This is a genomic window from Diaphorobacter ruginosibacter (genome assembly GCF_014395975.1).
In the GTDB taxonomy this organism is placed as follows: Bacteria; Pseudomonadota; Gammaproteobacteria; order Burkholderiales; family Burkholderiaceae_C; genus Diaphorobacter_A; species Diaphorobacter_A ruginosibacter.
Genome location: NZ_CP060714.1, coordinates 3,302,788 through 3,417,164, shown reverse-complemented (window position 1 = coordinate 3,417,164; position 114,377 = coordinate 3,302,788). Strand labels below are relative to the sequence as shown.

Annotated in this window: 101 protein-coding genes, 1 tRNA gene and 2 pseudogenes (2 of these 104 only partly in view); 52 read left to right on the top strand and 52 right to left on the bottom strand. The window is 63.4% G+C overall.

The features are described 5' to 3' along the window. The 4 genes from sigJ to H9K76_RS15525 all read left to right on the top strand — a co-directional run. Window positions 1-852, top strand: partial view of an RNA polymerase sigma factor SigJ gene (gene sigJ / locus H9K76_RS15540; RefSeq protein ID WP_187596264.1) — the 3' portion only. Its footprint begins 96 nt before the window's first position; the window shows 852 of its 948 coding nt (coding positions 97-948); the start codon falls outside the window, past its left edge; the stop codon is at window positions 850-852. A 97-nt stretch (window positions 853-949) separates the two neighbouring features. Then, window positions 950-1,435, top strand: a complete 486-nt coding sequence (locus tag H9K76_RS15535; protein ID WP_187600671.1) for a carboxymuconolactone decarboxylase family protein — start codon at window positions 950-952, stop codon at window positions 1,433-1,435. 496 nt (window positions 1,436-1,931) lie between these two features. Beyond that, window positions 1,932-2,408 (top strand): helix-turn-helix transcriptional regulator, encoded by a 477-nt coding sequence (locus H9K76_RS15530; RefSeq protein WP_187596263.1) that lies wholly within the window; start codon window positions 1,932-1,934, stop codon window positions 2,406-2,408. After that, complete coding sequence (locus tag H9K76_RS15525) at window positions 2,405-2,836, top strand: VOC family protein (RefSeq protein WP_187596262.1); 432 nt, start codon at window positions 2,405-2,407, stop codon at window positions 2,834-2,836. Before H9K76_RS15530 ends, H9K76_RS15525 begins: the two co-directional genes overlap by 4 nt. 446 nt (window positions 2,837-3,282) lie before the next feature. Here the strand turns inward: H9K76_RS15525 and H9K76_RS15520 are convergent, their stop codons facing one another. Continuing rightward, window positions 3,283-4,824: an acetolactate synthase large subunit gene (locus H9K76_RS15520; RefSeq protein ID WP_187596261.1), complete on the bottom strand. Its 1,542-nt coding sequence runs from the start codon at window positions 4,822-4,824 to the stop codon at window positions 3,283-3,285. A gap of 309 nt (window positions 4,825-5,133) precedes the next feature. Between H9K76_RS15520 and H9K76_RS15515 the strand changes: the two genes are divergently transcribed. From H9K76_RS15515 to H9K76_RS15500, 4 genes are all read left to right on the top strand, one after another. Beyond that, window positions 5,134-5,946, top strand: a complete 813-nt coding sequence (locus tag H9K76_RS15515; protein ID WP_246475056.1) for a CoA transferase subunit A — start codon at window positions 5,134-5,136, stop codon at window positions 5,944-5,946. Then, a complete protein-coding gene (locus H9K76_RS15510) occupies window positions 5,943-6,701 on the top strand; it encodes a CoA transferase (RefSeq protein WP_187596260.1) in 759 nt (252 codons plus the stop codon). Before H9K76_RS15515 ends, H9K76_RS15510 begins: the two co-directional genes overlap by 4 nt. Next, window positions 6,691-7,881 (top strand): CaiB/BaiF CoA transferase family protein, encoded by a 1,191-nt coding sequence (locus tag H9K76_RS15505; protein ID WP_223196248.1) that lies wholly within the window; start codon window positions 6,691-6,693, stop codon window positions 7,879-7,881. The genes H9K76_RS15510 and H9K76_RS15505 overlap by 11 nt, the downstream gene beginning before the upstream one ends. Before the next feature lie 71 nt (window positions 7,882-7,952). After that, window positions 7,953-8,828 carry a LysR family transcriptional regulator gene (locus H9K76_RS15500; protein ID WP_187596259.1) on the top strand — a complete coding sequence of 292 codons (876 nt, stop codon included), beginning with the start codon at window positions 7,953-7,955 and terminating at the stop codon, window positions 8,826-8,828. A gap of 57 nt (window positions 8,829-8,885) precedes the next feature. Here H9K76_RS15500 and H9K76_RS23480 read toward each other — a convergent pair whose 3' ends face one another. From H9K76_RS23480 to H9K76_RS15460, 9 genes are all read right to left on the bottom strand, one after another. Further along, complete coding sequence (locus tag H9K76_RS23480; RefSeq protein ID WP_246475055.1) at window positions 8,886-9,173, bottom strand: hypothetical protein; 288 nt, start codon at window positions 9,171-9,173, stop codon at window positions 8,886-8,888. Then, a complete protein-coding gene (locus H9K76_RS15495) occupies window positions 9,143-10,246 on the bottom strand; it encodes an FAD-dependent oxidoreductase (RefSeq protein ID WP_246475054.1) in 1,104 nt (367 codons plus the stop codon). The genes H9K76_RS23480 and H9K76_RS15495 overlap by 31 nt, the downstream gene beginning before the upstream one ends. Continuing rightward, window positions 10,243-10,962, bottom strand: coding sequence for a glutathione S-transferase family protein (locus H9K76_RS15490; RefSeq protein WP_187596258.1), 720 nt, complete (start codon window positions 10,960-10,962; stop codon window positions 10,243-10,245). The genes H9K76_RS15495 and H9K76_RS15490 overlap by 4 nt, the downstream gene beginning before the upstream one ends. 20 nt (window positions 10,963-10,982) lie before the next feature. After that, window positions 10,983-11,960: a Bug family tripartite tricarboxylate transporter substrate binding protein gene (locus tag H9K76_RS15485; protein WP_187596257.1), complete on the bottom strand. Its 978-nt coding sequence runs from the start codon at window positions 11,958-11,960 to the stop codon at window positions 10,983-10,985. 261 nt (window positions 11,961-12,221) lie between these two features. Further along, window positions 12,222-13,112 carry a LysR family transcriptional regulator gene (locus tag H9K76_RS15480; RefSeq protein WP_187596256.1) on the bottom strand — a complete coding sequence of 297 codons (891 nt, stop codon included), beginning with the start codon at window positions 13,110-13,112 and terminating at the stop codon, window positions 12,222-12,224. 219 nt (window positions 13,113-13,331) lie between these two features. Further along, a protein-coding gene (locus tag H9K76_RS15475; RefSeq protein ID WP_425489603.1) for an IS3 family transposase occupies window positions 13,332-14,578 on the bottom strand; the annotation gives its coding sequence in 2 pieces (ribosomal slippage) (window positions 13,332-14,233 and window positions 14,233-14,578; 1,248 coding nt in all). Window positions 14,579-14,639: 61 nt separating this feature from the next. Continuing rightward, window positions 14,640-15,224 carry a cysteine dioxygenase family protein gene (locus H9K76_RS15470; RefSeq protein WP_187596255.1) on the bottom strand — a complete coding sequence of 195 codons (585 nt, stop codon included), beginning with the start codon at window positions 15,222-15,224 and terminating at the stop codon, window positions 14,640-14,642. A gap of 48 nt (window positions 15,225-15,272) precedes the next feature. After that, window positions 15,273-16,469, bottom strand: coding sequence for a 3-sulfinopropanoyl-CoA desulfinase (gene acdA / locus H9K76_RS15465; protein WP_187596254.1), 1,197 nt, complete (start codon window positions 16,467-16,469; stop codon window positions 15,273-15,275). Window positions 16,470-16,513: 44 nt separating this feature from the next. Next, window positions 16,514-17,707 (bottom strand): CaiB/BaiF CoA transferase family protein, encoded by a 1,194-nt coding sequence (locus H9K76_RS15460; RefSeq protein WP_187596253.1) that lies wholly within the window; start codon window positions 17,705-17,707, stop codon window positions 16,514-16,516. Window positions 17,708-17,903: 196 nt separating this feature from the next. Between H9K76_RS15460 and H9K76_RS15455 the strand changes: the two genes are divergently transcribed. Further along, entirely contained in the window at window positions 17,904-18,365 is a 462-nt protein-coding gene (locus H9K76_RS15455) for a PaaI family thioesterase (protein WP_187596252.1), read from the top strand. A gap of 449 nt (window positions 18,366-18,814) precedes the next feature. Next, window positions 18,815-19,186 (top strand): hypothetical protein, encoded by a 372-nt coding sequence (locus H9K76_RS15450; protein ID WP_187596251.1) that lies wholly within the window; start codon window positions 18,815-18,817, stop codon window positions 19,184-19,186. A gap of 904 nt (window positions 19,187-20,090) precedes the next feature. On the opposite strand, the gene H9K76_RS15445 is transcribed toward H9K76_RS15450, so the two are convergent. The 13 genes from H9K76_RS15445 to H9K76_RS15385 form a co-directional block, all read right to left on the bottom strand. Beyond that, window positions 20,091-20,792, bottom strand: coding sequence for a DUF4145 domain-containing protein (locus H9K76_RS15445; protein ID WP_187596250.1), 702 nt, complete (start codon window positions 20,790-20,792; stop codon window positions 20,091-20,093). A 174-nt stretch (window positions 20,793-20,966) separates the two neighbouring features. Further along, window positions 20,967-22,223 (bottom strand): phage major capsid protein, encoded by a 1,257-nt coding sequence (locus H9K76_RS15440; RefSeq protein WP_187596249.1) that lies wholly within the window; start codon window positions 22,221-22,223, stop codon window positions 20,967-20,969. A gap of 98 nt (window positions 22,224-22,321) precedes the next feature. Continuing rightward, window positions 22,322-22,534 carry a helix-turn-helix transcriptional regulator gene (locus tag H9K76_RS15435; protein WP_187596248.1) on the bottom strand — a complete coding sequence of 71 codons (213 nt, stop codon included), beginning with the start codon at window positions 22,532-22,534 and terminating at the stop codon, window positions 22,322-22,324. Next, window positions 22,531-22,872, bottom strand: a complete 342-nt coding sequence (locus H9K76_RS15430; protein ID WP_187596247.1) for a hypothetical protein — start codon at window positions 22,870-22,872, stop codon at window positions 22,531-22,533. Before H9K76_RS15430 ends, H9K76_RS15435 begins: the two co-directional genes overlap by 4 nt. After that, on the bottom strand, window positions 22,872-24,137 hold the full coding sequence (locus H9K76_RS15425; RefSeq protein ID WP_187596246.1) for an AAA family ATPase: 1,266 nt from the start codon (window positions 24,135-24,137) through the stop codon (window positions 22,872-22,874). Before H9K76_RS15425 ends, H9K76_RS15430 begins: the two co-directional genes overlap by 1 nt. Beyond that, on the bottom strand, window positions 24,134-25,102 hold the full coding sequence (locus H9K76_RS15420) for a toprim domain-containing protein (protein WP_187596245.1): 969 nt from the start codon (window positions 25,100-25,102) through the stop codon (window positions 24,134-24,136). Before H9K76_RS15420 ends, H9K76_RS15425 begins: the two co-directional genes overlap by 4 nt. Then, window positions 25,099-25,521 carry a hypothetical protein gene (locus H9K76_RS15415; RefSeq protein WP_187596244.1) on the bottom strand — a complete coding sequence of 141 codons (423 nt, stop codon included), beginning with the start codon at window positions 25,519-25,521 and terminating at the stop codon, window positions 25,099-25,101. The genes H9K76_RS15420 and H9K76_RS15415 overlap by 4 nt, the downstream gene beginning before the upstream one ends. Window positions 25,522-25,525: 4 nt before the next feature. Then, window positions 25,526-26,056 carry a hypothetical protein gene (locus tag H9K76_RS15410; protein ID WP_187596243.1) on the bottom strand — a complete coding sequence of 177 codons (531 nt, stop codon included), beginning with the start codon at window positions 26,054-26,056 and terminating at the stop codon, window positions 25,526-25,528. Window positions 26,057-26,065: 9 nt separating this feature from the next. Further along, window positions 26,066-26,263 carry a helix-turn-helix transcriptional regulator gene (locus tag H9K76_RS15405; RefSeq protein WP_187596242.1) on the bottom strand — a complete coding sequence of 66 codons (198 nt, stop codon included), beginning with the start codon at window positions 26,261-26,263 and terminating at the stop codon, window positions 26,066-26,068. A 624-nt stretch (window positions 26,264-26,887) separates the two neighbouring features. Beyond that, complete coding sequence (locus H9K76_RS15400; protein ID WP_187596241.1) at window positions 26,888-28,129, bottom strand: tyrosine-type recombinase/integrase; 1,242 nt, start codon at window positions 28,127-28,129, stop codon at window positions 26,888-26,890. Window positions 28,130-28,309: 180 nt separating this feature from the next. Next, window positions 28,310-28,386: transfer RNA gene (locus H9K76_RS15395), tRNA-Arg, on the bottom strand. Between the two features lie 153 nt (window positions 28,387-28,539). Continuing rightward, the gene (locus tag H9K76_RS15390) at window positions 28,540-30,309 is read right to left on the bottom strand and encodes a M14 family metallopeptidase (RefSeq protein ID WP_246475051.1); all 1,770 of its coding nucleotides are present in this window, start codon (window positions 30,307-30,309) and stop codon (window positions 28,540-28,542) included. Window positions 30,310-30,688: 379 nt separating this feature from the next. After that, window positions 30,689-32,572, bottom strand: coding sequence for a DEAD/DEAH box helicase (locus tag H9K76_RS15385; RefSeq protein ID WP_187596240.1), 1,884 nt, complete (start codon window positions 32,570-32,572; stop codon window positions 30,689-30,691). Between the two features lie 261 nt (window positions 32,573-32,833). Here H9K76_RS15385 and ettA point away from each other — a divergent pair, with 261 nt between their 5' ends. Both ettA and H9K76_RS15375 read left to right on the top strand, forming a co-directional pair. Continuing rightward, the gene (gene ettA / locus H9K76_RS15380) at window positions 32,834-34,495 is read left to right on the top strand and encodes an energy-dependent translational throttle protein EttA (protein WP_187596239.1); all 1,662 of its coding nucleotides are present in this window, start codon (window positions 32,834-32,836) and stop codon (window positions 34,493-34,495) included. Between the two features lie 245 nt (window positions 34,496-34,740). Next, window positions 34,741-37,326, top strand: a complete 2,586-nt coding sequence (locus H9K76_RS15375) for a DUF1631 family protein (RefSeq protein WP_187596238.1) — start codon at window positions 34,741-34,743, stop codon at window positions 37,324-37,326. A gap of 46 nt (window positions 37,327-37,372) precedes the next feature. Here the strand turns inward: H9K76_RS15375 and H9K76_RS15370 are convergent, their stop codons facing one another. From H9K76_RS15370 to H9K76_RS15360, 3 genes are all read right to left on the bottom strand, one after another. Next, the gene (locus tag H9K76_RS15370) at window positions 37,373-38,752 is read right to left on the bottom strand and encodes a TAXI family TRAP transporter solute-binding subunit (RefSeq protein ID WP_187600667.1); all 1,380 of its coding nucleotides are present in this window, start codon (window positions 38,750-38,752) and stop codon (window positions 37,373-37,375) included. A 14-nt stretch (window positions 38,753-38,766) separates the two neighbouring features. Continuing rightward, window positions 38,767-39,792, bottom strand: a complete 1,026-nt coding sequence (locus H9K76_RS15365; protein WP_187596237.1) for a P1 family peptidase — start codon at window positions 39,790-39,792, stop codon at window positions 38,767-38,769. A 131-nt stretch (window positions 39,793-39,923) separates the two neighbouring features. Then, entirely contained in the window at window positions 39,924-40,367 is a 444-nt protein-coding gene (locus H9K76_RS15360) for a helix-turn-helix domain-containing protein (RefSeq protein ID WP_187596236.1), read from the bottom strand. A 194-nt stretch (window positions 40,368-40,561) separates the two neighbouring features. On the opposite strand from H9K76_RS15360, the gene H9K76_RS15355 reads away from it, so the two are divergent. Further along, window positions 40,562-41,404 carry a MetQ/NlpA family ABC transporter substrate-binding protein gene (locus tag H9K76_RS15355; RefSeq protein WP_187596235.1) on the top strand — a complete coding sequence of 281 codons (843 nt, stop codon included), beginning with the start codon at window positions 40,562-40,564 and terminating at the stop codon, window positions 41,402-41,404. 213 nt (window positions 41,405-41,617) lie between these two features. Continuing rightward, entirely contained in the window at window positions 41,618-45,490 is a 3,873-nt protein-coding gene (locus tag H9K76_RS15350) for an ExeM/NucH family extracellular endonuclease (RefSeq protein WP_187596234.1), read from the top strand. A 70-nt stretch (window positions 45,491-45,560) separates the two neighbouring features. On the opposite strand, the gene H9K76_RS15345 is transcribed toward H9K76_RS15350, so the two are convergent. From H9K76_RS15345 to H9K76_RS15315, 7 genes are all read right to left on the bottom strand, one after another. Further along, window positions 45,561-45,977, bottom strand: a complete 417-nt coding sequence (locus tag H9K76_RS15345) for a copper-binding protein (protein ID WP_246475049.1) — start codon at window positions 45,975-45,977, stop codon at window positions 45,561-45,563. A 20-nt stretch (window positions 45,978-45,997) separates the two neighbouring features. After that, window positions 45,998-46,489 (bottom strand): DUF411 domain-containing protein, encoded by a 492-nt coding sequence (locus H9K76_RS15340; protein WP_187596233.1) that lies wholly within the window; start codon window positions 46,487-46,489, stop codon window positions 45,998-46,000. Window positions 46,490-46,581: 92 nt separating this feature from the next. Then, on the bottom strand, window positions 46,582-47,082 hold the full coding sequence (locus H9K76_RS15335; protein WP_246475048.1) for a cupredoxin domain-containing protein: 501 nt from the start codon (window positions 47,080-47,082) through the stop codon (window positions 46,582-46,584). 23 nt (window positions 47,083-47,105) lie between these two features. Then, entirely contained in the window at window positions 47,106-48,506 is a 1,401-nt protein-coding gene (locus tag H9K76_RS15330) for a multicopper oxidase family protein (RefSeq protein WP_187596232.1), read from the bottom strand. A gap of 1 nt (window position 48,507) precedes the next feature. After that, entirely contained in the window at window positions 48,508-49,956 is a 1,449-nt protein-coding gene (locus H9K76_RS15325; RefSeq protein ID WP_187596231.1) for a TolC family protein, read from the bottom strand. Continuing rightward, a complete protein-coding gene (locus H9K76_RS15320) occupies window positions 49,953-50,336 on the bottom strand; it encodes a hypothetical protein (RefSeq protein ID WP_187596230.1) in 384 nt (127 codons plus the stop codon). The genes H9K76_RS15325 and H9K76_RS15320 overlap by 4 nt, the downstream gene beginning before the upstream one ends. Window positions 50,337-50,438: 102 nt before the next feature. Then, window positions 50,439-50,843, bottom strand: coding sequence for a hypothetical protein (locus tag H9K76_RS15315; protein WP_246475047.1), 405 nt, complete (start codon window positions 50,841-50,843; stop codon window positions 50,439-50,441). Between the two features lie 236 nt (window positions 50,844-51,079). Here H9K76_RS15315 and H9K76_RS15310 point away from each other — a divergent pair, with 236 nt between their 5' ends. Then, entirely contained in the window at window positions 51,080-55,645 is a 4,566-nt protein-coding gene (locus H9K76_RS15310) for a choice-of-anchor Q domain-containing protein (protein WP_187596228.1), read from the top strand. A 78-nt stretch (window positions 55,646-55,723) separates the two neighbouring features. Here H9K76_RS15310 and H9K76_RS15305 read toward each other — a convergent pair. Continuing rightward, a pseudogene (locus H9K76_RS15305) lies at window positions 55,724-57,831 on the bottom strand (heavy metal translocating P-type ATPase). Between the two features lie 40 nt (window positions 57,832-57,871). Between H9K76_RS15305 and H9K76_RS15300 the strand changes: the two are divergent. The 4 genes from H9K76_RS15300 to H9K76_RS15285 are packed head-to-tail and all read left to right on the top strand — an operon-like array spanning window position 57,872 to window position 61,001. Continuing rightward, on the top strand, window positions 57,872-58,330 hold the full coding sequence (locus H9K76_RS15300) for a Cd(II)/Pb(II)-responsive transcriptional regulator (protein WP_187596227.1): 459 nt from the start codon (window positions 57,872-57,874) through the stop codon (window positions 58,328-58,330). Window positions 58,331-58,366: 36 nt separating this feature from the next. Then, on the top strand, window positions 58,367-59,185 hold the full coding sequence (locus H9K76_RS15295) for an MlaE family ABC transporter permease (RefSeq protein WP_187596226.1): 819 nt from the start codon (window positions 58,367-58,369) through the stop codon (window positions 59,183-59,185). Between the two features lie 26 nt (window positions 59,186-59,211). Continuing rightward, window positions 59,212-60,219, top strand: a complete 1,008-nt coding sequence (locus H9K76_RS15290) for an MlaD family protein (RefSeq protein ID WP_187596225.1) — start codon at window positions 59,212-59,214, stop codon at window positions 60,217-60,219. A gap of 53 nt (window positions 60,220-60,272) precedes the next feature. Then, a complete protein-coding gene (locus tag H9K76_RS15285; protein WP_246475043.1) occupies window positions 60,273-61,001 on the top strand; it encodes a hypothetical protein in 729 nt (242 codons plus the stop codon). 89 nt (window positions 61,002-61,090) lie between these two features. Here the strand turns inward: H9K76_RS15285 and H9K76_RS15280 are convergent, their stop codons facing one another. The 3 genes from H9K76_RS15280 to H9K76_RS15270 form a co-directional block, all read right to left on the bottom strand. Next, window positions 61,091-61,270, bottom strand: coding sequence for a hypothetical protein (locus H9K76_RS15280; RefSeq protein WP_187596224.1), 180 nt, complete (start codon window positions 61,268-61,270; stop codon window positions 61,091-61,093). 175 nt (window positions 61,271-61,445) lie between these two features. Continuing rightward, window positions 61,446-62,987: an NAD(P)H-hydrate dehydratase gene (locus H9K76_RS15275; protein ID WP_187596223.1), complete on the bottom strand. Its 1,542-nt coding sequence runs from the start codon at window positions 62,985-62,987 to the stop codon at window positions 61,446-61,448. Between the two features lie 33 nt (window positions 62,988-63,020). Further along, window positions 63,021-64,268 carry an FAD-dependent oxidoreductase gene (locus tag H9K76_RS15270; protein WP_187596222.1) on the bottom strand — a complete coding sequence of 416 codons (1,248 nt, stop codon included), beginning with the start codon at window positions 64,266-64,268 and terminating at the stop codon, window positions 63,021-63,023. 529 nt (window positions 64,269-64,797) lie between these two features. On the opposite strand from H9K76_RS15270, the gene rpsB reads away from it, so the two are divergent. The 16 genes from rpsB (at window position 64,798) to H9K76_RS15190 (ending at window position 80,049) form a co-directional block, all read left to right on the top strand. Then, a complete protein-coding gene (gene rpsB, locus H9K76_RS15265) occupies window positions 64,798-65,550 on the top strand; it encodes a 30S ribosomal protein S2 (RefSeq protein WP_187596221.1) in 753 nt (250 codons plus the stop codon). 108 nt (window positions 65,551-65,658) lie between these two features. Continuing rightward, entirely contained in the window at window positions 65,659-66,552 is an 894-nt protein-coding gene (tsf, locus tag H9K76_RS15260; protein ID WP_187596220.1) for a translation elongation factor Ts, read from the top strand. A gap of 75 nt (window positions 66,553-66,627) precedes the next feature. After that, complete coding sequence (pyrH, locus tag H9K76_RS15255) at window positions 66,628-67,350, top strand: UMP kinase (protein ID WP_187596219.1); 723 nt, start codon at window positions 66,628-66,630, stop codon at window positions 67,348-67,350. A 45-nt stretch (window positions 67,351-67,395) separates the two neighbouring features. Beyond that, the gene (frr, locus tag H9K76_RS15250) at window positions 67,396-67,956 is read left to right on the top strand and encodes a ribosome recycling factor (protein ID WP_187596218.1); all 561 of its coding nucleotides are present in this window, start codon (window positions 67,396-67,398) and stop codon (window positions 67,954-67,956) included. Between the two features lie 30 nt (window positions 67,957-67,986). Next, a complete protein-coding gene (uppS, locus tag H9K76_RS15245) occupies window positions 67,987-68,724 on the top strand; it encodes a polyprenyl diphosphate synthase (protein WP_187596217.1) in 738 nt (245 codons plus the stop codon). A gap of 30 nt (window positions 68,725-68,754) precedes the next feature. Continuing rightward, the gene (locus tag H9K76_RS15240; protein WP_187596216.1) at window positions 68,755-69,609 is read left to right on the top strand and encodes a phosphatidate cytidylyltransferase; all 855 of its coding nucleotides are present in this window, start codon (window positions 68,755-68,757) and stop codon (window positions 69,607-69,609) included. Continuing rightward, window positions 69,606-70,778: a 1-deoxy-D-xylulose-5-phosphate reductoisomerase gene (gene ispC / locus H9K76_RS15235; RefSeq protein ID WP_187596215.1), complete on the top strand. Its 1,173-nt coding sequence runs from the start codon at window positions 69,606-69,608 to the stop codon at window positions 70,776-70,778. Before H9K76_RS15240 ends, ispC begins: the two co-directional genes overlap by 4 nt. A gap of 38 nt (window positions 70,779-70,816) precedes the next feature. Next, window positions 70,817-72,193 (top strand): RIP metalloprotease RseP, encoded by a 1,377-nt coding sequence (rseP, locus tag H9K76_RS15230; protein WP_187596214.1) that lies wholly within the window; start codon window positions 70,817-70,819, stop codon window positions 72,191-72,193. A 42-nt stretch (window positions 72,194-72,235) separates the two neighbouring features. Next, window positions 72,236-74,530 (top strand): outer membrane protein assembly factor BamA, encoded by a 2,295-nt coding sequence (gene bamA, locus H9K76_RS15225; protein ID WP_187596213.1) that lies wholly within the window; start codon window positions 72,236-72,238, stop codon window positions 74,528-74,530. After that, window positions 74,530-75,051: an OmpH/Skp family outer membrane protein gene (locus H9K76_RS15220; protein WP_187596212.1), complete on the top strand. Its 522-nt coding sequence runs from the start codon at window positions 74,530-74,532 to the stop codon at window positions 75,049-75,051. Before bamA ends, H9K76_RS15220 begins: the two co-directional genes overlap by 1 nt. Window positions 75,052-75,088: 37 nt before the next feature. Continuing rightward, on the top strand, window positions 75,089-76,081 hold the full coding sequence (lpxD, locus tag H9K76_RS15215; protein ID WP_187596211.1) for a UDP-3-O-(3-hydroxymyristoyl)glucosamine N-acyltransferase: 993 nt from the start codon (window positions 75,089-75,091) through the stop codon (window positions 76,079-76,081). A gap of 4 nt (window positions 76,082-76,085) precedes the next feature. Beyond that, entirely contained in the window at window positions 76,086-76,526 is a 441-nt protein-coding gene (gene fabZ / locus H9K76_RS15210; protein WP_187596210.1) for a 3-hydroxyacyl-ACP dehydratase FabZ, read from the top strand. A gap of 23 nt (window positions 76,527-76,549) precedes the next feature. Then, on the top strand, window positions 76,550-77,338 hold the full coding sequence (gene lpxA, locus H9K76_RS15205; RefSeq protein ID WP_187596209.1) for an acyl-ACP--UDP-N-acetylglucosamine O-acyltransferase: 789 nt from the start codon (window positions 76,550-76,552) through the stop codon (window positions 77,336-77,338). A gap of 41 nt (window positions 77,339-77,379) precedes the next feature. Next, window positions 77,380-78,552 carry a lipid-A-disaccharide synthase gene (gene lpxB, locus H9K76_RS15200; protein WP_187596208.1) on the top strand — a complete coding sequence of 391 codons (1,173 nt, stop codon included), beginning with the start codon at window positions 77,380-77,382 and terminating at the stop codon, window positions 78,550-78,552. Then, window positions 78,515-79,159: a ribonuclease HII gene (gene rnhB, locus H9K76_RS15195; protein ID WP_187596207.1), complete on the top strand. Its 645-nt coding sequence runs from the start codon at window positions 78,515-78,517 to the stop codon at window positions 79,157-79,159. The genes lpxB and rnhB overlap by 38 nt, the downstream gene beginning before the upstream one ends. A gap of 116 nt (window positions 79,160-79,275) precedes the next feature. Next, on the top strand, window positions 79,276-80,049 hold the full coding sequence (locus H9K76_RS15190; RefSeq protein ID WP_187596206.1) for a TrmH family RNA methyltransferase: 774 nt from the start codon (window positions 79,276-79,278) through the stop codon (window positions 80,047-80,049). Window positions 80,050-80,060: 11 nt separating this feature from the next. Here H9K76_RS15190 and H9K76_RS15185 read toward each other — a convergent pair whose 3' ends face one another. The 5 genes from H9K76_RS15185 to H9K76_RS15165 form a co-directional block, all read right to left on the bottom strand. Next, window positions 80,061-81,566 (bottom strand): FAD-binding oxidoreductase, encoded by a 1,506-nt coding sequence (locus H9K76_RS15185; protein WP_187596205.1) that lies wholly within the window; start codon window positions 81,564-81,566, stop codon window positions 80,061-80,063. A 28-nt stretch (window positions 81,567-81,594) separates the two neighbouring features. Beyond that, window positions 81,595-82,215 carry a c-type cytochrome gene (locus H9K76_RS15180; RefSeq protein ID WP_187596204.1) on the bottom strand — a complete coding sequence of 207 codons (621 nt, stop codon included), beginning with the start codon at window positions 82,213-82,215 and terminating at the stop codon, window positions 81,595-81,597. A 152-nt stretch (window positions 82,216-82,367) separates the two neighbouring features. Next, window positions 82,368-83,357 carry a hypothetical protein gene (locus H9K76_RS15175; protein ID WP_187596203.1) on the bottom strand — a complete coding sequence of 330 codons (990 nt, stop codon included), beginning with the start codon at window positions 83,355-83,357 and terminating at the stop codon, window positions 82,368-82,370. Between the two features lie 136 nt (window positions 83,358-83,493). Further along, complete coding sequence (locus tag H9K76_RS15170; RefSeq protein WP_187596202.1) at window positions 83,494-84,555, bottom strand: MBL fold metallo-hydrolase; 1,062 nt, start codon at window positions 84,553-84,555, stop codon at window positions 83,494-83,496. An 88-nt stretch (window positions 84,556-84,643) separates the two neighbouring features. Beyond that, window positions 84,644-85,042, bottom strand: coding sequence for a hypothetical protein (locus H9K76_RS15165; RefSeq protein ID WP_187596201.1), 399 nt, complete (start codon window positions 85,040-85,042; stop codon window positions 84,644-84,646). 207 nt (window positions 85,043-85,249) lie between these two features. Here H9K76_RS15165 and H9K76_RS15160 point away from each other — a divergent pair, with 207 nt between their 5' ends. The 8 genes from H9K76_RS15160 (at window position 85,250) to H9K76_RS15125 (ending at window position 94,819) form a co-directional block, all read left to right on the top strand. Further along, entirely contained in the window at window positions 85,250-86,818 is a 1,569-nt protein-coding gene (locus H9K76_RS15160) for an aminotransferase-like domain-containing protein (RefSeq protein WP_187596200.1), read from the top strand. Between the two features lie 105 nt (window positions 86,819-86,923). After that, window positions 86,924-87,250 carry a tetratricopeptide repeat protein gene (locus H9K76_RS15155; protein ID WP_187596199.1) on the top strand — a complete coding sequence of 109 codons (327 nt, stop codon included), beginning with the start codon at window positions 86,924-86,926 and terminating at the stop codon, window positions 87,248-87,250. Between the two features lie 1,007 nt (window positions 87,251-88,257). Further along, window positions 88,258-90,021 (top strand): autotransporter outer membrane beta-barrel domain-containing protein, encoded by a 1,764-nt coding sequence (locus H9K76_RS15150; RefSeq protein ID WP_187596198.1) that lies wholly within the window; start codon window positions 88,258-88,260, stop codon window positions 90,019-90,021. Between the two features lie 100 nt (window positions 90,022-90,121). Next, a complete protein-coding gene (locus H9K76_RS15145; protein ID WP_187596197.1) occupies window positions 90,122-90,907 on the top strand; it encodes a SapC family protein in 786 nt (261 codons plus the stop codon). Next, entirely contained in the window at window positions 90,904-91,560 is a 657-nt protein-coding gene (locus H9K76_RS15140) for a GNAT family protein (RefSeq protein ID WP_187596196.1), read from the top strand. Before H9K76_RS15145 ends, H9K76_RS15140 begins: the two co-directional genes overlap by 4 nt. Continuing rightward, entirely contained in the window at window positions 91,553-93,277 is a 1,725-nt protein-coding gene (locus H9K76_RS15135) for an AMP-binding protein (RefSeq protein ID WP_187596195.1), read from the top strand. The genes H9K76_RS15140 and H9K76_RS15135 overlap by 8 nt, the downstream gene beginning before the upstream one ends. A gap of 12 nt (window positions 93,278-93,289) precedes the next feature. Beyond that, a complete protein-coding gene (locus H9K76_RS15130; protein ID WP_187596003.1) occupies window positions 93,290-93,514 on the top strand; it encodes an acyl carrier protein in 225 nt (74 codons plus the stop codon). 30 nt (window positions 93,515-93,544) lie between these two features. Then, window positions 93,545-94,819: a cytochrome P450 gene (locus H9K76_RS15125; RefSeq protein WP_187596194.1), complete on the top strand. Its 1,275-nt coding sequence runs from the start codon at window positions 93,545-93,547 to the stop codon at window positions 94,817-94,819. Between the two features lie 85 nt (window positions 94,820-94,904). Here the strand turns inward: H9K76_RS15125 and H9K76_RS15120 are convergent, their stop codons facing one another. The 6 genes from H9K76_RS15120 to H9K76_RS15095 all read right to left on the bottom strand — a co-directional run bounded on the left by H9K76_RS15120 (window position 94,905) and on the right by H9K76_RS15095 (window position 103,043). After that, window positions 94,905-96,521, bottom strand: a complete 1,617-nt coding sequence (locus H9K76_RS15120) for a DHA2 family efflux MFS transporter permease subunit (protein ID WP_187596193.1) — start codon at window positions 96,519-96,521, stop codon at window positions 94,905-94,907. A gap of 26 nt (window positions 96,522-96,547) precedes the next feature. Continuing rightward, a complete protein-coding gene (locus H9K76_RS15115) occupies window positions 96,548-97,912 on the bottom strand; it encodes an HlyD/EmrA/EmrK family protein (RefSeq protein WP_187596192.1) in 1,365 nt (454 codons plus the stop codon). Window positions 97,913-98,075: 163 nt separating this feature from the next. After that, on the bottom strand, window positions 98,076-99,566 hold the full coding sequence (locus H9K76_RS15110) for an efflux transporter outer membrane subunit (protein ID WP_187596191.1): 1,491 nt from the start codon (window positions 99,564-99,566) through the stop codon (window positions 98,076-98,078). A 103-nt stretch (window positions 99,567-99,669) separates the two neighbouring features. Then, window positions 99,670-100,206 carry a MarR family winged helix-turn-helix transcriptional regulator gene (locus tag H9K76_RS15105; RefSeq protein ID WP_187596190.1) on the bottom strand — a complete coding sequence of 179 codons (537 nt, stop codon included), beginning with the start codon at window positions 100,204-100,206 and terminating at the stop codon, window positions 99,670-99,672. Window positions 100,207-100,915: 709 nt separating this feature from the next. Continuing rightward, entirely contained in the window at window positions 100,916-101,389 is a 474-nt protein-coding gene (locus H9K76_RS15100; RefSeq protein ID WP_187596189.1) for a CopD family protein, read from the bottom strand. Window positions 101,390-101,471: 82 nt separating this feature from the next. Continuing rightward, window positions 101,472-103,043, bottom strand: coding sequence for an MFS transporter (locus H9K76_RS15095; RefSeq protein WP_187596188.1), 1,572 nt, complete (start codon window positions 103,041-103,043; stop codon window positions 101,472-101,474). A gap of 170 nt (window positions 103,044-103,213) precedes the next feature. Between H9K76_RS15095 and H9K76_RS15090 the strand changes: the two genes are divergently transcribed. Beyond that, complete coding sequence (locus H9K76_RS15090) at window positions 103,214-104,041, top strand: LysR family transcriptional regulator (RefSeq protein ID WP_246475042.1); 828 nt, start codon at window positions 103,214-103,216, stop codon at window positions 104,039-104,041. Between the two features lie 10 nt (window positions 104,042-104,051). Here the strand turns inward: H9K76_RS15090 and H9K76_RS15085 are convergent, their stop codons facing one another. The 3 genes and pseudogenes from H9K76_RS15085 to H9K76_RS15075 all read right to left on the bottom strand — a co-directional run bounded on the left by H9K76_RS15085 (window position 104,052) and on the right by H9K76_RS15075 (window position 106,666). After that, window positions 104,052-104,480, bottom strand: coding sequence for an RNA-binding S4 domain-containing protein (locus H9K76_RS15085; protein ID WP_187596186.1), 429 nt, complete (start codon window positions 104,478-104,480; stop codon window positions 104,052-104,054). Window positions 104,481-104,535: 55 nt separating this feature from the next. Further along, window positions 104,536-105,983, bottom strand: a pseudogene (locus tag H9K76_RS15080) (sensor histidine kinase). Next, window positions 105,980-106,666: a response regulator gene (locus tag H9K76_RS15075; RefSeq protein ID WP_187596185.1), complete on the bottom strand. Its 687-nt coding sequence runs from the start codon at window positions 106,664-106,666 to the stop codon at window positions 105,980-105,982. The pseudogene H9K76_RS15080 and the gene H9K76_RS15075 overlap by 4 nt, the downstream one beginning before the upstream one ends. Window positions 106,667-106,803: 137 nt before the next feature. Between H9K76_RS15075 and H9K76_RS15070 the strand changes: the two genes are divergently transcribed. From H9K76_RS15070 to H9K76_RS15055, 4 genes are all read left to right on the top strand, one after another. Beyond that, the gene (locus H9K76_RS15070; protein WP_187596184.1) at window positions 106,804-107,763 is read left to right on the top strand and encodes a Bug family tripartite tricarboxylate transporter substrate binding protein; all 960 of its coding nucleotides are present in this window, start codon (window positions 106,804-106,806) and stop codon (window positions 107,761-107,763) included. A gap of 176 nt (window positions 107,764-107,939) precedes the next feature. After that, a complete protein-coding gene (locus H9K76_RS15065) occupies window positions 107,940-108,497 on the top strand; it encodes a tripartite tricarboxylate transporter TctB family protein (protein WP_187596183.1) in 558 nt (185 codons plus the stop codon). Continuing rightward, entirely contained in the window at window positions 108,497-110,017 is a 1,521-nt protein-coding gene (locus tag H9K76_RS15060; protein WP_187596182.1) for a tripartite tricarboxylate transporter permease, read from the top strand. Before H9K76_RS15065 ends, H9K76_RS15060 begins: the two co-directional genes overlap by 1 nt. 360 nt (window positions 110,018-110,377) lie before the next feature. Continuing rightward, window positions 110,378-110,683 (top strand): ArsR/SmtB family transcription factor, encoded by a 306-nt coding sequence (locus tag H9K76_RS15055; protein WP_187596181.1) that lies wholly within the window; start codon window positions 110,378-110,380, stop codon window positions 110,681-110,683. 143 nt (window positions 110,684-110,826) lie between these two features. On the opposite strand, the gene H9K76_RS15050 is transcribed toward H9K76_RS15055, so the two are convergent. Then, window positions 110,827-111,243 carry a DsrE family protein gene (locus H9K76_RS15050; RefSeq protein WP_187596180.1) on the bottom strand — a complete coding sequence of 139 codons (417 nt, stop codon included), beginning with the start codon at window positions 111,241-111,243 and terminating at the stop codon, window positions 110,827-110,829. Between the two features lie 238 nt (window positions 111,244-111,481). Between H9K76_RS15050 and H9K76_RS15045 the strand changes: the two genes are divergently transcribed. The 4 genes from H9K76_RS15045 to soxC form a co-directional block, all read left to right on the top strand. After that, on the top strand, window positions 111,482-112,522 hold the full coding sequence (locus H9K76_RS15045) for an MBL fold metallo-hydrolase (RefSeq protein WP_425489597.1): 1,041 nt from the start codon (window positions 111,482-111,484) through the stop codon (window positions 112,520-112,522). After that, on the top strand, window positions 112,519-113,022 hold the full coding sequence (locus H9K76_RS15040; protein WP_187596179.1) for a thioredoxin domain-containing protein: 504 nt from the start codon (window positions 112,519-112,521) through the stop codon (window positions 113,020-113,022). Before H9K76_RS15045 ends, H9K76_RS15040 begins: the two co-directional genes overlap by 4 nt. Window positions 113,023-113,363: 341 nt before the next feature. Continuing rightward, the gene (locus H9K76_RS15035) at window positions 113,364-113,687 is read left to right on the top strand and encodes a c-type cytochrome (RefSeq protein WP_187596178.1); all 324 of its coding nucleotides are present in this window, start codon (window positions 113,364-113,366) and stop codon (window positions 113,685-113,687) included. Between the two features lie 84 nt (window positions 113,688-113,771). Next, a protein-coding gene (soxC, locus tag H9K76_RS15030) for a sulfite dehydrogenase (protein ID WP_187596177.1) crosses the window boundary here: on the top strand, window positions 113,772-114,377 show its start. The gene runs 753 nt beyond the window's last position; 606 of the gene's 1,359 nt are visible here — the first part of the coding sequence; its start codon is at window positions 113,772-113,774; its stop codon lies off the right edge, out of view.

The window sequence follows — 114,377 nt, the reverse complement described above, 5'->3', positions numbered from 1 at the left end:
GGTTCGCGTGCTGAGGCCGAGGACATCGTTCAGGACACGTGGCTGCGCTGGGTCGAGGTGGATGAAAGCGCCATTGATGACCCGGGCGCCTACCTGTCACGTCTCGCGACCAATCTGTGCCTTGACAAACTGGGATCGGCGGCGGCTCGACGCGAGCAGTATGTCGGCACCTGGCTGCCCGAGCCTCTGCTGGAGGATGAGGTCCTGTTTGGCTGGGCGCCAAGTCCCGAACGGCAGGCGGAGTTCGCTCAGGACGTATCGGTGGCCTTCATGTTGGCATTGGAACGCCTGTCACCCCTGGAGCGTGCAGCCTTCCTGTTGCACGACGTGTTCGATCTGGAGTACGACGAGATCGGCCGCCATCTCGACCGCCATACCGATGCCTGCCGCCAGCTGGTCAGCCGCGCGCGCCGCAACGTCAAGGCCGACTATGCACGCCGCGAGGTCGCCGAAGAGGAGCGTCAACGCCTGGCTACCGCCTTTGCGGAAGCCATACGCACCCAGGACGTCAATGCATTGGCGCAGATACTGGCCGAGGATGCGGTGATGCTGGCCGATGGCGGCGGCAAGGTCAGCGCCATCACCAGACCGCTGCGCGGCAATGTCGGCATTGCCAAGGCCCTGATCGGCTGGGCACGGCTGGACGGCAATAGTGGCTGGCGCATTGTTCCGACCGTGGTCAATGGCCTGCCCGGCTGTCTGATCTTGGATGATCGCCATCACGGCGCACTGGTGCAGACCATCGCCCTGGCCCCTGCCGCCGATGCAGGAGGATGTATCGGCGCACTCTACATACAGCGCAACCCGGACAAGCTGGTCGGGGTCGTGCAGAAGCTGGCGGCGAAAGACTAGAAAAATGGGGTGCGCATGTCACAAGGCACCAGGCTATGTCGTCTTGTTCATGTATCGCGCTTTCTGCGAATCCGATACGCCAACCCAACCTGAGGAAATGACCATGACTGCAAATTCACCGCGCCTTGACTACATGCACATCTCGCCCGACCTGTTCAAGAAGTATGCTGCTTTCGGCATGGCCGGCAAGCTGGATGCGACCCTCGCCCTGCTCGTCGATATTCGTGCTTCGCAACTGAACGGTTGCGCCTTCTGCCTCGACATGCACGTCAAGCAGGCCAAACTTCATGGCGAACGTGAACTGCGCCTGCACCACCTTGCGATCTGGCCTGAGTCCCATCTGTTCACGCCGAAGGAGCGCATGGCCCTGGCCTGGACCGAAGCCCTGACGAAGATCGAACGCGAAGGTGTCTCGGATGAACTCTATGCCGCCGCTAGCGAGCACTTCAATGAAACCGAACTCTCCGAACTCACCTTCCGCGTTGTTGCCATCAACGGCTGGAACCGCCTCAATGTTGCTTTCCGCAACCCGCCGGGCTCGAAGGATCAGATGTTCGGATTGGAGAAGGCTGGGTTGAATTGAATCGCTTGAGCAATCGACAGATTGCCAATGAAATCAAAAAGGCTGCTGGTTCGTTGGCAGCCTTTTGTTGGCTAGTTGAATAGGCGGCTCAAAGCTGAGGTGAAGGGCAGGTGTGGCCGGTGACCTGAGTTCGAGAGGCGAAACCGCAGCCACCTTCGGCTTGTGAGCGGCAGGTGGCTTGAAGGACTGCTATCGGGGGAGGCTACAAAATGGAACTCTCGGCCAGGAGCGGCCGGTCGTACCACCGGCCAAAACGGGCACTCGCTGTGGCGGTAGATTGCGTTGTGCCTGAATCAACTGTTTGAGTGTGCTTGGGGCTTGCTTGTTACGACTGCGCTACTTCACAGGATTTTTAGCGCCCCTGATAAACCGCGTGGAAATGAAAAATTCTTGTAAATTCCACGACTTACGAAACTTTGCCCGCCCAGTGATAGGGCGCATTCAATGTGATAGGGCGCTTACACTGCGCTCTATAACAAGTGAGGCGCGATGACGCATGACTCAGAGTCCCGAACTATTGCGACGGTTGCTGCGAGCGAAAGATCGGATGGATGGCGCGTCCCATGAGGAATGGCCTGTTCATCGTTTGGCGCAAGTGAGTGCCGTTTCGGAGGCACACTTCGCGCGCTCGTTCAAAGACGCTTTCGGCGTCCCTCCGCACCGTTACCTACTCACACGCCGTATTGAGCGAGCCATTGCGCTGCTCTGTGACTCCGATCTATCCATTACGGAGGTTGCATTCCAGACTGGCTGGAAGAGCCTTGGCACCTTTGGGCGCATCTTTCACGACATCACTGGCGAAACCCCCGGAAATCTCCGAGCACGCGAGCGATCTGTACTGCACGGGCGAGAGCCTGTACCTGAGTGCGTGGTGCGCGCCGCCCACCGTCCAGACCTCAAGATCGCAGTTTCGGAGAAGCGACGGGAGAAGCGAGTTGAGAGAATCGAGCCTCAATCAACGGAGGCTATATGACTCAAGGTATAAATGTGGTCGGTTTGTACGTTCGGGACCAAGACGAGGCGCTTGCGTTCTACGTCGAGAAACTGGGTTTTCGTGTTCACACAGACGTTCGCAATGGCAACTATCGCTGGCTGACGGTCCAGCACCCGGAACAACCCTCATTCCAACTCGGCTTGTTCAAGCCGGGGCCACCCATACATGACGCGGCGACCACACAGACCCTGAGTGAGGTCGTCGCCAAGGGCGCCATGCCGCCGCTGGTACTCGTGGTCGATGACTGCCGCGCCGCCTACGAACGGCTGAGCGCGTATGGCGTCGAGTTCATACAGGAGCCCGTAGATCGTTACGGCGCCGTGGACGCAGGCTTTCGTGATCCGTCCGGCAACGGATGGAAGATGATCGAAGCTAAGCCAAAGTCTGAGTCGCAAGAGTCGAAATGAACTGGAGCCTTTGGATGCGACACAGCCACCGGTGGCTATCCATCGTTTTCACGCTCACCGTCATCGCCAATTTCGCGTATAGGGCGGTGACATCGGGCGAGCCTCCAGCGTGGCTGACCTACTCGCCGCTACCACCTCTCTTTCTTCAGTTGTTTTCTGGCTTGTACCTGTTCGTGCTTCCATATACAGCCAAATGGCGCGCCACCGAACGCGCCTAACAAATCAATCCAGCGGACGCCGTACCGGCGCCGCTGATTTCCGGCGTTGAACGTCGGCTATCGGCAGTTCGCTGTTTCCGCTTTGGGTCGACAAGAGCCTGTGGCCGCACACAGAAGCGGTTCCTCGAGCGGTACTACCAAACCACTAGCCCAACCTGCAATCCGCCACCGCTTGTCTCTGTTCACCGTGCTCTTGGCGCCGTTAACAACCGCTGATCACCGCGCAACTCAGATCATCAATTCAATGAGGAACGGTGCCGGTCTTCCGAAGCTGCTTGCCATAAGATCGGCGCAGGTATCGAGCGTGGTGGCGCGTGCTGCTTCGACCCCCATGCCGTTTGCCAGTCGGACCCAGTCCAGCGAGGGGTTACCCAGGTCCAGCATGCTCATTGCTGTATCTCCGGGAGTTGCGCCGACGTTGGCGTATTCGCCAATGAGGATGTTGTACTTGCTGTTGTTGAGGATGATGGTTGTCACAGGCAATTGCTCGCGCGCCTGTGTCCACAGGGATTGCAGCGAGTACATGGCCGATCCATCCGCCTGCAGGTTGATCACGCGGCGCTGCTTGCCCGCACCCAGTGCTGCACCGGTCGCCACGGGCATGCCGTCGCCAATCGCACCGCCGGCAAGATGCAGCCAGTCGTGAGCCGGCGCGGCATGTGTGAACTTGTAGAAGCCTCGCCCGTAGGAGATGCTCTCGTCGGAAATGATGGAGTTCTCGGGCATCAGGGCGGCGAGCGTCTGTGCCAGGCCTTCCGGAGAGGGCGTGCCGCGCACGGCCTCGGGGCGCGGTCCGGGGTTCGGGATGCAAGCCTCTGGTGCTCCCAGCGTGTGTGCCAGTGCTGCCAATGCTTCGACAGGGTCCTGATCGGGGCGCGAGAGCGTGTGGAACACCGCATCGCTGCGATGCTGCACGGAAGGCATGTCGGGATAGCCGAAGAAGCCGACGGGCGGTGCGGCGTTCACCAGGATGATGTGGCCAAATGGCTTGAGTGCCTGAATGGCCGCTTCCATGCTATAGGGCACGCGCTCCAGTGGCATGCGGCCCTGACCGCGTGCCAGATGTGATGTCACATAGCTCGCCATCACCTTGGCACCTGTGGCCTGGGCAATGCGCCATGCGAGTTTCTGGCCCTCAGCCAGCACGGCCGGACCTGCCATCAGCAGCAGGACATCGTCCCTGTCGCGCAGGATCTTCGCCGCGCGGTCCACCGCGCCCGGGTCCAGCGGCGAAGGCCGGGCCGCAGCCATCGGCGTGCCGACTTGTCCTCCCTCCTGCCAGGACACGTCGGCCGGCAGGATCAACGTGGCGATCTGGCCCGGATAGGTCGAGGCTGCGCGCACTGCCTCGACGGCATCGCGGCCGAGTTCTTCCGCACTGTTGCTGGTGCGCACCCAGGCCGACACCGTCTGGGCCATGCCCGCCGTGTCTCCCGTCAGCGGGGCATCAAAGGGGCGGTGGTAGATCGCCTGATCACCCACGATGTTGACAATGCCGCTGCGCGCCCGGCGTGCGTTGTGCAGGTTGCCCATGCCGTTGGCCAGGCCCGGCGCACAGTGGAGCAGGGTGCAGGCAGGCTTGCGCGCCATCCGGTAGTAGCCATCGGCCATGCCTGTGACCACGTTCTCCTGCAGGCCCAGCACGCACTTCATGCCGGGCACCTGGTCCAGCGCCGCGACGAAATGCATCTCGCTGGTTCCGGGATTGGCGAAACAGGTGTCGATGCCTGCGGCGAGCAATGTCTGAACCAGACTCTTGGCTCCGTTCATTTGTCAGTTTCCTTGATGGGGTGGAAGGCGGCTGCGGCCAATGGGGCCAGTGCCAGCGCTTGCGCTTGCTGGCGTTCCATGTCCATGGGGCTCCTCGCGCTGCTCGTTGATTGAGGCTCGGTCAGAGTGACTTATTCTGAAATTTCGGTAATTCATCCTCAATTGAGTTTTTTTTCAACGCTGGCTTGGTAACGTGTCGACCTTGATGCAGGCGTTCTCCATCGTCGCCACCCCACTTCGATGAAGAGGATGCCGCACGTTTCTCATGGAGAAACTCGAATCATTCAAAGCAAAGGTGAAGGAGACAACATGCCACAGACCATGGCATTGATGAAGGTCGGCGACATCGCTGAGCAGATCAGCGACGGTTGCCGGCTTGCCATGCCCGTCGATTACGCGGGCGTGCCCATGGCCATTGTTCCCGCGCTGCTGCAACGTGCACCGCGCGATCTGGATCTGGTGGGCGTTCCCACGGCCGGGCTGTCGTTCGACATCCTGATCGGCTCGGGGCTGGTGCGCAGCCTGGAGACCAGCGCGGTCAGCCTGGGAGAGGCGGGCGGCGCGCCCTGCTTCATGCGCGCGATCGCCAATCGGTCGATCCTCATGAAGGACAGTACCTGCCCTGCGATCCACGCAGGCCTGATGGCGGCGCAGAAGGGCTCGCCATTCACCACCTTGCGCGGACTGATCGGCACCGATGTGCTGCGGCATCGCCAGGATTGGCGGGTCATGCAGAACCTGTTTTCGGAGGAGCCCGATCCCGTGGTCGCGATTCCGGCGCTGCACCCCGACGTGTCGGTGTTCCATGCACCGATGGCCGATCGGGAAGGCAATGTCTGGATTGGCCGCAGGCGTGAGCTGGCGGCCATGGCCTATGCCAGCCGCAGGAACTTCGTGACCGTGGAGCGCATCGTGGAGCATCGGCTGCTGGACGACGAGACGACTGCGGCTGGCGTGCTCCCCGCCATCTACGTCGATGGCATTGCCGTGGCGGAGAAGGGGGCGTGGCCGTACGGACTGTGGGGCGAGTACGCACCGGACACTGCCCAGTTGCAACGCTATGCCCAGATGGCCAGGACGGAAGAGGGCTTTCAGCAATGGATTGCAGAGGTGTATGCATGAACGAAGTGACTTTGCGTGAACGCCTGATCGTCACGATCGCCTCGCTGCTCGATGGCGCGCGCCATGTGGCGGTGGGGGCCTCCTCCCCGATCCCCGCTGCCGCCGCCATGTTGCTGCGTGCGCAGAAGGAAGCAGCCAACGAGCCGGCCGTGCGGCTGTCGATTCTGGGGTCGGTCAAGCACAACCTGTTCACCAACGGTTCGGCGGAGCTGTTCGATTGCGCCGGGCAGGGGCGCATCGACGCCTTCTTTCTCGGCGGTGGCCAGATCGATGGACAGGGCAACATCAACCTGGTCGGCACAGGCGAATATCCCGAGACCAAGGTACGCTGGCCCGGCTCCTTCGGCTCCGCCTATCTGTACTTCACCATTCCAAAGGTGATCCTGTTTCGCGAAGAGCACTCACCGCGCGTGTTTGTCGACAAGGTGGATTTCATCAGCGCACCTGGCACCAGTGAACCGGGTGTATATCGCAAGGGAGGGCCCTATGCCCTGCTGACCGGCATGGCGCTGTTCATGTTCGACCCGTCCAAGGCACGCTTTCGCCTGGTGCACATGCATCCGGGACATACGCTGGACGAGATCAAGTCCGCGACCGGCTTTGCGTTCGATGTGGACCCGCAACTGAGTGTGACTCCACCGCCCGATACCGCCACGCTGGCACTGCTGCGGGGCCGTGTACTCGATGAACTTCGCGAGACCTATCCGGACTTCGCACACCAACTGACCAAGGAGATAGCTGCACATGCAGAATGAAAAGATGAAGGCCGGCGCATTGGCGGGCATTCGCGTGATCGACGCGAGCCGCGTGCTGGGGGGGCCGTTCTGCGGCCAGATCCTGGGCGATCATGGCGCGGATGTGATCAAGGTGGAGCCCCCGATGGGCGACGAGACCCGCGCCTGGGGCCCTCCGTTCGTGGGGGATGCCGCGAGCTACTTCATCGGTGTGAACCGCAACAAGCGCGATGTGCCCATCGATGTGACGCAGCCGCTCGGGCAGGAGTTGTTGCTGCGCCTGCTGGAAGATGCGGATGTGCTCATCGAGAACTTCAAGATCGGCACGCTCGAAAAATGGGGGCTCGGTGGCGATGAGCTCCGCAAGCGCTTTCCGCGGCTGGTGCATTGCCGCATCTCCGGCTTCGGCGCCGATGGTCCCTACGGTGGGCAGCCTGGCTACGATGCCGCGGTGCAAGCGATGACGGGCCTGATGAGCGTGAACGGCGAACCGCAGGGAGAACCTCTGCGCATGGGCGTTCCGATCATCGACATGGTGACCGGCATGAACGGCGTGATCGGCATCCTGCTGGCGCTGCAGGAGCGCAATCGCAGTGGCGAAGGGCAGTTCGTCGAGGCGACGCTCTACGACTCCGGCGTGTCCATGCTGCATCCGCACTTGCCCAATTTCTATCTCAACGCCAAGGTGCCGCAGCGCTCGGGCAACCGTCATCCGAACATCTGTCCCTATGACGCGTTCGCGACCAGCACTGTTCCCCTGTTCCTGGCCGTGGGCAACAACCGCCAGTTCGTGACGCTGTGCCAGGTGCTTGGAAAGCCTGAGCTGGGGACCGACGAACGCTTCCTGACCAACGCCTCGCGCAACATGCATCGCGATGCGCTGCGCGACGAACTGGTGGCGCTGCTGTCAAGGCGCGATGGACAGCAGGTGTCCCAGGAACTGGTGTCCGCCGGCGTGCCCTGCGGGCCGGTGCGCACCATCGACCAGGTGGTGGCTGATCCGCACACACATCATCGCGGCATGATCGTCGACATCGACGACTACCGTGGTACGGGTGCTCCGGTGAAGCTCTCGCGCACGCCGGCCACCTACCGCATTCGTCCGCCCGCATTCGCGCAGCATACCGATGAGGTGCTCAAGGAGCGGGGCATCGATCCGGCGGCCTACGCCAGCGTGCTGCCGCGCAAGCCTGCCGTGTGATTTCCTGCATGGCGTGATCTCCCCGGGCCGCTACGCGTCGCCGGGGACTGACCCTTTTCCGGAGCCCTGTCATGCTGATCCGATCGCTGCGTTCCTTCCTGGCGCTGCACCGCCATGGAACCATCGTTGCTGCTGCCGAGAAAGTGCATCTTTCCCAGGCGGCCGTCAGCATTCAGCTCAAGAACATGGAGGACGAACTGGGCATCGCGCTGTTCGTTCGCACCAGGCGGTCGCTGGAGTTCACATCGGCAGGGCGGCAGCTGGTTTCGCTGGCCGAGAAGATGGTCTCGATCTACGAGGAGATGAAGGCGATCAAGGGCGGCGGGCCCATCGGAGGCTTTCTGTCTCTTGGCGTGATCAACAGCGCGCTGGGCGGCGTGCTGCCGCAGTTGCTCAAGGAGATGACGCTCAAGAACCCGGGGCTGGAGGTGAAAATCATGGCCGGCATTTCGGGTGAGCTGGTGTCGCAGGTGAACCGCGGCACGCTCGACATGGCCATCGTGACCGAGCCGCCGCAACGCTTTCCCACCAACCTCAGCGTCCACTATCTCTACAGCGAACCCTTCGCGCTGCTCACTCCTGCCGAGGTTCCCTACCAGGATCTGGTGCGCGCCTTCAAGTCGTCCACGCCGTACATCGCTTTCGAGCGCAGCACCTGGGCAGGGCAGCTGATCGACGAGTTCTTGATGAAGCGCGGCGTGATGACCAAGCCGTCGATGGAGCTCAACTCGCTGGACGCCATTGCGGCGCTGGTCAGCCAGGGGCTGGGCATTTCCATCGTGCCGTTGATCCGGGGCGCTGCCTGGCATGCCAGCCCCAACCTGCATGTGGTGCGCCTGCCCAACTTTGAGCGACCGGTATCGTTGATCACGCGGGCATCCCACGAGCACGATGCGCTCACTGCGCTGGTGCTGTCGTCGTTCAGTACCGTGGACTGGAACAACTGACGGCGCATGCGGCGCCGCAGTGATCCGCACCAGGGTGCCACTGCGTTCCCCGGTCACTCAACCGTGGCGACGTACCGGCTCGCGCATCAGCACAAACTCTTCCGCCGACGTGGGATGCATTGCCATGGTGCTGTCGAAGTCGCGCTTGGTGGCTCCCGCGGTGACGGCGATGGCCAGTCCCTGGATGATTTCCGGCGCATCGGCTCCGAGCATGTGAATGCCGGTCACGCGATCGGTGGTTCGATCGACGATGAGTTTCATGTAGGTCCGCTCCTGGCTGCCGGCGAAGGCCTTCTTCATGGGGCGGAACTGGCTCACATAGACGTCCGTCGGCCCGCGCTCCATGGCCTGCGTTTCCGTGAGCCCGATGGTGGCGATCGGGGGGAGCAGAAGACGGCGCTGGCGACGTTGGCGTGGCTGGCCTGGATGTGCCGGCCGCTGAATTCGGTGTCGGCAAAGGCCCGGCCCTCCGCAATGGCAACCGGGGTGAGGTTGATGCGATTGGTGACGTCTCCGATGGCCCAGATGCCGGGCGCTGTGGTGCGGCTGTCGGCATCCACGGGAATGGCCCCTGACGCATCGGTCCGGATGTCCACACTCTCGAGGCCCAGGCCCCAGGTGTTGGGTTTGCGACCCGTTGCGTTGAGCACCGCATCGGCCCGCAAGACCCCGCCATCTTCGAGACGGAGCGAGAAGCCGTCGGAGTCTTTCGACAGGGCTTTCGCCCGCATGCCTGCGTGCAGCTTCACGCCCAGCGACTCGAGCGCCTGCGCCGCCTGTGCGCGCAGATCCTCATCGAAGCCGCGCAGTGGCAGGTCGGCGCGATAGCCCATCGACACGTGCACGCCCAGCCTGGCGAGAATCGACGCGAACTCGACGGCAATGTATCCCGCGCCAATCACCAGAAGCGACTTCGGCAAGGCATTCAGTTGCAGAACGTCATCGGACGTCCAGGCCTGTTCCAGCCCTGGAATGCCATCGGTCGACGGCGCACCGCCGGTGGCGATCAGAATGCGTTCGGCACGGTAGGTCTGCCCATCCGCCTCCACCGTGTGCTTGCCAGTGATGCGTGCATGAGCGAGCAGCGTCTGCACGCCGGAGTTCGACAGCATCTGGCGATACACGCCCTCGAGCCGGTTCAGTTCATGGTCCTTGGCCTGAGTCCAGCGGGCGATGTCGAATTGCGTGGAAACCTCGGTCCAGCCAAAGGCGCTGGCTTCACTGAAGACACCGCTCATCTCCGATGCATACATCATGAGCTTCTTGGGAATGCAGCCGCGCAGCACGCAGGTTCCGCCTACGCGGGTGCCCTCGATCAACAGCACCTTGGCTCCGTGGCTGGCCGCACGCCGGGAGGCAGCGATGCCTCCCGAGCCTGCGCCGATGACGATGAGATCGAATGTGTTGGCAGTTGTCATGTCCTGTGAGCCTGAGTCAGTTCGGGAAGGGCCAATGCGCGTTGCACGGCGGGGCGCAAGGCAATGTGCCCGCGCCACTCGTTCAGACGAGGGTATGCGGCGGCATCAATGCCCATCTTTTCCGACAATCGTAGCCAGGGAAAGATTGCCATGTCCGCGATGGAGTATTGCGCGCCTGCGAAGTAGGCGTTGCTCCGCAGATGCTGTTCCATCACGGAGTGGATGCGCCGCACCTCGCCCCCGAAACGTTCGAGCGCATACGCATCCGATGGCTCCGAAGAAGGGGCTGAACGGGAACGTCCCCGAAAATGGCTGAGCTGTCCCATCATGGGGCCTACGGCACTCATCTGGAACATCAGCCACTGCATGGCGGCCGAGCGCTCGAGGATGTCCTGCGGCAGGAACCGGCGGTATTTTTCGGCCAGATGAATGAGGATGGCGCCGGACTCGAAGATCGTGACCGGCTTGCCATCCAGGGCATCGCCATCGATCAGCAGCGGTATCTTGCGGTTGACGCCGAGCGGCGCCAGCATGGCGGCGAAGCGCTCCTTGTCGTTGATGTCGGCAGGATGGAGGCGGTAGGCCGCATCGCATTCCTCCAGCATGATATGCACCTTGTGCCCGTTGGGAGTGCCCCAGGTATATAAATCCAGCATCTGAGATCGGTGAAGAGAGGGAGGGAGGGCGAGGCGAGGGATGGAGACCGGGGCGCGCACGGCCCCCGTCATCCTGATCATCAGCTGCCGAAGTCCAGCTTGGCGAGTTTCACCGCCGACAGGTAGGACTGCAGATCGCTGTTCACGCGCGCCGTCATCTGCTCGGGCGTGGACGGCATGACTTCGATGTCGAAGCTCTCGATCTTGGCCTTCACATCGGGCATGGCGAGAATCTTGTTCAGGGCCAGATTGGTCTTCTTGACGATGTCTTCCGGGGTGCCTGCAGGGAAGGCGAAGCCATACCAGACACCCACTTCGAAGTCGCCAGGCACGCCCGCCTCCGTCATGTTCGGCACGTTGGGAAACGACGCGGAGCGCTTGCGGCCCGTCACCATCAGCGGGCGCAGCTTGCCGGATGCAATGAAAGGCTTCGTCGCTGTCGTGGTGTCGATGATGTATTCCACTTCCTTGGACAGGATCGCATTGAGTGCGGGTGAACTGCCCTTGTAGGGCACATGCACGCCATCGAGCCTGGTTGCATTCTTGATCATCTCTGCGGAGAAGTAGGTTCCGAAGCAGCAGGAGGCGTAGCTGAAGTTGCTGTTCTTAACCCGCGATGCGGCTTCAAGTTCCTTGAAGTTGGTGATCTTCGAGTCCGAGCCCACGGCGAGCAGATAAGGGGACTGGCCGATGGTGCCGATGAATGCGAAATCTGCGACGGGATCGAGCGGAAAATCTTTCTTGACCACCTTGTTGAGCGCGAAGCTGCTGGTAGTGAGGCCGATGGTGTAGCCGTCCTTTTCCGAACGCGCGACCGATTGCAATGCAATCACCATGTCGCCCCCGGGCTTGTTCTGCACGATGACGGGCGTCTCCCATTGCTCGTTGAGCTTTTGCCCGACCAGGCGCGCCAGGATGTCTGAAGCGCCGCCCGGTGCGAACGGTACGATCAGGTTGATCGCCTTGCCCTTCTTGGGAAAGTCCTGTGCGGCGACATGGGTGCCGACGGAGAGAATGCTGGCCGCAATCACGGCCGCTGACAGAAGATTACGCTTCACCAATGTCTCCTTTGATTTTGAATGCATGTTGATTCCGGCGCTTCGCGTTCTTGTCCTGAGAGGTGCGCGAAGTCGTTCCGAGATCAAAATGTATTGAATGCAGTGGGATCGTTGGCTAGATTTTCTTGAGGCTGAAACTGGATATTTTTTAGGCGTGGAGCCTTGCAACGGCCGCCGCGCGAACAAGCGCCGCTTTTCGTGAATCCAGCAGATGCAAGGCGACCTGCAGGTTAACTTGGAAAGCGTCTTGCAGTCAGTTGCTTAGTTGCTTCGCTCGGCTTCGTTCCAGAACGCGCGGGCCACTGGCGAGAGCCGGTTGGAGTTCTGGCATGCCAGCGCGATATAGCGTTGGGTGGTGGGGGTGAGCGGCTTGTAGACGACGCCGGGAATGGCATCGGGCAGCGCAAGCCGGGCCAGTATCGATACGCCATGACCATCCGCGACGTACTGCAGAATCGACGTGATCTGGTGCAGCTCGTGCGCGATGCGCGGCTTGAGATCATGCTTGAGCAGCAGCCGGTAGATCAGCGGCTTCGAGCCTGCGCGCGTGAGAAGGAACGGATACTCCATCAGCGCGCTTAGCTCCACCACGTCCTGCAGCGCGAGCGGGTGCCCGTCGGGCAACACGGCGACAAGCTCGTCCATGGCGAGCGTCTGTGTCTCGAGTTCGAGTTTTGGCAGGGGGACGACCGCCAGCTCGATGCGGTGCTCCATCAGATCGAGACTGGTCTGCTCCTCGGGCTTTTCGATGATGTGCACATCGACGCCGGGGTGCTTCTGGCGAAAGGACTTGAGAATCGGTGGAAGTGCCCTGAGTGTGCCGCTGGCACCGAATGAGCCGATGTAGAGCTGCCCGGTCTTGAGGTCTGCATCCGAGCGCGCGATCGACTTCATCAGCTGCATCGACGCGAAGACCTCCTTGGCCAGCGGAAGAATGCGCTCGCCCGCGTAGGTGAGCGGTGCACCGGGTGCGCTACGCTCGATGAGCTGGGCACCGAGTGCCGACTCCAGCGCGCGCAGGGCGTGGCTGGTGGCCGATGGCGACAGGCCAAGCCTTGCACCGGCGCTGGAGATGCCATCCGACTGCACTAGAGCGAGCAGCAACTCGAGTTGCTTGAGCGTCGGGTAATCGTGCTTGCCACCCAGATTCACAGCCTCTGTCTCCCTTTGCCTTCACCAATGCAGCACTGCGTGCGTCGCGTCTGTCTCCAATCGCTTCCATGCTGTCATGGAAGCGATTGGATCGTACACGATCACACGCGAGGCAAGGGCGATACGTTGGTGCGACGCGCTCGATTTCCGGGGAGTGGGCTGTTCACCTCAAGCGGCTGATCTTGCCCCCGTAGTTCCGGACACCGTCCAGTCGCTAAGTTAGCCCTGATGGGCGGGGTGATTCTGCCGTCGTCGGAACTCCCTGGGCGACATCATCTTCAAACTCGAATGTGGGTGGATTTCGTTGAAGTGCTCGAACGCACCCGGCAATTGCGCCAACACGGTCGGCGCATCGCGCAGGTCCATACGGCTCATGTAGTCGCGCTTGAAGGTGTTCACGAAGCTCTCGGCCATGCCGTTGCTCTGCGGGCTACACACGGGCGTGTTGATCGGCTTCAGGCCCAGCGATCTAGCAATGCCACGCGTCTCGTGCGCGATGTAGGCGCTGCCGTTGTCGGTGAGGAACTCCAATTCACGCTCCAGGGGCACGGCTTCAACCGTGCCAAAGCGCCGCTCCACGGCTTCCACCAGCATGTCGCGCACAGGCTCTCCCGCAAGTCCCTTGCCCTCCCAAGCCCGCCAGGCCAGGATCTCCCGGTCGCAGCAGTCCTTGGCGAAGGTGGCTGTGACCGTCTCGCCCGAATCGCACTTGATCTCAAAGCCGTCAGAGCACCAGCGCATGTTGCTCATCGGCACACTGACCTGGCCATCGTGAATGCGGCTCGAATGCCGTCGCTTGGGCGCCTTGGGCAACAGCAGTCGATGCCGCGCCATGACCCGGTAGATGCGCTTGTGGTTCAGCGCCTGTTGACCTTGCGAACGTCGCTCTCGATTGAGCAGCGCACCGGCGCGGCGATAACCATAGCTGGGCAACTCGGCAATGTGGCGCCGCAGGTCGGCCAGCAAGAGCTCATCCTGGGCCGGGGTGCGGCCTCTGCGGCTGTCCTGCCAGTGGCCAGGGCGGTGATGCCGCACATGCAGATTCGAGCGCGCCACGCCCAGCACCGAGCAGACCGGCTTCATTGGTCGTCCCCGGGCAACAAGGGCGAGCGCGCAATCCATTTTTTTGCTGCAGCGATCTCCACGGCTTCCTTGAGTATCTCGTTCTCCAAGGTCTTCTTGCCCAACACGCGCTGCAGCTTGGCGATCTCGGCACGGGCGGCTGCCAGTTCCGATGCCGGCACAACGGCCTCGCCTGCACCGACAGCCACCAGCGCGCCTTCGCGCTCCAGCCGCCGCCAAGTGAATAGCAAGCTCGCCGACACGCCCTCCTGGCGGGCCACGAGCGAGACGCTCATGCCCGGTTCATACGTCTTGCGAACCAAGGCGGCCTTCTCGGCAGCCGACCAGCGCCGCCTGCGCTGGTCTCGGGTGATGACCTCAATCGTTTCTGTATGCCTAGTCATACGCACAGTCCTATGCCTATCTCGAAGATAAGCGATGGACCGTGTCCGGAGATTCAAGGGGCTATCTCACGGCTTTCAATTCCGCTTCGTTGGAATAGCCGGAGACAAAGGGTTTTCGCTCCCCCGTTTCCACGACGAACACATGGCGCGAGATGCGGCCGATGTTTCCGCCGTAAACATGGATGCTGATCGACACGCGGTCTTCGTAGAGATTGGAGACGCGGTGGATGTCTCCAATGGTAGGTGATACGCAGTCGACATCTCCCGGGTTGAGCTGCTCCGATCCCAGCGAACGCATGCTCTTGCCGTCTTCCGCATACTCGAACAGTTCCCCGACTTCGCATCCACGCATCATGCCGATCAGCGCCCAGACCGTGTGGTTGTGCACGGGCGTCTTCTGACCGGGACCCCAGACAAAGCTCACGACGGAGAAGCGATCCTGCGGGTCTGCATGCAGCAAGTACTGCTGGTAATACTGTGGATCGGGCTTGGCGTAGCGCTCGGGCAGCCAGTCATCCTTTTCGATCAGCTGCTTGAGCACCGCACCGCCTTTCTCCAGGATGGTGGGCTCGTCTCCGTGGTGCTGATCGATCACCTTGGTGAAGTCGGTGACGAACTGCTGGAACTTGGCTGGCATGTCAATCATGGGGGGGCTCCGTATGGTTCGAGTGTGAAATGCATGACCGTTGTGCGATCAGGGCTTGGCCTGAGCCGCGTAGCCATCGCGTGTCTGCGGCAGCTTCATGTTCAGCAGCCTGGATGCCACCTGCGTACGCAGAATCTGAGCAGTGCCTCCGGCGATGGTGAACATGCGGGCGTCGCGCACATGGCGTTCCATGGGGTTGTGGCGTCCGTAACCCGAGGATCCGTAGAACTGCAGCGCATCGTTGGTGACCTTGTTGGCGGTCTCGGCGGCCATGATCTTCGCGCGCGCGGCCTTGTCGATGTCCGGGAAATGCTCACCGCTGGCGGCCGCATGGCGAAGCATCAGGCGCGCAGCTTCCAGCTGGGTGGACATGTCGGCCAGCATCCACTGCAGGCCCTGGAATTCGGCGATCGGGCGACCGAACTGTTCACGAGTCTTCAGATATGCCATGCCCTCCTCGAACGCACCCTGCGCAATGCCCAGCGCCACCGTGCCCGCACCAACGCGCTGCGCATTGTAGGCATTCATCAGCGACGCAAAGCCGCGCTTGAGTCCGCCAGGCGGAACCACCAGCATGGACTTGTGCACGCGCAGGTTGCGGAACTCCAGGTGCGTCTCGGGGATGCCGCGCACACCCATGGCGTACAGGCGGCGTCCAATCACGAGCTGGTCTGCCGGGGTACGGTCGCGCACGCAGATGAACGCGCCCACGCCCTGGTCCACGCCATCGTCGAAAACACGTGCAAAGATGAGGTGCAGGTTGGACACGCCGCCACCGGTGATCCAGTACTTTTCCCCGTTGAGAATGTATTCGTCGCCTTTGCGATCGGCGCGCGTGGTCATCTCGCTCGCCGCGCTTCCGGCATGGGGTTCCGAGATGCAGATGGCGGGCTTGTCGCCACCAAGCACCAGTTCGGCGGCCATGTTCAATTGCTCTGGAGTGCCGTAGGTGGCGATGGCGCCGATCGCGCCCATGTTGGCTTCCACCGTGATGCGCCCCATCGTCGCGCAGGCCTTGGCCATCTCCTCCACGACGATGACTGCATCGAGGTAGCTCATCCCCTTGCCGCCCGCCCGCTTGGGAAGCGTCATGCCCATGAAGCCGGCATCGCGCAGCTTGGCAATGTTGTCCCAGGGATATTGCTCGGTGCGATCCGTCTCGGCGGCGGTCGGGGCAAAGGCAGTCTGCGCAAGCTCGCGCGCGCGGGCCTGCAGGTCGAATTGTTCTTTGGTAAGTTCGTACATGAGTGGGGCTCCGGAGGAAGGATGAATGGAGTTCTGTGGAAAGTTCAGTGCTCGCCAAGCCAATCGCGCAAGACGCTTTGCGCATGCTCGTTCAGGCGTGGGGGAGGGCGGCGGTAGCTGGGAGGGGTGGCGGACATCTTCAGCGGATTCGCCAACAGGCGGATCTCTCCGCCTTCCGCCCATTCGCAAGGCATGCGCAATTCGGAGCCTCGCGCGATCACATGGGGATCGCTGAAGACGTCGTTCAGGTCGTTGACGGGGCCGCAGGGCACCCCCGCGCTTTCGAGCTTCTGCAGCCAATGGCTGCGCGGATGCTTCTTCAGCAGGCTGGCGACCTGGTCGACAAGTGCCTCGCGATGGGCAATCCGTTGCACGTTGGTTGCATAGCGTGGATCGTCGGCGAGCGCTTCGGCCTCTGCCATCTGGCAGAAGCGCCGGAACTGCGCGTCGTTGCCGACCGCGAGAATCATCGGCGAGTCGGCGGTAGGGAACACCTGGTAGGGCACGATGTTGGGGTGTCCGTTGCCCAGCCGGGTTGGCAGCTTGCGCTCGGCCAGGTAGTTGGTGCCCGCATTGACCAACCAGGCGATCTGCGTGTCGAGCAGCGAGATGTCGATATGCTGCCCCTGTCCAGTCTTGTCGCGATGCTGCAGTGCTGCCAGCATGCCGACCGTGGCGTACATGCCGGTCATCACGTCGGCGATGCCGACCCCCACCTTCATGGGCTCCCCGTTCGGAACGCCCGTCAGGCTCATGATGCCTCCCATGCCCTGGATGAGAAAGTCGTAGCCGGGCCTGCTGGCATAGGGGCCGGTGTGACCGAAGCCTGTGATGGAGCAGTAGACGAGGCGTGGATAGCGTTCACGCAGTTGTTCATAGGAGAGCCCGTACTTGGCCAGGCCGCCAGCCTTGTAGTTCTCGACCAGCACGTCGGCCTGGGCCAACAGCCGGTGAATGAGCTCGCGACCCTCTTCGCTGGCAATGTCGATGGCGATGGAGCGCTTGTTGCGGTTTGCCGCAAGGTAGTAGGCACTTTCGTTCGTGGGGCTGCCATCGCGATCGGCAATGTAGGGCGGGCCCCATTTGCGGGTATCGTCTCCTTCGTCGGGGCGCTCGACCTTGATCACGTCGGCTCCCAGGTCCCCCAGCAATTGGGTTGCACTGGGCCCTGCGAGGATGCGAGAGAGATCCAGTATCCGGATTCCACTCAACGCTCCTTCATGCGCTTGCTCTGGCATCGTTCTGCCTTCCTTCCAACTTCGAGAATGGGCTGCCTGGCCAGCGTCCATCGATGCACACGCCAGCAATGGCTTTGAAGTATGTTTCCGACTACCTTCATGCTCAATTGAGTTTTTTTTCAAACCAAGCGCTCTATGCTCTGTATGAGGCCTCTTCGAATAGAAGGCGCAACCCAACAAGTGACAGGAGGATGGAATGAAGGCAATTCAGGATTGCTACCCGCCGAAATACGCACACTGCTACGGTTGTGGGCACGGGAACCCGGCGGGGTATCAGCTCAAGAGCTATTTGCAGGAAGGAATCACGCAGGCGCGTTTTACGCCCGGAATGCAATACAGCGGAGGTGTACCTGGCCATGTCTATGGCGGCATGATTGCATCGCTGTTGGATTGCCACGGAACGGCCTCTGCCGCAGCCTTCGCAAGCCATGAGCGCGGCGTTGCGATGGAGGAGCAGATCGAACCGCCGCGTTTCGTGACCGCATCGCTGAAAGTTGATTTCAAGAACCCGACTCCCCAGGGTGTCGAATTGCTGGTGCGCGGAGAATTGATCAGCGTGGAGGGGCGCAAGGTACGTGTGGCGCTCAGCTTGCACGCGAATGATGTGGTGTGTGCGACCGGGGAAATGCTGGCGATTGAGTTGCGAGCTGGAGCATGACTGCGATGCCACCGACTCGGGGCAAGCCATTCATAGAGCCACTGAAGCCTCCTCGACTTGCGGGGCAATGCATTGTTGAAGATGAGATCGTGGCAATGGGTTCGGTTCCCGCACGGCCATGCCCTCCGTCTCGACCCGGCTTGAGCGCCACGCCGGAATAACCGCTCCAATCCTTATCAATGCAAAGGCCGCCCACTTGGACGGCTTTCTCACTGCGTCCACAGATAGACAACAAAAAACCCGCGATGCTAGATTGCATGCGGGTTTTGAGACTATGTTGGACTGCAAGAGATGGTGTCTTGGCCCCAGAGGGGCTAACATTTAAACGATTAGGCTGCATGGATGCTTGATTTGGTGTACGGACTTTGAAAAAGTACCGTCAAAAATACCGACAAAAGAAAAAGTGACCCTGCGATGATGCTAGTTCTCATCAGCAGGAGCGCGATGCCATGGCCATCTCGAAGCGAAAAAGCGAACTTCCAGCCCCGCAACGACCCCATCAGAAAACACCCCAACAGCTAAAGCAGTGGGATGCTTACTTGGCATTGTGTGAGCAGCGCGAGGCAGAAGCACAGGCAAAGGTAGCGCATTTGAAGCGGGCGAGTGAGCTTGCAAGTCAGGCGGGAAAGCATGCTCAAGCACAGCAGATTCGTCAATTCGCTGAAGATGTGCTTTCTAGACTCGATCCCAGCACATCGCTTGATGTTCGCTGTAAGGCCGAAGCGTGGCGGCAGGAAGTACTTGATCTTGCTGAACGCATCGACCCTATACCGCCAATCATCCTCGGCTTCAGCTACACCAATCCACGCCAAGACAAGTAACCGTGCGGCCTAGCCTCGCGGAATGAGGGCGCAGTCAGTGCCTCCCTAGAAAAACGAATTTTCCATCTTGACAGTGCAAAAATTCTGGCCGTGGCTCGGTTCTGGCGAGGAGAGGGGGCAACTTTTGATACCCCTTCGCAACGTTAACAAGAGACTGGCCAGCTTTAACAAGAATCAGCAAATCAAACGAATTCAAAGAGACCCCAAGCCCAGCATCCATGCGGGTTAGCGGCCATTTGCTGATTGATTCCATTTGATTAACAAATTCATAGGGGGGATTTTTTTCTGCGCGTGCGGAACAGCGGGGTTTCCGGCCAGAAGGCTCTAGCCTTTGAGGGCTACCCCCCATCAGCTCAGATGACCCCACCTCAACCCCGAAGCAAGCCGGGTTGGGTAGTACCGACTGACGCCGAACTCAACCGCCAATGCCTTGTCCGACTCACCAGAAGATCGCCTCTCACGGATCTGTTGAACCTGTGCATCGGTCAGCTTGCGATGACGCGCTCTCATTCCCCTCCCCAAGGTTCCGTGTCGAATTGCATCCTGTGCGTTGTCGCGGAAGCTTCCCCATGCCAAATTGCTGGCATGGTTGTCGATGCAGTTCCCATTGAGGTGACGTGCCAGATTGCGATCAGCACATGGTGGCTCACCATGGAATGCAAGACATACAAGTCTGTGCACGGGATATCGACGCCTGGCCTTCCTTCCTTGAATGTGAACACCGAGTGTCACATTTAGATAGCCATTTACCATCCTCTGTTTCAGCTCGCGCACGCCATCGCGCAATGAATGACGATGGCGACCGGGCTCCCCCAGTCCGACCTTTCGGCTTAACCAGCGCCCCAAAAACAAAAGGCCCCGACCATCTCTGATCGGAGCCTTGCCACCCTAGTTGCGGCCTCAGTCAAACAGACTGTCTGCGAGCATCTCGGCGAACTGCCGCCAGCTTCAGTCTTTCAGGATGCGTGTACATCCGCTGGAGCAACTCATATGTGAAATCCCTTATGTCAGCCGCATCTATTTCACTCAGCAGCCCCTGATGCGCTCCATCATTTCCATCCTCACGAATGCAAAGTGAAAGCTCTTCAAGAACGGGGTCAAGACGGTTTGTCTTTAGTAGCCAGTTGACGCGCAGCCCAAGAGATCGGCGAATTTTGCTATTCAAGCCATCAACATCTTGCGCCGGCAAAATATTAGATGTGGCCATATCAAGACAAAGCCTAAACATTGTTCCAGCCGCATTGAAGCACCTGAGCGACTCACAAACAGCCCCCTCTTTAAATATCTTAGCAATGTCGTCAGGGACATGCTCAGGAGGTTCTGAAGATGCGGAAAGATCACGAGGGGAGACAAACCCCCTAACTGAAACAGCATCATTGGCTGTTCTAGCAATTCCCTCACCAAAAAGATTTCGAAACGTTTTCACGTCCATTGGATGGAGTGATGCGCAGATAAAAACTGTGGATTTGCGACAGTGACGACAGATAGAGAAAACTTCACCGACAGTAGTCGTTAACGCTTTTGTATTGATATTTGCGACATTCAAAGCATCAAACGTTATCTGTTTAGCACCGCATCGCGGACAGTTATGAATCAGTTGAGTCATATGCGCATTCTGACACACCGACTCCTGATTTGACCTGCGCAATTGCCGCCACAAATGAAAACCCCGCTGGGAGAACCATGCGGGGTCTATGCCTGCCACGTAGCAAAGGTAGGTGCTACTGCTTGCTCTCGGGGTTTACTCGCTCAGGCCCACTCGCCGAGTAACGGCCAATGTTTAGGCCTTCACGCCTGTGATGACGGCCAGCGCTTTCGGATAGCTGATTGCGATGTCTGCACGGACATGGCAGATGAAGCCGACTTCACCAGTCCCGGCAAACAGCTCCTTAGCGAGCTGAATGCTGATTTGCTCACGCATCATGAAGTTCACCTTGCTGAAGTCACCCACATAGATCTCGGAACAGTCAGTGCCAGTGCCTACCGTCAGATCATTGGGGATCGCGGTGGTGCTGAGCAGGGCCAACTTCTCGATCATGTCTGGCTTGCGCAATGGCTGGCCTGTAGTGTCCACCAGGCCGCCGAGCTTCACCAGCGAGCGAGGGCTCATGATGGCTGCGGTGGGATGTGGCGCATTGGCTTGCAGGATGCTTTGAATGGCCGTGAAGAAGTTGCCATAGCCTGCCAGTGAAGCACCATTCGCACCATTGGTGATCGATGCTACGCCTGCGGTGTTGGAGATGCCAAGCGGCTCGGGGTTTGTGCCGCTACCACGCAAGGCAGTGCGATCCAACTCAACAGCAAAGGCTTGTGCAATTGCAGTGGTCAGCGCCTGAGAGAGATTCGGCGCATCGGCCAGCAGCTCGCGAGAAATCTTGAACATAAATGCCAGTGACTTCGGCATCGATTGCACGGCGCGGAACGTAGGTTCCGAGTTCGCCACGTTGCCCGATTCGAGTCGCCATGCAGCTTTGGGGATGGTGTCCATAGCCACGGTGGTGAACATCTTCGCACCAGAGTCCAAAGGCACGATTCCAGCCCCAGCGCTCAGCACTGACGATGCAGGCACCAGAGCTTCCAAAATGCTCGGCATCACGACGGATGGGAGTGCAAATCCGCCTGCGGTATCGGTGCCCGTAGACAGGGCGGCGCGGACTGCTTCGCTGCTGTTCATTCCCGCCACACCGCGCACGAAGTCATCGAGTGCGAACGGGGCGCCACCGCTACCGTGAATGCGATTCTTGGCCGCGTAGTGGCTGCGAATGTCGGCAGCAGAGTGCAGAGCCTTCAGTGGCGTACCGTCGCTGTTTTTCCAGCCACTGCCGCTCAGTGCGCATGCCGCGTGTTCGTTGCCGGCACGCTGATTCTGCTCGTTCTCGTGCTCGATCTTTCCGGCAATGCGCTCTGCTTCAGAGATCATTTGATCGACTCGGTTTGCGATATCGACGGGCATTTTTCCGGGGTGTTGCTCCATCAGTGCATTGACCTGAGCGACCTTCTGGTCATATTCGTGGCGCAGTTTTGCGAGTTCAGACATGGTGAAATTCAATACCAAAGTTAAGGTGCCTGTATCTTCTCTTGGTGCACCATAGCGCCGCAACGCGGCAACCGGGTGCATACATACATCAGGTGGTATCAGGCTGGTGCAGGCAGTGACTTCAGGCGCTTTTCGAGAAGCCAGCGATCAAAGTCGGCACGCGCAATCACAGTGATTCCAGGCGTGATCTCGAAGAAACGCGGGAACGATGGATCGCGTTTGAGCATGCGTGTCAGCGTGTGGCGGCTCACGCCCAGCTCGAATGCAACAGCCTGTTTGCGCATGAATTGGGAAATTGCTCGCTCTGTCATGGTTTGTGGTTCCTGCTCGGATATTGACTCTTGAAGTGATTGGCCAGATCAGCCCGCTGAAACGGGGGTATCTCCAGGCATTGCCGGCGCATTTCCTCTCGGGCCTGCGGACTGTCGTTGTGGTGGTCGCATGCACGCATGGCGGCGTCCAGCAGCTCGGCTGTGGTGCGGGCCGACTCCTGAATGCAGAGGATCAACGCGGCTTTGTTGTCCCGGATGGCGACGCGCTGGTCGGGTGTGAGCACTCCAGCAGGCACTGTGAGGTGCGCGCCGTCTTCGGTGACTTCTGGCTCGATTCCATGGGCCAGCAGATCGGCCAGGATTGCTTCGGCGCTCATCAAAACATCTCCTTAGATCTGGCGGCAAGCGGGGCATTGCCAACCGCGCATTGATCGGCAAGTTGCTCATTTCCGTCCGAAGATGCCCCGAAGGTGCCCAAGATGCCCTGTTTTGAAAGTTGGGCACCTTGGGCATCTTCGAGGGCATCTTCGCCTTCGCCCACTGCAGAAATCCATTCCATCTTTGGCATGAAGTCATCGGGAAGCGACCAGTACCAGCCCCCATCCAACCCACCTTTTCGAGGTTTGATTCCCATTTTTTCGCGCACAGTGCGGATCTGCTTTTTGCTGTACCCCATGCCGACAATCGCAGCTTCGACCTGTTTGCTCTGGCGGCAACCATCCTTGAGTTCGGCCCACATGAGCATGGGCAAATCCGTCTTACCCGCAGAGACTTCTTCCATCTCTTCATCGGGGTCGGTCAGCAGGTCACGCGCAGTACCTTGGACGGCCTTTCCCCAAGCAATGCAAGAGGCCTGAATGCCGGGAATCGGCTCGCGCTGCTCAAGGTGGTACTCAAACCCTCCATCGTCGGGGCCGATATTGGATTTGCTGCGGGCCAGAATGCGGCAGTCCTGGCCGTCAACCTCGCTCTTGACCTTGGCGGCGACCAGCACGATGCGAGCCACGGCAGTGAATGCCACACTTCCCACCACGCGCTGAGCCGGGTCTGTACCTTGCCCGCCTTTGGAGAAGTGGGTGATACCCAGCACCGCGCAATCGCAGGCATCGGCCAGGTCAACCAGCGGTTGCAGCGCCCGGCGCACTTCGGTGTTCTTGTGGCTGTCACCAGTCACGGCAGACACCACCGGATCCACCACCAGCAGGCGAACACCACCAATTGCATCGATGGCCTCACGCAACTGCTGCAGGTCTCGAGCGGGATCGAAGGGCACCACCACGCCATCACGCATAGCGCCCTTGACGAAGTGGCAACGCGAGCGATCAGCCCCAGCCGCCAGCAGTCGAGGCAGCAGCGTATCGGCGGGGTCGTCTTCACCGCTCCAGATGAGGATGTTGCCTTGCGCGCAGCGCTCACCATCAGGCCAGCGCCCGCCAACTGTCACCGTGGCAGCCATGGCCAATGCAATCGTCGTCTTGCCTTGACCAGGTGCACCGGCAAGAATGTGCAGCTTCTTGAGCGCGAGCCAGTACCTCCAGAGCCAGGCCACCGGTTGGGGCGTCAAGTCCGCACCGCTCACCAGCACCACACGATCCATGGGCACATGCTCAGCAATCTCAAAGGCTTCAGTAATGGCATTCATTGCGATGCCTCCTTTTCTCGAATCAGGCGGCGCAGATCGTTGAAATCCGTGTCCTTGGGGCCACGTTGCAGGTCTGTGAAGTCAGGCACGGCCAGCAGCCCACCGACAGCGCGAGCGGCTTCCGTTGCCGCAGTCATGCCGGGGTTACCTTCGGTCATCCAATCGTCATCAGCGGCCACGTAGAGATCGGTGCACGGATACTTGGCGCGCAGGGCTTTGGCGACCGGCAGCAAGTTGCCCGAGTTGAAGGCGATCGCCACCGCGTGGCCTGTGTCCTCATGCACGGTGGCACCAGTGGCATACCCCTCTGCGATCACGATCCGGCCAGATGGCCTGCCAATCGAGTGATAGCAACCCTTCACGCGGCCACCGGAAAGAAAGCGCTTGTGGCCAATGCGGTCGATGGTTTGCAGGCTGTGAAGCACGCCATTGGAGTCGCGCAGCGGCACCAACAGTAGACCACCATGAACACGCAGACCGTGGGCCTTCACGCTCTTGGCTGTGAGGTAGGAGTGATCCATAACCGGATCCGATGCAAGCCAGCGCTGTGCGGCTTCCGCCGCGGCCAGCGCCTGCCTCTCGCGCTGCTCGGCGTCGTGCTGCTTGCGCAGGGCATCCATGCGGCGCTTGTGGGTCTTGCGCTCGGTATCGGAAAGCTCGCGCTCGTCGCGCTTGCTGACGATCAGGCCGCATTTGAAGCAGTGCGCAATGCCGTGTTCGGGCGAGAGGATCGTCACGCCCATATCCTTCTTGCGGGGCTTGGTGCCGCACGCTGGGCAGCAGATCCGATGATCGCCGGGCTCCAGTTCATGCCACGGGATTTCATAGGTCATGCTGCCGCCCCCGCTGTGCAGGTTGATCCGCATGGAATCGCTGCCTTGGTGGTAGGTACAAGCAGCAGTGCGCCACTTGCCTTTGCGCTCGCGGAAGGTCAGTCTCAGGCTTTCGTAGTAGGTCGCGTTCAAACCCCATAGCGCACCTCCTCATCCACGAACTCGACCATTTGCACAAGCACCTCAAACTGGCGCTGTGTAGTGGTCAACCTGCGGTAGTACAGAGAGTCACGGCGGCTGAATGTCTGTGCGCCCAGATTGACAGCGGCGCCAGCCATGAACCATCGGTTCTCGAAAGTGCTGCGGTCCAGCGGTAGGTCTGCACGCAGCAGACGAATGTGTGCCAGCGCTAGATCCACGGTGAAGTCCACATCCACGTCCTTGTCATCCCATTCCTTATCGTCGAGGCGCGCCCGTATCAAGTGCTCTAGGGTGTGCTGTACATGGGCAACGGCAGTTAGCATGGCCTGGTCGGCGCTGGGTAGGTCAGGCTGTTTTTGGCAAGGCTCCGCCTGCACTGCCACGCGGGCAGCGTTTTTCTTGGTGCTCATGGGTTTATGCCTCCGCTTGCAATGTGTTGATTGCGGAGAGTGCTTGCGTCAGCTTGCGACGAGCTGCGGCGAAGTTACCGCGCTCGATGTAGCTGGATGCCAGATTCGCGGCATTGAAGGCAGCGAGCACGGCGTGCAGATTGGATGCTGGGATTGCGTCCTGCTTGGACGGTGTAGGCGCGAAGGTGCGCTGGGTGATGACGGACATGGGCTTGGTTCCTGTTGGACTCAAGAAACCCACTCGGCACGTTTTCAAGCATGACGGGTGGACGAGATGTTGAAAACACGTCAACAGCCGTGCGGCCATCCTCGCGGGTAGGCCCATCTCGCCCGTAAACATCTGGGACGGCGCGACGAAGCGCACCATTCCCGAAATTTTGGGCATGACAAAACCCCGCATATCGTTGGGGGTCGCAAACGCTGTTGATGTGGTGTTTTCAAGCACCGGGCCGCTAGGCTTGGCACCAGTGTACCGACTTTCGTCGGTTTCGTCAGTGCGCTCTTGGCGCTTTTGTGCAAATTCGACGCAGCTCATGCAGCCTCCTTACTTCGAGTCAGAAGCGAGATTGGCGATGAGTTTGTCGATGTCTGCGCTGCGCCAGCAGGTGGTGCGCGGCCCCAGCTTCACAGAGGCCGGAAACTTACCGGACTTAACGCCAGCCCACCAGGTGGCACGGCTGACCGGAACACGTTGGAGAACGTCGCGCAGACGCAGAAGCGTTTGAGAAGTAGTGCTGGCCATAGGTGCTTAATTTCCACAGTATGAAAAACAAACGCACCGGAGCCACAAAACAGGTCAAGAAAGTGCATGTAGCGCACACGCTGGACGCATGATCAGTACACGGCTTGCCTTGACCGGTGTACGATTCGATTGCTTTGGCCTGAGAAACTTAAGCACTCGCATCGGTTTTTCCGGTGCACCCCAGACCCCTTAAGCCGCACCCCGGTTTAGGGGGTTTGTTCTTTGTGGATCTGGCCTGTATCGGATGAACGTGTCACTCGATGGACTAAGTATCCAACACTCCGTGAGCGGATACACAACTGGCTCGAAATCGTTTCCCCAAAAACTTCCGCAAAACCGATGAAATTCACATGGATCTAAATGGAGCTTTTAGTACTCTACAGTACTCGGGAGTACTCAAGGAGATTCAAGACGGCCATAGGCGAGAACTGTATTGGTAGCGATAACTAACTTTTAAATTTACAAAATATTACCAATTGTCCGCTGCGTCTTGACGTTGTCGGCCGTGATGACGCCGAACAACTTGCCAAAGAGGTCGTACAGCTAATCGTCCTCATCGTAAACATATGCGATGAGGCCGTCTGAGTTGGTTTCGCTCTTCGCATCGTTCAGCGAGTCGAGCAGTTATGCGGACTTTAGTTGTGTGACTTCGCCACCTTGCTTGAGTCTGTCGAGGTAGTCGGCCCACTCAACCATCATCTTGCGCCGCTGGACCATGTACGCAGCTCGGTCATAGGCGGCGCCAAGCGGGCCGGATTTCCCATGTGCGAGCTGGGCCTCGATCACGTCAGCATCGATACCGGGTAAGCGTTCGACCATGAGCGTTCGTGCCATCGCCCGAAAGCCGTGTGCGGTCATCTCGTCACCAGTAAATCCCATTCGCCGCAGCGCTGCATTCACCGTGTTTTCGCTCATCGGGCGCTCGCCAGTGCGTAGGCTCGGGAACACGTATTTACCGTGTCCTGTGAATGGCTGTAAATCCTTGAAGATCGCCACGGCCTGCGGTGCGAGCGGCACAAAGTGTGGCCTGCCGTTGAGCTTCTGGGTTTTCGTGCGCTTCATGCTCATGGATGGAATGGTCAGCATGGCCTCGTCCAGGTTGACCCAGGCCCACTCCATTTGCCGAATGTTGCCAGGCCGCTGAAAGAGTAGGGCGGACAGTTGCAGCGCTGCTGTGGTGCTCGGCTGGCCGGCGTAGGCGTCGAAGGCCCGCACCAGTTGCCCAGCTTGTATTGGGTCTAGGACAGCGGCCATGTGTTTGACCGTCAACGGCTCCAGAGCACCTGCCAGATCGTTCACGGGGTTTATGGTGCATCGTCCGGTCTGGATGCCGTAGCGGAAGACCTGTCCAGCAGTCTGGCGCAGCGTGTGAGCGGTTTCCTTTGCACCTCGTTTTTCCACCTTGCGCAGATAGGTCAGCAGCATTGGCGCGGTGATGTCTTGTAGCTTCATGCGGCCAAGTGGTGGGAATAAATCCTTCTCCATGCGGCCTATCCACTTTTCCGCGTAGGTGTCGCTCCAGCCGCTTCTTTTGATGCCGTGGAACTCGCGTGCGATAGCTTCATAGGTGTTTTCGGCGGATACCGTCAGTGCCACTTTCTGGGCTTGCTTGACTACGCCGGGGTCAATCTCGTCTGCCAGCAGCGCCCGGGCTTCTTCTCGTCGCTGGCGGGCCTTGGCGAGTGTGACAGCGGGGTAGACGCCCAGCGCCAGTGTTTTGCGCTTCCCAGCGAATCGATAGTCCATTCGCCAGTATTTGCCAGAAGGCTTCACCAGCAGATACATGCCACCACCATCTGCATAGGAGTCGCCCGCAGACTTGCCGCTGGGCTTGACCTGCCGGACAAAGGTATCTGCAAGGGGCATGGCGGTATTTCCTCAGTTGACGGTATCTCATGCGACGGTACTCGGAAGTACCGTCAGAAGTACCGACATTTTGACGGTATCTCATTGGATGTTGCAAGACGAATATAGACAACAAAAAACCCGCGATGCTAGATTGCATGCGGGTTTTGAGACTATGTTGGACTGCAAGAGATGGTGTCTTGGCCTGCCCAGAGGGACTCGAACCCCCGACCTATTGCTTAGAAGGCAATTGCTCTATCCAGTTGAGCTATGGGCAGATTGGATGTTTGCAGCGGCCGGCCGCCTCGCGAATGCGAGAAGACGGCCGGCCGACTTGACGTCAACCCTTAATCATACCTTTTGTCAAAGGCGGTTCGGAGTTGACGGGCAAGTTTCGGTGTCGGGCACCGGCGCGCCGTGGTGCGCATCGCTCAGTCGTTGTCGTCGAATACCAGCGACGGAATGGCCATGATGCGGGCCACCGAGCCCAGGTCGTCGATGATGCGGTTGGCGAAGAAGCTGCTCTGGGTGTCGGGTTCCAGCGCCGCGACCACGAGGTTGGCGAGCGGCTGGTTGAGCGGCACGTAGTAGCTACCCTCCGGAATGTCGATGGAGCCGCGCATGGGAGTGACGCCCACGCGCACGATGGGCGCGCTGTCGGCCGCCGTGCCGCGCACGTCGGGGCGATCCATCGTCTGGCGGCTGTTTTCCGAGTAGGTATCGGCCAGCACGTTGCCGGGTTCGGCCACGCGCATGACCTGCACCCCCAGCATTTCAAGGCGTTCCGCAGCCGCACTTGCGTGGGCGGACAGCCAGTAGCCGCAGGGGCGGGGGCGGGTCTTCTGCGTGCGCAGGTGCAGCGAGGAGTTCCAGTCGAACTGCTGGGCCACGTCGGCGCCGGTGTTCGGGTCGAGCATCACCACTTCGCGCTTCTCGGGGGTCTGCACCGCCTCGATGGCGACATTGCCGCGGCACGCCTGCGAAGAGATATCACGGTTGACGAAGGAGCGCACCTGCTGAAGGTCGGATGCACGTTCGGCGGTAGTCTGCAGTGCGCTGGTGATGGCCGTGACCTGGGTGTGCACGCGGCGCTGGATGTCGGTGCGGCCGATGCCGACGCCGCGTGTTTCCACCAGCAGGCTGACGGCGTTCTTCAGGCCGTTGACGTTGCGGCCGGTGTCGGGCTGCGCGCCGCCCATCGAGAGTGTCCGGTCGTTGGGGTTGGTCGAGGTGGTGTAGTACCAGTCCGCAGTCAGTTGTTGATCACCCAGTGCCTTGCGCATGGGTTCAAGGTACCACTGGGTGGCCGCCTTGGTGACGAACTCGGGCTCGTTGACGGTGGTGGCGTGCTGCAGCAGGGCGTCGTAGCGCTGGATGGCGTTGAATTTCTGCAGATAGCGGCCGATCACGGTGTACTCGTGAGAGTCGATGACGGCCATCGGGCGGTACTTGGAGACCAGCTTGGCGAGCGCCTGGGCTTCCGGTGTGTTGAGCAGCAGGTGATCGCGGTTCATGTCGACGCCATTGGCCGTGACGCGCTGGCCGGCCTGCGCTCCATCGGGGTTGGCGCGCGGGACCACGATCACGTTGATGCGCTGCAGCATGGGCTCGAGCAGGCCCTGCGAAAGCTCGCGGGCCAGCACCATCAGGGCTTCGGCTCCTGCGGGTTCGTCGCCGTGCTGCTGGCCGATCAGCAGGATGGTGGGGCGCTTGCTGTTGTCGAGCGCGACAGCGTCGGTGCCCGAGGCCTGCGTGATGACCAGGGCGTGTATCGGCACACCGCGCTGCGATGTACCCATGGTGATCAGCTCGGTGAGGGTGGGGCGCCGGCTGCTGCCGGCAAGGGCATGCAGCCAGTCGGCGATTTCCGCGTTGGTGCTGAAGCTGCGGCGGCCGGGCTCGAGGCCTGGCGTGTCATAGCGTACGTCCGGTGCCGGGAAGCGGGCTGCCACAGCCGGACTGTAAGGCAGGTCGGCAGCGGGCGCCTCCTGGCCAATGTCGCGCGATTGCAGCGGTGAATCGGCTACGGGCGCTGTTTCCACCTGGCCACGCGACGTTCCCAGTGGCGGCGGCACGACGCGGCCGGTCGAAACCGGAGCCTGGGGTCGGGTGGCGGCAGCATCCTTCGATGACGACGAAGGATGGGTGGGCCATGGTGGCAGCGGTGTGCTGGCGCAGGCGGCCAGCAGTGCGGCAGACATCAGTACTCCAAGCCGCGAGGAAAGCATCGCATGCCGCTTGAGCGTGGCGGCTTCGGGCTGGTCTGCGGGAGGCTGAGTTTTTTTCTGTGTCATGGTGGTCGGAAGGCCGTGGGGCGGCCTTGAAACGCTATGAGGTCGGCAGATGTTACCGCGCGATGATTTCAGAAGGCCGTGCGGGGTGCCAAAGAGCATCAAGTCGCGGCGAATTCGTACAAAAAGACACCGTTCCGCGTGGCAATTGGACCATTGCCGCGATAGGCACGTAATAGGCACGCGATAGCAGACACCGTGCAGGCACCGTGTCCGGTGCAGATGTGAAAAGGCCCGGCGAAACTCGTCGGGCCTTTGTCGATTCTAGCGCAGGGGCTGGGTGCCCTGGTCAGCGGCCATTGCCGCCGAAGCGTCCGCCGCCCCGGTTGTTGCCGCCACCACCGTTGCCGCCACCGAATCCACCACGGAATCCGCCGCCGCCACGGCGATTGCGGTCGCCCATGATGTCGACGCTGGTGCGCATGGGGTCGGGCTGGGCCGGGCCGCCACGGCCATGGCGCGAGCCATTGCCCAAATGGCCGAACTGGGTGCCCAGGTGGGCATTCTCGCCCCGTGGCTGGCTGTCGTCGTGACGACGGCCACCATTGCCATTGCCATTGCCATTGCCATTGCCGCCGGCATTCTCGCCGCCCTGGCGGCGACGGCCGGCGTTGTTCTGCAGCGACTGGCCGGGGCCACGGCGTGGGCCGCGGCGACCTCCGTTGCCGTCCTCGCGCTGGCCGCTGCCCGATGCCTGGTTGCCGTTCTGGCGATCACCGCGGTCGTGGCTGCGTTCGCGGCGCTCGCCGCTGCGTTCATTGCGGGGCTGGCGTGCGCGGGGAGCCTGCTGCTCGCCATCTGCCTGAGCCGCTCCCGCCTCATCGCCTTGCTCTGCATTGCGGGGGCCGCGCTGGCCACCGCGCTTGCCGCGCGAGTCACCCTGGGAAGCCTTGTTGGAGCGGATGCGCTCCATCATTTCCTGACGGGCTGCCTTGGCTGCGGCCTGCATCACGTCGCGCCCTGGCGGCTTGCCCGCACCGCCCCAGATGGTCTGGCGACCCATGGCGATGGGTTCTGCCACTTCGTCGGGGGCGGGGCCGAAGCCCTCGAGCACCTGCACGGGGATTTCCTGCTTGGTGAAGCGTTCGATCTCCATCATGAAGCCTTCTTCGTCCATGCAGACCAGGCTCACGGCGTGGCCTTCGCGGCCGGCGCGGCCGGTACGGCCGATGCGGTGCACGTAGTCCTCGGGGACGTTCGGGATTTCGTAGTTCACGACGTGCGGCAGGTCGTCGATGTCGATGCCGCGGGCAGCGATGTCGGTGGCGACCAGCGCGCGGATCTCGCCCGACTTGAAGCCGCCGAGCGCCTGCGTGCGGGCGCTCTGGCTCTTGTTGCCGTGCAGCGCCATGGCCGTGACGCCGTTCTTGGTGAGGAAGTCGGCCACGTTGTTGGCGCCGAACTTGGTGCGCGTGAACACCAGCACCTGGCTCCAGTCGTTCTCGCGGATGATGTGCAGCAGCACTTCCTTCTTGCGGGCGCGGCCAACCGGGTGGATCACCTGGCTGATGCGCTGCACCGTGGTGTTGCGCGGCGTGACCTGGATCGACAGGGGCTCGCGCAGCAGGCCGTTGGCCAGTTCGCGGATATCGTCGCTGAAGGTGGCCGAGAACAGCAGGCTCTGCTTTTCCCGGGGGACCAGCTTGAGAACCTTCTTCACATCATGGATGAAGCCCATGTCCAGCATGCGGTCGGCTTCGTCCAGCACCAGGATTTCCACGGTGGACAGGTCGAGGAAGCCCTGCTGCTCCAGATCGAGCAGACGGCCCGGTGTCGCCACCAGCACATCCACACCGCGCTTGATGCGCTCGATCTGTGGGTTCATGCCCACGCCGCCGAATACGACGCAGGATTTGAGGTTCAGGTACTTGCCATAGGCGCGCACGGATTCCTCGACCTGCGCAGCCAGTTCGCGGGTGGGGGTGAGCACGAGGGCGCGAATGCCCTTTCCGCCAAACTTGTTCGAAGGTGCGGTACCCTTGGCGAGACGGGTGAGCATCGGCAGCGTGAAGGCGGCCGTCTTGCCGGTGCCGGTCTGCGCTCCTGCCAGCAGATCCTTGCCGGTGAGGACCGCCGGAATCGCTTGCTCTTGAATGGGGGTCGGGTTCTGATAGCCCTGTTCGGTCACGGCCTGCAGAATGGCCGGATCCAGCTCTAGTTCGTCAAATGTCATTTATTTTCGATTGGCGCCCATCCGGGGCGCTGGGTATCAGCCTGTTCCAGACGACTTAACCGGTCATCTGGCCAGCTCACAAGGCGGATAGGGTTTTCAAGTAGTGGGAGCGTGGAAAATAGCTTCCCTTGTCCCCAGCTGTGGTGCTGATGCGTCAGGCAAACTGGTACCTTCGGCTACGGATATTGTCGCATGGACCGATAATCCGGGGCTACGCGCGAAATTATGGCGCTTTTTTTCTGACTTCTGTACAAATAATTCATGGCTCAATACGTTTTTTCGATGAATCATGTCACCAAGACTGTGCCGCCCAAGCGACAGATCTTGAAGGACATCTCCCTCAGCTTCTTCCCGGGAGCCAAGATCGGCGTTCTGGGTCTGAACGGTTCTGGCAAGTCTTCGCTGCTGAAGATCATGGCCGGCATCGACAAGGAAATCGAGGGCGAGGCCATCCCGATGCCGGGCCTGTCGATCGGCTACCTGCCCCAGGAGCCGCAGCTCAACCCCGAGCACACCGTGCGCCAGGCCGTGGAAGAGGCGATGGCCGAGGTGAACAACGCCAAGGCGCGCCTGGAAGAGGTGTATGCCGCCTACGCAGAGGAAGACGCTGACTTCGATGCGCTGGCCGCCGAGCAAGGTCAGCTCGAGGCGATCATTGCCGCCGCCGGCACCGATTCCGAGCACCAGCTCGAAATCGCCGCCGACGCGCTGCGCCTGCCCGCGTGGGATGCCGTCGTCGGCAAGCTCTCCGGTGGCGAGAAGCGCCGCGTGGCGCTGTGCAAGCTGCTGCTGTCCAAGCCCGACATGCTGCTGCTCGACGAACCCACCAACCACTTGGATGCTGAATCCGTGGACTGGCTGGAGCAGTTCCTGCACCGTTTCAGTGGCACCGTGGTGGCGATCACCCACGATCGCTACTTCCTGGACAACGCCGCAGAGTGGATTCTCGAACTCGACCGCGGCCATGGCATTCCCTACAAGGGCAACTATTCCGAGTGGCTGATCCAGAAGGGCAACCGCCTGGAGGCCGAACAGAAGGGCGAGGAAGCACGCGCCAAGGCCCTGAAGAAGGAACTGGAATGGGTGCGCCAGAATGCCAAGGGCCGCCAGGCCAAGTCCAAGGCGCGTATTGCCCGTTTCGAGGAACTGAGCGACTACGAATACCAGCAGCGCAACGAAACACAGGAAATCTTCATTCCTGTGGCGGAGCGCCTGGGCGCACAGGTCATCGAGTTCCACAACGTCTCCAAGTCCTTCGGCGACCGCGTGCTGATCGACAACCTGTCGATGAACATTCCGGCCGGCGCGATCGTCGGCATCATCGGCCCGAACGGCGCCGGCAAGTCCACGCTGTTCAAGCTGATCGCCGGCCGGGAGCAGCCCGATTCTGGCAAGGTCGTGATCGGCCAGACCGTGAAGATGGCCTACGTGGACCAGTCGCGCGATGCGCTGTCCGATGACAAGACCGTGTGGGAGGACATCTCCGGCGGCCTCGACATCATCAACGTGGGCAAGTTCCAGATGGCCTCGCGCGCCTATGCGGGCCGCTTCAACTTCAACGGCCAGGACCAGCAGAAGAAGGTCGGCAACCTCTCCGGTGGTGAGCGTGGTCGCCTGCACCTGGCCAAGACGCTGATCCAGGGCGGCAACGTGCTGCTGCTCGACGAGCCGTCGAACGACCTGGACGTCGAAACCCTGCGTGCGCTGGAAGACGCGCTGCTCGAGTATGCGGGCACGGTGATGGTGATTTCCCATGACCGCTGGTTCCTGGACCGTATCGCCACGCATATCCTGGCTGCCGAAGGCGATTCGCAGTGGGTGTTCTTCGATGGCAACTATCAGGAATACGAAGCCGACAAGAAGAAGCGCCTGGGCGAGGAGGGCGCCGCACCCAAGCGCGTGCGCTACAAGGCACTGAAGTAAGCACAGGTGCGGGGGAGCTCCAGGCACCCCCTGCCGCCGGAAAACCGGGCCATCCCGCGAGGGGTGGGCCCGGTTTTTTATCGGACTTTTTATAAAAGTAACCGATCGTGCTTTTTCAATAAATAAAAATGATCGGGGAATGGTCGCTGGAGCGTCGTTTTGAGGGGTAAAACCGACGCTGAAGACATGATGCGGTAGTAGCATTCGTACATAACTATTTACATCTGCTTAGCCTTTTCCCGTCCATGCCCTTGCCCGCACCTCAGCTCACTGCGGTTTTTCGCGCTTGCATCGTCAACGCCGTCAAGGACGGCGAGGCGTTGATGGGGCAATTGATCCGCAGCACACGCTCGGAACTGGCCGAGGCGGAGCAGCGCGCGGGTGGTATCCATGAGCGGATGCATCTGAACGATGCGCTGCGGGCGCTGGACCAGCATGAGCCGGCGCTGGTCAAGAACTATCCAATCGCGCTGCTGGAGATCTTCGGCGAAGGCGCATCGTCCGAGCCCCAGTCCAGGTCGCGCGCAGCGATCGATACCGGCCTGGATTTCGGCGAGCTGTCGCTGGTGGACGACAACGCGGTCATGGCGCAGGTGGAGCTCGCGCGTGCACAGCAGATCGCCAGCCACGCCACCGATGCGGCGCTCTCGGAGCTCAATACCTATGTCAGCTCGGCCCAGGGTCTGAGCAACGTACAGCCCGAGCGCAATCCGCTGCGGCCCGAGAACTACATTCGCGGCCTGCAGCGTGTCGTGGACGAGAGCGGCGTGGGCCCGGAGATCCGCCAGCTCTGGATGGGGCACATGCGCGAATTGCTGGGGGCCGAGCTCATCACGACCTATCAGCAGATCACCAAGAGCCTGAAGGAGCACGGCATCCGTCCCGTGGGCTACCACGTGGCGGCGATACCCGGCGCATCGCGAGGCCTGCGGCATGGTGCCGCAGGCACGGACCACGGCCATGGGCACACCGAATTTGCCGCATCCCCCTTGCCAGGCTCTGGAGCCCAGCCTTTCAGGCATGTGCCCGGTGCAGCAGCGGCAGCGGACCCGCAGGAGGCGATGCTCACCGTCGGCATCCTGCGCCAGATGCTGGCCGCTGGCGGGGATCCCTATGCGTTCGACATGGCCAGCATGGGCCTGGGTGCGGCAATGAATCCGCGTTCATCCCTGCCGCCCATGATGCCGATGGGCGCAAGCAGCATGCAGGGCGGCATGCCTGCGTTCACTTCGACGCAGACGGCCGAGGCCATGGAGGATTTCGCGCAGCTCGAACGCCTGGTGGGCCGACTGGCGGGCAATGTGGCTCCCACGGGCATGGCGGGTATGCCTGGCATGCCGCATGGGGTGCCGGTCCATCATCATGGCCATGGTGCGATGGCTTCCATGCCGACCCAGTGGCAGGGCATGTCGGTGCCGGCGCAGTTGTCCAACTTCGGCGACATGTCCTCGCGCTCGGCCACGGAAGTGCTCAGCCGCATGATGGAGCACATTTCGCAGGACTCGCGCCTGCTCGCGCCGGTGCAGCGTGCCGTGCAGAACCTGGAGCCCGCGCTCAAGCAGTTGGTGCGCAACGATCCCAGCTTCTTCTCGAACGAGCAGCACCCCGCAAGGCGGCTCCTCGACGGCCTCACCCAGCGCAGCCTGAGCTTCAAGGCGGAGGACTCACGGGGGTTTCGCAAGTACATCCAGCTGGTGAACGCGGCGGTGCAGCACCTGTCCACGGTGCCGGTGCATGATGCCAAGGCCTTCGAACATGTGTCCGACGCCCTTGAGAGCGCCTGGAACACGCAGGTGCATCAATTGCGCAAGCACCAGGATGCCGAACAGAATGCGCTCGAGCAGGCCGAGCGCCGCGAGCTGCTGGCGGCGCGCATCGCGCAGCAGTTCCGTGTGCTGCCGGAAGCCTCCGGGGCACCCCAGGACATTCTCGATTTCGTGACCGGCGCATGGGCCCGGATCGCCGCGCAGGCGCAGATCCTGGCAGAGGAGAACGGCGCCGTGGATGCGCCCGACCCGAACACCTATCTGGCGGTTGTGCCGCAACTGCTGTGGTGCTCTCTGCCGGAGCATTCACCGGCAGATGCCAAGCGCATGCTGCCCCTCATGGAAGGCCTGTTCGCCACCATCCGCGATGGATTGCGCAATGCTGGCCATGCAGACGACGAAATCGTCCGGGTGCTCAAGCGCATTGCAGGCCTGCAGGTGCAACTGGCCAAGTGTGCCGCCATGGCCGAGCCGAAGCCCGAGGTGCAGGCAGAAGAGGTATCGCATGAGCCGGAGGACCGCATGCCTTCTGCGGATTCCGTCACGGTGCATGCTGCGCTGGACCTCGACCTGAGCGATCTGGACGACGCTCCCCTGGTCTCCATGCCGGCAGTCTTGCCCATGGTTGTGCAGGATGCGCCTGTTGTACGGGCTGTGCCTCAGGTGGCCGCCGAAGCGGAAACGCCCGCGTTGCCAGCGGCCGTGGAGTCCGCTGCGGCACCGATCGAATCCGTGGGGGCGCCCGCCACGGCCACGTCGGCGCTGCATGTCGCCAACCTGTTCGAACTGGGGCAGTGGATCGAGCTCACGACCAACAATCGCACGGTGCGTACGCAGCTCACCTGGGTGAGCCCGCACAACACCTTGTTCCTGTTCACGGCGATCGATGCCAGCACACAGTCGATGACACGCCGCATGCTCGACAAGCTCTACGCGGAAGGCCATGTGCGCCGCATCGATGACCAGCGTGTGGTGGCCCGCGCCCTGGGTGCCGTGCAGGCAGAGAGGCATCCTCGCTCCGGATTCCGCTCCAGTTCGAACGGCCCCGACAGCCGTACCCACTGAAGCAGCCTCGGCAAGGCATACGCGGCCATGATCACGGCCATGGCCGTCAGGTGGGTGCGGCTGCCTTCGTGTCTGTCGGGGACGCTGTCCCCTGCACCGTTCCTGGTGCGCGGTTCAGCTTGCGGCGTACCATCTGGATATGGTTGCGCAGCGCGTAGAGCTCGTCGGCATAGGAGAGCGGCACGCTGATCTTTTCCACCTGGGACTCGATGCGATCGAGCTGTTCGAGCAACTGGGCGCTGTCGCTTTCACCGAGCTCGAATTCGTCCTCGATCTCGCGCAGCTTGCCGTACCAGCGGAACACACGCGAGCGCACGCGGAACTGATAGAGCGGCGGAACAATACGCGAGAGCGGCAGCATGAAGGCGATCAGGATACCCAGGATCAGCCACATGCGCTCGATCAGGTTGGCGATCCAGAAGGGCAGGTAGCGCTGCATCACGGGCGTGGGTTCGTTGATGGCGCGGTCGGCCTCCTTGGCGATCGGCAGCTCGGCATGCAGTGTGCTGGGAAATTCGCGTGCGCGGTTGAACCAGCCTGCCGAGCCGTGGATCCGCAGCGCATTCTGCGCGAACAGCGTGAGCAGCGCGGGGTGCGTGTCCTCGCGCGCCAGCAGCGATGTGGTGGATGCCACGAGCCGTATGTCGCGCGATGGAATGTTCCGGGCCAGGTCGACCACGCCGCGCGGCAGTGTCACGGGCGTGAGAAAGGGGAAACGGCGGCTGTAGGCCTCGTTCTGCGCGAAGCTCATGAGCTGGATGCCGGGTGTCTGCAGCAGCATCTGCACCATCAGGGACTCGGGAGCCGAGGCGAACACGATGGCGTCCAGTTCGCCATTGAGAAAGGCCACCGTCGCGGGTGTCTGGTGCTCCTGCGTGAGCGTGAGTTCGTCGGTGCCGATGTGGTTGGCGTCAAGCAGCTTTTCCATCAGCCGGGGCAGGCCGCTGCCGGGCGAGCCGACATTCACCTTCATGCCGCGCAATTGGTGCAGGCCATCGAGCCGGTCACGGCGGGTGAGGTGCTTGGCGGAGTCTGCCCGGTAGAACAGCCAGATCGGCTCGACGAACAGGCTGCCGAGCGAGATCAGGTCGTCGCGATCCTCGGGGCGCAGCTCGGCCGTTCCGCCCTGCACGAACGCGAGATCCACCTTCCCGTCGCGCAGCAATTGCAGATTGGCGGCGGAGCCTTCGCTATGGGTGAGCGTGACCTTGATGCCCTCGGCGGCCAGCGCGTCCTGGTAGCGCTTGCCGAACTCCTCATAGGCGCTCTGCCCCGGACCGGTCGCCAGGATCACACTTTTGGGAGGCGTGGGCTTGAGCCACCAGTAGGCTCCGATCACCAGCGCCACGCCAAGAAAGGCCAGGGGGCCGGCGGACACGAGCAGGTCGCGAATGGACAGCAGCAGGTTGCGCACGCTGTGCGACATCTGACGGACGGATTTCATGGGTGTGCGGGGCTCCAGTCGGCCAGGCCGGGCAGAACGATGCCGTTGTCCAATGTGATCGAGCGCGCGCTGAGTACGGCCTGTTCGGTGGCCCGCGCAACGGCTTCTGCCGCCATGGCCGCCAGTACCAGCATGCCGGGGCCTTCGCCCGCGAGGCCGGTGCCCAGCGCGAACAGCGTGTCGCCATCGCTCATGGTGTGCACCGGGTTGATGCTGCGGGCAAGACCGTCATGGCCGACCACTGCCAGCCGATGGGCCTGCACCTTGGTGATCGCCGCATCGGTGGCGATCACGCCGATCGTGGTGTTGACGCCGGCCAACAAGGGGCGGGGTGCCACCCCTGCAAGCAGCGAGCGCTGCGTGTCACGCAGGCCACGGCCATCATCGGTGCGTGCCCCTGCGAGCGGCTGTGCGTTGTCCGGGCTGATCACATCACCCACGGCGTTGCAGGCGATGAGGGCACCCACCGTCACTCCGCCGACGCGAACCGATGCGCTTCCGATACCGGCCTTCATTGCGTTGGCAAGTCCGAACATCTTGCCGACCACGGCACCGGCGCCGGCACCGACATTGCCCTGCGGTGGCGGATTGCGCGAGGCTGCCGCACAGGCTGCGTAGCCGGCCGCCGCATCGGGCCGGATCTGCATGTTGCCCACGGTCAGGTCGAAGAGCACGGCGGACGGTACCAGGGGAATGCGGCCCACGCCCACATCAAGGCCTATGCCTTGCTCCTCCAGCCAGCGCACCGCACCGGTGGCAGCTTCGAGGCCGAATGCGCTGCCGCCGGCGAGCAGGATGGCATGCACCTGCTGAACCAGATTGGAGGGGTCGAGCAGGTCGGTCTCGCGTGTTCCTGGCGCAGCCCCCCTGACATCCACACCGGCCACCGCGCCGTCCCGCGCGATGACGACCGTGCAGCCCGTGGGGCGCCGCTGATCCGTGTGGTGGCCGACCTCGATGCCGGCGACGTCTGTGATGGCGCCCCGGGAGGCGTGGGCAACTGGTGCGGAACTGTGGTTCATAGCGCGCACATTATCAGCGCATGCGCGGCTTGCCTGCGGCTGCGACGGGCGCGCCCGGTCATCGGCATGAAAGCAGTTGTCACGGGCGGCTGCCAGGGGACCGCCATGGGCTGCAGACTTGGCGTGGCCGCTTACTTGGCGTTGGCGTTGCTCAGCAGGGCCTGGATCTCGGTCTTGCTCAGTTCCTTCAGGCGGGAGAGCTTGGTCACCATCTCTGCGGGCGGGCGGCCCTTGCCCTGTTCGTAGTTGTAGATGGTCTGGCTGGAGAGGCCCACCAGGGTTCCGTATTCTGCGGCCGACAGACCCAGCTTCTGGCGGTGGGCGGCCAGGCGCGCAGGGCTGAAGCGGCGCTGCACCTCGCCATCGATGGGCGCATTCAGATCGACGGCCGCTGCGCGCTGCGGTTTCTGCGCGTCCCGCAGCTCCTTGCGCAGCTCCGTCACTTCGCGCTTGAGCGCCGCGAGTGCCATGCGCTGCGAGGCGCTGGCCTTGCGAAGCGCTTCGATTTCGGCGCGCACTTCCTTGCGGGCGACGCGGGTGATTTCAGCTTTGAGGATGGATGCGATATTGGGCATACGTCTAAGGGAGGCATGGAATTCCGCAACGCGGATTGACATATTCAAAACGAATAAGCATCAAGATTTTAATTCGTTTGAAATCTTAGCAAGTCTGTCGATACTACGCTGCATTGGGTTAGGGCTGTCAAATATCGCCCAAGCCCGCCATTCAATCAACAAAAACGTGCTTGCTTGCAGCCGGAGATCACAATATGTCATTGCTTCACACCACCCGCCGCTCCTTGTTGTCCGCCGCTGCCTGCGTGGCGGCCATTTCTGCTGCCTCGTTTGGCTTGACGGCCGCAGCCCAGGCCCAGGATGCCGGCAAGAAGCAGATCATTATTGGCGGGACCGCCGGCTCCAACATCGACCAGCTGCAGGCCGGCATCGTGCCGCTGCTGCAGAAGAAGGGCTACAAGGTCAAGCTGGTCGAGTTCAACGACTACGTGCAGCCCAATCTTGCGCTGGCCGACGGTTCGCTCGACGCCAACTTCTTCCAGCATGAGGTGTACTTCAATCAGTTCAAGGGCGATCGCAAGCTGGACCTGGTGGCGTTGACGCAAGGCCCGATTGCTCCAATGGGGCTGTATTCCAAGTCGCGCAAGTCGTTTGCCGAGGCCAAGGCTGGCGACCGCATTGCCATTCCCAATGATGCAAGCAACCTTGCGCGCGCATTGCTGCTGGTGCAGCAGGCAGGGCTCATCAAGCTCAAGAGCAACGTGAACCCCTTGCGCGTGTCGGAGCTCGACATCGCCGAGAACCCGCAGAAGCTCAAGTTCGTGCCACTCGACGCGGCGCAACTCCCCCGTTCGCTCGACGACGTGCAGTTCGCCATCATCAACGGCAACTTCGCGATTTCCTCGGGCCTGAAGCTGCAGGACGCCGTGGTGCTGGAGAAGACACCCGACCATTACCTGAACATCGTCGCCGTGAAGACCAAGGACAAGGACTCCCAGTGGGCCAAGGACCTTGCGGCGGCATTCCACTCGGCAGACTTCAAGACCGTGGTGGACGCGAAGTTCGCAGGCTACGCCAAGCCTGTTTTTCTTCAGTGAGTCGTTGATCCAGAGGATTGAGACAGTGGGACTTGAGGCCGCCTTGTGCGGCCTTCTTTTTTCTGGAGCGAGGTGTTTTCGGACGGGATGACATGGATGACAGCTATTGCAGCCGCTTTTGCCATCGCTTGGTCATTACTCCGTCACGCAGCCTCTGAAGAATCGCGGCATCTCACCCGAGGGAGGGTGAGGCACTTCATCCAAGTTGCTCTCATGTCCAACGATTCTTCCAACTTCCACCGTACCCTCTCCACCCGCGCCCACCGGCACGCCTTGCGCGGCGGCCTGTTGCTATGCCTTGCCTACACCTCGGCAGGCCTGGCCGCCACGCCGTTCACTGGCGCCTACACGCAGAACTTCGATACGCTGCCAGGTTCTGGATCTGCACTGGCTTGGTCCAACGACAGCACGTTGCCCGGCTGGTTTCTGTTCAACAAGACGAAAACCGCGATCACACAGTACCGCGCCGGTACCGGCAGCGACAACAACGGCAGCTTCTACAGCTTTGGGACATCTGGAGCATCCGAACGGGCTCTGGGCGTCCTGGTGTCCAGCGGCACGTATTTCGGCAGTCCGGCCAATAATGAAGTGGCGGGCTGGATGGCGCTTGCCTTGAAGAATGGCACGGCCAGTACCATCGATGCGCTGACGATCAAGTACAACGGCGAAATGTGGCGCAATGGCGGAAACACCAATCCCCAGGCCATGACGCTCGAATATGCCGTCGGTGACAGTTTCGAAGGCATTGCATCCTGGAAGGTCGCGGGCGATGCCTTCGATTGGACGGCCCGGGGCGCTAACACCACGGCAGGCCCCCTGGACGGCAATAGCGCAGGCCTTGCATCCAACCGAGGCGGTGACCTGCGCGGCCTCCAGTGGGCCGCGGGGCAGACGCTTTGGCTGCGCTGGGTACAGACGCGTATCAGTGCGGGCGCCAGCCACGGCATGGCGATTGACGACGTCTCGATCGTCACCACAGGCGATGACACGACGCCGCCGGCCTTGCAGACAAGCAATCCTGCCAACAATGCAACCGGTGTTGGTTTGAGCAGCAGCATCACCTTGCAGTTCAACGAGCCCGTCAGGCCCGGTGGTGGCAGTTTCGAGTTGCGCAAGGGAAGCACAACCGTTGCCGCTTTCAGCGCAACCGATTCCAGCAAGGTCGGTTTCAACGGGAGCAGCGCGACGATCAGTCCCGGGATCCAGCTCGAGCCGAACACCGCATACAGCGTCGTGGCGGTTGGCACCCCGGTCCAGGACCTCTCGGGCAATCACTGGGATGGCGTAGCCCTGGCTCTGAACTTCACTACCGGAGCCCAGTCGGCGGTCACCCGCATTCACGACATCCAGGGCAGCGGTGCGGCATCGCCACTCAAAGGCCAGCCGGTCACCATCAATGCCGTGGTGACGGCCTACCTGCCCGAAATGAATGGCTTCTATGTGCAGGAGGAAGAAGCCCACTATGACAGCGACCCTGCGACGTCCGAGGGCCTGTTCGTGTATTACGGCACGGCGGCGGGAGCCAATCCTGGCGTGGATGCCGGCAGCGTGGGCAAGCGCGTGCAGCTGACCGGGACCGTTGATGAGTACAACCAGCAGACCCAGTTGAAGAACATCACGGATTTTCAGGTGCAAGGCGCGGGCGTGGTGCCGCAGCCTGCTTTGCTCACGCTGCCGATCAGCGACATGGCGCTGTGGGAGCGCTACGAGGGCATGCTGGTGAAGGTGAGCTCTGCCAACGCGGGCGGCAAGCTGGTGGTGTCCGACAACTACACCCTGGGGCGCTATGGGGATGTCACGTTGTCGCCCGATGCGGTCCTTCCGCAATTCACGGATGTGAGCCTGCCCGGCGTTGAGGGCTTTACCGAATACGTGACGTCCACCCAGCGCAGCCAGATCATTCTCGATGACACCAGCGGCAAGCAGAACCCTGCAAGCGTTCGCGGGCGCAACGGGCAACCGCTCTCGGCCGGCAACACGCTGCGGGCAGGGGACGCGGTAGACGCTGTTGTCGGTGTGCTGGACCAGTTCTACAACGACAAGGCACCGCCGGAGGCCTATCAGACTAGCTACCGGGTGCAGCCAACCCAGCCTCTCGACTTCAAGGGTGGCGAGCGTCCGACGGCAGCCGATCTGAAGAATGCCGTGGGAGCCGCCAACGTGAAGGTCGCATCCGCCAATGTGCTCAACTTCTTCAGCAAGGTGGGTGACACCAGCACGAACACCAAGGATGTCTTCACGACGCCGCTGGGCAATTCCATCGGCATCCGTGGCGCCAACAATACCGCCGAACTGGAGCGCCAGAAGACCAAGGTGGTGGCGAACCTGATCGGGCTGGATGCCGATGTCTACGGTCTCATGGAGGTGCAGAACAACGGCTTTGGCAACGATAGCGCGCTCAAGCTGCTGGTGGATGCGATGAACGCCAGCGCGGACAGGCCGGCAGGTGCGGTCTACGACTATGTCAAGGCGCCATTCAAGCAGGCTGCGGGTTCCACGGTCGCTGGTGCCGGCACGGACGCGATCACCGTGGCCATCGTCTATCGCAGCGACCGGGTCAAGCCGGTGGGGCAGGCGGCCGCGCCGGATGTAGCGACCTACGATGCGTTCACGCCCAATGGGGGCGGTGCGCGCGTGCCGGTCGCCCAGACCTTCTCCGCGAACACACCGGCTGGCGAAGAGCAGTTCACCTTCGTGGTGAACCATTTCAAGTCCAAGGGCAGCCTGCTCGCAACCGGCGGCAACGCTGACAAGCAGGACGGGCAGGGCAACAACAACCCGGCGCGGGTGAAGACGGCCACGCAGCTCAAGGAATGGCTTGCAACCCAGCCCACGGGGGCGGAAACGGCCAATGTGATCCTGGTCGGCGACTTCAACGCCTATGCGAAGGAAGACCCGGTCACCTACCTTGAGTCCAACGGCTTCAAGAAGGTCACGCAGGGCTACTCGTATTCGTTCAAGGGGCTCTGGGGTTCGCTGGACCACATTTTCGTGAGCCCCGCGCTGCAATCCAAGGTCGGCAAGGCCGTGAAGTGGGCCATCAACGCCGAGGAGCCCACGGTGCTGGACTACAACACAGAGTACAAGACGCCTGAGCAGGTCCAGAGCTATTACGCCGCCACAGCCTACCGCTCCAGCGACCACAATCCGATCGTGTTGGGTCTGAACTTGGGCGCCTTGCCCGTCAATCATCCCCCTGTAATTCATGGCGTGCCCGACGCCGCAACGCAGATCACCGCAGGAAAGCCTGTCAGCCTTGCCGGCATCACGCTCGAGGATGCCGACGAGGATGCGCTGGCACTCACCGTCACCACGACCAACGGCAGTGTGCAAGGGCTGACGGACGCGGATGCCGGACAGCCTGGAATCCAGCTCAGCGGCACGGCTGCGCAGATCGGAACTCAGCTCGCCGCATCCACGTTCACGGCTGCCGCGGAAGGTACCGCCAGCGTGGGCTTGAGTCTCAGTGACGGCACGCACCCGGCGGTCGTTGCGAACTATGCGTTCACCGTTGCCGCCGCGCCGACGAACGGCCATGGAACGGATTTCAGCCTGAGTCCAGTGGCGAATGTGAACGTCAAGGGCGAGTTGTCCGGCGCAGGCTGCCAGCTCGCATCCCCACCGCAGTATGTGACGCCGGCCAGCGTCGGTGTGACGGCCATGCCCAGCGATGGCGCGACCTTGCCGCATGGCCTGCTGACCCTGAATGCAACGGGTTGCGACAAGGGCGGCACGCTGACGGTGAAGATGACTTACGCGGATGCGCTGCCCAAGGGCACCGAGTATTGGAAATGGGGGCGTACAGCGGACAATGGCAACAAGCACTGGTACCGGATCCCCGCGACGGTGGCAGGCAACGTGGTGACCTTTGCGCTGAAGGATGGTGGGCTGGGAGACGATGACCTGGTCGAGAATGGCAACATTGCCGACCCGACGGCATTGGTGCTGCCAAAGGCCACGACTCCGACGACTCCGGCCGACACGGTTGCCGTGCCTGCGCTCAACGCCTGGGGCCTGTTGATGCTGGCACTGTCGTTCTTGCCGTTCGCGCCGCTGGTGCAGCGCTTCTCGCGCAAGCACCGGTGATTCAGTCACCCGCGCGAACATGGGGATCCCGTGTCGCGCGGCCTGCACCCGTGCGGCACGGTAGCAGGGCTTACTGCGCGACGACCTCGATGCGTGTGATCACCAGCGATCCATCGGCGCTCTCGGCATGAAAACGCACCTTGTCGCCCGCTTTCAGCGCGGCGCCATCATCGGGGTTCCTGAGCGCGAACACCATGGTCATGGCCGGCATGTCGAGGTTCTTGATCTCGGCGTGGCGGATGGTGACCTTGCCCGTGGCCGGGTTCCAGCGGGTCACCTCGCCATCGGTGAGCTCCATCGCATTGGCCGGTGCGGCGGCGCCTTGCGGAGCCATCTTGTGCATCGAATGATCGGAGTGATCCATGGCCTTGGCGTCCCGGGCATGCGCCCCCGTTGCCAGGCCGGCGGAGGCGAGTGCAACGAATGCCAAGGATGCAAGCCGCCGTGCGTGCACGGACGTCGGGAATGCAGGGGTCTTGAAAGTCATGATGGAGTCTCCTTGCCGTTTCAACGGTAGCTGGTGAATACGCTGGTCGATACGTCGCTGTTCATGAGGTTCTTCGTGACCAGCAGTACGTCGTAGGGGTCCTTGCGGCCGCCGTACTCGGGGCCGTCCATGCCCGGGCTGCCCACCGGCATGCCGGGAACGGCCAGGCCCATGGCCTTGGGCTTCTGCGCAAGAAGCTTCCTGACGTCGTCGGCCGGTACATGCCCTTCGAGCAGGTAGTTGCCGACGAGGGCGGTATGGCAGGAACCCAGTCGTGCGGGAAGGCCGAGCCGCGCACGGGCGGCGGTGTTGCCCTCGTCGTGCACGGTCACCTGGAAGCCGTTGGCCTCCATGTGCTTGACCCAGTCCGCGCAGCACCCGCAGTTGGGGTCCTTCCAGAGTTGCACCGGCACGCGCGCGGGCTTGCTGGCCAGGGAGGGCAGGGCGATCGCGGATGCGATGCCGGCGATCAGTTGCCGGCGGCCCCTGCGGAATGTGTTGATGTGTTGCATGCGTTTTTCCGTTGCGTTGTCGATAGGTGCGATCCTCGCCTTGTCTGGCGAGGACGCCCGTTGTCCAATGGGTTGGCGATTCATTGAGTCCTTCATTCCGTGACCGTGAAGATGCCGCGCATGCCGGCCTGGAAATGGCCGGCAATCAGGCATGCGAACTCGAACTGACCGGCACGGTTGAAGTTCCAGACCAGGTCCTCGGCCTTGTCCGGCGCCACGTGTGTCATGTAGGGTTCGGAATGCTCCATGCCCGGAAACTTGAGCATCATGTCGGCGTGCTGCTGCAAAGTGGCCGGTGTTCCCAGCACGACCTCGTGCATGATCCGGCCCTTGTTCTCCACGCGCAGCGTGACGGTTTCGCCTTTCTTCACGGAGAACCGGTCAGGCGTAAACCGCATGTCGTCGGTCATGCGCAGCGTGATGGTGCGCGTGGAGCGGGCCGCTTCGCCCGCGATGCCCCAGTCCTTTTGCTCCTTCGCCACGGGTGCATTGCTGGCATGGCTTTCGTTGCCATGTGCGACGGCCGTGCCCGTGAAGGCGAACAGGGCGCATGCCGCCACCGTTCTCCAGATGGCGATCTTTCTTTTCATCATGATGTGGCTCGCTTCCTTGTGTGTCAGTGGTGTTGGTCATGGCCGGAGTCGGTGCCGGGCTTTCGCACGCTGGGTGCACCGGATGCGCTGCCGGGTGGTGTCTGGCGCGGTGCATCGGCGCCGAGCGGCTTGCCCGTCCATTCCCATGCCACGGTGTCCTTGGGGTGCTTGAACCAGCCCGGATCGCGGTAGTCGTTGGCACCCAGCTGCGCGCGCACCTTGAGCGTGGTGAACATACCCCCCATCTCGAGCGATCCGAACGGGCCGGTGCCGCTCATCATGGGGAAGGTGTTGTCCGGAAGAGGCATTTCCATCGAGCCCATGTCTCCCATGCCGCGCTCGCCCATCAGCATGTAGTCGGGCACGATCTTCTGGATCTTCGAGACCAGCCCGCGATGATCCACGCCGATCATCGTCGGCACGTCATGCCCCATGGCACCCATGGTGTGATGGCTCTTGTGGCAATGCAGCGCCCAGTCACCCAGCTCGTCGGCAATGAACTCCACCTGCCGCATCTGGCCCACCGCGACGTCAGTGGTCACCTCGGGCCAGCGCGCGCTCCTGGGAACGGGGCCGCCATCGGTGCCGGTCACCTCGAACTCATGGCCGTGGATGTGGATCGGGTGGTTGGTCATCGTGAGGTTGCCCACGCGGATGCGCACGCGGTCGTTCTGTTTGGCGACCAGCGGCGTGATCGCGGGGAATACGCGGCTGTTGAAGGTCCAGATGTTGAAGTCCGTCATCTCGTTGACGCGCGGCGTCATGGCCCCGGGCTCCACGTCATAGGCCGAAAGCAGGAACGCGTAGTCGCGATCCACATGGGCGATCAGCGGGCTTGCGGCCTTGGGGTGCGTGATCCACAGGCCCATCATGCCCATCGCCATCTGCGCCATCTCGTCGGCATGCGGGTGGTACATGAAGGTGCCGGGCCGGCGTGCGACGAACTCGTAGACGAAGGTCTTGCCGGGCGCGATGTGGGGCTGCGTGAGCCCGCCCACACCGTCCATGCCGTTTGGCAGGCGCTGGCCGTGCCAGTGGATGGTGGTGTGCTCGGGCAGGCGGTTGGTCACATAGATCCGCACGCGGTCGCCCTCGACCACCTCGATGGTCGGGCCCGGGCTCTGGCCGTTGTAGCCCCACATGTTCACCGAGAAGCCGGGGGCGACCTCGCGCACCACGGGTTCGGCCACCAGGTGGAACTCCTTGACACCATTGCTCATGCGCCACGGAGTGGTCCAGCCGTTGAGCGTGACCACCGGCCGGTAGGGCCGGCCATTCGGCGGAACCAGGGGTGCGGCGGTGTCCGCCGACGACTGGCTTGCGGGTTCGGGCAGCGCGGCCATGGCCACGCGGCTGACGGAGGCGGCTGCAACCGCGGTCGTAACGGCGGTTGCAGCGCCTTTGAAGAAATTGCGGCGTTGCATGTCAGTGGCCTTGTTCGTTGGTGTTGCTGGCGGCGTTGGATGCGCTGCTGCCGAGCGCTGCGGTTTCGCCGGGCGACGTACCGGTCAGTGCCAACTGCAGATCGGTTTCTGCCAGCCAGAAGTCGCGCTGGGCATTGGTCGCATTCACCACGGCCTGCGTGGTGGCACGCGCTTGCGCAAGCAGTTGCCAGACGCTGTCGAACATGCCGTTGTAGCGCAGCACGGTCTCGTCCTGCACCAGCTTGGCAAGCGGCAGCACCTCGGCCTGCTGCTGGTGCGCAAGGTCCCATGCCGTGCGGTAGCGCGACCAGCTGGTCCGTGCCTCACCGCGCGCGCGCAGGGCGGTGGATTGCAGCAGCGCGGCACTGCGCCGGACCTCGGCGCGCGTGCGGGCCGAGGCGGAGCCTCCCCAGTCGAAAATGGGCAGCGGCAGGTCCAGTTCCCAGCCGCGCGTCTTCTCGACGTGGCCGGTTTCGCGATCCGTGCTGCGGTTGTTGGAGTACGTCGCACCGATATCGCCGAACACGGCACCCACGCCCGCCCAGCCTCCGCGATCCGCCGTCGTGTCCAGGTCCCGCCGCAGCGCGCGCAGGTCGAGCCGCTCGCGCAGCGCGGTGGCTTCCGCGTCGTCACCCGAACGCAGTTCGCCGGCACTGCGTGGAATGGCGGGCAATTGCGCAGGCAACTGGAACGCCGCCTGCGTGCCCCACAGGCCCATCATGCGCGAGAGCTGCTCGCGGTCGGTTGCCGCGGCCAGCCGTGCGCGTGCGAGCTGCGCTGCGGACTCCTGTGCGATCGACAGCTCGCGCGCCTGCTGCAGCTTGTTGAAGTTGCCCACCTGCGCCATGCGCCGGGCCAGTTCCGCACCCAGCTGCGCGGCGTCGTTCATCTTCACTGCGGCCGCCAGCGATTGCTCCGATGCCACGGCACGCAGCCACGCCCTGCGGGTCTCTGCGGCCATCAGCAGCACGTTCTGCGAAGCCTGCAGCGTTGCGCGCTCCATCTGCCAGCCAAGCCAGCGCGAACGCCAGGGCAGGGTGATCACGTTGACCAGGTTGAAGCCGAGCTGGCGCTCGATCTCGCGCTCGTGCCCGTTGGTGAAGCGTCCCAGCGTGAGCGTCGGATTGATCAGCGTGAGCGCCTGCGCGCGCTCGGCATCCTGTGCCGCCAGCTCGGCGAGCTGCGCATGCAGATCGGGATTGTTCAGGAGCGCAATGCGCACGGCCGTGTCCTGGTCGACAGGTTGCTTGAGCCAGTCGGCAATGCGGTCCTGCGCCTCCTTGCGCGCATCGGCATTCGCCGAGGCGAGCTGTGCGTCCTTGGGCAATCGGCTCTGTGTCTGCTGCTGCACGTCGCCGCGCAGGCCATCGCTTGCGACACTTGCGCAACCGGCGAGCACGAGCGCCGCAGTCAATGCCGACAGCGTGGTGGTTATCCGGCGCGTGTTCATGGCTTGGCTCCATCATGCATGTGATGCTGGTGGCTCGTGGGCCGGGACTTCGGCACGGCCGCAGGCGTTTTCGCGCCGCCCTGGGGCTGTGCCGCTTCCCATTTCAGGACATCTGCATGCCCGCGGGGAAACTCGGCGACGGCGCGATTGGCGGCACGCCAGTCACCGGGCTGTTGAACGATCTGGCCAGCGGGTTGCAGCGCCTCGTGTTCAAGCGCCAGGGTCGGTGCATGGGCATCCGTGATGGATGGTGAGGACGACGGTGGCGACGCGTCGCGACTCTGCGCGTGGGCCGCCGTGAGGCTGACGATAACGCCCAGCGTTGTCGCCATTGCCCGGAAAACAATGGAGGAAAAAAGAGAGGAATGCGCGGCGCGCATGGCAATCTCCTGAGAGCATGAATTTCACACAGCGTCCGCCGGGCCGGCATGCTCACCCCGGAGGGCAGCAGCAAACGGCGGACGCACCAAGGGCGTGAAAGCTCAGGAAATGGGTGGCTTGACCACCTGTGCAGACTGCGCGCTCACAAAGCGCGAGTTGGGAGCGGCCTGCAGGGATTGCGGTGCCGACTCGGTGGCCAGCACCTGTTCCGCAGGGGCGTGGAGGGATGAGTTGCAGATATCGCACGCCGAGCACGACGGGGTATGGTGCTGGGTGTTGCCGCAGTGTTTGAGGGATGCAGCATCACTCTTGCAATGCTTGGCCTGCTCCGTCGATGCGTCTACGGCGGCATGAAGCCCATGCTGCAGGTCGCTTTGCTCCGCGTGCGACGCGTGCTGCGCGGAGGCGGAATGCTCTGCGGCCGGCACTGCGCCCACCGGGATCACCCCCATGGCCATGGCGTCGCCCAGCAGGCCACGAAGGACCAGCAGGAAGACAAGGGCCATGGAGACTATGCGGTGCATGGGATGAATGATAGCCGGAGTTGGATTTAGTTCCGGTGGAGATGCCCTGAGGTATGGATTTCTCCCGCAGGCGTCTTCGCGAAGGCAGGTGATGTACCTCGGCCCATGCTGGCGCTGCGTGGAGTTCGCTAGTCTATTTGTACTATGGACTGCGCTTGCGTTCACTGCACATACTCTCGCTGGCAGACCCAAGCGTCTGCCACGAAAGGACTTCACTTATGGAAGGAATGATGCAGCGCTGCTTGATTGCGGCGTGCGGGTTGCTGCTTGCCGGGGCCGCACCCCTCGCCCATGCGGTGCGCATCACCGTGGACACGCTGGACGATGTGAGCACAGTGCGATGCACACTGCGTGATGCCATGATCGCCGCTACGAACAATGCAGCCACCGGCGCCTGTCCGGCCGGCGATGCCGACGGTGTGGCCGAGGATGAGATCGTCTTTGACACGGCATTGTTTGCTGGCGAAGGGCAACGCACGCTGACACTGAACAGTTCTCTGCCCTCGCTCAAGGGTCGGGTTGCGATCAGTGGGCCTGGCGCACAGAGCCTCATGGTCCGACGCGCGGACGAGGCTCCCTTTTTTCGCATCCTGACCGTTGAAGGCGGGCGGACCCGTCTCAGTGCTGTCACTCTGGCCAATGGCGCGGTGATGGATGACCAAGGCGGCGGCATCCGCAGTTCCGGTGATCTGGAAATAGCGCGCTGCATTGTGGAGGGGAACCAGGCTGTCCGCTCTGCCAGGCCCGGAACCGTATTCAATATCAATCCGACGGGCGGAGGGGTCTATTTTCGCGGATCCACTCTGTCTATTGTCGATAGCCGCATCGCCAACAACCGTACAGTCGCCAGCCATCAGGCACCAGGAGATGATGGCGGCGGCGGGGGTATCTATGTCGCTGAAGGAACATTGACGATGCTGCGCAGCTCTGTGGTCGGCAATCGTACGGGTGCGGGCGGGGGCGGCATCCATGGCGGGGCCATGACGATCGAGAGCAGCGAGATCGCATTCAATCAAGCGTCCAGCGGCGGTGGCCTGTTTGCCGGAGAGTCACCTCGGATCCGCACCAGTGCGATCCACGACAATGTCGCAACCGATGAAGGCGGAGGAATGATCGTCTATGGAGACGACATTCTCCTTGAACGCCTGAGCGTGTATGGCAATCGCGCAGGCCGCAGTGGCGGCGGGATCATGGTGCGCACGTTCGAAAACGACCAGTTCCGGCTTGTCAACAGCATGCTGCACGGCAACCGTGCAGACATGAATGGAGGCGGCATCGGCATCGACTCCAAGAGTCTTTTCGACAGGCTGAACCTCAGCCACAACACCATCACCAATAACCGCGCTGGCGTTGGCGGAGGATTGGATCTGTTCGTTTCCAACGACTCGCTCGAGAACGGCTTGACCCTGGCAGCTAACTTGATCGCTGGCAACAGTGCGGACATGTCGCCCGATGTGGATGCAGACCTCAACGGGGCGCCTGCACGCAACCTGTTTGGTGATCGTTCAGGGATAGGCAACTTTCAGCCCCATGATCTGGTCGCTGAGGCTCGTCTGGGGCCTTTGCTGGATGATGGTCTTGCACGCGTTCAAACCATCTTGCCCGCGAGCCCCGCGATCAATGCCACGGATTGCTATGAAGTTTCCGTGGACCAGACGGGTGGACCGCGTCCACTCGATGGCAAGTGCGAGATCGGCGCGCATGAGTTCCGCGGTCGCCTGGAGCAAAGCCTGCGCTTCGATGCGCCGTCCGACCGCCTGTTGAGTGAAGGGGCGTTTCAGCTGATCGTGGCGGCTACGCGGCCGCTGGGCTCCGATGCAACGGGACGGTTGAATCTCGTCACATTGACACCGCTGGTATGTGCCGCCTCGGGTTGGATGGTTACGCCCTTGGCCGTCGGCTCGTGCGTACTTGAAGTCTCGCTTCCTGCCGAAGGAGGCGGCGCGGATTTGCCGCGCATGGCCGTGCAGCGCAGCCTGCAAATCAGCAGCGCCCACACCAAGATCGCCCAGGGGATCGAGTTTCCTGCGCTCTCCGATCGCGTGCTCAGCGATCCACCTCAGGCGCTCAAGGCCGTCACCAGTTCGGGGCTGCCCGTGCGCTATGCCGCTCAAGGCCCATGTTCCCTATCGGGAAACACGGTGATCGCCGGCGGAGCGAGCGGCACGGGGATCTGCATCGTCACCTCCACGCAAGAGGGGAATGCGGAGTACGCCCCTGCAGTGCCGGTGACGCGCAGCTTTACGGTCCACCCTGACGGCAATACGGCAGCGATTGTCGTCACCACGCTGGACGATACAAGCACCACGCATTGCAGTTTGCGCGATGCCATCCGGTCCGCCAATGACAATGTGGTCCGCGGCGCTTGCTCGGCGGGTGACCCGAATCCGCTGGTGACCGATCGGATCGTTTTCGAGTCGGGCTTGTTCGACGGCACTCCCAAGCAACTGCTGCTGGCATCGGCGCTGCCTGCGTTGCGTGACCGCGTGGAACTGATCGGTCCAGGCCCGGACCAACTCGATCTGCATCGAGGCTACGGCTACGGCACACCGCAGACGCGGTTTCGTATTCTCGCCGTGGCCTCCGGTGCCAACGCTACTGTCGAGGGGCTGACCCTGAGCGGCGGGGTGGTCGGGGCCATGCCGCGTGGCGCGCCCGGCAGTCGTGCCTCCGACCCTGGCCACGGCGGGGGCGTGAATAATGATGGCACGCTCACCTTGCGCCATTGTGCTGTCAGGAACAACAAGGCATACGCGGGCTTTGTTCCCACCGGTGATCGCGTGGGCTACTCCAGTCCCGGGTCGGGAGGTGGTATCTACAGTCGAGGCGCACTGGTCATCGAGAACTGTGAGATTACCGGCAACGAAGCCGTCATCGGTGATGGCGGCGGTATTCATGCCTTCAATTCGCTTTCCGTGAGCAACAGCCTGATCGCCAACAACAACGCGGCAGGCCAGATCAACAAGCAACCCTACGTGGTGCAAGACAGCGCCGGAGGGGGGCTGCGTAGCGAAGGCCCATTGACGATCACCAACAGCACGATCACGGGCAACCGAGCGGATGGCGCCGGGGCAGGCGTCGCCAGCTTCGGTAGCGTCACCTTGCTGCATGCCACGATATCGGGGAATAGCTCCTACAGGCTGCGCCCGGACCTCGTAGCCAGCGGCGGCATCCACGCGCAGGGGGGTGGCACCGTGACCAATAGTGTGATCGCGGGCAACATCGAAGAGGGTACGAGCCTTCTGTCGAACCTGCATGGCAACCTGACGCAGTCCGGCTCTAACCGGATCGATGGCGATGCCGAACTCGCCACGCTTGCACACAACGGAGGGTTGACGCGCACATTCATGCCGCGCACCGGCAGTTCACTGATCGATGCCGCTCCTTGCCTGGAGGGCGTTACCCTCGATCAGCGTGGCCAGCCGCGTCCCGGTGCGAACTCCGTTGGGGGGCTATGCGACATCGGCGCGGTTGAAGTGCAAAAAGGTGCTGCCTCGAGCGGTGCAGACCAATACATCGACTTTCCCATCATCGGTTCGCATGTGCCGGGCATTCCGTTCATGCTCGAAGCCCATGCCAGTTCAGGATTGCCGCTGAGCTTTGCAGCGGGGCCGACGAGTGTGTGCACTGTTGCGGGCAATGTACTGATGCCGATCGCCTTGGGGGCATGCACGATCACCGCAAGTCAGGCTGGCAACGCCGAGTTTGCTGCGGCAGCGGACGTGTCGCAAAGCTTCGAGGTAGAGCTCCCCGTGCTGCTCGAGCAGGTCATCGTCTTCACGAGCGCGGCCCCTTCAGCCGCGCAGGTCGGTGACAGCTATGACGTAGTCGCCACCGGCGGCGCGTCGGGCAACCCGGTCATTCTTTCAATTGCTGCCGATACAGGCAACGTGTGCACTCTCGAACCGGGAAGTCATTCGGTTCGTTTTGTGGCGGAGGGCGTATGCACGATCAATGCGGATCAGATAGGCAATGTGCGCTACGCTCCCGCCTTGCAGGTACGGCAGAACGTACGGGTTGCCGCGCTGGTCCGGCCCGTCCCGCCGCAACTCATCTCGGCCGATGACGGCACCATCGTCGGCACCGCCGTACCGAAAAGCACGGTGGAGGTCTTCGATGGGGTGATTTCTCTTGGTGTTGTTGTCGCTGAAGTCGACGGCCGGTTTCTACTCTCCCAAGTCCTGAGCACCGGGCCGCACCGGCTGACCGCCAAAGCCAGCAATCGCGGCGGCACGTCCGATGCCAGCCTGGCGTTGGTGCTGGATATTCCATTGTTCGACGGACCGGTTGGTGGCAGCAAGGCTGAAAGGGTGCGTATCACCAGCGACATGAACGGCTGCGCACTGCAGGGTGCAGCGCCGCAATGGGGAGAGGCTCCCGGTCCGTTGCCTGCATACGCAGCGGCTCCGTTGGGGGCTCTGGCCTTCACGGCCATCACATGCCCTGGCGGTACCCTGACCGTGCAGGTGGACTATCCTGAAGGCAGCTTGGCAGATCTGACGGCCTACAAATACGGTCCGCACGGCTGGTTTGCCCATGGAAAAAGCGATACCGACAGTGGGCGGGTGACCTATACCGTGACGGACGGTGACGCAGGTGATGGCAACTCCGTTGCGGGCGTCATCCAGGATCCTCATGCCATGCTCCAAATCTCTGCAGCACCTGCTGCACTGCAGCCGGTACCCATGCTTTCCGCCTGGAGCATGGCGCTACTCATGGCCTTTGCTGTGCTGTTGGGTTGGAGCGGATTGCGTCGCCCCGGCGGGGCGTCGAATCCGCACTAGCCCGGACTGCAGCCCTGTCTTCGAGCAGGTGCCGTTCGGGGCGCGTCGAACCCGACGGCATATCCATGGCCGGAGTCCTTACTTTCCGCCCCAGTTCCTCAACCGCAGCCCATTGGCCACCACCAGCAGCGAAACTCCCATGTCGGCCACCACGGCCATCCACATCGTGGCCATGCCCATGAGTGCGAGCACGAAGAAGATCACCTTGATCCCGAGCGCCAGGCTGATGTTCTGCCAGAGGATGCTGTGCGCGGAGCGCGACAGGCGCACGGTGTCCGGGATGCGGCGCAGATCGTCGTTCATGAGGACGACGGAGGCGGTTTCCATGGCCATGCCGGTGGAGTGTGCACCGCCCATGGCGAAGCCCACGTCGGCCTTGGCGAGCGCCGGAGCGTCGTTGATGCCGTCGCCGGTCATGGCGGTGGGGCCCTTGGTCTTCTGGAAGGTGGCGAGCAGGTCGAGCTTGTCCTGCGGCAGCAGGCTGCCGCGCGCGTCTTCGATACCGGCCTCGGCCGCCACGGCACGGACGGTGGCGGTGTTGTCGCCGCTCAGCACGATGGGTTCGACGCCTACGGCCCTGAGCTGTTCCACCGCCTCGCGCGAGGTGCTGCGCAGCGGATCGGCCACGGCGAACAGCGCGCGTACCGATCGCGCATCGGCCAGCAGGGTGACGGTGCGCCCCTGGGTTTCCTGCTCGACGAGCTGCTTTTCCAGTTCGGGGGTGGCCAGGCCCATCTCGCGGATCATGCGCAGGTTCGCCAGGACATGGCGTGTGCCGTTCACCTGGCCTTCCACGCCGCGCCCGGGCAGCGCCTTGAGATCCTGCACGGTGTTCTCCAGGTTGGCGGGCAGGGTCTTGGCAAGACCCGCTGCAATGGCGCGCGAGACGGGGTGGTCCGAGCGGCTGGCGAGCTGCCATGCGATGTGCGCGGCGTCCGCGTCATCGCCAGCGGCCAGGGCCTGCCACTGCACGAGCGTGGGGCTGCCGGTGGTGAGCGTGCCGGTCTTGTCGAGCGCGATCACCTTGATGTTGCGTGCCTCTTCGAGCGCGCTGCCGCCCTTGATCAGGATGCCGCGCTTGGCGGCGGCGGTCAGGGCGCTCACCACGGTCACGGGCGTGGAAATCACGAGGGCACAAGGGCACGCGATCACGAGCAGCGCCAGAGCCTGGTAGACGGACTGGTGCCAGGTCCAGCCCATCACGAACGGTGCCAGCACGGCCAGCAGTACGGCGAGCACGAAGACGATGGGCGTGTAGACCTGTGCGAAGCGGTCCACGAAACGCTGGGTCGGTGCGCGCGAGGCCTGGGCCTCCTCCACGGCGTGAACGATGCGTGCGAGCAGCGTGTTGTCGGGCGGTGAGGTGACCTGCATCTGCAACTCGCCGTGCTGGTTGACGCTGCCGGCATACAGGTCGTCGCCGACGGCCTTGTCGGCGAGCTTGCTTTCGCCGGTGATGGGTGCCTGGTCGACCGTGCTCTCGCCCTGGGTGACCTTGCCATCGAGCGGCACGCGTGCGCCGGGTGCCACGCGTACCAGCGCGCCGAGGCTGACCTGTTCCACGGGCAACTTCTGCACGGTACCGTCGGCCAGCAGCACGTCGGCCGTTTCGGGGGCCAGGTTGAGCAGGCTGCGGATGGCGTTGCGTGCCTTGTCCATCGCCTGATCCTCGATGCGTTCCGCCGCGGCATAGAGCGCCATCACCATGGCCGCTTCGGGCCATTGGCCGATGATGAAGGCGCCCGTGACCGCCACGGCCATGAGTGCATGGATGCCGAGCTTGAGCTTCAGCAGGCTCTGGATGCCGGCCTTGTAGACACCCAGGCCCGACAGCGCAATGGCGAGAACCGCGAGCGCCATGCCCACATACTCGAGCTGGAACCAGTGGCTGACCTCTGCACCGAGGGCCACGGCAAGCGCTGCGAAGATGCGCGGCCAGCCGGGCAGCACGCCGTGGTCATGGCCGGCGTGGTCGTCGCCGCCGTCTTCGTTACCGTGCGCGTGCGAAGCCTGCGCAGGCCCCCGCAGCAGGCGCCGCAGCCGATGGCGGGCGGTGCAGCCCGTGCCTTCCGGGCGGGCTGGGCGTGGTCGTGCCCGTGGTCCTTGCCATGGTCGTGCGCGTGATCATGACCATGGTTGTGATCCAGGGGTTCCAGTGGCTTGGGGAGTGGGGTCATTTGGCTCATGCCATGATTGGAAACCTTGAAGTCACTTGAAGGTCAAGCGATGTCCCAGCAAAGCCCACAATACCGTATCGGAGATGCCGCCCGCCTCTCGGGCATTCCCGCGGCCAGCATTCGCTACTACGAGAAAGAGGGGCTGTTGCCCGAGCAGGCGCGTGGGGGCAACCTGTACCGGCTCTACAGCGATGAGGAAATCCACCGGCTGCGCTTCGTGCGCCTGTGCCGGGCGATGGACATGTCGCTGGGCGAGGTGCGCACTCTGCTCGCGCTCGATGCGGGATCCGAAAGCGATGCCCACGCCGCCTGCGCCACGCTCGACGAGCACCTGGTGCATGTACGCACGCGCCTTGCCGAACTGCAGACGCTGGAGCATGAACTGCTGTCGCTGCGCGGCCGCTGCGACGGCACCGGCGGCCATTGCCAGGTGATCGACGCTCTGCATGAGCGTGCCGATGCCGAGCCCGTGCCTGCTCCGCAGCCGGCGCACAAGCGTCATGTCTGACGCCGGAAGGTGCGTCCGCCCCGCTATGATCGATCCATGAGTGCAGCACAGGGCATCGTCGATCTGCCGCACCGCACGTGGAACATGCTGCGGCGCTGGGCCGTGGCCTGGTGGCGCATCATCTACCTGGGCGCGGTGGTGCTGGTGCTGATGCTCTCGCCCTCCAGCTACAACCGCGCCACGCGCTGGCGCCTGGCGCGGCACATGTACATGGAGACCGCCCCGATCCTTGTCGGTCATACCTTGCTTGCGGCGCTGCTGAGCCTGGTGATCACGCGCATCGTCGTGGTGACGGCGCAGAGCTATGGACTGTCGCGCTATGCGATGGAGATGGTGATCCGCGTGCTGGTGCTGGAGCTGATCCCGCTTACCGCGGCGTTGTTCGTGGCCATGCGTGCCACGATTCCCAACGGCACCAGGCTGGCGCTGATGCAGCAATCGGGGCATTTCGAGCGGCTGCGCGGTCATGGCGCGGACCCCATCCGCGTCGAGTTGCTGCCGCGCGTGGTGGCGGGCATCTATGCCAGCGTGACGCTGGCGGCGCTGTCCTGCGTGGTGGCGCTGGTGATGGCCTATGTGGGAGTCTATGGATTGAGCGTGGCGGGGCTGCCCATCTACACGCGCATGTTCGGCCATGTGTTCTCGCCGCAGGTCACAGCGATCTTCGCCTTCAAGACCGTGTGCTTCAGCCTGGCGATTGCGCTCATTCCAATGGCCGAGGGGTTGTATGCGGATGCCAGGACCCCATTGGCCGGCGGGCCGCGCAGGCTGGATTCCGAGCTGGGCGGGCTGGCGCGGATGTTCGCCGTGTTGCTGCTCATCGAGGCCGCATCGCTGGTGGTCAACTATTACTGAACTGAAACCACACTGGGTACAACAGGATGAATGATCCAGAGAACGAACCGACAACCAGGCAAAGGCCCCTGCTGGAAAGCGAGGAGCTGCTGCGGCCGGTCGCGCATCTGGAGCGCAAGGCCGTGGCAATGCTGCTGTTCACGGCGGCGCTCATCGTGGGCGCCGTCGTCTACCTGATGTATGCGCGCGGCGTATTCGAGCCCACGCAGCGCCTGATTCTCACGGCCGATGATTCGCAGGGCGTGTCGGTGGGCATGGACATGACGTTCCAGGGCTTTCCGATCGGCCGGGTGCGACGCATCGAACTGGCGGACAACGCCGAGGTGCACATCCTCATCGACGTGCCGAAGAAGGATGCGCATTGGCTGCGCGCGACCAGCGTGTTCACCTTGGTGAGCGGCATCGTCGGCGGCACGTCGATCAAGGCCTACAGCGGCATCCTGACCGACCCGCAGCTCGAGGACGGAGCCATGCGCCCGGTGCTGCGTGGCGATGCCACGGCGGAGATCCCCCAGCTCATGTCGTCCGCACGCGAGTTGCTGGACAACCTGAACGCCATGACCAGCCAGGGCTCGGCGCTGGGCGGCGTGGTCGAGAACGTGCGCACGCTGACCGACAGCCTCAACGGCCCGGGAGGCGCGATCAAGGTGCTGACCGGAAACGAGGCGGATGCGAAGAAGCTGGCCGCCGCGCTCGACCGCGTGAACCAGTTGCTGGTGCGCCTTGACGGCATGGTCGGCAAGGCCGACAGGCAGGTGTTCGGCGCGGGCAAGGACGCGGGGCTGGTGGCGGATGTTCGTGGTGCCGTGGTGCAGCTCAACGGGTTGTTGGCGGACACGCGCCAGAGTCTCACCAAGATCGATGCGGTACTGGTGGAGGCGCAGGCCGTGGGGGCCAACGCCCGCGAGGCGACGACCGATCTGGGTGCGTTGCGCGGAGAGGTCGAGGCCAATCTGCGCAAGGTGGAGTCGCTGCTTGCCGACATCAACCGCAAATGGCCGTTCGCCAAGGATTCGGAGCTGAAACTGCCATGAACAGAACCGCTGTTGCCGTCGCCGGGTCTTCCCGTGTTCCTATGAGGTTTTGCATGTCCCGGCAGCTGGCGCGCTTGGCGGTGCTCGGCGGCGCATTGATGCTGGGGGCATGCGCTGACAAGCCCCCCGTGCCCGACTGGCAGGTCAACGCCTTCGGCTCGGTGCAGCGCGCAAGCGATGCCTATCTCTCCGGCAGGAGCCGGGTGGCGGATCAGGAGTGGCGTGCGGCGCGCAGCGAGGCCGCGCGCACGGGTCGCCCCGATGTGCTGGCGAAGGTGGAGCTCAACCGCTGCGCTGCGCAGGCGGCCAGTGCGGAGGTGCTGGATTGCCCGGCCTTCGAGGCCTTGCGCGCCGACGTGCAGCCGGCCGAGCTCCTGGCCTATGCCGACTATCTGGCCGGACGCGGGCTCACCGCGCAACAGGTCGCGCTGCTGCCCGAGGCCCAGCGCAAAGCGGCGACGAACGTGGGTGCGATCGCAGAGATCGCCGATCCGCTGTCGTTGCTGGTGGCTTCGGGTGCCGCGCTGCGTGCCGGGCGGGCCACGCCGGAGACGTTGGTGAAGGCAGGCGATGTGGCATCGGCCCAGGGGTGGAGCAGGGCGCTGCTGGGCTGGCTGAGCTTGCGCGCCGAGCGGGCGCGTACCCTCGGGGACGAGGCGCTCGAGGCCTCCATCAAGCGCCGCATGGCGCTGGTCCGGACACAGGGGCAGCCTGTTCAGGCCGGGGATATGAAAGGCGACGGCAGCGCAAAAAATGAAAAGGCCCCTGAAAAGAGGCCTTGATGTGAAGGTGTGAAAGATCGGCGATCAGGAGTCGGCGGGCGGCGTGAGATTCGCCCGCCAGAACCCCTTGCGACGGAGTCGTCAGAAGCTCAATTGAACAATTCTGCGCTCAGCAGTTTGTCCAGTTGCGTGTTTGCTGTGATCAACGAATCGACGGACTGCACAGCCTCATCGGGAATCAGTGTCATGGCAGTGGCCGCTACAGCCAAAGCTACCGTTACCGTGAAGGCTGCCAGTGCGCGCGATCCTTGGCGGATGTTGCGGTTCATGACAGGGTCCTCGGAAAAAGATGGTTTGCAGGTAATCAACGTGTGAGTGCTTATCGGGGTTGACAAGCTGACTCTATTGGAGCATTCGATCTGGGAGAAATGTTGTCGGACGAGGGCTATTCCGCGTTGCGAACGTTCGAGTTCACCCTTGCTTGCAATTCGCGTTGGGCGGATGTCACATCGGTGAAAGTGCCCGGGCCAGGCCGGATGCAGTGAGGCCCCGGGAGAAAAGATCGTCTTCGGCCGCCCGGCCATGCTGCCAGCAGGCCTGGCAAGCGGCGAGGAAGGCCCGCCGGGCCAGGCCATCCTGCGTGTTGTCGAGGGCCGCGATTCTTGCGCCCAGCAATCCCGCCAGCACATCGCCGGTGCCGCCTGTGGCAAGGCGTGCATTGCCTGTTGGATTGATGAAGGGGGTCTCGCCCGGCGCCGTGATGATGCTGCCCGAGCCCTTGAGCACGGCGATGCAGCCATGGCGCTCTGCAAGCTCGCGCGCGGCGGCGATGCGGTCGGATTGCACGGTGCGCGTATCGCTGCCGAGCAGCCGCGCGGCCTCCAGCGGATGGGGCGTCATGGCGGTGACGAAGCTCGCATGGCGCGCGCGTTGTGCAAGCAATGCCTGCATGCCGGCATCGGTCGCGATCGCGTTGAGGGCATCTGCATCGAGCACCAGTCGACGGGCGGTCTTCAGGATCTGCGGGAGGACGGTCCTGACGGCATCGCCCCCACCGCAGCCGCAGACGATGGTGGCCGTCTCCAGGTCCAGCTTTTCGAAACGGCGCAGCATGATCTCGGGTGCCAGGGCTGGAGATTGGGTCAGGGCAGGATCGAGCGCGGAAAGCATCACCCGCCCGGCGCCCGCATGCAATGCCGCGGAGGCGGCCAGCAGTGCCGCACCCGTCATGCCCATGCCGCGTTCTTCCAGGCCTTCGCCGCCGACCACGGCGACGTCGCCCCAGCTTCCCTTGTGGCTGGCATGTGGTCGCGATGGATGGATGCCGTGAGGGGCGCATGCCAGCCATGCGCGGGGCGCGGCATCGGGGGACGGCAGTTGCAGGTCGTCGAGCCAGACCGTGCCGGCTGCATCGCGGCCCATGCCTGTGAAAAGGCCCGGCTTGAGCGTGAGCAGGCTCAAGGTGTGGCGCGGTGCAGATGGAGGGGACGGCAGTGGCTCAAAGCCCGCGGCCCACTGGCCCGAATCCGCCATCAGACCCGAGGGCAGGTCGACGCAGAGCACCGTGGCCCGCGTGCCGCGCACCACGTCGAGCAGCGACCGCAGTGCCGCAGACGGCGAACGGCCGCTGTCGTGCGGCGTGAGTCCGATGCCCAGCAGGGCATCAATGCAGAGGTCCTGGTCTTCCAGGTCGTGCGGAGGCTCGTCGACGAACAGTACACCTGCGGCGACTGCCTTGTGCCATGACTTCAGGGTGTCGGCCGATGCCTTCTCGACCGAGCCCAGCCAGCTCACCTGCACCCGGAATCCATGGGCATGCAGCAGCGCCGCGGCTTCGAGTCCGTCGCCGCCGTTGTTGCCGGCACCGCAGGCTATCCAGATCAACCGCGCATGGGGTGCCAGAGCCTGTGCGAGCCGTGCAACGCATGCGCCGGCCCGCTGCATCAGCACATGCGGGCCGGTGGCGGCGATGCCTGCCGCCTCGATTTGTCGCGTGGCTTGCAGGTCGTGAAGCGGGTGAGGATGATCGAAGGTGACGCGCTGCATCGCGCCATTGTGCCCCGGGGCGCGGACGCGTTCTCAGAAGCGGTGCGCGCCGAACGCGTCGATCTCCATGGCCATGGGAGCCCCGGCGATCTGGTCGGCCAGCAGCCTCGCGCTACCGCAGGCCAGTGCCCAGCCGCAGGCACCGTGGCCGGTGTTCAACCACAGGCCGGGAATACCGCTTGCGCCAAGGGCCGGCGCGCCATCGGGCAGGGTGGGGCGCGCACCGCGCCAGATCTGCAACTGCTGGGACGAGAGTTGCGCACCCCCAGGAAACCAGCCGGAGAGTGCCGAATACAGCTTCTGAAGAGTCTCGGCATGGTGCTCGCCGCCGCCATGGCCAAGCTCTGCGCCACCCGAGACACGCACGCGCTGTCCCTGGCGTGCGATGGTGATGCGGTGCACCGGATCGATCACCGTGCCCTGCGGGGCGTGCAGTTCCTCGCGCAGAGGCGCACTGATGGTGTAGCCATGGAGGGCGGCCACCGGCAGGTTCACCCCGTGCCGGCGCAACAGGCCGGCGCTGGCAAGGCCGGCGCAGAGTACGACTGCATCGGCCCTGCGCGGCGTGCTGTCGCCCCCGACCTGCAGGGTGACCGGGTGGCCGGAGATCGACTCCACCCGTGTATTGAAAAGGAACTTCACGCCATGCTCCTGCGCCGCATAACGCATCACCTGCGCGAACAGGCGGCAGTTGGCGGCTTCGCCATCGGGTGCATGGAGCGCGCCCAGCAGGGGAATGTCGGGGCAGAGCCCGGGCTCGATCAGCCGGGTGGTGTCTGCATCGATCTCGGTGATCGTGCTGCCGCCGTTGCGGAGCAGGTCGGGCACGGGCTGGAGCTTGCGCAGGTCATGCTTGCCGCGCAGCAGCACCAGCGTGCCATGGCTGGTTTCGATGTCGATCTCGAACAGCGCGGAGAGCTTGCGTGTGCGCTCGAGGCTGTAGCGTCCGAGCCGCTCGAGCGCGGTCAGTGTCGCTTCGGCGGACGGCGAGCGCGCTGCCTTGCGCCAGCGCAGCAGCCACGAATACTCGGCTCGGCCGGCCCCGCGCGCCATGCGAAACGCGGGCTGCCGTCCCCAGAGCATCGAGGTGGAGGCCGCGCCCACGCCCGCGGCTGCCCATGGAATCAGCAGGGACGGGGCCAGCAGGCCCGAACTCGCAAAGCTGGCTTCTTCGGCGGCGGCGCTACGCTGTTCATACACCGTCACGCGGTGGCCGTCACAGGCCAGTTCATAAGCAGTGGCAATGCCTACGATGCCAGCGCCCACAATCGCTATTTCCATGGAATCTCAATGTTTTCAGACAATCATGCAACCCGTCCGGCATTGCGTCACCCAGTCATGGCACCGTTTTGGTGCTCTGAATTTTGCGCGGCCCGTGGCGAACCGTGCATTGTCCTCTGAGTGCCGAGTCCCCGGAGCCAGTCGGGCACGCAATGACCTTGGTATCCGCAAACAAGCGTCAATCAATGTGAACCCGCACTATCGCGGAAGACGGTGACGCTGCCGTGGCGGAAACGCAAACGATGGTCTGCGGCGATGCCTGGCGCGGCCTTTGGTGGTGGGATGAAGGGAGTCCGAGCGGCGATGTACCACGGAAGTGGTGCAGGAATGTGCTAGAATCCTAGGGTTTTGCCGAGTGGTGCCTTGGGCTGAATGCGATGACTGTATATGGTTTCGCACCAGGAAGACTAAGGGGGCCGCCGGGCAAAACAATCGCAAACCAGGCCCGTCAAGGTGTCGCTGCTTCCGTTTTTGAATGGACGGCGATTAATCGGGGCTGGATTTAAGACCCAACCTTTGGAGAAATCTCATGTCCGTCACGATGCGCGAAATGCTCGAAGCCGGTGTCCACTTCGGTCACCAAACCCGCTTCTGGAACCCCAAGATGGCCCCGTTCATCTTCGGTCATCGCAACAAGATCCACATCATCAACCTGGAAAAGTCGCTCCCGATGTTCCAGGACGCGCAGAAGTTCGTCAAGCAACTGTCTGCCAACCGCGGCACCGTCCTGATGGTCGGCACGAAGCGCCAGGCTCGTGAAATCCTGAAGGAAGAAGCCACCCGCGCCGGCGTGCCTTTCGTTGACCAGCGCTGGCTGGGCGGCATGCTGACCAACTTCAAGACCGTGAAGACTTCCATCAAGCGTCTGAAGGACATGAAGGCACAGCAGGAAGCCGGCCTCGAATCCATGAGCAAGAAGGAACAGCTGATGTTCTCGCGCGAACTGGAAAAGCTCGAGAAGGACATCGGCGGCATTCAGGACATGAACGCCCTGCCGGACGCCATCTTCGTGATCGACGTGGGCTACCACAAGATCGCTATTGCCGAAGCCAAGAAGCTGGGCATTCCGCTGATCGGTGTGGTTGACTCCAACCACTCCCCAGAAGGTATCGACTACGTGATCCCCGGCAACGATGACTCGGCCAAGGCCGTGGCTCTGTATGCCCGTGGCATCGCCGACGCAATCCTCGAAGGCCGCGCCAATGCGGTGAACGAAGTGGTCAAGGCTGTCCAGGCCGAAGGCTCCGACGAATTCGTGGAAGTGGACGAAGCCGCTGCCTAATTGAAAGAAGGCCGCGCGACTCGTCGCGAAGAAAAGCGGGGCCTCACATGAGCCCCCTTTTTTTTAGCCTGCAATCCGTAACGAACTGAACTGAACTGGAGAAATACGATGGCAATTACCGCAAGCATGGTTGCTGAACTGCGCGCAAAGACCGATGCACCGATGATGGAGTGCAAGAAGGCTCTGACCGAAGCCGACGGCGACATGGCCAAGGCTGAAGAGCTGCTGCGCGTCAAGCTCGGCACCAAGGCCGGCAAGGCCGCTTCGCGTATCGCTGCCGAAGGCGTGATCACTGCATTCGTGAACGGCAACACCGGCGCGATGATCGAAGTGAACAGCGAAACCGACTTCGTGTCCAAGAACGACAGCTTCATCGCCATGTCGAACGCGGCCGCCAAGCTGATCGCCGAGAAGAACCCCGCCGACGTGGCAGCCCTGTCCGCCCTGGCCTACGAGCAAGACGGTTTCGGCCCGACCCTGGAAGACGTGCGCAAGGGCCTGATCGGCAAGATCGGCGAAAACATGTCGTTCCGCCGCTTCAAGCGTTTCGACGGCTCGAACCTGGCTGTGTACCTGCACGGCACCCGCATCGGCGTGGTCGTCGAGTTCGACGGTGACGCAGTAGCCGCCAAGGACGTGGCAATGCACATCGCCGCCATGAAGCCTGTGGCCCTGTCGTCCGCCGACGTGCCTGCCGACCTGATCGAGAAGGAACGCTCCGTGGCTGCCGCCAAGGCCGAAGAGTCCGGCAAGCCTGCAGACATCGCCGCCAAGATGGTGGACGGTGCGGTGCAGAAGTACCTCAAGGAAGTGTCGCTGTACAACCAGGTCTTCGTGAAGGCTGCCGACGGCAAGCAGACCGTGGAGCAGATGCTCAAGGCCGCCAACACCACGATCAAGGCGTTCACGATGTACGTCGTGGGCGAAGGCATCGAGAAGAAGGCTGACGACTTCGCTGCCGAAGTGGCTGCCCAGGTGGCTGCTGCAAAGGCCGGCGCCTGATTTCTTCAGACGCAGCGTCCCTGACCGATCACATTTATTTCTTTCATTTTTTTGTTGCCTAACGGAGAACCACTCATGACCCTCGCCAAACCAGCCCACAAGCGCATTTTGCTCAAGCTGTCTGGTGAGGCGCTGATGGGGGATGATCAGTTCGGCATCAACCGCGCGACCATCGTGCGCATGGTGGAAGAAATCGCCGACATCACACGCCTGGGCGTGGAGGTGGCGGTGGTGATCGGCGGCGGAAACATCTTCCGTGGCGTGGCTGGCGGTTCTGTCGGCATGGATCGCGCCACGGCGGACTACATGGGCATGCTGGCGACCGTGATGAACGCGCTGGCGCTTGCCGATGCCATGGACAAGCAGGGCCTCACGGCCCGCGTGATGTCCGCGATCGGCATCGAGCAGGTGGTCGAGCCCTACGTGCGCCCCAAGGCACTGCAGTACCTCGAAGAGGGCAAGGTGGTGGTGTTTGCGGCTGGCACGGGCAATCCCTTCTTCACGACCGATACCGCGGCCGCGTTGCGTGGCGCCGAGATCGGCGCCGAGCTGGTGCTCAAGGCCACCAAGGTGGATGGCGTGTATACCGCCGATCCGGCCAAGGATCCCACCGCGACCCGTTATTCCCAGCTCACTTTCGACGAGGCCATCACGCGCAATCTCGGCATCATGGACGCGACCGCATTCGCGCTGTGCCGCGACCAGCGCCTGCCGATCCGCGTGTTCTCGATCGTGAAGCCCGGCGCACTCAAGCGTGTGGTCATGGGTGAAGACGAAGGCACACTGGTGTACGCTTGAGGGTTTTTCAGCCTTCGTGATCCGCGCCCCGCTGAGGAGAACCATATGACCATTGCCGATATCAAGAAAACCACCCAGACCAAGATGGACCAGTCCATCGAGGCTCTCAAGAACAATCTCTCCAAGGTCCGCACCGGCCGTGCCAACCCGCAGCTGCTGGACACCATCCATGTCGAGTACTACGGCTCCATGGTGCCGCTGTCGCAGGTGGCCAATGTGTCTCTGCTGGATGCCCGCACGATCAGCGTGCAGCCCTGGGAAAAGAACATGGGCGCAAAGATCGAGAAGGCCATCCGCGAGAGCGACCTGGGCCTGAATCCGGCGTCCATGGGCGACCTGATCCGCGTCCCCATGCCTCCGATGAGCGAGGAGCGCCGCAAGGAGATGACCAAGCTTGCGCGCACCGAGGGCGAGAATTCCAAGATCGCGATCCGCAACCTGCGTCGCGACGCCAACGAAGGTGTGAAGAAGCTGGTCAAGGACAAGGAAGCCTCCGAAGACGATCAGAAGCGTTCGGAAGCCGAGATCCAGAAGCTCACCGACAAGCACATTGCCGACATCGACGTGCTCGTGGCCGCCAAGGAACAGGAAATCCTGGCGATCTGACGCGCGTCGGAACCTGATTTTCCCCTGTCCATGAATTCATCATCGAGTGCGGTTCCGCACCACATCGCCATCGTCATGGATGGCAATGGTCGCTGGGCCACACGCCGCCTGCTGCCGCGCCTTGCGGGCCACAAGCAGGGCGTCGATTCGCTGCGCCGCTGCGCCCGTGCCTGCGCCGAACGTGGCGTGGGCGTGCTCACCGTGTTCGCCTTTTCCTCCGAGAACTGGAACCGCCCGGCGGATGAGGTTTCGGGGCTCATGGACCTGCTGGCCAAGGCGCTGGCACGCGAGGTGCCCGATCTCCACAAGGACGGCGTGCAACTGCACTTCGTGGGCGACAAGGCGAGCCTCTCCGAGAAGGTACGTGCCGGCCTGCAGCAGGCCGAAGCCATCACCGCGGGCAACACACGGCTTGTCCTGAACGTATGCTTCAACTATGGTGGCCGCTGGGACATCGCGCAGGCAGCCGCGGCGCTTGCCGAACGCGGCGAGCCGATCACGGAAGCCGGCCTTGACCGCGCCATGGCGCTGTCGCATGTGGCCGATCCGGATCTGCTGATCCGCACCGGTGGCGAGATGCGCATCAGCAACTTCCTGCTGTGGCAATGCGCATACTCCGAGCTGGTCTTCAGCGACCGTCTCTGGCCCGAGTTCGATGAGGCTGCGCTGGACGAGGCGATCGCTGCATACGCCTCGCGCGAACGCCGCTTCGGGAAGACCTCGGCGCAGGTGCAGAAATCATCGCGGTCCGCCTCCGTGCAGACCTGATCCCGCAATCGACCGACGGAGGGCTGACGGATGCTCAAACAACGTGTCATAACTGCCCTGGTGCTGCTGGCCATCCTGCTGCCGGCGCTGTTCCATGCGAACACCGTGCCCTTCACCATCGTGCTGCTCGTCCTGGTGGCCGCCGGCGCATGGGAATGGGGACGCCTGAACGGCCTGGGCGGCACGGGTGCCGTCGCCACCGGCGCCGTGTGCCTTGCGATGTGCGGTGCGAGCTGGCAGTTCGGCTGGATACAGGCCCCGCTCGCCTCCCTCTGGACCCTTGCCGGCGCCTGCTGGGTGCTGGGCGGTGCCTTCCTGCTGCGCGGCGGCGTGGCGGGCTGGCCGAAGATTGCCCGTTCCGTACGCCTTGTGGGCGGCGTGCTCGCCCTCTGGGTGACATGGCTTGCCGTGGTGCAGGCGCGCCAGGTGGGTGTCAACTATCTGCTGTCGATCCTGGCCCTTGTCTGGGCGGCGGACATCTTTGCCTATTTCGCGGGCCGTGCCTTCGGCCTGAAGTTCACAAGAAACAAGCTGGCGCCCGCCATCAGTCCCGGCAAGAGCTGGGAGGGTGTCTGGGGCGGCATGGCGGGTGTCGCCGTATTGGCCATTGTCTGGGTTGCACTCGATGCCTCCAGTCAGGCAACGGTGGCCAGTTTCTATTCGCGCCTTGCGGCCAAGGGCTACTGGCTCCTGTTGCTGGGCGTGGTCTTCATGGCGGCGATGAGCGTCGTGGGTGATCTGGTCGAGTCGCTGGTCAAGCGAAGCGCCGGCATGAAGGACAGCAGCAACCTGCTGCCCGGCCATGGCGGCGTGCTCGACCGCATCGATGCGCTCCTGCCCACGTTGCCGCTCGCCATGATGCTCACTCATTTCGCTGCTGCATGAAACAACGTCTGACCGTTCTGGGCTCCACGGGCTCCATCGGTACCAACACGCTCGACGTGGTGGCTCGCCACCTCGACCACTATGAAGTCTTTGCGCTGAGCGCGTCCACGCGCGTCGAGCTGATGCTCGCGCAGTGTGCGCAGTTCAAGCCGCGCTACGCGGTGATGGCAAGCGCCCCGCATGCGAAGGAACTGGCAGACAGGCTCAAGGCCAACGGAATCGCGACCGAAGTTCTGCAGTCGGCCGATGCGCTGGAGTTGATTGCCGCGCACCCCGAGGTCGATGCTGTCATGGCCGCCATCGTCGGCGCGGCCGGGCTGGCGTCCTGCATGGCGGCGGCGCGGGCTGGCAAGCGCCTGCTGCTGGCGAACAAGGAGGCCATCGTCGTGGGTGGCGAGGTCTTCATGCATGCGGTGAAGCAGGGCGGCGCGACGCTGCTGCCCATCGACAGCGAGCACTCGGCCATCTTCCAGAGCCTGCCCGAGGATGCATCCACCTGGGCCCGTCGCGTCGACCACATCCTGCTGACGGCCTCGGGCGGTCCATTCCGCACGCGCGACCCGAAGACGCTCAGGGACGTGACGCCCGATCAGGCCTGCGCCCATCCGAACTTCGCCATGGGCCGCAAGATTTCCATCGATTCGGCCACGATGATGAACAAGGCGCTCGAGGTGATCGAGGCGCGCTGGCTGTTCAATCTCGCTCCCGAGCAGATCAAGGTGGTGATCCATCCGCAGCAGATCATCCATTCGATGGTGCAGTTCGTGGACGCCTCCATCATCGCGCAACTGGGTACCCCCGACATGCGGGTGCCGATCGCCGTGGGCCTTGCCTGGCCGGAGCGCATCGAAAGCGGTACACCCCGGCTCGACTTCGGGCAACTGGCGGCGCTCACCTTCGAGGAGGCCGACGCGGTGCGCTTCCCCGGTCTGCACCTGTCATGGCAGGCGCTGCGCGCTCCATCGGGCACGACGGCCGTGCTGAATGCGGCCAACGAGGTGGCCGTGGCGGCTTTCCTGTCCGGGCAGATCCGCTTCGATCAAATTCATCGTATCAATCTGGAAACTTTGGAGCGTGTGATACCGTCCAACCCGGATTCGCTGCAGGCTCTCCTGGCGCTTGACGCGCAAACCCGCGCAGCCGCCCAGGAGGCGGTCGCCAGGATCTGACAGCCCGGTCGATCCGCTTCATTTCGGGAGATGTTCTCATGCTGCTGACCATCGTTGCCTTCGTGGTGGCGCTCGGCGTCCTGATCGCCGTGCACGAGTACGGCCACTACCGCGTGGCCGTCGCGTGTGGCGTGAAGGTGCTTCGCTTCTCCGTGGGTTTTGGCAAGCCGTTGCTGCGCTGGCAGAGGAAGGGCTCGCCCACCGAATTCGTCCTGGCGGCATTTCCGCTGGGAGGCTACGTGCGCATGCTCGATGAGCGCGAGGCTCCCGTGGCGCCCGAGGAGCGCCATCTTGCCTTCAACACCCAGCCGCTCAGGTCGCGCGCCGCGATCGTCGCGGCCGGCCCGCTGGCCAACCTGCTGCTGGCGGTGATCCTGTACTCGGTGGTCAACTGGACCGGCGTGGAAGAGGCCAAGCCGCTTCTCGCCCATCCCGTGGCCGGCTCCGTGGCCGATCGCGCGGGTCTCAAGGGTGGCGAACTGGTAGTCGGCGCTGCGCTCGGAGAAGACGAGATCGAGCCCGTGCAATCCTTCGAGGACGTACGCTGGCTGCTCACGCGCGGCGCACTGGATGGCAGTGATGCGCGCTTGAGCATCCAGAGCCGCCCGGGCGCAGAGCCGCGCGAGATCACGCTGGGCCTCGCTGCGTTGAACGCCACCGATGCCGACCTGGAACTGTTCCGCAAGATCGGTATCCTGAGTCCCTGGACCAAGCCGGTGCTGGGAGAGTTGGTGCCGGACAGCGCCGCCGCACGCTCGGGCCTGAGGCAGGGTGACCTCGTGCATCGCGTCGGCGCGGTGCAGGTGGTCGATGCCCAGCAGCTGCGGGAGCTGATCCGTCATTCGGCGAAGGATGGCCAGCCGCTCACCCAGGATTGGCTGGTCGAGCGCGAGGGTAAGCTGGTCGAGCTTGCCGTGACGCCAGAAGTGTTGCAGGATGAAAATGGTTCCTTTGGTCGTATCGGCGCTTTCGTGGGCGAAGCGCCTGCGCTCGTGACCGTGCACTACGGCTTCGCAGAAGGCATCTGGAAGGGCGTGCAGCGCACCTGGGAGGTGTCCGCGCTCACGCTGCGCATGATGGGCCGCATGCTGATAGGGCAGGCGTCCGTGAAGAATCTGAGCGGGCCGCTCACCATTGCGGATTACGCCGGAAAGTCCGCCAGCATGGGACTCACGCAATACCTGATCTTCATGGCGCTGATCAGCGTGAGCCTTGGCGTACTGAACCTGTTGCCTTTGCCCGTTCTGGATGGTGGGCACCTGATGTATTATCTTTGGGAAGGCGTAACAGGGCGCGGAATCTCCGACGTCTGGATGGATAGACTGCAGCGCGGCGGTGTCGCGGTGCTCATGGTCATGATGTCCATCGCCCTGTTCAATGATGTTACCCGGTATGTAACCCGGCTTTTTGGCTAAACCTTTTGCCACTGGTGCTGCGGTGCTGGCTTCGATTCACACATGAAAAAACAATTCAATCGCTTGGGCATGCGTACCGCTACGGCAGTCGCAGCCATGGTTCTGGCGGCTCAGGCTTGGGCATTGGATCCGTTCCGCGTGCAGGATATCCGCGTCGAGGGTCTGCAGCGTGTGGAGCCAGGCACCATCTTCGCGTCGCTGCCACTGCGTGTGGGTGACGAGTACACCGACGAGAAGGGCGCGGCAGCCATTCGTGCGCTGTTCGCACTGGGCCTGTTCAAGGATGTCCGCCTCGAGGCCGCCGGCAACGTGCTGGTGGTGGTCGTCGAGGAGCGCCCGACGATTGCCGATGTGGAGTTTTCCGGCACCAAGGAATTCGACGGCGACACCCTCAAGAAGGCCATGCGCGACGTGGGCCTGACCGAAGGCCGTCCGTTCGACAAGGCCCTGGCGGACCGCGCGGAGCAGGAACTCAAGCGTCAGTACATCAACAAGAGCATGTACGGGGTGAACGTGGTGACCACGGTCACTCCGATCGAGCGCAACCGCGTGAACCTCACCTTTACGGTGGTGGAAGGCGAGCCCGCGAAGATCAAGGACATCCGCATCGTCGGCAACAAGGCGTTCAGCGAATCCACGCTCAAGGACCAGCTCGACCAGGACACCGGCGGCTGGCTGAGCTGGTACACCAAGTCCAACCGCTACTCGCGCGCCAAGCTCAATGCCGACCTGGAAACCCTGCGCTCGTACTACCTGTCGCGCGGCTATCTCGAATTCCGCATCGACTCCACGCAGGTGGCAATCTCGCCCGACAAGCAGGACATCACCATCACCGTGAATGTCACGGAAGGCAGCCCCTACGTGGTGCAAGCCGTCAAGCTCGACGGCAACTATCTCGACCGTGATGATGAATTCAAGTCCATGGTCACGATCCGTCCGGGCGAGCCCTACAACGCCGACAAGGTCGCGGAGACCACCAAGGCCTTCACCGATCACTTCGGCAACTTCGGCTTCGCCTTCGCCAAGGTCGAGGCCGTTCCCGAGATCGACCACGAGAACGACCGCGTCACGCTCACGCTGCGCGCCGAACCTTCCCGCCGTGCCTACGTGCGCCGCATCAGCGTGAGCGGCAACAACCGCACGCGTGACGAAGTCATCCGCCGCGAGTTCCGCCAGTTCGAATCCTCGTGGTATGACTCGGACAAGATCAAGCTCTCGCGCGATCGCGTCGACCGCCTGGGCTTCTTCACCGAAGTCGATGTCGAGACACAGGAAGTGCCCAATGCACCCGATCAGGTCGACCTCACGGTGAACGTGAAGGAAAAGCCGACGGGCTCGCTGACGCTGGGTGCGGGTTTCTCCAGCGCCGAAAAGGTGTCGCTGTCATTCGGTATCAAGCAGGAAAACGTGTTCGGTTCGGGCAACTACCTGGGTATCGACGTCAACACCAGCAAGTACCACCGCACGCTGGTGTTCAGCACCACCGACCCGTACTTCACCAAGGACGGCATTTCGCGCACGCTCGACCTGTACTACCGTACTGCCAAGCCATACGCCGACATGGGTGGTGACTACCAGCTGATCACGGCCGGCGGCAGCGTGCGCTTCGGTATTCCGTTCAGCGAGATCGACACCGTCTTCTTCGGCGCGGGCCTGGAAAACACCCGCATCAAGGAAGGCACGAACATTCCTGCTGCCTACCTGGCCTACATCCAGGAATACGGTGCCAGCAGCTTCGCGATTCCCCTGACCATCGGCTGGGGCCGTGACAGCCGCGACAGCGCCCTGGCGCCGAATTCGGGCCGTTACCAGCGTCTGAACTCCGAGATGTCGCTGGCGGGTGACGCCCGCTATGTGAAGGCGAACTACCAGTATCAGCAGTACGTGCCGCTGAACAAGAAGTTCACGCTGGCCTTCAACGGCGAAGTGGGTTGGGGCAAGGGCCTGAATGGCCAGCCGTTCCCTGTGTTCAAGAATTTTTACTCGGGTGGTCTGGGATCGGTGCGCGGCTTCGATCAAGGCACGCTCGGTCCTCGTGACGTGACGGGCTCCGTGCTGGGCGGCCCCAAGAAGCTCACGCTGAATGCTGAATTGATTGCGCCATTCCCGGGCGCAGGCAATGACCGTACGCTGCGCATCTTCGGCTTCGTCGATGCCGGCAATGTGTATGGTGAAAAAGAAAATTGGGAGTTGAGTGAAATGCGCGTGTCGACAGGTCTGGGGTTGAGCTGGATTTCCCCTCTTGGTCCACTGCGTCTTGCCTTCGCACAGCCGGTACGCAAGTTTGCCGGCGATAGAATCCAGAAACTGCAATTCCAGATCGGAACATCTTTCTAATGACATCCCTTTCCCGTCACATTCCCTTGGTCGTCCTGTTGGGTAGCCTGGCTGCTGCAGTGCCTGCGCAAGCCCAGGAATTCAAGGCCGGCTTCGTCAACACCGATCGCGTTTTCCGTGAAGCCAACTCCGCCAAGGCCGCTCAGGCCAAGCTTGAGCAAGAGTTTTCCAAGCGTGAAAAAGAGCTGGTCGATCTGGGCAATTCCCTGAAGGCTGCCACCGAGAAGTTCGAGCGTGAAGCGCCCACCATGGCCGAAAGCCAGCGCGCCTCCAAGCAGCGTGCACTGGCCGACCAGGACCGCGACTTCCAGCGCAAGCGCCGTGAGTTCCAGGAAGACCTGAGCTCGCGCAAGAGCGAAGAACTGGCCACCGTGCTGGACCGTGCCAACAAGGTCGTCAAGCAAGTGGCTGAATCGGAGAAGTACGACGTCATCCTCCAGGAAGCCGTGTACATCAACCCGAAGCTGGACATCACCGACAAGGTGATCAAGGCCATGAACTCGGCCAACGGCGGCAAGTGATTCTTGCCTGACTCAATTTGGTAGCGACGGATATTGCGTGAGCTTGCGTCTTGGAAAGATCATCGATGAACTGGGCGGAAGTCTTGAGGGAGGCAGTGGGGAGGCAGAGATCCTCCGCATCGCTCCCCTTGAGACGGCAGGCCCGGGAGATCTGGCCTTTCTGAACAACCCGCGCTACCAGAGTCAACTGGCCGCCTCCCGGGCGGCCTGCGTCATTGTGGCGCCCGCGATGCGGGAGGTTGCGCTGGCGCGCGGTGCGTGCATCGTCACGCCCGATCCCTACGTTTACTTCGCCCGTCTCACCCAGCTGTGGAAACGTGCGCATGCGGGCGGCGTGCAGCAAGGCATCCATCCGAGTGCCGTGGTCGATCCCGAGGCCTTCGTCGATCCCTCGGCCTACATCGGGCCGCTCTGCGTGGTGGAGCGGGGCGCACGCATCGGTGCGCATACGGTGCTCAAGGCCCGGGTGAATGTCGGCGAGCGCTGCACCATCGGCGAGCGCTGCATCCTCCATCCAGGCGTCGTGATCGGCGCGGACGGCTTCGGCTTTGCGCCTGACAAGGGCGACTGGGTGAAGATCGAGCAGCTGGGCGCGGTGCGCATCGGCAACGATGTGGAGATCGGCGCCAATACCTGCATTGACCGCGGGGCGCTCGAAGATACCGTGATCGAGGACAGCGTGAAGCTGGACAACCTCATCCAGATCGCCCACAACGTGCATATCGGACACCATACCGCGATGGCGGGCTGCACGGCGGTCGCGGGCAGCACGCGGATCGGGGCGCACTGCATGATCGCGGGTGCCGCATCGATCATCGGCCATCTCACGATCGCCGACAATGTGCACATCTCCACGAACACCGTGGTCATGCGCTCGATTCCCCAGGCGGGTCACTACACAGGAGTATTCCCGTTCGACGACAATGCGAGCTGGGAAAAGAATGCGGCCACGCTCAGGCAGCTCTACAAGCTGCGCGAGCGGGTCAAGGCTCTTGAACAAACAATCAAAAACGACGGGTCAGACCGCTGAAAACATGATGGACATTCACCAAATCCTCAAGCTGCTTCCACATCGCTATCCGTTCCTTCTGGTGGATCGCGTGGTTGAGCTCGAGCGCGGCAAGCACATTCAGGCGATCAAGAACGTCACCATCAACGAGCCATTTTTCACCGGCCACTTCCCGGCCCGCCCGGTCATGCCCGGCGTGCTGATGCTCGAGGCACTGGCGCAGGCTGCCGGCCTGCTGTCGTTCGACATGATGGGCGAGGCCCCAGGCGACGACAAGGTGTTCTACTTCGTGGGCATCGACGGCGCGCGCTTCAAGCGTCCTGTCGAACCGGGCGACCAGCTCATTCTCGAAATCGATCTCGACCGCATCAAGGGCGGCATCTACAAGTTCAAGGGCGTGGCCCGCGTGGGCGACAGCGTTGCCTGCGAAGCCGAGATCATGTGCACCATGCGTACGGTGGCCTGACCTTTTTGCGGAGCCTCCGGTTCGTGTCCAACATCCATCCCACGGCCATCGTCGATCCTGCTGCACACGTTGACAGCACGGTGACGGTGGGGCCCTATGCCGTCATCGGCCCGCATGTCCGCATCGCGGCCCGCACCAGCATCGGCCCGCATTGCGTCATCGAAGGCCACACCAGCATTGGCGAAGACAACAGGATCTTCCAGTTCGCATCCCTTGGCGGCGTGCCCCAGGACAAGAAGTACGCGGGCGAGCCCACGCGTCTTGAAATCGGCCACCGCAACACGATCCGCGAGTTCTGCACCTTCAATCTGGGAACGGTGCAGGACCGGGGCGTGACCAGCATCGGTGACGACAACTGGATCATGGCCTACGTCCACATCGCGCACGACTGCGTGGTGGGCAACCAGACTATCCTGGCAAACAACGCCACGCTCGCCGGCCATGTGCAGCTGGGGGACTGGGTGATCGTCGGCGGCCTGACCGGCGTTCACCAGTTCTCACGCATCGGCGCCCATGCGATGGCCGGCTTCGCCAGCCATATCTCGCAGGACGTCCCGCCCTTCATGATGGTGGACGGCAATCCGCTGGCCGTGCGCGGCCTGAACGTGGAAGGCCTGCGCCGCCGCGGCTTTTCGGCCGAGCGCATCACGGCGATCAAGCAGGCCTACCGGGTGCTGTACCGGCAGGGCCTCACGCTCGAGGCATCGATCGCGGCGATGAGCGCCCTGATCGAAGAGCACCCCCACGCCGCCGCCGACATCTCGCAGCTGCGCGATTTCGTGGCAGCCTCGCAGCGCGGTATCGCCCGCTGACCGCAGCAAGAGAGAGCACGCTCTTGTCGCCGAGCCCACGAATGCCTGCACACAACAGCCCCCAGGTCGCCATGGTCGCCGGAGAAACCTCCGGCGATTTGCTTGCTGGGCTGCTGCTCGACGGCCTGCGCGAGAAGTGGCCCGACGTGCGGTCCTTCGGCATCGGCGGTCCGCAGATGCAGGAGCGCGGGTTCGATGCCTGGTGGCAGAGCGAGCGGCTGGCGGTGCACGGCTACAGCCTGGAGCTGGTGCAGAAGCTGCTGGGCCTGCTCAAGGTGCGGAGGCAACTGCGCGAGAAACTGATCGCATCCCCGCCCAGCATCTTCATCGGCGTTGATGCACCCGATTTCAACCTCGGACTCGAAGGCAAGCTGCGCGAGGCCGGCATCAAGACCGTGCATTTCGTCTGTCCGTCCATCTGGGCGTGGCGCGCCGACCGCGTCGACACGATTCGCGCGAGTGCCGACCATGTGCTGTGCATCTTCCCGTTCGAGCCCGAATTGCTGGCCCGCCATGGCATTTCCGCGACCTATGTGGGCCACCCGCTTGCGCGCGTGATTCCGATGCAACCGGACAAGCTCGCTGCGCGTGCGCAACTGGGCCTCAACGCAGATGACCAGGTGCTCGCCGTGCTGCCGGGCAGCCGCTCGGCCGAGGTGAAGTTCATCGCCAGGCCGTTTTTCGATGCGGTGGCCATCCTGCTGCAGTCGCGCCCCGCGCTGCAGGTGGTCGTGCCGGCAGTGCCCCGGCAGCGCGAGAAGATCGAGGCCATGGCGCGCGAGTGCGGCATTGCCGATCGCGTGCGGATCGTCACCGGACAGTCGCATGCCGTGCTTGCGGCATGCGACTGCACCCTCATCGCCAGCGGCACGGCCACGCTGGAAGCGGCGCTCTACAAGCGCCCCATGGTGATCTCGTATCACATGCACCCCATCAGCTGGCGCCTCATGAAGCGCAAGCAGCTGCAGCCCTGGGTGGGGCTGCCCAACATTCTTTGCGGTGACTTCGTCGTGCCCGAACTGCTCCAGGATGCCGCCACGCCCGAGGCGCTGGCCGCGGCCGTGGCGCAGTGGCTGGATGCCTATTCCCGGCAGCCCGACAGGATCCATACGCTTGAAAAGCGCTTCACAGAGCTTCACGAGAGCCTGCTGCGCGATACTCCAAAACTGGCCGCAGATGCGATCGAAAAAATCCTTGCCGACACCAAAGGCTGAACAGGCCAGCTTTGACTGGCATCCACCAGGTCTTGTCGCGGGAGTGGATGAAGCAGGACGTGGCCCGCTTGCCGGGCCCGTGGTGACGGCCGCCGTCATCCTGGATGACATGCATCCGATCGCGGGCCTTGCCGATTCCAAGGTGCTGACGGCCGCCAGGCGCGAGAAGCTCTATGACGAGATCCGTGCCAAGGCATTGTGCTTCTGCATTGCAGAGGCGTCGGTGCAGGAGATCGATGAATTCAACATCCTGCAGGCCACCATGCTGGCCATGCGCCGGGCGGTGATGGGCCTGCGCCTGAAGCCCGTGCGCGTGCTGATCGATGGCAATCGCCTGCCGCAGCTCGACGTGCCCGCGGAGGCCATCGTCAAGGGCGATGCGCTGGTGCAGGCGATTTCCGCCGCATCGATTCTTGCCAAGGTCACGCGTGATCGCTGGTGCGAGCAACTGCATCTGCAGTATCCCCACTATGGGTTCGATGCACACAAGGGATATGGCACGGCCGTGCACCTGGCGGCCTTGCGCGAGCACGGCGCCTGTCCCGAGCACCGTCGCAGCTTTGCCCCCGTGGCCCAGGCCTGCCAGATGAAGAGAGAAACCGTTTGACGTAAGCTTGGGGCGCCGAGCCAGCCTCTGGCCGCGTCCGATGAAAGCCGAGGGGGAGGGAAGCCTTCCCGTCGACGGTGTGTTGTTGTGTTTGCTTTTTTGTTGGTGCTCGAGTCATGGCCGCTGCTCCCCTGTTGATCCAATCCCGAGAGAACACCCTGGTCAAGGACCTGCGCCGCCTGTCGCAGGACAGCACGGCCTACCGCAAGCAGGGCCGTGTCTGGCTCGAGGGCGACCACCTGTGCAGTGCTGCACTCGTACGCTCCATGAAGCCGCAGATCGCGGTGTTCGCGGAATCCTTCTGGCCGCAGGCACCCTCGGATCTCAAGCAGGCGGCCGAGCGGAACGTGCTGATGGCCGACGTGCTGTGGCGCGACATCAGCGGGCTGGAGTCGCCCGCCCAGATGGGCTTCGTGATGGAGTTGCCGAACACGGCCGGGCTGGATCCCCATGCACCGACGGTGGTGCTCGACCGCCTGCAGGATGCCGGCAATGTGGGCTCGATCCTGCGCACTGCATCGGCCTTCGGATTCACGCAGATTGCGGCCGTCAAGGGTACGGCGGCGCTGTGGAGCGCCAAGGTGCTGCGGGCCGGCATGGGCGCCCATTTCGCGCTGCGGCTTGTGGAGGGGCTGGGCAATGAGGACATCGAGGGCCTGCAGGTGCCGCTTCTCGCCACCAGCTCCCACCAGGGGGATTTTCTGCACCGGGCAGCGCTTCCGTGGCCTTGCGCATGGCTCATGGGGCATGAGGGGCAGGGCGTTTCCGAGGCGCTGCAGAGGCATGCTTCAGCACATATCCGCATTGCCCAGCCGGGAGGCGAGGAGTCGCTCAACGTGGCCGCCGCTGCCGCCATCTGCCTGCATGCCAGCGGCGCGGCGCGCAGCTGAAGGTGTGCGGTTCACTTGCCCGCGTCCAGGTAGCTCACGAAGCGCTTGTGAGGGTCGTAGTGCTCCCGTGCCTGGTGCAGCCTGAGCCATTTGCCGTTTGAAAAGCATTCGCGCACCAGCGAGGGAAAGCGCGTGAGGTCGATCTCGTTGATGTAGTAGCCCTTGGCCAGCGGCTTGAGCTGTGCATGCAGTTCGTCGGCGAGCTGGTAGTTTTTTGCGACATCCTGCTTGCTTGTGCCGATGAGATACCACGACAGGTAGTGCGGTGCGGCATAGGTGAAGCTGCAGGGCTCGGGTACCGTGGGGTTGGTGCCGAGCACCGAGAAGCCGAACGAACGTGGATCCAGCGCCTTGGCCGACAGGGTCTTCGCCAGCGAAGCGATGGCCTTGCCCGGCTCCTCTGTGAAGAGCGCGATTTCGCTGGTTCGGAACTGGCTGTAGAAGTCGGTGCTGAGCTGGCTGTACAGATCGAGGTAGGTCAGCGGCACGTTGCCTGCCGTATGGGCTTTGGCGAGCTTGCTGATGGCCGGGGCCTGCGTGAACACATTCGCCGCTGCCTGCGCTTCTTCCTTGGTCGCACCGTAGGACATGATGTTCACTACCCAGTGCCAGGCCTCCTTGCCCTTGGGTGTGCCCGGCGGGTTGAATTTGCCGATAGCGCCGAGTATCTCGGAGCGATTGGCGCTTTGCGGCAGTAGTTTGAGATACTCCGCGACCGCTTCCTCGACCTGTTCAATAGCGTAGAAATAGGTGTTCTTGACGACGACAGGGGCTTCATGAATGCGCAGCTTGTAGCGCAGAACGATGCCGAAGAAGCCCGGCCCCACGCCGCGCATGGCCCAGAACAGGTCGGGGTTCTCGATCTCCGACGTGGTGACGATCCTGCCGTCGGCAAGCATCACTTCGGCCGCCAGCACCGAGCCGCAACCCATGCCCCATTGCGGCATGTTCCATCCCATGCCTCCGCCCAGCAGGTAGCCGCCGATGGTGACGAAGCCCGTGTGTGCGGACGGAAAGGCGAAGCCCTTGGCAAAGAGTTGTTTGTTCAATGTCTCGCTGAGCACCCCGGGGCCGGCCCAGACAGATTTCTGCTCGGTGTCGAGCTCTTCGATATGGTCGAACAGCGACATGTCCACCGTGATCGCATCCTGCGCGAGCACCGGATTGGAGATGTTGTGGCCCGAGCTGCGGGCGACCAGGCGCTGCCCGCTTTCGTTGGCAAACTTCAACAGCAGTTGCAGATCCTCGCGGCTCGTGGGTTGCACGAACATGGAAGGAAAGCGGTGGGGCTTGATGCGGTACCAGGACATGGCCCAGAACCATCCCAGATAGCGTGAGTCGCTGCGCGTGACCACTTCACCCTGGAAGTTGGCAAGGCCAGCAGGACGCGTGTTCTTGTCTGGCGTCTTGCCGCGCGCCATTGCGAGCGCGCCGTGCGCTCCGGCACCCATCAACGCGGCGACCTGGAGCAGGCCGCGCCGCAGCGCGGAAGGGGTGTTGCGAGATGTGGCAGCCATGTGATCCCAGCCTTTCAGTTCATCTTTGTTATTTGCCCGCTCCCGTCTTGACGGGGGCGAGTTGGCTGAAATGTTCGGCCAGATCGGCCATGTCCCGGTCGCTCAGCGCCTGCACCATGGGCCCCATGGTCTCGCTCTTGCGGTGGCCGTTCTTGAAGGCGCGCAATTGCTCAAGCAGATAGGGCGCCTTCTGGCCGCGCAGATTCGGATTGGCGGGCATGGCCCGTGTGTCATGGCAGGCGACGCAGGTGGCCGCCGTGGCGGGCACCGCCCTGGGCTGTGCTGAGGGCGGCTTGGGCACGGAGGGTGCCTGCGCGCTGAACCATGCGGCCAGCGGCTGGATCTGCTGCCGGTCGATCACGGCGATGGCCGGCTGCATCATGGGGTGCACGCGCTTGCCCGACTTGAAGTCATTGAGCTGTGCGGCGAGGTAGGACTTGCTTTGCCCGGCCAGGTTCGGCCATTCCGGAATCTGACTGATACCGGTGGGGCCATGGCAGGCCAGGCACTGGCTTGCCACGGCCGGAGCCTTCGTCACGCCCTTGGGGTAGGCAGCCCCGTCGAACGGAATGCCGGTGCCATCCGACGGTGCGGCCAGGGTCGGCCACGCCAATGCGTGCAGCAGGCCCCCGAGAACCAGGGAGCGCATGCGTGCGCTGCGGGGGCGGGGCAGCGATAGGGCCGCATTGGCAAAAGTGTGTCGCATAGCGCCATGCTATGGGAAACTCACCGCATCAGTGTGGATGGGACATGGGCCTTGCTGTAGGCGAACTGCCTGACATGCCCACGCCCATAGCTATCTCATCGCCGCAGCAAGGCCAGTTGCTGCCTCAGCAGTTCCAGCAGTTCATCGCGCACACCGGCCTTGATGTGATTGGGAAAGAACAGCGGTGTATTGCCGTTCACCCGCATCTCCTTGCCGTCGTCGCTGTAGCGCAAGGTACCCGGCTCCACATCGGCGAGGGGAAGGCGCAGCGGGTTCTCCATCAGGTCCCGCGTGTACAACGCCTGTGCCGTCAGCGCGGTACCCCATGCCCCACCGAGGAAGGGGAAGTCGGCAAGTGCAAGGGTGATGGTCTCCCCTGCGGGAATCTGGAATTTGCCAGCCACCTTGGCCAGCTTTTTGGAGGCCGACGCATCGCTGCCGAGCAGCAGGGTATTGCCGAGCCCATGAGTGGCGACAAACTGGGTGGGCGATATCGGCTCGCTTGCCGCCACCTGGAGGCTTCCGTTCAATCGGTGATAGCCGAGCACGGCCTGCACCGCGGCCAGCAACGGCACCGTGATCTGTTCCAGGACCTGCTCCGGACTGGTGCCGCCCAGCTTGGCAAACATGGCCTTGTCCTTGAAGCGCTGCACCAGTCGCTCCACGAACGCCGGGGCTGTTTCGGCGTTGTGGGGCAGCGCGTGGGCCTGGGGCAGGGGCGCGTCGCTGAGAACGCTGAAATCGTCCTGCACATAGACGGCCTGATCGGACAGCAGGAATCCCTGTGCAAAGCGTGAGCCGGTGAATCGCGTCGCGACGTGGTAGCCCACGAACAGCAGGGGAGTCTCTTCGGTGGCAAGTGGCTTGCGCAGAAGCATCTGCGCGAAGGCCGCATCGAAAATCTGCGCAGCATCCTCGAACTGCGAAGGCCCGTTCTGTTCAGGCAGGAAAATGAAATCCGAAACACCTGCGGCATGGTGCATGGCGGCTTGCGCCACCAAGGGCTTGAGGGCCTCGCCATGCTTCCGGTGATGGGCGGACAGGGTGCTCAGATGGGCGGCCCACGAAATGTCTGTTTGGCTCATGAAAGTCCTTTGGACGGGGAGTCTCCAGTGGATTGGTGAATCGATGGTGACAGAGCCTGGCTTGGCCGCCTATCCAATTCCTGCTCATTTTTGCAATCGACCAACCCGCCATCCGTTTCGAGGCCGGCTGCCCGTATCAGCCCGTGGGCTGGAGAGATTTGCCGTCCGCCGACATCTGCTCCTGCATGAGCGCGCGCCACCATGATTCGCCCGGGTGCGGGGCATTGATGTCGAGCCGCTCGCCCATCATCGGTGTCGTGACCTGCACGCCGCGCTGGCGCCCGAGTCCGAGCACGCGCTCGAACGGGTCCCACCACGCATGCATGGAGAGGTCGAAGGTGCCGTTGTGAATCGGCAGCAGCCAGCGTCCGCGCAGGTCGATGTGCGCCTGCACGGTCTGCTCCGGGTGCATGTGAACATAGGGCCAGTGCTCGTTGTAGGCACCGGTCTCCATGAGCGTCAGGTCGAACGAGCCGAAGTGCCTGCCGATCTCCGCAAAGCCCGAGAAATAACCGGTGTCGCCGCTGAAGAAAATGCGCTGCTCGCCGCTCTCGATCACCCAGGAGGCCCAGAGCGTACGGTTTCCATCACGCAGCCCGCGCCCTGAGAAATGCTGGGCCGGGGTGGCTGTGAAGCGCAGGCCGTTGATTTCGGTGCCTTGCCACCAGTCGTATTGCTGCACCTTCTCGTGGGGGATGCCCCAGGCGACGAGCCGGTCGCCCACCCCCAGCGTGCAGAGAAACACCTGTGCCTTGCCGGCAAGCCGCAGTACCGCCGCGCGGTCCAGGTGATCGTAGTGGTCGTGGGAGAGCAGCACGCCCTGCAATGCAGGCAGCTCGTCGATGGACAGGGGCGGCGCATGGAAGCGCTTCGGGCCGGCAAAGGACAGCGGCGAGGCGCGCTCGGCAAAGACCGGATCGGTGATCCACCAGCCCCCGTGCAGCCTCATGAGCACCGTGGAATGGCCCAGTCGGTAGAAGCTGCCCTCGGGGGCGGCCTGCAACTCGGCCTGCGTGATGCGGCGCACGGGAATCGGCGCCGAAGGCACGGCATTCGACGGCTTGTTGAAGAACATGTCCCACATCACCTTCGCGCCCGGCTGCGGTGCATTGGCGGGGCGTGGCGTGATGTTGCGAAAGCGCTCGCCGCTGAACTGGGGCGATTCGGAGTAGTCGCCGAACGAGGGAGAAGAAGGCATGTTGATGAGCTCGAACGAGGTGGCTGGCAGGCCTTGGTTGCGGACCTTGGTTGTACTCCCTTCCAGGTGGGTCTGTGCGGCGAGGGGTTCAACCCGCGCGCGAGTTTCTCTTTGTAAAGGGGATGGGCCGGGGCAGGGCTCCCAGCGTGGCGCCTATCCAGCGGGCCACGCGCGGGAGCAACGAAAGGGCCGCGCCCGCCTGCGCATCCTGCGCCTGCACCTCCCGGGTGGCTCCGCCTTGCTCCACCCGCAGCGTGGCGCTGTGCGTGCCCAGCACGGAGAGGCGCACCCAGGTGCCGGGCGGGACGCCGTGGGGCTGCCAGGGCGCACCGCCGCCATAGAGCACGTGTTGGAACGTGATGCCGGCCTGCTCCCATTCGATGCTCATGCTGCCCTGGGTGCACAGCAGGGAGTCGATGTCGGAGATGCACAGCATGCCAGGCTGTCCGCGCCGGAGGGTGTGTGTGGTGAGGAGGGTGGAGTCCATGGTTTTTTCCAGTTCTCGATGCCGTGGTGGTATGGGCTGAAGCGTAAGTCGCGCGCCTGTTCCGGCACAGGCACACGCTTTCGCCCAAAGAGGCAGAACAGCACCGATGGCAAACCTCTGTTATGGTCATTTTTTGAGTGAGCTGTATCTGTTATCTTGATGCCGCGACTGGCAACATCGGCCGGCACCCGAAAGAACGGAGTTTTCATGGACAGCAGATTGTTGGCGGATGCCACCAGCGCCATCGGTGTCGGCATCGGTGTCGAAGCGGAGCACCTGCCCGAGGTCCCGGCAGACCTGCGGCAGGGCGGGGAGCATTCCCTTCACCTCTACCAGCGCTGGGCCAACCACTACGCGCAGGCGATCCATGCGGGCGTTCTGCAGGCCCAGGAACGCATGCCCTCGGTGCGCGAGATCCGTGAACGCCACGAGGTGAGCCACACCACGGCGCTGCAGATCCTGCGGGAGCTCGAATCCCGAGGACTCATCGAGGCGAGGGCGCGCATCGGCTACTTCGTGCGCTCGCAGGCGCATGCCATGCCCGCTGCGCGCGAGCCGATCGAGCTGGTGCCCTTCGATGCGCGTGGCAAGGGGCTGGAGTCCATCGGCGACCGTATCTCGGACTACCTCAACAAGGCGCGTCTCGTGGGAACGTTCAAGGCCGATCTGGGCAGCGCCATGCCCGCGCCCGAACTGTTCGATGCCTCCTTTCTCAACCGCCAGGCCGTGGCGCTGCTCAAGGAGCAACCCAACCTGCTGGTGCATGGCCCCTCCGCGCCGTTCACCCATCCCGAATTCCAGGCGGCCATGGCGCGCTATGCGCTCACCTTCGGCCTGAAGATTCCGCCGATGCAGGTGGCGGCCACGCTCGGCAACTCGGAAGCGGTGAACCTGATGCTGGACACCGTCACCCAGCCCGGCGACATGGTGGCCATCGAGTCCCCCACCTTCTATGGCATCGTGCAGGCTGTGGAGGCGCGCGGCCTGCGCTCCCTGGAGATTCCGTCGAGCCCGCACACCGGCATGTCGCCCGAAGCGCTGGAGCTCGCGCTGCGCACCTATCCGGAACTCAAGGCCGTGATCGTCGTCCCGCACCTGCAGATGCCGCAGGGCGCGACCATGCCCGACAGCCACAAGGAGCGCATCGTGGCCATGTGCTCCAGGCGCGGTGTGGCGCTGATCGAGGACGACATCTACCGCGAGTTCGTCGAGGAGCCTGGCGTGCACCGTCCCTGCAAGGCATGGGACACCGACGGGACGGTGGTGTACTGCGCATCGCTCTCCAAGAGCTTTGCGCCGGGCCTGCGCCTGGGGTGGATGAACGGCGGCCGCTGGCATGACAAGGTGCAGATGCTCAAGTTCACGCGTTCGCGCAACATGCCGCTGTGGCCGCAACTGCTGGGCGCGCGCACGGTGGGCACGCCGTTCTACATGCGGCATCTTGCGCGCCTGCGTGATCGCCTGCATCGCCAGCGCGAGCAGGCGGCGCAGGCGGTGGCGCGCTACTTTCCCATCGGCTCGCGCCTGAGTCTGCCGCGCGGGGGGCTGAGTATCTGGATCGAACTGCCCGAAAGCATCAGCACGGCACGGCTCTACGACGAGGCACTGGCGCTGGGCATCCGCGTCGCGCCGGGCGACATGTTTTCCAATACCGGTTCCTACGGCCACTTCCTGCGGCTGTCGTGCGGCATGCCCTTCACCGAGGCAATCAACGACGCCTACCGCGTGCTGGGCCAGTTGATGCATGCGCAAATGGGGTTGCCACCACGGGGCTGAGATCGTCAACACGCCTTGAAGGCCCCATCGCATTTGCATTTGCATCCTGCGGCGCGGCTTGGGTTCCAATGCTTGCCTCTCCCCAGAATGAATGGAATCGAAGACATGAACGACGACATGACCACGCGCCTGGAAGCCATGCTTGCCTCCGGAAAGGAAACGAGCCTGCTGCGCTTCACCCTGGGCAAGAACCACTTCGATGCCGGGCATTTCACCAAGGCACGCGAGCATCTGGAGCGGGCGGTGGAGCTCGATCCGAACTATTCGGTCGCCTGGAAGTTTCTGGGCAAGGCCTGCCTTGAGCTCGGCGACTTCCCTGCCGCACGCAAGGCGTGGGACGCGGGCCTCGCCTGCGCCGAGGCCAGGGGCGATGCGCAGGTGGTCAAGGAGCTCGGGGTCTTCCTTCGCAGGCTGGACAAGGCAAGCGGGTGAGCATGCGCGTGCATCTCGACCGTCAGAAGGCTGCGCTCTTCCTGTGAGTTTTACCTGTTGGTCAAATTGGTATTTTTTATTTCAAAAGAAACATAGTTAATCAAATTCAAACAAATTTGTCTCTATATGTGACATCATTTTTCTTAATGTTAATCAACATGGGAGACGTGATGCCATCGAAGTTGTTGCCTGCGCGTTCACAAAAGCCGGCCAAGGCGCGAAAAGGTACGTACCTTGGCGTGGGACGCTCTTTCACGAGGAAGGCGACTGTCGTGGCATTGGGGGCGTTGCTCGCGGGCGGTGCCCATGCTGCGGCAATCACCTGGGTTGGGGGCACCTCGGACGTCAATGACGGCACCAATTGGAATCCGCCTCAATTGGGGGGCTCTTTTACGGAAGAGGTATATGTCAATGGCGGAGGAGCGACGCCAGTGATGGATAGCCAGCCGCTACCCGGTTTCAGCAACGAACTCTTCGTGGGGAATGGGATTGGTGAGAGTGGCGAACTCAAAATTCTATTGAACGCGTCGGTAAGTAATGCATGGTGGTTTCTTGGCGGTCTGTCCAAGACATCGTTGGGGCCATTGGAGCCATTGTTCCGTTCGGGGAATGCGGGTGGGACTGGCGTCGTTTCCGTCGAGTTGGAGCCACCCACTCTGCCCTCAGGCAGTAGTCGGTTCCAAGTCTACTGGGGTGGTCTGGGGGTCGGCACGGAGGGCGATGGCACACTGTTAGTGAAGGGCTCGAGCGTTGCCAATCCTCTGACTTCTTCGGATGCCAGCCTGATGGTGTTTTCTCAGCAGTCCCGGCATGCGCAGATTGGCAGAGGCGCAGGTGGGGATGGCACCCTGAAACTGGATGGTGCAGCGCTGTTCTACGGACTTCCCTCTGTTCCGCCGCAAGCGACTGCCGCAGATCTTGCCCATTTTGAAGTGGGTGTTGGTACGGGAGGCCATGGAAAGGTCGAGGTTCTCGGGCAGGGCAAGCTGGGTTCGGGTGATTACTCTATGCCCACAAGCACAGTTGCTCCGATCTTTTCTCGTGGCTTCATCGGCAAGGATCAGGGCGTGGGCTCGATCACCATAGGAGATGCAGGAGCCCCAGGTATCCTCAATCGTGCCAATTTCATGAGCGGCCTTGTAGTGGGGGCGGATGGCGGGCAGGGATCGCTGGACGTGCTGAGCGGAGGCAAGGCGGGGGTGAGCAACGGCATGGCGATGTCCGCCTGCAGTTCCACTCCTGCTGCTCCTGCGCCGCTCATCGTGGGCGGGACGGGCACCGGGCTGGTCCGGGCGTCGGGCAGCGGTTCGGACCTGCTGGTGAGCGGCAAGTACGCAGCCGGCTTCGGGGGGACTACGGCCATACCGATTCGTTCCTACCATATCGGCAAGATCCAGGTGGGAAGCAACGGAACGCTCGTGGCCGAAAACAGTGCAGCCATCAAGGTTGGGGTTTCTCAACTCTCGAATGCCTCGATGGGGCCCTACGAACTCATCCATGAAGCCTACGGCATCGGGCCCATCGATGTGGAAGGGACCGGGCAGGTCTACTACGGATCGGAAACCGCCACTCCCTCGGCCCCGGGCAGCATCCAGGCGTCCCTCATCCAGCTGAAGGACCCCACCAGTGCGCTGCACTTCAACCATACCGGAAGCAATCTCAGTTTCGACGTTCCGCTCAAGGGCACGGGCCGGCTGGTGCAGGATGCCGGAACGACGACCGTCTCGCAGGTCGCCGCTCTTCCGTCCTATGCCACGGATGGCGCTTGCGATCCCGTTGTCGAACACCCCACCGACCAGCAATCCTTTAATGGCCTGGTTGAGGTGAACGCAGGAACCCTGGTGCTGCCGACAAACGATGTCCTGAGCAACGCCCAGTCGTTCACGGTGGCTGGCGGAACCCTGATGCAGGGCGGCACGAACCAGACGCTGAACCAGGTGACCTTGGGGGCCAATGGCACCTTGCAACTGACCGACAGTGGCCAGAGCACCAGCGACATTGCCAGGGCCAGCAGCTGGAGCGGCGGTGGCGCGGTGCTGCTCGACACGGTGCTGGGGGCCTGCGGCAGCGCCAGCGACAAGCTGGTCATCACCGGAGCCATCACGGGCGAGACCCGGCTGAAGATCACCAATGCGAGCGGGCCCGGAGCGGCAACCAGCGGCTGCGACGGCATTCTCGTCGTGGATGCGGCCGGTGCCAGCGGCGCAGGCACCTTCGTGCTCGATGGCGGGCCCATCACGCAAGGCGGATTCCAGTACCAGCTGGTGAAGGCGGGCAACGGCAACTGGTACCTGCAGGCCACCGAGGCGCCAGGGCAGATCATCATCCAGCAGACGGTGACACCCTCCGGCGGCGCTCCGGCATTCACCGGCAGCATTCCCTTCACGCTGAACTGCACGACGCCCAGCTACCAGTACAGCGGCAACATCACGGTGACCAACAACGTGGGCAACTCGGCTCCGATCACCGTGGCGGTGGGCAGCCAGTGCGCCGTCGTGCAAGGCTCGCCGATGCCTGCGGTGACGGGCTACCAGTGGAGTGCTGCCACCTACGGTCCCTCGGGTACGGCCATGCCCGTGGGAGGCTTGCAGACGCTCACCATGTCCAACAACCTGACCAGGAGCGGCGGCGGTACCGACAACGGCGGCAACACGCCGGGCAGCGCCACGCCGGTTCCCGCGCTGGGTGCCGGAGGGCTGGGCGCGCTTGCGGGGCTGATGATGGCCGCCGCGGCATTCATCGGCCGCCGGCGCAAGCAGGACCGGGCCTGACCATGGACGTGACGTGCCGATCCCTGCGGGCACGCGGGGATCGCGCAGAATAGAGGTTTCGGCCATGGGGGCCGAACACCCTCGGTTTGCAGCAAGGTTCATGAATACGTCCTCTACGCCACCCCTGCCCATGTTCTACCGCGAACTGCAGCCACTGGATCCTGCGCGGCATCTGGGCTTTGGCGTGCGAGGCACGCCGAACTTCCGCGCGGCATGCAACGCCAACGCGGTGCCCCTGGGCATCAGTGAGTTCGCGCTGGCCGCGCGCAGCTATCCGATCGTCTTCGGGCCTGCCGAGAGCGCGGGAATCCCCATCGCGGTGACTGCATTGGTGGAGGGGCGCAACCTGTTCGTGGATGCCGAGGGGCAGTGGTTGCCCGAGACCTATGTCCCGGGCTATCTGCGCCGCTATCCGTTCTGGATGCGTGTGGATGGCGATGGGCGCAGCGCCAGCTTTTTCTTCGATCCGCACGCAGGACAGGTCGTCCCCCTCGAGAGTGATGCCACGGCGCGCCCATTGTTCGACTTCCAGGGGCAGCCCAACACGGCGCTCGGCGAGATCGTGGGCTTCTGCCGGCAATGCCTGCAGGATGAGCAGATGACGCGGCACTTCATGGCGGCCCTGGAGCGCGAACGCCTGCTCGTGCCCCGACAGGCCCGCATCGAACTGGCGCCCGGACAGTACTACGAACTCGGCGGCTTTCGCGTGGTGGACATGGATGCCTACCACCGGCTGCCCGATGCCACGCTGGCCGACTGGGTCCGGCAGGGCTACGCGGCGCTGGTCGCGGTGCATCAATGGTCGATGGCGAACAACTGGCAGCAACTGCTGGCGCTGCACCAGCGTCAGGCACTCCCGGCGGCGGCTCAGGCGGAGACGGCATGAGCGGATTCTCGATCTCGCTGCAGCAGCCCGTGCAGCAAGCCTCTCAGGGCGGCCCGGTGCGTGTGGAAACCAGCAACTTCGTGGTGCGCAGCCTCACGGCAGCCGATGTGACCCCGGAGTTCGCACGCTGGTTCGACGACCCGCTCATGCTGCAGGGACTCAATCTCTCCGCGCTGCACTTTTCCGTGGAAGGACTCAGGGCCTTCATCGCCAGCTTCAACAACCTGGACAACTACTTCATCGGCGTGCTGGACAAGCACAGCCAGAGCCTGCAGGGGTTCTACAACTTCTCGGTCAACCGCGTGCACCGCGTGGCGACGCTCACCATGGGCATGGCGCCTCATACACAGGTGGCCCGGCAGATACTGTGGGAAGTCTCGGAGCCCCTTTTCGACGAGATGTTCTCCCGCACCGACATCGAGAAGATCTCCGCGCGTGTGCTGGCCAGCAACCGCCGCGTGCTCTTTGCGCTGGCCAACAACGAGCACTTCGTACCCGAGGCCCTGTTGCGGCAGGAGTGCCTGGGGGTGGATGGCAAGCGCCTGGATGTGCTGGCCATCGCGTGCTTCAAGGATCTGGCGCTGCGCCCACCCAAACGGCCGCTGGAGCGTCCCGCTTCCGCCGTGCCGGCAGGCCAGGGCGGCAATGCCTGAGCGTCAGGAGCGCCGCATCGGCGGGTTCGCGAACCTGCTGGAGGCTGCCGAGCATGCGGCATGCCTTCCCGACCAGGGCCTGACTTTCTTCGATGGCCTCGGCCAGCAGCAGGCATTCCTGAGCCATGCGCGGCTATGGCAGGCGGCGCGGCAGCTGGCGGGATATCTGCGCTGCACCCATTCCCTGGCGAAGGGGGCAAGGGTCGGGCTCGTCGCGCAGACCGGCCCCGACTTCATCACGCATTTCCTGGCCTGCCAGTTGCTGGGCTGGATATCGTGTCCGCTGCCGCTGCCGTCCGCGCTGCAAGGCAACGCGCGCTACCAGCGTGTGCTGCAGGGCATGCTGGAGGCTGCGGGCATGTCGCTTCTGGTGGCTCCCCGGCCCATGCTGCCCATCCTGCAGGCCGAGGGCCTGTCTGCACGCCTTCCATGCGTGGACTACGAGACGGCAACAGAGGCCATGGCCGCTGGAGCGGACCATCCCCAGGCATGTTCGTGGGAGATGCCGGCCCCGGGTGATATCGCCTATGTGCAGTTCTCGTCGGGGTCCACATCGCATCCCAAGGGCATCGCCATTTCCCATGGCGCACTGATGGCGAATGTGGACGACATCCTTTGCAGCGGCATGCAGTTGAGCGCATCGGACCGGGCATTCTCGTGGCTGCCTTTCTATCACGACATGGGGCTGGTCGGCATGCTGCTGGCGCCGCTGTGCGCGCAGGTCTGCGTGGACTATCTTGCACCCACTGCCTTTGTGCGCAGGCCCCAGCTCTGGACCCGGCTGATGAGCAGCAGGGCCAGCACCATCACCTATGCCCCCGGTTTCGGATACGCACTCGCGGCCGGCCGTGCGGCAGCCGAGGAGGATGCCTCCCTTTGCTTGCAGGCCCTGCGCATTGCCGGTGTTGGCGGTGACCGGATCATCCCGTCGCAACTGCAATCCTTTGCCGACCGCCATGCCGGGGCGGGCTTCCACGCCGACGCGTTCAGGCCCAGCTACGGCCTCGCGGAGGCGACCCTCGCCGTGACCGTGTGCGATCTTCCATGGGCACGGGCGCATCGGCGGTTCATCGTGGATCCCGCAGGTGGTGTTGCCGATGCGGAAAATGCCGTTTCCGGCGCGCAGGAGTTCGTCAATTGCGGCAGGCCGCTGCCCGGCTGGCGAGTGACGGTGCGGGATGAGCGCGGGGCGGTGCTTCCCGCCGGCACGGTGGGCGATGTCGTGGTGCAGGGTGCCGCGCAGATGTCCGGCATCTACGAACGTGCCAGCCTGCAGCCGCTGGAGCCCGCGGCCGGCGTGGCCACGGGCGACATGGGTTTTCTCGATGCACAGGGCGATCTGTTCATCACGGGCCGCAGGAAGGACGTCATGATCGTGCGCGGCAGGAATGTCTGGCCGCAGGATGTCGAGCAGGCCGTGGCGGAGATCCTGCGCTCGGAGACGGACGATATCCTGCTGTTCCAGGATCCGGGGGCGTTGCCTGAGTCCGACCTGTTCCTGCTGGTGCATGAGAAGGCGGTGCGCCAATCCGCCCATCCGCACGCGCTCGGGTCCATCGCCTCGACCGCCGCCGGCCTGCTGGGCGCTCCGCCCGCCGTGCACGTCGTCTCCAATGGTTGCATCGAGCGAACCTCCTCGGGCAAGAAGGCCCGGGCCGCGACGCGCGAACGTTTTTTGAGCGGGAAGATCATGACGCTGCCCGCATTGTCTCCATGAAGCCCAAGACCTATGAGCCAAGATAGCCTGGAAATCACCCGCCGCCTGATTGCGGAGACGCTGCTGATCCCGCAGGACAGCATCCAAGCGCATGACGAGATAGCGCAGCTGAAGAACATCGACAGCCTGTCATTCGAGATGATCATCGTCGCCATCGAGACCGAGACGGGAAAAGCCATCGACCCCATGCGCATGTTCGAGCTCAAGACAGTGGGCGACCTGGCAAGGCTGCTGTGATCGATGGAAAGACGGGAGCAGGGGCCGCCGATGAGCCAGCAGTTTTCCAATGATTTCTGGAATCGCATGTACGAGCTCGCGCATGAGGCGCCGGGCCGGAATGCCGAGGTCATGCATGACGGCGGCCGTGTGGTGGTGGTGCAGGACCTGGATGACGCCGATGCCGTGCTGCGCAAGCGCCTGGCCAACTATCCCAAGAATCTGCAATGGTTTGCCCAGGTGGGCGGGCAGTCGCGGCTGACCGAGGATGGCGACCAGTGGCGTTTCCGCTCGGGGCTGTCGCAGCCGTCCTTCAGCCGGTACGACCATGACCGCGGCTACGCCATCAGCGCCAGGCAGGCGCGGCGGATGGCCGGCCTGCTTGTGGCCAACACCAAGGCGCCGCTGCTGGACGAGGACGCGATCCATCACAGCATCCTGTCCATCTTCACGGAGATGTTCCTTGACGTGGAGCTCGACAGGATACCCATGGCACATGACGGCCCATCGCGGCTGATCGAGCTCGCGTCCAGGTACACCTGCATCCATCGCGGGCAGGGCCAGGACGCGCACACCAAGGAACATATCCGGCAGATTCTCGAATCGCGCCGACAGGTGTTCGGCGGCATGCAATGCCTGCGCGACGCAGGTGACTACGACAGTGCCATGATGCGCAGGATGCTGGCGGCAGAGGCCGTGCCGGGCTATGACTTCCGTTTTGAAAAGGAAATGACGACGCTTTTCGTTGCCGGGGCCGACACCGCATCGAACTCCACCGGGTGGGCGCTGCACCTGCTGGCAACCTACCCCGAACTGCAGGAGCGCCTGCATGCGGGGCAGCGCGCCATCCATGCATCCCTGCCGGATGGTCCCGAGCGTTGCAAAGCGATCCTTGCCGATCAGGACCTGAAGGCCTTCGTCTCCGAACTGCTGCGCCTGCATTCGCCGCTGCCGTTCGTGACGCGCGTGGCGAGGGCGGACGACCGCCTGTCGGACATCGACGTGCACGCCGGGGACGTGGTGATCGTGTCCCTCATCGGAGTGAACCGCAAGGCGATGGCGCGGCCGGATTTCTGGATTCCGGACATCGATGCCGCAGCGCGCGAGGGCGTGGGCATGGGAACCGGTATCCACTCCAGCTTCACCTGGGGCGCGAGAGTCTGCGGCGGGCGGAACTTCGCACTGCTGGAGTTGACGACCGTATTGAGCTTCCTGATCGCCGAGCTGCGCCTGGAGCTGTCCGAAGACCTGCCGGTCGAGAACGAGTGGGTGGGGCAGATGCGAAGAAAAGGCGGCCACCGCGTACGCGTGACCGCCAGATCATGAACCATCGCGGGCCGAGGCCGGAGTCTCGCTGAACGATCCGCGTCGTCTTCGAGAAGACCCGCGAACCCTTCGGCAAGAGGGCCGGTCAGTGCGCCCCGGAAGCCTCGGCACCCCCGCCGGCATGCGGCGCCGGACGCTTGGTGAACCAGATCAGCACGATCAATCCGAGGAACATGCAGGCCGACGCGAAGAAGATGTCGTTCGCGGCCTTGGTGAAGGCCTGCTGGTCGATCAGGCGGTTGATCTGCGCAAGCGCCTGCTCCTGATTCAGCCCCGTGGCCCGCAGGCCCCTGAGGGTGAGGGCAAACGGGCCCTGGCCCTGGATCATCAACTCGGTCAAGTGCGCATGGTGCATGGCTGCGCGGTTTTCCCACAGCGTGGTGGCGATCGACGTGCCCATCGCCCCGAGCGTGATGCGCACGAAGTTGCTGAGGCCGGCGGCGGCGGGGATGCGATCGGGCGTCAATCCCGCCAGCGTGATCGTGGTGAGCGGGATGAAGAAGAACGCCATCGCGCCACCCTGGATCAGCGTGGGAATCAGGATGTGCTGGAAGTCGGTGTCGGTGTTGAAGTGCGAGCGCATCCACAGCACGAGCGCGAACACCATGAACGCGAAAGTGGCCATCTTGCGCGGGTCCCACACCGAGACCTTGCGGCCCACGAGCGGCGTGAGAATGATCGCGAAAATGCCCACGGGTGCCAGCGCCATGCCGGCCGAGGTGGAGGTGTAGCCGAGCCATTGCTGAAGCCACAGCGGCAGCAGCACCACGTTGCCGAAGAACACGCCGTAGGCGATCGACAGCGCGATCGAGCCGGCCGCGAAGTTGCGGCGCAGGAACAGGCGCAGATCCACCACGGGGTGATCGTCGGTGAGCTCCCAGACGATGAAGACGGCGAAGCTCACCACCGCCAGCACGGCGAGCGTGATGATGGTGCTCGATGCGAACCAGTCGAGCTCCTTGCCCTTGTCGAGCATGAGCTGCAGAGCGCCCACCCACAGCACCAGCAGCGTCAGGCCGACCGTGTCGATCGGCAGCTTGCGCGTGGGAGTCTCGCGCTTGCGGTAGATGCTCCACGTCATGAATGCCGAGAGCAGGCCCACGGGCACGTTGATGTAGAAGATCCAGGGCCAGGAGATGTTGTCGGTGATCCAGCCGCCAAGCAGCGGGCCGACCACCGGCGCGACCAGCGTGGTCATGCCCCAGAGCGACAGCGCGATGCCGGCCTTGGAGGCGGGGTAGCTCGACAGCAGCAGCGTCTGCGACAGCGGGATCATCGGGCCCGCCACGGCGCCCTGCAGCACGCGGAACAGCACCAGCATCTCGAGCGAGGAGGCGAAGCCGCACAGCCATGAGGTGAGCACGAACAGCAGCACGCTCATCGTGAACAGCCGGACGGCGCCAAAGCGTTGCGTGAGCCAGCCGGTGAGCGGCACGGAGATCGCGTTGGCCACGCCGAAGCTCGTGATCACCCAGGTGCCCTGGCTGGGGCTCACGCCCACGTCGCCGGAGATGGCGGGAATGGCCACGTTGGCGATCGACGAATCGAGCACGTTCATGAACGTGGCAAGGGACAGCGCGAGCGTGCCCATGGCAAGCGTCGCGCCCTTGAGCGGCTCGGGCCGTGCGGGCATCGCGGGTGCGGCCGGCGGCGGTGCAGCTGGTGCGCCGGGTCCGGTGGATGCGGAGAGGGAAGACGACATGTGTTGTGCCTGCTGTCTCTATTCGCTTACTGGGCGTTGCTTGCGTCGGCTGCGGGCGACTGGGCGGCGGACGGCTCTGCCTGTGCGCCGATGGCCTTCACGGCCTGTTCGGACAGCGCAGGGAGGCGGGTGAGGGGCGGCAGGTTCTTGCCCGCGATGATCTGGGCGATGCGCGCTTCGGCCTCGGGCATGGAGGCGTCATACAGCGAAGTCTGCGCCACCGGTGCCTGGCGCTGGGTGCTGGCGAGCATGGTGCCGCTCTGGTCGCGGATGTCGGTTTTCACCTCCATCGACAGGCCCACTCGCAGTGGGTGCTTGGCGAGATCGGCGGGGTCGAGGCTGATGCGCACCGGGACGCGCTGCACCACCTTGATCCAGTTGCCGGTGGCGTTCTGCGCGGGCAGCAGCGAGAAGGCGGCGCCGGTGCCTGCGCCCAGGCCGACGATGGTCCCGTGGTAGGTGACCTTGTCGCCATAGACATCGGCTTCGAGTTCGGTCTTCTGGCCGATGCGCAGGTCGGCCAGCTGGCTTTCCTTGAAATTGGCATCGACCCAGAGGTTGTGAAGATCGACCACGGTCATCAGCGGCGAGCCCGCAGCGACGCGCTGGCCGAGCTGCACGCCGCGCTTGGCAACATAGCCGCCGACGGGCGAGATCAGCCGCGTGCGCTCCAGTGCGAGATAGGCTTCGCGCACCTTGGCTGCCGCGGCCAGCACGGTGGGGTAGTCGGCGGAGTTGCTGCCCTTGGTGGTGGCCTCTGCGGCGTCGAGTTGCGCCTGCGCAGCGCGCACGGCGGCCTGCGCCGCGGTCACGGCGTCCTTGGCGGACTTGGCCTGGGCCTGCGCGTGGTGGAACTCTTCCTGCCCGACGGCGCCGGTCAGCGTGAGCGGACGGCGGCGCTCCACGTCGTCGGCCGTGCGCGCGGCCTCGGCCTGCAGGCGCGACAGGTCGGCCTGCTTCGCCGCGACCTGCGCCATCAGCGGTGCGTTGTTGGCATACAGCGTGCGCGTCTGGCGGACGGTCTGCGCCAGTTGCGACTCGGCCTGCGACAGCGCCACCAGCGCGTCGGCGGTGTCGAGTTGCACCAGCAACTGGCCGGGCTTGACGAAGTCGGTGTCGTCGGCCCCGATGCTGATCACCGTGCCGCCGACCTGCGGCGTGATCTGCACCACGTTGCCGCCCACATAGGCGTTGTCGGTGGTCTGGTAGTTGCGGGCCACCATCCAGTGCCAGCCGCCCCAGGCGAGGGCTCCGACGATGCAGGCGGCGGCAACGATGGTCAGGCCCTTGCGGCGGCCCTGCGGATTGCCGGCCGATGCCGATGGTGCAGGGGCTGCAGAGGCGGATGCTGGTGCTGGTGCGGCGGTGTTGGGCTTGGTTTGGTCAGTCATGATTTCGGCGCTCTGTTATTCGTGAAAGTGGTTTTGCGACCGGGGGCGGCTGGCTGGCAGCAGGTGTGTTGCTGGCGTGTCCGTGCAGCCCGGGGTGGTGTGTTCAGTTCTTGGGAAGGGTGGCTGGGTGGGTCCGTGCCGGCTCAAGGGGTTGCTGCATACATCAATGGTTGCTGCTGACCTGCACCGTACCGGTGTCGTCCAGCCAGCCACCGCCCAGCGCCGACATCAACGCAATGCGGGTGTCGAGTTCGCGGGCGCGCAGTTCCACGGCCAGCTTGCGCTGGGTGATGACCTGGCCTTCGGTGTTCAGCACGACGATCTGGTTGGCGAGCCCCGCCTTGTAGCGCTGCACCGCGAAGTCGTAGGCTCGTTCGGCCTTGGACAGCGATTCGGTCTGCAGACGGTTCTGGCGTTCGAGCGATTGCACGGATGCGATTGCATCGCCCGCCGACTTCACCGCATCGAGCACCACGCCGTTGTATTGCGCGATGGCGGTATCCAGGTCGGCCTGCTTGCCCCGCAGTTGCGCGCGCAGGCGCTCGCCCTCGAAGATGGGCAGGCGCAGGGCAGGGGTCATGCCGAACTGGCGCGAGCTGCCCTTGAGCAGGTTGTCCAGGCCCAGCGCGTTGAGCCCGATGAAGGCGGTGAGATTGATGTCCGGGTAGAAGTCGGCGCGTGCGCTCGCGATGCCCTGCGTTGCGGCTTCCACGCGCCAGCGCGCGGCCACCACGTCGGGGCGGCGGCCCAGCAGGTCGGCACCCAGTACCGTCGGGATCTTCTGCACCTGCAACGTGTTGAGCTCGGGCGTGAGCGCGGCCTCTGCATCCGGCGCCTCGGCGCACAGCACGGCGATGGTGCGCCGCGCCAGGGTGATCTGCTCGTCAAGCATCTCGATCTGCGTGCCGGCGTCGGGCAGGCCCGCTTCGGCCTGTGTGAGCTCGACCTGGCTGTCCAGGCCCTGGCGCGTGCGCTGCTGGCTCAGCTCCAGAAGCGACTGGCGCTGCTGCAGCGTGCGCTCGGCCACCTCGCGCTGGGCCAGCAGGCGCGCCAGCGTGACATAGCTGCGGGCCACTTTCTCGGCCAGCTGGTTGGCGGCGGCCGCGCTGTCCGCCTTGGCGGCCCGGGCCTGGCCCAGGGCGGCCTGCAACTGCGCACCGTAGCGGCCGAAGAAGTCGGGCGTCCACGACAGCCCGGCCTGAAGATCGGCACTGTTGTAGATGTTGCCTGCGATAGGCGCGGGGATCATCCCGTTTTCCGTGTAGTGCTGGCGCGTGGCGCTGGCGCTCACCGTGCCGTGGACATCGGTGGCCGTGCTGCTGGCGGTGGCCAGCGCGGCGGCCTTGTCGAAGCGCGCGTGGCTGGCGGCGAGGCTCGGACTGCCCTCAAGCGCCTTGTCGATCAGGGCGTCGAGCCGGGCGTCGCCGAGCTGCTTCCACCAGTCGGGGGCCGCGATGGCTTCGGCACTGGAGGGATCGGCCGACGTGGTGAGCGTGGCCAGGCCGACGTCGGCCGCGCCGAGTTCCTTGTATGCCGGGTGATCGGGACCCTGCGATGCGCAGCCAGCCAGCGCCAGCGCCGCGGCGAGCGCGGTGATGGAGGCCAGAGGAGACAACAGTGCACGGGGTGATGTGCGGATGGGCTTGAAGGGCATGGTGTGTGCCTGCTTGGTGAGACGTGAAAGTGAAACTGGAGACTAAAAAGCGAAAGACGGAACTGAAGCGGCAAACGCGGGCTGGCGCCGTGTCCCGGTTCATTCAACCCGGCCCATGGGCGGGATGCTCGCCAGCGTAGTTGCAGCGCATGGCGTCGCCGTTGCGCAGCATGCGCTTGAGCATGTCGAGCATGAGCCTGCATTCATCGTGGGAGAAGCCATCGAGATGCTTGTTGAGCACGCGCGACAGCACTTGCGGAACCTCGGCCGCGATGCGACGGCCTTCGTCGGTCAGTGCAAGATGCACGACGCGTCGATCGGAGGTGGAGCGCTCGCGGCGCAGCAGCCCCTTGGCCTCGATGCGGTCCAGCGCCCGCGTGACCGAAGCGGGATCCATGCCCAGATCCTTGGCAAGCAGGGCATTGGTGGTCTCGGCGCACAGCAGCAGCTTGTAGAGCGGTAGCCATTGCACATAGGTCAGGCCGTGATCGGCCAGTTGGGCGTCGGCCTGTTGCAGGATCGAACTCAGCACACGCCGCATCAGAAAGCCGGCACTTTCAGTCGGGGTGTAGCTGCCGGGTTGGTAGAAGAACGTGCTCTCGTCCCCGGCATTCACGATCTGGCGGCCATCGGTTGTCATAACTTTGTCTTGACAATAGTTGTCATGTCAAATATATCGATGGCAATTATTGCACTTTGACCCATGTCGTCTTTTCTCTGCTCGGACGACACTAATGAGTTCGTGGTTATTGAGGAGCCTAAGTAAATGGGTGGGGTGCTGGTTCAGCTTCTGCTTTCTATGTTTGAGGGTGGAGGCCGGGAGTGCCCCCGGCGGGGCAGTAACTTTTTGGTCTTGCCCAAAAAGTCACCAAAAATGCGCTTTGAATGCGGGGGCACGCGGTAAAACTCACTTCGCGCTACGCGCTCCGTTCAGACAGCCACCGCGAGTCAGTCTGGAAGAGCTACGTACGGCACATCGCTGCGCTCGTGCCTGGGCTCGCCCGACTTCGGGCGAGCTGACTGCGCCCACTTTGAACGGCGAGGATGAATTGGGGCGCGACACATCTCGCGAAGTCGCGAGATGCCCCAGCACGAGCGCAGCGACGTGCCGAATGCTCCTCCCCTTCAACTGACTCACGGCGGCTGTTTGAACGGAGTGACGAAGGAACGAAGAGAGTTTTGCCGTGGGTATTAAGACGCCTTTTTGGTGACTTTTTGCGCGCGCAAAAAGTTACTGCCCCGCCGGGGGCACTCCCGGCCTCTACCCTCAACGAGACGCAGCCAACAAAAAAGCTGGCATTCTCACGCCAGCCTTGAGGGGAAGAGGGATAAGGGGGTGATGGGAAAGATCAGCCCAGCGGGAAGCGCATGGCCGCGATGATCACCAGCCCCAGGGCCAGGTTCAGGGCCACCAGCTTGCGGATGGAGGCGAGCGCGGCACCACCTGCGGGCCAGTCCCTGGCCTCGACTGCCGCGTTGAGCCGCTTGTACAGCGCGAAGCGGATGTGCCCGAACACGGCCATCATGATCACGCCCAGGACGGTCATGACGATCCAGGACAGGGGCATCGAGAACTGGGCGCCCACCTTGGCGGCCATGCCGTGCACCGATCCGATCAGGCCGATGCCGCTCAGGAGAATCAGCAGGATCAGTACGAGGACGGTCGAGAAGAACCGGCCCAGCACGTCGCGCATCAGCTTGACACGCACGGGTGCCTCCAGTTCCTGCGCTGCAGGGCGCAGGAAGAAATGGGCAAAGAACATGCCGCCCACCCAGATGACGATGGAGATCAGGTGGACGAGCTTGAGAATGATGAACAGCATGGGCGGTCTCTGTGGAAGGGGCGTCGTGGGGTGCGCGGTGGCACGGAGTCTACGGCAAACGACATGTCGCTTGGCAGTGGGGTCATCGCCTCGACTTCAGGCTCCACCATGCCAGCACGGCAACCATGCAAAGCAGTGCGGTGTTGACGGCCAGCACCACGTCGAATGCCTGCCCGAATGCGGAGAAGGCGGCGTCGGTCAGGCGGCGGATGCCTGTTTCGCTGCCCAGGGATTCGGCGAGCATCAATGCTTCGTCGAGGCTGTCGCGCACGGTGGAAGGCAGCGGAGCCGCGCCGGGCGTGGAGAGCTCGGCAAGGGGCGGCATCGCATGCGTGTAGACGGCCGACAGCAGCCCGCCGGAGAGCGTGATACCCAGCGCACCGCCGAGTTCGTAGGAAACCTCCTCGACCGAGGCGGCCATGCCGGCGCGGTCCTCTGGCGCGCTCAGCATGATGGTGCTCGATGCCGTGGTGATTGCCGCACCCATGCCGAGCCCCATCAGCACCAGGCTGCCGACCTGCCACAACGGCTGTTGCGCCGAGTGGGTGAGCACGAATGCCGCCATGCCGATACCTGCGACCAGGAGGCCGCCGGGCAGCATGCGCTGGTGGCCGATGCGCGAGAGCCAGTGCCCCGCGAGGGGGCCTGCCACGAAGGCGGCCAGTGGCAGCGGCAGGATCGCCCAGCCGGTCTGCAGGGGCGACTGTCCGAGCACGAGCTGCAGGCGCTGGCTGAACATGAGCTCCATGCCGATCAGCGCCGCGGCGGTCACCATGGCGCCTGCCACGGCGGCACTGAACGCGCGATGGCGGAACAGCGAGAGGTCGAGCAGCGGGTCGGCGCTGTCGAGTTGCCTGCGCACAAAGCGCCACGCGAACAGCGAGCCGATGACGAGCGCCGCGAGCGCAGCCAGCCAGTCGGGAGCCTGCTTGCCGGACTCCTTGACGGCGTAGGTGATGCCCACGAGCGCCACCAGGGCCTGCAGCGAGGCCACCGGATCCCATGGTCGGTCGGACGTCGGGCCGCCGCGCGGAATGAAGTACACGGCCAGCGGCAGCGCGATCAGCACGATGGGGACATTGATCAGGAACACCGACCCCCACCAGAAGTGCTCGAGCAGGGCGCCGCCCACCACCGGCCCGAAGGCCATGCCGCCCGAGGCGACCGAGGCCCACACGCCGATGGCGAAGGCGCGCTCCTGCTCGTTCGTGAACGTCAGCCGGATCAGCGAGAGCGTTGCCGGCATCATCATGGCCGCGCCCAGGCCGAGAAAGGCGCGCGCGGCGATCAGCCAGCCTGCGGTGGGAGAGAACGCCGCCGCCAGCGAGGCCAATCCGAATACCGCCAGTCCGGCAACGAACAGCCGCTTGTGGCCCAGCCGGTCGCCAAGCGTGCCCATGCCCAGCAGCAGCCCGGAAACGGCCAGCGCGTAGGCATTCATGATCCAGAGCTTGGCTGACGCGGATGCCGCCAGTTCATGGGTGAGCCGAGGCAACGCGGTGTAGAGCACCGTCACGTCGATCACGATCAGGAGCAGCGCCACGGAGACGATGGCAAGGATGAGCCAGCGTCGGGCGTGCAGCGCGGCCGGCGGTGAAGCGCCGGTGGCGGACGGGGAGGATGGGGTGCAATGGGCGTTGGTGCGCGTTTGCATGGGGATCTCTGACTCGGAAAGAACTGAAAAAAAGATGTCGATCCTATTTTCAATCAATTAAATGATTGAATAAAGTTTGATTTAATCAGTAAAATTGATGAATGAAGCCGGATTTCGAATGGACCCTGGATCGCCTTCGTCACTTTGTCGCTGTTGCCGATTGCGGAAGCATGACAGCCGCCGCGCGTTCGCTCGGGCGCGCGCAGTCGGCGGTCAGCATGTCGATAGGACTGCTGGAGGCCGATCTCGGGCTGGAGCTTTTCGAGCGCAGCAGCCGTAACTTGCAGATCACTCCTGCGGGCGAGGTGATGCTCGGCGAGGCGCGCGAGCTTCTGCTGCAGGCGCAGGCGCTGGAGATGCGCGCGCAGGTGCTGGCGCGCGGGCAACCGGCGCAATTGGCCGTCGCGATCGACGAGGCGCTGCCGTGCCTGCCGGTAGCCCAGTTGCTGTCGGAGCTGGCGCAGCGCAATGGCGCCATCGCGCTGAGCACGCTGTGCGGATCCTCGAAGGAGGTGGCGAACTACGTGATGCAGCGCCGCGCGCAGATTGGCTTCCAGATCGATCGCGGGGCCGCGCTGCCGGAGTGCGCGCAGCACTTCATGTCCACCGTGCCGCAGAAAATCTACGTGGCCGCGCACCATCCGCTTGCCGTGCCGGATGCGCGCGTCACCTGCAAGGCGCTCGCGGCGCACCGGCAGATCGTGGCGCAGATCGACGGCATGGACGAGAGCATCATCAGCCCGCAGGTCTGGCGCTTCGACAGTTCCTACATGATTGCCGACATGGTGGCGGCGGGCGTCGGCTGGGCGATTCTTCCGGAGAACGTGGCGAACTACGTGCGGCCGTACCACCGGCTGGTCGAGCTGCACTGCGAGGAAATGGTGATGCCGCCGCTGGTGGTGCGCATGCTGTGGCTGCAGGGCACGAGCCTGGACGAGACGTCGCGCTGGATGCAGGAGCGCTTTGCACAGTTGCAGGGCGGCGCGCAGGCTGCTTGAGCGGATCGGCTCATTCGTCGTCGATGGAGGCGCTCCAGCGATCGTCCCAGTCGTGGCGCACCTGATCGATCTGCCGGCGGTCGCGCTTCGTCGGGCGGCCCTCGCTCAGCGTGGCTGCCGGTTCGGGAGCGAGGCGGCGCCGTTCGGCCGCTTCGGCGCGGGCCTTCTGGCTGGCCTCGGTTTCCTTGTACAGCTGCTGGGCCACGGGCGCGGGGCCGCGCATGTTGCTGAGGGCCTGCACGACCACGATGCGCTCCACCACTCCCTGGCGCAGCGACACCGTGTCGCCCACGCGCAGTTCGCGTGCGGCCTTGGCGTTCTGCTGGTTGACGGTGACGCGGCCCTTGCCGATTTCCTCCACGGCCACCGAGCGGGTCTTGTAGAAACGGGCGCACCAGAGCCATTTGTCCAGGCGCATCGATTCGAGTGTTGAGTTCATCGCCTTCATTGTGCCTCCAACGCAGCCTGGCGGTGGGCGCATTCCGTTCGCTCAGTCAGTCAGTGCAGGGCAGCAGCACCCCTGCATCCAGTCCTTCGATCCCCCCGCGTGATCGAGCCGGTTCCCGAGGGTGATGCTGCCCCCCAGCGCCTGCACGATCTGCCGGCAGATGGCGAGGCCCAGCCCTGATCCGGTGCGCACGTCTCCGGCCGAAAAAGGCTGGAACAGGCGGCTGGCCAGTTCGTCATCGATGCCCGGGCCGGTGTCCGAGATCGTCATGCGCGCGAGCCCTTCGTCCGTCAACTGCAGGCTGACATTGAGCGTGCCATGCTCGGGCGTGTGGCGGATCGCGTTGTGCAGCAGGTTGCGGCACAGCTCGCGCAGCATCCATTCATGGGCCTGCACCCGTACCGGCACGGTGTGGATGCCGAAATCCAGGTCCTTCTGTGCGATCAGCGGCGAGATGTCGAGCGCCACGTCGCGCAGGATCTCGTCCCAGCGCGCCTGTCCCGGCTGGCTCTGCTGGCGCAGCTGTTCCACCTTGGCGAGCGCCAGCATCTGGTTGGCCAGTTGCGTCGCACGGTCGACCGTTCCGCCGATCTCCTGCAGGGCCTCGCGGTGCGGCAGGTCGTCGCGCAGCGCCGATTGCACCTGGGTCTTGAGTACGGCGAGCGGTGTGCGAAGCTGGTGCGAGGCATCGCGCACGAAGCGCTGCTGGTGCTCGAGCAGGTGCGACAGCCGCTGCATGACATCGTTGGTGGCGTCGACCAGCGGCTGCAGTTCCTGGGGCGCGGAGGCCGAGCCAATGGGGGACAGATCGTCTTCCGCCCGCTCCTGGATTGCATGGCTGAGCTGGCGCACCGGCCGCGTGGCACGCTGCACGACCAGTACGACGATGAGCGCGATCACCCCGAGCAGCACGAGCTGCCGCGCAATCGTCTCCTGCATGATCTGCAGCGCGGCGGCCTGGCGGATCTCGAGCGTTTCCGCGACCTGGATGACGGCCATGCCGCGCCCTTCGGCGCTCGCCACGGGCTGCAGCAGCACGGCTACGCGCACGGGCTCGCCGCGGAATTCGGCGTCATAGAAGTCGACCAGCGCCGCATAGGGTGGGCGCGGCGGTATCTGTCCATGCCACACGGGCAGTTCGGCAAAGCCCGAGATCAGCTCGCCATGCATGTTGGAGACGCGATAGAACATGCGGCTCTGGTTGTCGGCCTCGAAGGCCTCCTGCGCGGAGTAGGGCACGGTGGCGCGCAGTTCGGCCAGATCGTCGTAGCCGGTGACGTCCAGCTCCTCGCTGATGCTCTTGGCGGAAGCGAGCAGCGTGCGGTCATAGGCGGTGTTGAGCGCGACCAGCGTCTTGCGGTACAGGCTGTAGGTATTGAACGAGATCAGCAGCAGCGTGGGCACGAGGATGCCGACCAGCAACTGGCGGCGCAGCGACCAGCCGCGCCAGCTTGCCTGTTCGGCCTGCTCCGCCGGGCGCCTGCGCTCCTTCACTGATCGGCCTTCAGCAGATAACCCAGGCCGCGCAGCGTCATCAGCGACACGCCGGTATCGGCCAGCTTCTTGCGCAGCCGGTAGACCACGACCTCGATGGCCTCGTACTGCACGTCGGGCTGGCCGGGAAAGACGGCCTCGTACAGGCGCTCCTTGCTGAGGGCGCGTCCCGGGTGCGCGAGCAGGGCGCGCAGCAGTGCCTGCTCGCGCGGGGTGACTTCCATGGGCTCGTCCCGCAGGTAGAAGAGGCCGCTGCTCCTGTCATGGCGCAAGGCGCCCAGCGTCGTTTGCGAGGGCGCCGAGGGCTGGGCTTCCTGCTGATCGGCGCTGCGGCGCACGAGCGCCCGCAGCCGGGCTTCGAGTTCGTCCAGATCGAAGGGCTTGGGCAGATAGTCGTCGGCGCCTGCGTTGAGGCCGCGCACGCGATCGCCCACGGTGCCGCGCGCGGTCAGCACCAGCACGGGCGTGCGCAGCCCGCGGGCACGTGCCTGCTGCAGCACCTGCAGGCCGTCGAGCCCGGGCAGCGTCAGATCCAGGACCACCGCATCGTGTGGCTTGGCGAACAGTTCCGTGAGCGCGGCCGCGCCATCGCCGAGCGCGGTCACCTGAAAGCCGCGGCGCGCGAGCGAGCGCTGCAGCGTCGTGCGCATCGTGGGGTCGTCTTCAACCAGAAGCAATTGCATGGGCGGCACATTAGCAGGTGGCGCGGGTCGAATTGCTGCGGTGGTATCCGTGTTATCCCTCATACGGTGGACAGCGATTTGACAGCTTGATTGAGCATGATGGCATCCGTAATTCCATAAAACAGGAGAAGAGACACATGCGTCGCGATACCTTTCTGAAATCCATGGCCGCACTGGCCGCCGTCGGCTCGCTGCCGCTGTCCGCGCGCGCGGCGGTGGCAATGAAGATGATGCTGCCCGCCAACCCCGGCGGTGGCTGGGACACCACGGGTCGTGCGCTGGGCAAGGCGCTGCAGGACGCTGGCGTGGCTTCTTCCGTCACCTACGACAACAAGGGCGGTGCCGCAGGTGCCATCGGCCTTGCGCAGTTCGTCAACGGCTCCAAGGGCGACCCCAATGCGCTGATGGTGATGGGCGCGGTGATGCTGGGCGGCATCATCACCGGCAAGCCCCCGGTCAACCTGAGCCAGGCCACGCCGATCGCGCGCCTGACCAGCGAATACAACGTGTTCGTGCTGCCGAGCAACTCGCCGTTCAAGACGATGGCCGACGTGGTGGCCCAGCTCAAGAAGGACCCCGGCAGCGTGAAGTGGGGTGGCGGCTCGCGTGGCTCCACCGAGCACATCGCGGCAGCGATGATCGCGCGCGAGGTGGGCGTTGATCCCGCCAAGATCAACTACGTGGCATTCCGTGGGGGCGGCGAGGCCACCGCGGCCATCCTGGGCGGCAACGTCACGGTCGGTGGCAGCGGCTACAGCGAGTTCGCCGAGTACATCACCACCGGCAAGATGAAGGCGATCGGCGTGACTTCGGGCCAGCGCCTGCAGGGCCTTGATATCCCGACGCTCAAGGAGCAGGGCATCAACGTCGAGATCGGCAACTGGCGAGGCGTGTACGGCGCACCCGGCATCAGCGCCGAGCAGCGCAAGGCGCTGGTGGCCGCTGTCGAGAAGGCACTCAAGAGCAAGGCCTGGGCCGAGGCGCTCGAGAAGAACGGCTGGACCCCGGCATGGCTCGGTGGCGAGGCGTTCGGCAACTTCGTGGACCAGGAGTTCGCCAGCCTGCGCGCCACGATGGTCAAGTCGGGCATGGTCTGACGAATGCCTGAAAACCGGGCCTGAAAAGCCAGGCCTGAACCCCGCACGGGCGCACGGCGCCCGTGCCACAGAACCCGAAAACGCCGAGGAGCGCCCCCTGTTTGCAAGGGGTGTCGGGTGGCTGTTGTCTCTCCCTTTCATTCATTCAATCATCGACAAGCAGGCAGGTGCGGATCATGTCAGAAGCCTTATCCAATGCCGCTGCGGCGCCGCCCGCAGTGGAATCATCCATTCCTTCCCCCAAATGGCAGGCCGCGGTCGGCCTGGGGGTGCTCGCCGTGGCCGCCGTGATGGCGGCCGGTGCGCTGCAGATTCCGGGTGATTCCGGGTACGGCGGCGTCGGCCCCAACTTCCTGCCGTGGGCCTGCGCGGCCGTGCTTGGTGTCTGTGGCGTGCTGCTGGTCTGGGAAGCCCTGTCGGGTGGATACCGGCACATGGCCGATCCGGGCGGCGCAAAGCGTGCGCAGCTCATTCCGTTCGCGTGGGTGACGGCGGGGCTGCTGCTGAATGCGGCACTGATCACCCACCTGGGATTCATCATCGGCTGCACGCTGTGCTACGCGCTCGCCGTGCAGGGCCTGCGCCGCGCCGACGGCCAGACGGGGCTGCTCGCGCCGCGCCGCCTGTTCATCGATGTGCTCACTGGGCTCATCATCTCCGCACCGGTGTTCTGGGTGTTCACGCAATTCCTGGCGATCAACCTGCCGGGCCTGACTGAAACAGGGTGGCTGTGATGGATATCTTCAACGCATTGATGCAGGGCTTCGCCACCGCGATCACGCCCGCCAATCTTCTGTGGGCGCTGGTGGGTTGCGCCCTGGGTACCGCCGTCGGCGTGCTGCCGGGCATCGGCCCTGCTGTGGCGGTGGCGATGCTGCTGCCGATCACCGCCAAGGTCGACGTCACGGCCTCGATGATCTTCTTCGCCGGCATCTACTACGGCGCGATGTACGGCGGCTCGACCACGTCGATCCTGCTGAACACCCCGGGCGAGACCGCCAGCATGGTGACGGCGATGGAGGGCAACAAGATGGCCAAGAGCGGGCGCGCAGGCGCGGCGCTGGCCACCTCGGCCATCGGCTCGTTCGTTGCCGGCACCATCGCGACCGTGGTGGTCACGCTGTTCGCCCCCTCGGTGGCGGACTTCGCGGTCAAGCTCGGCCCGCCGGAGTACTTCATGCTGATGGTGCTGGCGTTCACCACGGTGAGTGCCGTGCTCGGCCAGAGCAGCCTGCGCGGCATGACGGCACTGTTCCTCGGGCTGGCGCTGGGCTGCATCGGCATGGACCAGATCTCCGGTGCGGCACGCTACACCGCGGGCCAGATGGAACTGCTGGACGGCATCGACATCGTGCTGGTCGCCGTCGGCCTGTTCGCCGTGGCAGAGGTGCTCTACAACGCACTCTACGAAGGCCGCGTGGATGAATCGCAGAACAAGCTCAGCAAGGTCTACATGACCAAGCGCGAGTGGAAGCGCTCGATCCCCGCATGGATTCGCGGTACGGTCATCGGCACGCCGTTCGGCTGCATTCCCGCAGGCGGCACCGAAATCCCTACCTTTCTTTCGTACGCCACCGAGAAGAAACTCGCCAAGGATGAGGACAAGGCCGAGTTCGGTACGACCGGCGCCATCGAAGGCGTGGCCGGCCCCGAGGCCGCCAACAACGCCACGGTGACGGCGGCGCTGATTCCGCTGCTCACGCTGGGTATTCCCACCAGCAATACCACGGCCGTTCTGCTGGGTGCCTTCCAGAACTACGGCATCAACCCCGGTCCCCAGCTGTTCACGAGTTCCGCCGCGCTGGTCTGGGCACTGATCGCCTCGCTCTACATCGGCAACGTCATGCTGCTGGTGCTGAACCTGCCGATGGTGGGCATGTGGGTGAAGCTGCTGAAGATCCCTCGTCCACAGCTCTATGCGGGCATCCTGATCTTCGCAACCGTGGGTGCCTACGGCATGCGCCAGAGCACGTTCGACCTGTTCCTGCTGTACTTCATCGGCCTCCTGGGTGTGCTGATGCGCCGCTATGACTTCCCGACGGCTCCGGTGGTTGTCGGCATGATCCTGGGCCCGCTCGCCGAGGCGCAGATGCGCAACGCGGTGTCGATCGGCGAGGGCAGCTGGATGATCTTCCTGCAGCGCCCGATGTCCGTCACGCTGCTGGTGATCGTGCTGCTGGTGCTCATCGTGCCGCGCGTCATGCGCTACCGGGCAAGCCGCAAGATCGAGATGATCGAAGCGCCGGCGAACTGAACTTTCACCGCGCTTCATCGAGCCGCCATTTCCTGGAGATGGCGGCTCTTTTTCATCGCCGGGCAGCCACAATATGAAAAGCGGCCGCTCGGGGGGCAGCGGGCGGAGAGCGCCGAGATACGTTTGGCGACCAGGATGTTGTTGCTCACAAACATGCGGTTGCGCTTTAATCAGCGACAATTGATATACGACAGAAATCGCCGAAGTCGATGCGGGGCGTCCGGGATGAGTGAGCCTAGACTTCGCGGCATGCCCACACGCAAGATCTGGCCTTCATCTCGTCGTTATCGGACCGTCGCGGAATTTGGCGATTTTTCTGCTGGCCGCCAGTCATTGCCAAACCGATTGCAGGAGTTCAGCATGAACGCAGAAGTGATTGATGATGACCGTGTTTACGAAAACGCTGCCGAGCTGTTCAAGGCCATGGCGGCACCCATGCGGCTGCGCATCATCAGCGCGCTGTGCAATGGCGAGAAGAATGTGTCGGAGCTGCTGTCTTCCATCGAAACCACGCAGCCCAACATGTCGCAGCACCTGAACACGCTCTACCAGGCGGGCATCCTCGGCCGCCGCCGTGAAGGCGTGAGCATCTACTACTACATCACCAACGAGAAGGTCGTGCAGATGTGCCGCAGCGTGTGCCTGCAAATGGCCATCGAGGACTGAACCTGACGGTTCGGCTCCCCCAAAAGCAAGGCAACCCGCGGGTTGCCTTTTTTTCGGTTCATGAATTGCCGGGGATTGCAATAAGGTGGCCTGTGCAGCGCGTGCCCGCTTTGAACCGGCCACCCCAATGCTGATATGGCCCCTCAGGGTTTCAGGTACACGTAGCCTTCCTTGGCCTGCAGGCGTGCAACTTCCGCCACGCCCGAGGGAACGATCTTCGTTTCCATCAGCAGGTTGGACGGGTCGATCTTGCGTGTCTGCAGGGTGTTGTTGCATACCTCGAAGGCCACGCCACGCGATGCCAGCGCGCTCACCTGGCCGCTGAATTCGCGGCCCTTGCTGTCCTTGGCGTCATTCAGCAGGAAATCGATGCCGGGGCCGTGCGTGACCACCACGATCTTGTCCTTGGGTGACGCGTTCAGGTGATTGTTCAGGTTGTTGAGGATGGCAGCGGCTGTCTCGACACCGGTGTTCACGTGGTAGACCACCTTCACATCCTGTGCAAGCGAAACGCTCGCGACCAATGAAAAGAGAAAGGCGAGAAATACGCGCTTGAACATGGGGAGCTCCTAAATGACTGTGTATTGCTATGGTGTTTTTCCAGCCCCAAAATATCGCTGGTAACTTATATTAGCACCTGCTTTTTCCCTCTCGAAGGGGCCTTTGCGGAAATGGCCGGCAAGCCAGCGGTCGATTCCACGGATGCAGAGACTCCCTTGAGGAATGGGGCGAACATCAGAATATCAGAGCAATGGGCCCTGCGCATGCAGGCAGGACCCTCAACAGGAGTCAATTGTCATGTCGAAGCCCGGCCATTCGTTGCGTTGGATTGCAGCCGCTGTGCTGATGGGACTGCAGATGCCGTCATTCGCGCATGGGGCCCACGGAAGCGAAGTTCCTGGCGCGCAGGTCGCGCAAGCGGGCGCTGCTGCTGCCACGGCCAACGGCGCCGCATCCGCCGCGACGGTGAAGATGGAGGTGAAGAAGGTCGCCCCCCATGCCTATTACGTCCAGGGGCTGTCGGCGCTGGGGTCGCCCGCCAACCAGAACTTCATCTCCAATGCGGGCTTCGTGGTGACGGACGACAGCGTGGTGGTGATCGACGCGCTGGGCTCGCCCGCTCTGGCGCAGGAGCTGGTCGAGCGGATCAGGACCATCACGCCCAAGCCGATCAGCACGGTCATCCTGACCCACTACCATGCCGACCACATCTATGGACTGCAGGTGTTCAAGGCGCTGGGCGCGAAGATCATCGCCAACGGGCTGGCCAAGGAGTACATCAACTCGGATACCGCCCGGCTGCGCCTGGAGGCGTCGCGCACCGAACTGGCTCCATGGATCGACGCGCAGACCCGCATGGTGAATGCGGACGAGTGGATGGCGGGCGATTCGAGCAAGCTCACCATCGGCGGCACCGAGTTCGTGCTGCAGCATATGGGCCCGGCGCATACGCCCGAGGACACCGCCATCTTCCTGCCCGGTACGGGCGTGCTGTTCATCGGCGACGTGGTGTTCCGCAATCGCATTCCCTACGTGGGCCAGGCCGACAGCCGGCACTGGATAGCGGCCCTGGATTCGCTGCTCAAGCTGCCGGTGAAGGTGATGGTGCCCGGGCATGGCCCTGCGTCGGAGGACCCGCGTGCCGACATGCAGCTCACGCGCGACTACCTGGGCTACCTGCGCGAGTCGATGGCCAAGGCGGCTGAGAACCTCGATCCGTTCGATGACGCCTACAAGGCAACGGACTGGTCGCGCTTCGAGAAATATCCGCTGTTCAAGGAGGCCAACCGCATGAACGCCTACAACACCTACCTGCTGATGGAGCAGGAGAAAAAATGATGGGCACTGCGAACCGGCGCGAGGCGCTGTCCGCGATGGTGTTGGGTTCCGTGGCGCTGCTGGCGGCGCCCGTAGCCCTGGCTGCGCCGGACGCCTCGGAGAGGCTGCTTCCGACCACGGGCAACCTCAAGGCCAGCCTGGATGAGGCGCTGGCGCGCGGCGAGCCGCTGATCGTGCTGGCCACGCTGCATGGCTGTCCGTTCTGCAAGGTGGCGCGCGAGAACTATCTGGTGTCCGAGCTGCGCAACGGCAGAGCGGTCACGCAGATCCATTTTCTCTCGCGCGATCCGGTCGTGGATCTGCGGGGCCAGGCGACGACGCATGGCGCGCTCGTCAAGCAGCTCGGCATCGAGGCGGCACCCACGCTCCTGTTTCTCGGCAGCGGAGGGCGTGAGGTAGCCCCGCGCCTTGTGGGCGGATCCACCTCGGATTTCTATGCGGCCTATCTGGATGAGCGCGTCGCGCAGGCACGCAGCAGCGTGCGCTCCTCGAGCCCCTGACTGACGGAGCGGAACCGAACCCGCTTCCCATGCGCCGGGGAGGAGGGCGCTGCCCGCACTTCACGGGCCAGCACCCACCCATGGTGCGCCGCCGGTTGCACTGATCTCATCGGCGCATTGCTCACGAACAACCGCCCTCGTCGAAAGTCCTTCCCGGTCTTTCGGCGGGGGCGTTTTTTGTCACGCACGAGCCGGTTCATGGATCCTCAGGCTCTTCTCTGCTTTGCCAATCGCTATTCTATTTGGGGATAACGAGGGATTTCCCTGAAGTTATGAGGCAGATCAGAAATAGATAATTCTTTACATAAAGATATGCTTATATATAGATAAAGGACAAGACGATGAAGCGGATTCGTGTTTACGTGATGGCGGCCCTGTGCGCAGCGGGTGGCCTGGCTTCGGCGCCTGCATTCGCCAACCTGGCTCTGGCCCAGAAGAATGCCTGCATGGCCTGCCACTCGGTCGACAAGAAGCTGGTGGGCCCCGCGTATCTGGAAGTGGCCAAGAAGTACGCCGGCCAGGCCGATGCACAGGCGAATCTGGCCAAGAGCATCAAGGCCGGCGGTTCCGGCAAGTGGGGCCCGGTGCCCATGCCGCCCCAGGCAGCGCTCAGCGACGCCGATGCCAACACGCTGGCTGCGTGGATTCTGGGCGGCGCCAAGTAATCTAGGGAACCTCTAGAGGAGCCACGCGCGGGTTGACCGCGCGCTCCCTTCGCGATGGGCTTGTGAAGACCTGAGGACAACTCAATGCACAACAATCAGATGACAGGTCGGGTGCGAAAGGCGCCGGAAAACTTCGTCCAGGGTGGCGATGTCGGCAAGGTGTTTGCCGAGGCCAAGGCCGGCCGCCGCACCTTCATTCGCAGCGCCTTCGCGGCGGCTGCCGCAGGCGTGACCGCCACGGCAGCGCGTGCGCAGAACGGCCAGAACGTGGGCGAGGGCGACCCCAATATCCTGGAGTTGCCCGCGCACTCCAAGGGCCTGGGCCAGCCGGTCGCGGCCGAAGGCTACGGCAAGCCCTCCAAGTACGAGGCCAATGTGCAGCGTCGCCAGAGCCCGGGCCTCACGCAGACGCGCCAGGCGTCGGTGTCGTTCGCGCCGCTGCAGTCGCTGTTCGGCATTGTCACGCCGAGCGGGCTGCACTTCGAGCGCCATCACCAGGGCTGGTGGGACATCGATCCTTCCAAGCACCGCCTGATGATCAACGGCATGGTGAAGAACCCCAAGGTGTTCACCATGGACGAGATCATGCGGCTGCCGGCGGTCTCGCGTTTTCACTTTATCGAATGCGGCGCGAACACCGGCATGGAGTGGGGCAACGTGGCCGTGCCGACCGTGCAGTACACGCACGGC

Bases quoted from the DNA above. Each gene is read 5' to 3' on its own strand.
- H9K76_RS15120 (WP_187596193.1), bottom strand. From the start codon at position 96,521: ATGTCGTCTTCCCTCTCCGCATCCACCGGACCCGGCGCACCAGCTGCA.
- H9K76_RS15510 (WP_187596260.1), top strand. From the start codon at position 5,943: ATGAACGAAGTGACTTTGCGTGAACGCCTGATCGTCACGATCGCCTCG.
- acdA (WP_187596254.1), bottom strand. From the start codon at position 16,469: ATGTACGAACTTACCAAAGAACAATTCGACCTGCAGGCCCGCGCGCGC.
- H9K76_RS15355 (WP_187596235.1), top strand. From the start codon at position 40,562: ATGTCATTGCTTCACACCACCCGCCGCTCCTTGTTGTCCGCCGCTGCC.
- lpxB (WP_187596208.1), top strand. From the start codon at position 77,380: ATGCCTGCACACAACAGCCCCCAGGTCGCCATGGTCGCCGGAGAAACC.
- H9K76_RS15400 (WP_187596241.1), bottom strand. From the start codon at position 28,129: ATGCCCCTTGCAGATACCTTTGTCCGGCAGGTCAAGCCCAGCGGCAAG.
- H9K76_RS15180 (WP_187596204.1), bottom strand. From the start codon at position 82,215: ATGCGCTCCCTGGTTCTCGGGGGCCTGCTGCACGCATTGGCGTGGCCG.
- H9K76_RS15415 (WP_187596244.1), bottom strand. From the start codon at position 25,521: ATGAGCACCAAGAAAAACGCTGCCCGCGTGGCAGTGCAGGCGGAGCCT.
- H9K76_RS15525 (WP_187596262.1), top strand. From the start codon at position 2,405: ATGACTCAAGGTATAAATGTGGTCGGTTTGTACGTTCGGGACCAAGAC.
- H9K76_RS15450 (WP_187596251.1), top strand. From the start codon at position 18,815: ATGGCCATCTCGAAGCGAAAAAGCGAACTTCCAGCCCCGCAACGACCC.
- H9K76_RS15165 (WP_187596201.1), bottom strand. From the start codon at position 85,042: ATGGACTCCACCCTCCTCACCACACACACCCTCCGGCGCGGACAGCCT.
- rpsB (WP_187596221.1), top strand. From the start codon at position 64,798: ATGTCCGTCACGATGCGCGAAATGCTCGAAGCCGGTGTCCACTTCGGT.
- H9K76_RS15430 (WP_187596247.1), bottom strand. From the start codon at position 22,872: ATGAGCGCCGAAGCAATCCTGGCCGATCTGCTGGCCCATGGAATCGAG.
- H9K76_RS15130 (WP_187596003.1), top strand. From the start codon at position 93,290: ATGAGCCAAGATAGCCTGGAAATCACCCGCCGCCTGATTGCGGAGACG.
- H9K76_RS15520 (WP_187596261.1), bottom strand. From the start codon at position 4,824: ATGAACGGAGCCAAGAGTCTGGTTCAGACATTGCTCGCCGCAGGCATC.
- frr (WP_187596218.1), top strand. From the start codon at position 67,396: ATGACCATTGCCGATATCAAGAAAACCACCCAGACCAAGATGGACCAG.
- H9K76_RS15330 (WP_187596232.1), bottom strand. From the start codon at position 48,506: ATGCAACGCCGCAATTTCTTCAAAGGCGCTGCAACCGCCGTTACGACC.
- H9K76_RS15060 (WP_187596182.1), top strand. From the start codon at position 108,497: ATGGATATCTTCAACGCATTGATGCAGGGCTTCGCCACCGCGATCACG.
- H9K76_RS15335 (WP_246475048.1), bottom strand. From the start codon at position 47,082: ATGATGAAAAGAAAGATCGCCATCTGGAGAACGGTGGCGGCATGCGCC.
- H9K76_RS15405 (WP_187596242.1), bottom strand. From the start codon at position 26,263: ATGGCCAGCACTACTTCTCAAACGCTTCTGCGTCTGCGCGACGTTCTC.
- H9K76_RS15360 (WP_187596236.1), bottom strand. From the start codon at position 40,367: ATGCCCAATATCGCATCCATCCTCAAAGCTGAAATCACCCGCGTCGCC.
- H9K76_RS15150 (WP_187596198.1), top strand. From the start codon at position 88,258: ATGCCCACAAGCACAGTTGCTCCGATCTTTTCTCGTGGCTTCATCGGC.
- pyrH (WP_187596219.1), top strand. From the start codon at position 66,628: ATGACCCTCGCCAAACCAGCCCACAAGCGCATTTTGCTCAAGCTGTCT.
- H9K76_RS15175 (WP_187596203.1), bottom strand. From the start codon at position 83,357: ATGAGCCAAACAGACATTTCGTGGGCCGCCCATCTGAGCACCCTGTCC.
- H9K76_RS15375 (WP_187596238.1), top strand. From the start codon at position 34,741: ATGCCCTTGCCCGCACCTCAGCTCACTGCGGTTTTTCGCGCTTGCATC.
- rseP (WP_187596214.1), top strand. From the start codon at position 70,817: ATGCTGCTGACCATCGTTGCCTTCGTGGTGGCGCTCGGCGTCCTGATC.
- rnhB (WP_187596207.1), top strand. From the start codon at position 78,515: ATGCGATCGAAAAAATCCTTGCCGACACCAAAGGCTGAACAGGCCAGC.
- H9K76_RS15100 (WP_187596189.1), bottom strand. From the start codon at position 101,389: ATGCTGTTCATCATTCTCAAGCTCGTCCACCTGATCTCCATCGTCATC.
- bamA (WP_187596213.1), top strand. From the start codon at position 72,236: ATGAAAAAACAATTCAATCGCTTGGGCATGCGTACCGCTACGGCAGTC.
- H9K76_RS15035 (WP_187596178.1), top strand. From the start codon at position 113,364: ATGAAGCGGATTCGTGTTTACGTGATGGCGGCCCTGTGCGCAGCGGGT.
- H9K76_RS15135 (WP_187596195.1), top strand. From the start codon at position 91,553: ATGCCTGAGCGTCAGGAGCGCCGCATCGGCGGGTTCGCGAACCTGCTG.
- H9K76_RS15240 (WP_187596216.1), top strand. From the start codon at position 68,755: ATGCTCAAACAACGTGTCATAACTGCCCTGGTGCTGCTGGCCATCCTG.
- H9K76_RS15340 (WP_187596233.1), bottom strand. From the start codon at position 46,489: ATGCAACACATCAACACATTCCGCAGGGGCCGCCGGCAACTGATCGCC.
- H9K76_RS15310 (WP_187596228.1), top strand. From the start codon at position 51,080: ATGGAAGGAATGATGCAGCGCTGCTTGATTGCGGCGTGCGGGTTGCTG.
- H9K76_RS15515 (WP_246475056.1), top strand. From the start codon at position 5,134: ATGCCACAGACCATGGCATTGATGAAGGTCGGCGACATCGCTGAGCAG.
- uppS (WP_187596217.1), top strand. From the start codon at position 67,987: ATGAATTCATCATCGAGTGCGGTTCCGCACCACATCGCCATCGTCATG.
- H9K76_RS15500 (WP_187596259.1), top strand. From the start codon at position 7,953: ATGCTGATCCGATCGCTGCGTTCCTTCCTGGCGCTGCACCGCCATGGA.
- H9K76_RS15270 (WP_187596222.1), bottom strand. From the start codon at position 64,268: ATGGAAATAGCGATTGTGGGCGCTGGCATCGTAGGCATTGCCACTGCT.
- H9K76_RS15440 (WP_187596249.1), bottom strand. From the start codon at position 22,223: ATGTCTGAACTCGCAAAACTGCGCCACGAATATGACCAGAAGGTCGCT.
- H9K76_RS15070 (WP_187596184.1), top strand. From the start codon at position 106,804: ATGCGTCGCGATACCTTTCTGAAATCCATGGCCGCACTGGCCGCCGTC.
- H9K76_RS15065 (WP_187596183.1), top strand. From the start codon at position 107,940: ATGTCAGAAGCCTTATCCAATGCCGCTGCGGCGCCGCCCGCAGTGGAA.
- H9K76_RS15105 (WP_187596190.1), bottom strand. From the start codon at position 100,206: ATGACAACCGATGGCCGCCAGATCGTGAATGCCGGGGACGAGAGCACG.
- H9K76_RS15055 (WP_187596181.1), top strand. From the start codon at position 110,378: ATGAACGCAGAAGTGATTGATGATGACCGTGTTTACGAAAACGCTGCC.
- ettA (WP_187596239.1), top strand. From the start codon at position 32,834: ATGGCTCAATACGTTTTTTCGATGAATCATGTCACCAAGACTGTGCCG.
- H9K76_RS15390 (WP_246475051.1), bottom strand. From the start codon at position 30,309: ATGTCTGCCGCACTGCTGGCCGCCTGCGCCAGCACACCGCTGCCACCA.
- ispC (WP_187596215.1), top strand. From the start codon at position 69,606: ATGAAACAACGTCTGACCGTTCTGGGCTCCACGGGCTCCATCGGTACC.
- H9K76_RS15160 (WP_187596200.1), top strand. From the start codon at position 85,250: ATGGACAGCAGATTGTTGGCGGATGCCACCAGCGCCATCGGTGTCGGC.
- H9K76_RS15045 (WP_425489597.1), top strand. From the start codon at position 111,482: ATGTCGAAGCCCGGCCATTCGTTGCGTTGGATTGCAGCCGCTGTGCTG.
- H9K76_RS15505 (WP_223196248.1), top strand. From the start codon at position 6,691: ATGCAGAATGAAAAGATGAAGGCCGGCGCATTGGCGGGCATTCGCGTG.
- H9K76_RS15445 (WP_187596250.1), bottom strand. From the start codon at position 20,792: ATGACTCAACTGATTCATAACTGTCCGCGATGCGGTGCTAAACAGATA.
- H9K76_RS15495 (WP_246475054.1), bottom strand. From the start codon at position 10,246: ATGACAACTGCCAACACATTCGATCTCATCGTCATCGGCGCAGGCTCG.
- H9K76_RS15040 (WP_187596179.1), top strand. From the start codon at position 112,519: ATGATGGGCACTGCGAACCGGCGCGAGGCGCTGTCCGCGATGGTGTTG.
- H9K76_RS15370 (WP_187600667.1), bottom strand. From the start codon at position 38,752: ATGTCGCACAGCGTGCGCAACCTGCTGCTGTCCATTCGCGACCTGCTC.
- H9K76_RS15125 (WP_187596194.1), top strand. From the start codon at position 93,545: ATGAGCCAGCAGTTTTCCAATGATTTCTGGAATCGCATGTACGAGCTC.
- H9K76_RS15095 (WP_187596188.1), bottom strand. From the start codon at position 103,043: ATGCAAACGCGCACCAACGCCCATTGCACCCCATCCTCCCCGTCCGCC.
- H9K76_RS15535 (WP_187600671.1), top strand. From the start codon at position 950: ATGACCATGACTGCAAATTCACCGCGCCTTGACTACATGCACATCTCG.
- tsf (WP_187596220.1), top strand. From the start codon at position 65,659: ATGGCAATTACCGCAAGCATGGTTGCTGAACTGCGCGCAAAGACCGAT.
- H9K76_RS15155 (WP_187596199.1), top strand. From the start codon at position 86,924: ATGAACGACGACATGACCACGCGCCTGGAAGCCATGCTTGCCTCCGGA.
- H9K76_RS15185 (WP_187596205.1), bottom strand. From the start codon at position 81,566: ATGGCTGCCACATCTCGCAACACCCCTTCCGCGCTGCGGCGCGGCCTG.
- H9K76_RS15085 (WP_187596186.1), bottom strand. From the start codon at position 104,480: ATGAACTCAACACTCGAATCGATGCGCCTGGACAAATGGCTCTGGTGC.
- H9K76_RS15385 (WP_187596240.1), bottom strand. From the start codon at position 32,572: ATGACATTTGACGAACTAGAGCTGGATCCGGCCATTCTGCAGGCCGTG.
- H9K76_RS15220 (WP_187596212.1), top strand. From the start codon at position 74,530: ATGACATCCCTTTCCCGTCACATTCCCTTGGTCGTCCTGTTGGGTAGC.
- H9K76_RS15090 (WP_246475042.1), top strand. From the start codon at position 103,214: ATGACAGCCGCCGCGCGTTCGCTCGGGCGCGCGCAGTCGGCGGTCAGC.
- H9K76_RS15320 (WP_187596230.1), bottom strand. From the start codon at position 50,336: ATGCGCGCCGCGCATTCCTCTCTTTTTTCCTCCATTGTTTTCCGGGCA.
- H9K76_RS15365 (WP_187596237.1), bottom strand. From the start codon at position 39,792: ATGAACCACAGTTCCGCACCAGTTGCCCACGCCTCCCGGGGCGCCATC.
- H9K76_RS15110 (WP_187596191.1), bottom strand. From the start codon at position 99,566: ATGCCCTTCAAGCCCATCCGCACATCACCCCGTGCACTGTTGTCTCCT.
- H9K76_RS15170 (WP_187596202.1), bottom strand. From the start codon at position 84,555: ATGCCTTCTTCTCCCTCGTTCGGCGACTACTCCGAATCGCCCCAGTTC.
- H9K76_RS15075 (WP_187596185.1), bottom strand. From the start codon at position 106,666: ATGCAATTGCTTCTGGTTGAAGACGACCCCACGATGCGCACGACGCTG.
- H9K76_RS15325 (WP_187596231.1), bottom strand. From the start codon at position 49,956: ATGAACACGCGCCGGATAACCACCACGCTGTCGGCATTGACTGCGGCG.
- H9K76_RS15470 (WP_187596255.1), bottom strand. From the start codon at position 15,224: ATGATTGACATGCCAGCCAAGTTCCAGCAGTTCGTCACCGACTTCACC.
- H9K76_RS15530 (WP_187596263.1), top strand. From the start codon at position 1,932: ATGACTCAGAGTCCCGAACTATTGCGACGGTTGCTGCGAGCGAAAGAT.
- H9K76_RS15410 (WP_187596243.1), bottom strand. From the start codon at position 26,056: ATGAGCTGCGTCGAATTTGCACAAAAGCGCCAAGAGCGCACTGACGAA.
- H9K76_RS15190 (WP_187596206.1), top strand. From the start codon at position 79,276: ATGGCCGCTGCTCCCCTGTTGATCCAATCCCGAGAGAACACCCTGGTC.
- fabZ (WP_187596210.1), top strand. From the start codon at position 76,086: ATGATGGACATTCACCAAATCCTCAAGCTGCTTCCACATCGCTATCCG.
- H9K76_RS15425 (WP_187596246.1), bottom strand. From the start codon at position 24,137: ATGAATGCCATTACTGAAGCCTTTGAGATTGCTGAGCATGTGCCCATG.
- H9K76_RS15115 (WP_187596192.1), bottom strand. From the start codon at position 97,912: ATGACTGACCAAACCAAGCCCAACACCGCCGCACCAGCACCAGCATCC.
- H9K76_RS15280 (WP_187596224.1), bottom strand. From the start codon at position 61,270: ATGAACCGCAACATCCGCCAAGGATCGCGCGCACTGGCAGCCTTCACG.
- H9K76_RS15345 (WP_246475049.1), bottom strand. From the start codon at position 45,977: ATGACTTTCAAGACCCCTGCATTCCCGACGTCCGTGCACGCACGGCGG.
- H9K76_RS15295 (WP_187596226.1), top strand. From the start codon at position 58,367: ATGAGTGCAGCACAGGGCATCGTCGATCTGCCGCACCGCACGTGGAAC.
- H9K76_RS15050 (WP_187596180.1), bottom strand. From the start codon at position 111,243: ATGTTCAAGCGCGTATTTCTCGCCTTTCTCTTTTCATTGGTCGCGAGC.
- H9K76_RS15435 (WP_187596248.1), bottom strand. From the start codon at position 22,534: ATGACAGAGCGAGCAATTTCCCAATTCATGCGCAAACAGGCTGTTGCA.
- H9K76_RS15455 (WP_187596252.1), top strand. From the start codon at position 17,904: ATGAAGGCAATTCAGGATTGCTACCCGCCGAAATACGCACACTGCTAC.
- H9K76_RS15350 (WP_187596234.1), top strand. From the start codon at position 41,618: ATGTCCAACGATTCTTCCAACTTCCACCGTACCCTCTCCACCCGCGCC.
- H9K76_RS15285 (WP_246475043.1), top strand. From the start codon at position 60,273: ATGTCCCGGCAGCTGGCGCGCTTGGCGGTGCTCGGCGGCGCATTGATG.
- H9K76_RS15460 (WP_187596253.1), bottom strand. From the start codon at position 17,707: ATGCCAGAGCAAGCGCATGAAGGAGCGTTGAGTGGAATCCGGATACTG.
- H9K76_RS15315 (WP_246475047.1), bottom strand. From the start codon at position 50,843: ATGGCCCTTGTCTTCCTGCTGGTCCTTCGTGGCCTGCTGGGCGACGCC.
- H9K76_RS15140 (WP_187596196.1), top strand. From the start codon at position 90,904: ATGAGCGGATTCTCGATCTCGCTGCAGCAGCCCGTGCAGCAAGCCTCT.
- H9K76_RS15290 (WP_187596225.1), top strand. From the start codon at position 59,212: ATGAATGATCCAGAGAACGAACCGACAACCAGGCAAAGGCCCCTGCTG.
- H9K76_RS15275 (WP_187596223.1), bottom strand. From the start codon at position 62,987: ATGCAGCGCGTCACCTTCGATCATCCTCACCCGCTTCACGACCTGCAA.
- H9K76_RS15145 (WP_187596197.1), top strand. From the start codon at position 90,122: ATGAATACGTCCTCTACGCCACCCCTGCCCATGTTCTACCGCGAACTG.
- H9K76_RS23480 (WP_246475055.1), bottom strand. From the start codon at position 9,173: ATGGAGCGCGGGCCGACGGACGTCTATGTGAGCCAGTTCCGCCCCATG.
- H9K76_RS15300 (WP_187596227.1), top strand. From the start codon at position 57,872: ATGTCCCAGCAAAGCCCACAATACCGTATCGGAGATGCCGCCCGCCTC.